General features: G+C 63.2%; 105 protein-coding genes (1 of these 105 running past the window's edge). 40 read left to right on the plus strand and 65 right to left on the minus strand.

From position 1 onward, the window contains the following. Positions 1–134 precede the first annotated feature (134 nt). Entirely contained in the window at positions 135–1,067 is a 933-nt protein-coding gene (locus tag VIZ63_RS05275) for a DMT family transporter (protein ID WP_331608480.1), read from the plus strand. A gap of 76 nt (positions 1,068–1,143) precedes the next feature. Here VIZ63_RS05275 and VIZ63_RS05280 read toward each other — a convergent pair whose 3' ends face one another. Together VIZ63_RS05280 and VIZ63_RS05285 are read right to left on the minus strand one after the other, a co-directional pair. Further along, positions 1,144–1,683, minus strand: coding sequence for a GNAT family N-acetyltransferase (locus tag VIZ63_RS05280; protein WP_331608481.1), 540 nt, complete (start codon positions 1,681–1,683; stop codon positions 1,144–1,146). Then, on the minus strand, positions 1,680–2,636 hold the full coding sequence (locus VIZ63_RS05285; RefSeq protein WP_331608482.1) for an EamA family transporter: 957 nt from the start codon (positions 2,634–2,636) through the stop codon (positions 1,680–1,682). The genes VIZ63_RS05280 and VIZ63_RS05285 overlap by 4 nt, the downstream gene beginning before the upstream one ends. 92 nt (positions 2,637–2,728) lie before the next feature. Between VIZ63_RS05285 and VIZ63_RS05290 the strand changes: the two genes are divergently transcribed. Further along, positions 2,729–4,159 (plus strand): PLP-dependent aminotransferase family protein, encoded by a 1,431-nt coding sequence (locus VIZ63_RS05290; protein WP_331608483.1) that lies wholly within the window; start codon positions 2,729–2,731, stop codon positions 4,157–4,159. 55 nt (positions 4,160–4,214) lie between these two features. On the opposite strand, the gene VIZ63_RS05295 is transcribed toward VIZ63_RS05290, so the two are convergent. Further along, positions 4,215–4,412: a hypothetical protein gene (locus VIZ63_RS05295; RefSeq protein WP_331608484.1), complete on the minus strand. Its 198-nt coding sequence runs from the start codon at positions 4,410–4,412 to the stop codon at positions 4,215–4,217. Positions 4,413–4,473: 61 nt separating this feature from the next. Next, positions 4,474–4,674: a hypothetical protein gene (locus VIZ63_RS05300; protein WP_331608485.1), complete on the minus strand. Its 201-nt coding sequence runs from the start codon at positions 4,672–4,674 to the stop codon at positions 4,474–4,476. A 267-nt stretch (positions 4,675–4,941) separates the two neighbouring features. Between VIZ63_RS05300 and gcvA the strand changes: the two genes are divergently transcribed. After that, positions 4,942–5,844 (plus strand): transcriptional regulator GcvA, encoded by a 903-nt coding sequence (gcvA, locus tag VIZ63_RS05305; RefSeq protein WP_331608486.1) that lies wholly within the window; start codon positions 4,942–4,944, stop codon positions 5,842–5,844. A 56-nt stretch (positions 5,845–5,900) separates the two neighbouring features. Continuing rightward, positions 5,901–6,230 (plus strand): thioredoxin family protein, encoded by a 330-nt coding sequence (locus VIZ63_RS05310; RefSeq protein ID WP_331608487.1) that lies wholly within the window; start codon positions 5,901–5,903, stop codon positions 6,228–6,230. 48 nt (positions 6,231–6,278) lie between these two features. On the opposite strand, the gene VIZ63_RS05315 is transcribed toward VIZ63_RS05310, so the two are convergent. The 8 genes from VIZ63_RS05315 to VIZ63_RS05350 all read right to left on the minus strand — a co-directional run bounded on the left by VIZ63_RS05315 (position 6,279) and on the right by VIZ63_RS05350 (position 15,247). Further along, positions 6,279–6,431 carry a hypothetical protein gene (locus tag VIZ63_RS05315; protein ID WP_331608488.1) on the minus strand — a complete coding sequence of 51 codons (153 nt, stop codon included), beginning with the start codon at positions 6,429–6,431 and terminating at the stop codon, positions 6,279–6,281. 122 nt (positions 6,432–6,553) lie between these two features. After that, the gene (locus tag VIZ63_RS05320) at positions 6,554–6,931 is read right to left on the minus strand and encodes a hypothetical protein (protein WP_331608489.1); all 378 of its coding nucleotides are present in this window, start codon (positions 6,929–6,931) and stop codon (positions 6,554–6,556) included. A 177-nt stretch (positions 6,932–7,108) separates the two neighbouring features. Beyond that, positions 7,109–7,540, minus strand: coding sequence for a VOC family protein (locus VIZ63_RS05325; RefSeq protein ID WP_331608490.1), 432 nt, complete (start codon positions 7,538–7,540; stop codon positions 7,109–7,111). Next, positions 7,540–8,286, minus strand: a complete 747-nt coding sequence (gene map, locus VIZ63_RS05330; protein WP_331608491.1) for a type I methionyl aminopeptidase — start codon at positions 8,284–8,286, stop codon at positions 7,540–7,542. Before map ends, VIZ63_RS05325 begins: the two co-directional genes overlap by 1 nt. A 103-nt stretch (positions 8,287–8,389) precedes the next feature. After that, positions 8,390–9,568, minus strand: coding sequence for an alkane 1-monooxygenase (locus tag VIZ63_RS05335; protein WP_331608492.1), 1,179 nt, complete (start codon positions 9,566–9,568; stop codon positions 8,390–8,392). A gap of 255 nt (positions 9,569–9,823) precedes the next feature. Beyond that, on the minus strand, positions 9,824–13,435 hold the full coding sequence (locus tag VIZ63_RS05340; protein ID WP_349261134.1) for an ABC transporter permease/M1 family aminopeptidase: 3,612 nt from the start codon (positions 13,433–13,435) through the stop codon (positions 9,824–9,826). A 75-nt stretch (positions 13,436–13,510) separates the two neighbouring features. Next, complete coding sequence (locus VIZ63_RS05345; RefSeq protein ID WP_331608494.1) at positions 13,511–14,401, minus strand: ABC transporter ATP-binding protein; 891 nt, start codon at positions 14,399–14,401, stop codon at positions 13,511–13,513. A 405-nt stretch (positions 14,402–14,806) separates the two neighbouring features. Further along, positions 14,807–15,247, minus strand: a complete 441-nt coding sequence (locus tag VIZ63_RS05350) for a DUF6249 domain-containing protein (protein ID WP_331608495.1) — start codon at positions 15,245–15,247, stop codon at positions 14,807–14,809. A gap of 249 nt (positions 15,248–15,496) precedes the next feature. On the opposite strand from VIZ63_RS05350, the gene VIZ63_RS05355 reads away from it, so the two are divergent. The 3 genes from VIZ63_RS05355 (at position 15,497) to VIZ63_RS05365 (ending at position 18,862) form a co-directional block, all read left to right on the plus strand. Then, positions 15,497–16,072, plus strand: coding sequence for an RNA polymerase sigma factor (locus VIZ63_RS05355; protein ID WP_331608496.1), 576 nt, complete (start codon positions 15,497–15,499; stop codon positions 16,070–16,072). Positions 16,073–16,077: 5 nt separating this feature from the next. Then, a complete protein-coding gene (locus VIZ63_RS05360; protein WP_331608497.1) occupies positions 16,078–16,641 on the plus strand; it encodes a hypothetical protein in 564 nt (187 codons plus the stop codon). Between the two features lie 322 nt (positions 16,642–16,963). Then, positions 16,964–18,862 carry a potassium transporter Kup gene (locus tag VIZ63_RS05365; RefSeq protein ID WP_331608498.1) on the plus strand — a complete coding sequence of 633 codons (1,899 nt, stop codon included), beginning with the start codon at positions 16,964–16,966 and terminating at the stop codon, positions 18,860–18,862. A 163-nt stretch (positions 18,863–19,025) separates the two neighbouring features. On the opposite strand, the gene VIZ63_RS05370 is transcribed toward VIZ63_RS05365, so the two are convergent. The 4 genes from VIZ63_RS05370 to zwf form a co-directional block, all read right to left on the minus strand. Beyond that, a complete protein-coding gene (locus VIZ63_RS05370) occupies positions 19,026–19,598 on the minus strand; it encodes an ANTAR domain-containing response regulator (protein ID WP_331608499.1) in 573 nt (190 codons plus the stop codon). A gap of 192 nt (positions 19,599–19,790) precedes the next feature. Then, complete coding sequence (locus tag VIZ63_RS05375; RefSeq protein WP_331608500.1) at positions 19,791–20,789, minus strand: glucokinase; 999 nt, start codon at positions 20,787–20,789, stop codon at positions 19,791–19,793. Continuing rightward, entirely contained in the window at positions 20,770–21,477 is a 708-nt protein-coding gene (gene pgl / locus VIZ63_RS05380; protein WP_331608501.1) for a 6-phosphogluconolactonase, read from the minus strand. The genes VIZ63_RS05375 and pgl overlap by 20 nt, the downstream gene beginning before the upstream one ends. A 183-nt stretch (positions 21,478–21,660) precedes the next feature. Beyond that, positions 21,661–23,121 carry a glucose-6-phosphate dehydrogenase gene (gene zwf / locus VIZ63_RS05385; protein WP_331608502.1) on the minus strand — a complete coding sequence of 487 codons (1,461 nt, stop codon included), beginning with the start codon at positions 23,119–23,121 and terminating at the stop codon, positions 21,661–21,663. Between the two features lie 318 nt (positions 23,122–23,439). On the opposite strand from zwf, the gene edd reads away from it, so the two are divergent. Together edd and eda are read left to right on the plus strand one after the other, a co-directional pair. Continuing rightward, a complete protein-coding gene (edd, locus tag VIZ63_RS05390; RefSeq protein WP_349261130.1) occupies positions 23,440–25,257 on the plus strand; it encodes a phosphogluconate dehydratase in 1,818 nt (605 codons plus the stop codon). A gap of 104 nt (positions 25,258–25,361) precedes the next feature. Then, entirely contained in the window at positions 25,362–26,006 is a 645-nt protein-coding gene (gene eda, locus VIZ63_RS05395; protein ID WP_331608503.1) for a bifunctional 4-hydroxy-2-oxoglutarate aldolase/2-dehydro-3-deoxy-phosphogluconate aldolase, read from the plus strand. A gap of 354 nt (positions 26,007–26,360) precedes the next feature. On the opposite strand, the gene VIZ63_RS05400 is transcribed toward eda, so the two are convergent. Both VIZ63_RS05400 and VIZ63_RS05405 read right to left on the minus strand, forming a co-directional pair. Continuing rightward, positions 26,361–28,196, minus strand: a complete 1,836-nt coding sequence (locus VIZ63_RS05400) for a glycosyltransferase (protein WP_331608504.1) — start codon at positions 28,194–28,196, stop codon at positions 26,361–26,363. A gap of 433 nt (positions 28,197–28,629) precedes the next feature. Beyond that, the gene (locus tag VIZ63_RS05405; protein ID WP_331608505.1) at positions 28,630–29,217 is read right to left on the minus strand and encodes a DUF502 domain-containing protein; all 588 of its coding nucleotides are present in this window, start codon (positions 29,215–29,217) and stop codon (positions 28,630–28,632) included. A 179-nt stretch (positions 29,218–29,396) separates the two neighbouring features. Between VIZ63_RS05405 and dacB the strand changes: the two genes are divergently transcribed. Continuing rightward, on the plus strand, positions 29,397–30,851 hold the full coding sequence (gene dacB, locus VIZ63_RS05410) for a D-alanyl-D-alanine carboxypeptidase/D-alanyl-D-alanine endopeptidase (RefSeq protein WP_331608506.1): 1,455 nt from the start codon (positions 29,397–29,399) through the stop codon (positions 30,849–30,851). Positions 30,852–31,069: 218 nt separating this feature from the next. Beyond that, positions 31,070–31,660 (plus strand): porin family protein, encoded by a 591-nt coding sequence (locus VIZ63_RS05415; RefSeq protein ID WP_331608507.1) that lies wholly within the window; start codon positions 31,070–31,072, stop codon positions 31,658–31,660. Between the two features lie 128 nt (positions 31,661–31,788). Here the strand turns inward: VIZ63_RS05415 and VIZ63_RS05420 are convergent, their stop codons facing one another. From VIZ63_RS05420 to amrS, 3 genes are read right to left on the minus strand one after another with little or no spacing between them, the layout of a single operon-like run. After that, entirely contained in the window at positions 31,789–32,214 is a 426-nt protein-coding gene (locus VIZ63_RS05420) for a VOC family protein (protein WP_349261135.1), read from the minus strand. A 1-nt stretch (position 32,215) separates the two neighbouring features. Then, positions 32,216–32,653: a hypothetical protein gene (locus VIZ63_RS05425; RefSeq protein ID WP_331608509.1), complete on the minus strand. Its 438-nt coding sequence runs from the start codon at positions 32,651–32,653 to the stop codon at positions 32,216–32,218. 21 nt (positions 32,654–32,674) lie between these two features. Next, positions 32,675–33,757 (minus strand): AmmeMemoRadiSam system radical SAM enzyme, encoded by a 1,083-nt coding sequence (amrS, locus tag VIZ63_RS05430; protein ID WP_331608510.1) that lies wholly within the window; start codon positions 33,755–33,757, stop codon positions 32,675–32,677. Between the two features lie 29 nt (positions 33,758–33,786). Here amrS and amrB point away from each other — a divergent pair, with 29 nt between their 5' ends. Next, positions 33,787–34,596, plus strand: coding sequence for an AmmeMemoRadiSam system protein B (amrB, locus tag VIZ63_RS05435; protein WP_331608511.1), 810 nt, complete (start codon positions 33,787–33,789; stop codon positions 34,594–34,596). Further along, positions 34,589–35,149, plus strand: coding sequence for an AmmeMemoRadiSam system protein A (gene amrA, locus VIZ63_RS05440; RefSeq protein ID WP_331608512.1), 561 nt, complete (start codon positions 34,589–34,591; stop codon positions 35,147–35,149). Before amrB ends, amrA begins: the two co-directional genes overlap by 8 nt. 55 nt (positions 35,150–35,204) lie before the next feature. Here amrA and VIZ63_RS05445 read toward each other — a convergent pair whose 3' ends face one another. The 5 genes from VIZ63_RS05445 to VIZ63_RS05465 all read right to left on the minus strand — a co-directional run bounded on the left by VIZ63_RS05445 (position 35,205) and on the right by VIZ63_RS05465 (position 37,942). Continuing rightward, positions 35,205–35,636 carry an SRPBCC family protein gene (locus tag VIZ63_RS05445; RefSeq protein WP_331608513.1) on the minus strand — a complete coding sequence of 144 codons (432 nt, stop codon included), beginning with the start codon at positions 35,634–35,636 and terminating at the stop codon, positions 35,205–35,207. 169 nt (positions 35,637–35,805) lie between these two features. Beyond that, positions 35,806–36,234 (minus strand): hypothetical protein, encoded by a 429-nt coding sequence (locus VIZ63_RS05450; RefSeq protein ID WP_331608514.1) that lies wholly within the window; start codon positions 36,232–36,234, stop codon positions 35,806–35,808. Between the two features lie 21 nt (positions 36,235–36,255). Next, positions 36,256–36,390, minus strand: coding sequence for a hypothetical protein (locus VIZ63_RS05455; RefSeq protein ID WP_331608515.1), 135 nt, complete (start codon positions 36,388–36,390; stop codon positions 36,256–36,258). Positions 36,391–36,492: 102 nt separating this feature from the next. After that, complete coding sequence (locus tag VIZ63_RS05460; protein ID WP_331608516.1) at positions 36,493–36,957, minus strand: DUF2127 domain-containing protein; 465 nt, start codon at positions 36,955–36,957, stop codon at positions 36,493–36,495. A 352-nt stretch (positions 36,958–37,309) separates the two neighbouring features. Then, positions 37,310–37,942 (minus strand): outer membrane beta-barrel protein, encoded by a 633-nt coding sequence (locus VIZ63_RS05465; RefSeq protein WP_331608517.1) that lies wholly within the window; start codon positions 37,940–37,942, stop codon positions 37,310–37,312. Between the two features lie 515 nt (positions 37,943–38,457). Here VIZ63_RS05465 and VIZ63_RS05470 point away from each other — a divergent pair. The 4 genes from VIZ63_RS05470 (at position 38,458) to VIZ63_RS05485 (ending at position 42,021) form a co-directional block, all read left to right on the plus strand. After that, positions 38,458–39,324 (plus strand): MipA/OmpV family protein, encoded by an 867-nt coding sequence (locus VIZ63_RS05470; protein WP_331608518.1) that lies wholly within the window; start codon positions 38,458–38,460, stop codon positions 39,322–39,324. A gap of 16 nt (positions 39,325–39,340) precedes the next feature. After that, positions 39,341–39,709, plus strand: coding sequence for a DUF3019 domain-containing protein (locus VIZ63_RS05475; protein ID WP_331608519.1), 369 nt, complete (start codon positions 39,341–39,343; stop codon positions 39,707–39,709). A gap of 243 nt (positions 39,710–39,952) precedes the next feature. Further along, positions 39,953–40,663 carry a response regulator gene (locus tag VIZ63_RS05480; protein WP_331608520.1) on the plus strand — a complete coding sequence of 237 codons (711 nt, stop codon included), beginning with the start codon at positions 39,953–39,955 and terminating at the stop codon, positions 40,661–40,663. Between the two features lie 65 nt (positions 40,664–40,728). Further along, the gene (locus VIZ63_RS05485; protein ID WP_331608521.1) at positions 40,729–42,021 is read left to right on the plus strand and encodes an ATP-binding protein; all 1,293 of its coding nucleotides are present in this window, start codon (positions 40,729–40,731) and stop codon (positions 42,019–42,021) included. A gap of 158 nt (positions 42,022–42,179) precedes the next feature. Here the strand turns inward: VIZ63_RS05485 and treS are convergent, their stop codons facing one another. Beyond that, positions 42,180–45,485, minus strand: coding sequence for a maltose alpha-D-glucosyltransferase (treS, locus tag VIZ63_RS05490; protein ID WP_331608522.1), 3,306 nt, complete (start codon positions 45,483–45,485; stop codon positions 42,180–42,182). A 342-nt stretch (positions 45,486–45,827) separates the two neighbouring features. On the opposite strand from treS, the gene VIZ63_RS05495 reads away from it, so the two are divergent. The 3 genes from VIZ63_RS05495 to VIZ63_RS05505 all read left to right on the plus strand — a co-directional run bounded on the left by VIZ63_RS05495 (position 45,828) and on the right by VIZ63_RS05505 (position 49,990). Next, positions 45,828–47,768 carry a methyl-accepting chemotaxis protein gene (locus tag VIZ63_RS05495; protein ID WP_331608523.1) on the plus strand — a complete coding sequence of 647 codons (1,941 nt, stop codon included), beginning with the start codon at positions 45,828–45,830 and terminating at the stop codon, positions 47,766–47,768. Between the two features lie 110 nt (positions 47,769–47,878). Then, the gene (locus tag VIZ63_RS05500; RefSeq protein ID WP_331608524.1) at positions 47,879–48,484 is read left to right on the plus strand and encodes an HD domain-containing protein; all 606 of its coding nucleotides are present in this window, start codon (positions 47,879–47,881) and stop codon (positions 48,482–48,484) included. Positions 48,485–48,568: 84 nt separating this feature from the next. Further along, positions 48,569–49,990 carry a tetratricopeptide repeat protein gene (locus tag VIZ63_RS05505; RefSeq protein WP_331608525.1) on the plus strand — a complete coding sequence of 474 codons (1,422 nt, stop codon included), beginning with the start codon at positions 48,569–48,571 and terminating at the stop codon, positions 49,988–49,990. Between the two features lie 200 nt (positions 49,991–50,190). Here the strand turns inward: VIZ63_RS05505 and VIZ63_RS05510 are convergent, their stop codons facing one another. The 15 genes from VIZ63_RS05510 to VIZ63_RS05580 all read right to left on the minus strand — a co-directional run bounded on the left by VIZ63_RS05510 (position 50,191) and on the right by VIZ63_RS05580 (position 69,475). Continuing rightward, the gene (locus VIZ63_RS05510) at positions 50,191–51,054 is read right to left on the minus strand and encodes a hypothetical protein (protein ID WP_331608526.1); all 864 of its coding nucleotides are present in this window, start codon (positions 51,052–51,054) and stop codon (positions 50,191–50,193) included. An 18-nt stretch (positions 51,055–51,072) separates the two neighbouring features. Continuing rightward, positions 51,073–52,173 (minus strand): hypothetical protein, encoded by a 1,101-nt coding sequence (locus tag VIZ63_RS05515; RefSeq protein WP_331608527.1) that lies wholly within the window; start codon positions 52,171–52,173, stop codon positions 51,073–51,075. A 132-nt stretch (positions 52,174–52,305) separates the two neighbouring features. Continuing rightward, a complete protein-coding gene (locus VIZ63_RS05520; RefSeq protein ID WP_331608528.1) occupies positions 52,306–53,400 on the minus strand; it encodes a hypothetical protein in 1,095 nt (364 codons plus the stop codon). Further along, positions 53,381–54,766 carry an FHA domain-containing protein gene (locus VIZ63_RS05525; protein WP_331608529.1) on the minus strand — a complete coding sequence of 462 codons (1,386 nt, stop codon included), beginning with the start codon at positions 54,764–54,766 and terminating at the stop codon, positions 53,381–53,383. Before VIZ63_RS05525 ends, VIZ63_RS05520 begins: the two co-directional genes overlap by 20 nt. 105 nt (positions 54,767–54,871) lie before the next feature. After that, complete coding sequence (locus VIZ63_RS05530) at positions 54,872–55,705, minus strand: MotA/TolQ/ExbB proton channel family protein (RefSeq protein WP_331608530.1); 834 nt, start codon at positions 55,703–55,705, stop codon at positions 54,872–54,874. Between the two features lie 13 nt (positions 55,706–55,718). Beyond that, the gene (locus VIZ63_RS05535) at positions 55,719–56,012 is read right to left on the minus strand and encodes a hypothetical protein (RefSeq protein ID WP_331608531.1); all 294 of its coding nucleotides are present in this window, start codon (positions 56,010–56,012) and stop codon (positions 55,719–55,721) included. A gap of 16 nt (positions 56,013–56,028) precedes the next feature. Further along, entirely contained in the window at positions 56,029–58,461 is a 2,433-nt protein-coding gene (locus VIZ63_RS05540; RefSeq protein WP_331608532.1) for a PEGA domain-containing protein, read from the minus strand. Then, positions 58,458–60,776 (minus strand): protein kinase domain-containing protein, encoded by a 2,319-nt coding sequence (locus VIZ63_RS05545; protein WP_331608533.1) that lies wholly within the window; start codon positions 60,774–60,776, stop codon positions 58,458–58,460. Before VIZ63_RS05545 ends, VIZ63_RS05540 begins: the two co-directional genes overlap by 4 nt. Positions 60,777–60,847: 71 nt before the next feature. After that, positions 60,848–62,101 carry a hypothetical protein gene (locus VIZ63_RS05550; RefSeq protein ID WP_331608534.1) on the minus strand — a complete coding sequence of 418 codons (1,254 nt, stop codon included), beginning with the start codon at positions 62,099–62,101 and terminating at the stop codon, positions 60,848–60,850. A gap of 33 nt (positions 62,102–62,134) precedes the next feature. Beyond that, the gene (locus VIZ63_RS05555) at positions 62,135–64,327 is read right to left on the minus strand and encodes a hypothetical protein (protein ID WP_331608535.1); all 2,193 of its coding nucleotides are present in this window, start codon (positions 64,325–64,327) and stop codon (positions 62,135–62,137) included. A gap of 435 nt (positions 64,328–64,762) precedes the next feature. Then, positions 64,763–65,524 carry a hypothetical protein gene (locus VIZ63_RS05560; RefSeq protein WP_331608536.1) on the minus strand — a complete coding sequence of 254 codons (762 nt, stop codon included), beginning with the start codon at positions 65,522–65,524 and terminating at the stop codon, positions 64,763–64,765. A gap of 262 nt (positions 65,525–65,786) precedes the next feature. Then, positions 65,787–66,869, minus strand: a complete 1,083-nt coding sequence (locus VIZ63_RS05565) for a PA0069 family radical SAM protein (protein WP_331608537.1) — start codon at positions 66,867–66,869, stop codon at positions 65,787–65,789. Between the two features lie 45 nt (positions 66,870–66,914). Beyond that, complete coding sequence (locus VIZ63_RS05570; RefSeq protein WP_331608538.1) at positions 66,915–68,684, minus strand: sensor histidine kinase; 1,770 nt, start codon at positions 68,682–68,684, stop codon at positions 66,915–66,917. Positions 68,685–68,705: 21 nt separating this feature from the next. After that, the gene (locus VIZ63_RS05575) at positions 68,706–69,275 is read right to left on the minus strand and encodes a sigma-70 family RNA polymerase sigma factor (protein WP_331608539.1); all 570 of its coding nucleotides are present in this window, start codon (positions 69,273–69,275) and stop codon (positions 68,706–68,708) included. 20 nt (positions 69,276–69,295) lie between these two features. After that, positions 69,296–69,475: a NepR family anti-sigma factor gene (locus VIZ63_RS05580; protein WP_331608540.1), complete on the minus strand. Its 180-nt coding sequence runs from the start codon at positions 69,473–69,475 to the stop codon at positions 69,296–69,298. A 216-nt stretch (positions 69,476–69,691) separates the two neighbouring features. Here VIZ63_RS05580 and VIZ63_RS05585 point away from each other — a divergent pair, with 216 nt between their 5' ends. Next, positions 69,692–70,468, plus strand: a complete 777-nt coding sequence (locus VIZ63_RS05585; protein WP_331608541.1) for a response regulator — start codon at positions 69,692–69,694, stop codon at positions 70,466–70,468. Positions 70,469–70,610: 142 nt separating this feature from the next. Here the strand turns inward: VIZ63_RS05585 and VIZ63_RS05590 are convergent, their stop codons facing one another. Continuing rightward, positions 70,611–70,784 (minus strand): DUF1328 domain-containing protein, encoded by a 174-nt coding sequence (locus VIZ63_RS05590; protein WP_184334456.1) that lies wholly within the window; start codon positions 70,782–70,784, stop codon positions 70,611–70,613. Positions 70,785–70,975: 191 nt separating this feature from the next. Between VIZ63_RS05590 and VIZ63_RS05595 the strand changes: the two genes are divergently transcribed. Both VIZ63_RS05595 and cls read left to right on the plus strand, forming a co-directional pair. Next, entirely contained in the window at positions 70,976–71,197 is a 222-nt protein-coding gene (locus VIZ63_RS05595; RefSeq protein ID WP_331608542.1) for a hypothetical protein, read from the plus strand. Between the two features lie 33 nt (positions 71,198–71,230). Next, positions 71,231–72,649 (plus strand): cardiolipin synthase, encoded by a 1,419-nt coding sequence (cls, locus tag VIZ63_RS05600; protein ID WP_331608543.1) that lies wholly within the window; start codon positions 71,231–71,233, stop codon positions 72,647–72,649. A 69-nt stretch (positions 72,650–72,718) separates the two neighbouring features. On the opposite strand, the gene VIZ63_RS05605 is transcribed toward cls, so the two are convergent. The 3 genes from VIZ63_RS05605 to VIZ63_RS05615 form a co-directional block, all read right to left on the minus strand. After that, positions 72,719–73,054: a PGPGW domain-containing protein gene (locus tag VIZ63_RS05605; protein ID WP_331608544.1), complete on the minus strand. Its 336-nt coding sequence runs from the start codon at positions 73,052–73,054 to the stop codon at positions 72,719–72,721. 11 nt (positions 73,055–73,065) lie between these two features. Beyond that, entirely contained in the window at positions 73,066–73,941 is an 876-nt protein-coding gene (locus VIZ63_RS05610) for an alpha/beta hydrolase (protein ID WP_331608545.1), read from the minus strand. Positions 73,942–74,076: 135 nt separating this feature from the next. Further along, on the minus strand, positions 74,077–74,436 hold the full coding sequence (locus tag VIZ63_RS05615; RefSeq protein WP_331608546.1) for a hypothetical protein: 360 nt from the start codon (positions 74,434–74,436) through the stop codon (positions 74,077–74,079). Positions 74,437–74,531: 95 nt separating this feature from the next. Between VIZ63_RS05615 and VIZ63_RS05620 the strand changes: the two genes are divergently transcribed. After that, entirely contained in the window at positions 74,532–77,207 is a 2,676-nt protein-coding gene (locus VIZ63_RS05620) for a serine/threonine-protein kinase (RefSeq protein ID WP_331608547.1), read from the plus strand. A gap of 134 nt (positions 77,208–77,341) precedes the next feature. Here the strand turns inward: VIZ63_RS05620 and ilvA are convergent, their stop codons facing one another. Then, the gene (ilvA, locus tag VIZ63_RS05625; protein WP_349261131.1) at positions 77,342–78,880 is read right to left on the minus strand and encodes a threonine ammonia-lyase, biosynthetic; all 1,539 of its coding nucleotides are present in this window, start codon (positions 78,878–78,880) and stop codon (positions 77,342–77,344) included. A gap of 87 nt (positions 78,881–78,967) precedes the next feature. Here ilvA and VIZ63_RS05630 point away from each other — a divergent pair, with 87 nt between their 5' ends. Together VIZ63_RS05630 and VIZ63_RS05635 are read left to right on the plus strand one after the other, a co-directional pair. Continuing rightward, complete coding sequence (locus VIZ63_RS05630; RefSeq protein WP_331608548.1) at positions 78,968–80,302, plus strand: aminotransferase class V-fold PLP-dependent enzyme; 1,335 nt, start codon at positions 78,968–78,970, stop codon at positions 80,300–80,302. A gap of 8 nt (positions 80,303–80,310) precedes the next feature. Further along, positions 80,311–80,730 (plus strand): hypothetical protein, encoded by a 420-nt coding sequence (locus VIZ63_RS05635; protein ID WP_331608549.1) that lies wholly within the window; start codon positions 80,311–80,313, stop codon positions 80,728–80,730. A 172-nt stretch (positions 80,731–80,902) separates the two neighbouring features. On the opposite strand, the gene VIZ63_RS05640 is transcribed toward VIZ63_RS05635, so the two are convergent. Then, a complete protein-coding gene (locus tag VIZ63_RS05640; RefSeq protein ID WP_331608550.1) occupies positions 80,903–81,742 on the minus strand; it encodes an alpha/beta fold hydrolase in 840 nt (279 codons plus the stop codon). Between the two features lie 201 nt (positions 81,743–81,943). Between VIZ63_RS05640 and VIZ63_RS05645 the strand changes: the two genes are divergently transcribed. Both VIZ63_RS05645 and VIZ63_RS05650 read left to right on the plus strand, forming a co-directional pair. Then, complete coding sequence (locus VIZ63_RS05645) at positions 81,944–84,046, plus strand: S9 family peptidase (RefSeq protein WP_331608551.1); 2,103 nt, start codon at positions 81,944–81,946, stop codon at positions 84,044–84,046. Between the two features lie 177 nt (positions 84,047–84,223). Then, positions 84,224–86,038, plus strand: coding sequence for a diguanylate cyclase (locus VIZ63_RS05650; protein ID WP_331608552.1), 1,815 nt, complete (start codon positions 84,224–84,226; stop codon positions 86,036–86,038). A 22-nt stretch (positions 86,039–86,060) separates the two neighbouring features. Here the strand turns inward: VIZ63_RS05650 and VIZ63_RS05655 are convergent, their stop codons facing one another. Together VIZ63_RS05655 and VIZ63_RS05660 are read right to left on the minus strand one after the other, a co-directional pair. Further along, on the minus strand, positions 86,061–87,008 hold the full coding sequence (locus tag VIZ63_RS05655; RefSeq protein ID WP_331608553.1) for a YncE family protein: 948 nt from the start codon (positions 87,006–87,008) through the stop codon (positions 86,061–86,063). A gap of 19 nt (positions 87,009–87,027) precedes the next feature. Then, positions 87,028–87,489, minus strand: a complete 462-nt coding sequence (locus VIZ63_RS05660) for a RidA family protein (RefSeq protein WP_331608554.1) — start codon at positions 87,487–87,489, stop codon at positions 87,028–87,030. A gap of 144 nt (positions 87,490–87,633) precedes the next feature. Between VIZ63_RS05660 and VIZ63_RS05665 the strand changes: the two genes are divergently transcribed. Together VIZ63_RS05665 and VIZ63_RS05670 are read left to right on the plus strand one after the other, a co-directional pair. Continuing rightward, a complete protein-coding gene (locus VIZ63_RS05665) occupies positions 87,634–88,119 on the plus strand; it encodes a DUF456 domain-containing protein (protein WP_331608555.1) in 486 nt (161 codons plus the stop codon). Positions 88,120–88,159: 40 nt separating this feature from the next. Next, a complete protein-coding gene (locus VIZ63_RS05670; RefSeq protein WP_331608556.1) occupies positions 88,160–89,392 on the plus strand; it encodes a metal-dependent hydrolase in 1,233 nt (410 codons plus the stop codon). 197 nt (positions 89,393–89,589) lie between these two features. Here the strand turns inward: VIZ63_RS05670 and VIZ63_RS05675 are convergent, their stop codons facing one another. Continuing rightward, positions 89,590–89,973 carry a hypothetical protein gene (locus tag VIZ63_RS05675; RefSeq protein ID WP_331608557.1) on the minus strand — a complete coding sequence of 128 codons (384 nt, stop codon included), beginning with the start codon at positions 89,971–89,973 and terminating at the stop codon, positions 89,590–89,592. 202 nt (positions 89,974–90,175) lie between these two features. Here VIZ63_RS05675 and VIZ63_RS05680 point away from each other — a divergent pair, with 202 nt between their 5' ends. From VIZ63_RS05680 to VIZ63_RS05700, 5 genes are all read left to right on the plus strand, one after another. Beyond that, the gene (locus tag VIZ63_RS05680; protein WP_331608558.1) at positions 90,176–90,637 is read left to right on the plus strand and encodes a nuclear transport factor 2 family protein; all 462 of its coding nucleotides are present in this window, start codon (positions 90,176–90,178) and stop codon (positions 90,635–90,637) included. A gap of 134 nt (positions 90,638–90,771) precedes the next feature. After that, on the plus strand, positions 90,772–91,221 hold the full coding sequence (locus VIZ63_RS05685) for a cytochrome c (protein ID WP_331608559.1): 450 nt from the start codon (positions 90,772–90,774) through the stop codon (positions 91,219–91,221). Positions 91,222–91,297: 76 nt separating this feature from the next. Next, positions 91,298–92,008 carry a cytochrome b/b6 domain-containing protein gene (locus tag VIZ63_RS05690; protein WP_331608560.1) on the plus strand — a complete coding sequence of 237 codons (711 nt, stop codon included), beginning with the start codon at positions 91,298–91,300 and terminating at the stop codon, positions 92,006–92,008. A 32-nt stretch (positions 92,009–92,040) separates the two neighbouring features. Further along, positions 92,041–92,388, plus strand: coding sequence for a DUF3592 domain-containing protein (locus VIZ63_RS05695; RefSeq protein ID WP_331608561.1), 348 nt, complete (start codon positions 92,041–92,043; stop codon positions 92,386–92,388). Positions 92,389–92,671: 283 nt separating this feature from the next. Continuing rightward, on the plus strand, positions 92,672–94,846 hold the full coding sequence (locus VIZ63_RS05700; protein ID WP_331608562.1) for an ATP-binding protein: 2,175 nt from the start codon (positions 92,672–92,674) through the stop codon (positions 94,844–94,846). A 2-nt stretch (positions 94,847–94,848) separates the two neighbouring features. On the opposite strand, the gene VIZ63_RS05705 is transcribed toward VIZ63_RS05700, so the two are convergent. The 9 genes from VIZ63_RS05705 to VIZ63_RS05745 form a co-directional block, all read right to left on the minus strand. Further along, the gene (locus tag VIZ63_RS05705; protein WP_331608563.1) at positions 94,849–95,394 is read right to left on the minus strand and encodes a DUF4136 domain-containing protein; all 546 of its coding nucleotides are present in this window, start codon (positions 95,392–95,394) and stop codon (positions 94,849–94,851) included. Between the two features lie 179 nt (positions 95,395–95,573). Further along, entirely contained in the window at positions 95,574–97,547 is a 1,974-nt protein-coding gene (locus tag VIZ63_RS05710; RefSeq protein ID WP_331608564.1) for a DEAD/DEAH box helicase, read from the minus strand. 120 nt (positions 97,548–97,667) lie between these two features. Further along, the gene (locus VIZ63_RS05715) at positions 97,668–98,411 is read right to left on the minus strand and encodes a hypothetical protein (RefSeq protein WP_331608565.1); all 744 of its coding nucleotides are present in this window, start codon (positions 98,409–98,411) and stop codon (positions 97,668–97,670) included. A gap of 4 nt (positions 98,412–98,415) precedes the next feature. Beyond that, on the minus strand, positions 98,416–98,673 hold the full coding sequence (locus tag VIZ63_RS05720; protein WP_331608566.1) for a DUF4342 domain-containing protein: 258 nt from the start codon (positions 98,671–98,673) through the stop codon (positions 98,416–98,418). 42 nt (positions 98,674–98,715) lie between these two features. Next, complete coding sequence (locus tag VIZ63_RS05725) at positions 98,716–99,456, minus strand: LytR/AlgR family response regulator transcription factor (protein ID WP_331608567.1); 741 nt, start codon at positions 99,454–99,456, stop codon at positions 98,716–98,718. 11 nt (positions 99,457–99,467) lie between these two features. Next, positions 99,468–100,526, minus strand: coding sequence for a sensor histidine kinase (locus VIZ63_RS05730; RefSeq protein WP_331608568.1), 1,059 nt, complete (start codon positions 100,524–100,526; stop codon positions 99,468–99,470). A 16-nt stretch (positions 100,527–100,542) separates the two neighbouring features. Then, the gene (locus VIZ63_RS05735; RefSeq protein WP_331608569.1) at positions 100,543–101,262 is read right to left on the minus strand and encodes a LiaF transmembrane domain-containing protein; all 720 of its coding nucleotides are present in this window, start codon (positions 101,260–101,262) and stop codon (positions 100,543–100,545) included. After that, positions 101,252–101,632: a LiaF transmembrane domain-containing protein gene (locus tag VIZ63_RS05740; RefSeq protein ID WP_331608570.1), complete on the minus strand. Its 381-nt coding sequence runs from the start codon at positions 101,630–101,632 to the stop codon at positions 101,252–101,254. Before VIZ63_RS05740 ends, VIZ63_RS05735 begins: the two co-directional genes overlap by 11 nt. Positions 101,633–101,884: 252 nt before the next feature. Further along, positions 101,885–104,011, minus strand: a complete 2,127-nt coding sequence (locus tag VIZ63_RS05745) for a DUF6600 domain-containing protein (RefSeq protein WP_331608571.1) — start codon at positions 104,009–104,011, stop codon at positions 101,885–101,887. Between the two features lie 120 nt (positions 104,012–104,131). On the opposite strand from VIZ63_RS05745, the gene VIZ63_RS05750 reads away from it, so the two are divergent. Beyond that, positions 104,132–105,085, plus strand: a complete 954-nt coding sequence (locus VIZ63_RS05750; protein WP_331608572.1) for a hypothetical protein — start codon at positions 104,132–104,134, stop codon at positions 105,083–105,085. A 15-nt stretch (positions 105,086–105,100) separates the two neighbouring features. On the opposite strand, the gene VIZ63_RS05755 is transcribed toward VIZ63_RS05750, so the two are convergent. From VIZ63_RS05755 to VIZ63_RS05765, 3 genes are all read right to left on the minus strand, one after another. Continuing rightward, complete coding sequence (locus VIZ63_RS05755; RefSeq protein ID WP_331608573.1) at positions 105,101–106,018, minus strand: recombination-associated protein RdgC; 918 nt, start codon at positions 106,016–106,018, stop codon at positions 105,101–105,103. A gap of 351 nt (positions 106,019–106,369) precedes the next feature. Continuing rightward, the gene (locus VIZ63_RS05760; protein WP_331608574.1) at positions 106,370–107,374 is read right to left on the minus strand and encodes an NADP-dependent oxidoreductase; all 1,005 of its coding nucleotides are present in this window, start codon (positions 107,372–107,374) and stop codon (positions 106,370–106,372) included. A 181-nt stretch (positions 107,375–107,555) separates the two neighbouring features. After that, positions 107,556–108,149 (minus strand): DUF3617 domain-containing protein, encoded by a 594-nt coding sequence (locus VIZ63_RS05765; RefSeq protein ID WP_331608575.1) that lies wholly within the window; start codon positions 108,147–108,149, stop codon positions 107,556–107,558. Between the two features lie 158 nt (positions 108,150–108,307). On the opposite strand from VIZ63_RS05765, the gene ligD reads away from it, so the two are divergent. Both ligD and VIZ63_RS05775 read left to right on the plus strand, forming a co-directional pair. Beyond that, positions 108,308–111,022: a DNA ligase D gene (ligD, locus tag VIZ63_RS05770; RefSeq protein WP_331608576.1), complete on the plus strand. Its 2,715-nt coding sequence runs from the start codon at positions 108,308–108,310 to the stop codon at positions 111,020–111,022. 41 nt (positions 111,023–111,063) lie between these two features. Next, a complete protein-coding gene (locus VIZ63_RS05775) occupies positions 111,064–111,891 on the plus strand; it encodes a CAP domain-containing protein (RefSeq protein WP_331608577.1) in 828 nt (275 codons plus the stop codon). Positions 111,892–112,042: 151 nt separating this feature from the next. Here VIZ63_RS05775 and VIZ63_RS05780 read toward each other — a convergent pair whose 3' ends face one another. Further along, positions 112,043–112,513, minus strand: a complete 471-nt coding sequence (locus tag VIZ63_RS05780) for a Dps family protein (RefSeq protein ID WP_331608578.1) — start codon at positions 112,511–112,513, stop codon at positions 112,043–112,045. A 93-nt stretch (positions 112,514–112,606) separates the two neighbouring features. Continuing rightward, positions 112,607–112,993, minus strand: coding sequence for a VOC family protein (locus tag VIZ63_RS05785; protein ID WP_331608579.1), 387 nt, complete (start codon positions 112,991–112,993; stop codon positions 112,607–112,609). Between the two features lie 99 nt (positions 112,994–113,092). Here VIZ63_RS05785 and VIZ63_RS05790 point away from each other — a divergent pair, with 99 nt between their 5' ends. Together VIZ63_RS05790 and ppc are read left to right on the plus strand one after the other, a co-directional pair. Then, positions 113,093–114,628, plus strand: a complete 1,536-nt coding sequence (locus tag VIZ63_RS05790) for a phospholipase D-like domain-containing protein (RefSeq protein ID WP_331608580.1) — start codon at positions 113,093–113,095, stop codon at positions 114,626–114,628. A 246-nt stretch (positions 114,629–114,874) separates the two neighbouring features. After that, a protein-coding gene (gene ppc, locus VIZ63_RS05795) for a phosphoenolpyruvate carboxylase (RefSeq protein WP_331608581.1) crosses the window boundary here: on the plus strand, positions 114,875–115,343 show its 5' portion. It continues 2,210 nt past the right edge of the window; only the first 469 of its 2,679 coding nucleotides appear in the window; the start codon lies at positions 114,875–114,877; the stop codon falls past the right edge of the window.

Raw genomic sequence — 115,343 nt, forward strand, 5'->3', positions numbered from 1 at the left:
AAATGCCAATTCTGACCTGCCGACGCAGTCGGCCCTCCTGCCCGTCCTGGCCACCCTGCCGCAGGCCTACATGCCGACGAAGTCGGCCGTCATTGCCGAACGCAGCCGCCCACCATCCCCTATCCTATCCCTCCATGCAGTCCTCGAAGCTACGCGGCATCCTGTCCATGATCGCCGCCGTTGCCGCGTTCGCCGTCATGGACGTCACGATGAAGCGTCTGGTGGAAACCTACCCGCCGATGCAGGTGACGTTTCTGCGCGCGACCGCGTCACTGCCCTTCCTGCTTCTGGCGACGGCGCTCTTCAGCCGCTGGCGCGATCTGATACCACGACGCCTGGGTCTGCACGTGCTGCGTGGCATGCTCGGAGTCGGCACGCTGTGGCTGTTCGTATACGCCGTGCGCTTCCTCTCGCTGGCGGATGCCTACACGATCTACATGTCGGCACCGTTGCTCATCACGGCGCTGTCCGTACCGATGCTCGGTGAACACGTCGGCTGGCGTCGCTGGCTTGCCATCGTGATCGGACTGATCGGCGTGATCGTCGTGCTGAAGCCATCGGGCACGGGGCTCATCACGATCGGCGGCGCCGCGGCGCTTGCATCTGCGGTGGGTTACACCCTCAGCGCCATCACCATCAAGATCCTGTCACGGACCGATTCGGGCACTGCCACGATCTTCTGGGCTCTGCTGTTCGTGGCACTCTTCAGCGGCATATTCACCGCATTCGACTGGACGCCGCTGCAATGGCAGCACTGGTATCTGATCGCCGGCGTCGGACTGTTCGGAGCGATCGGCCAGCACTGCATCACATACGCCTTCCGCCTCGCCTCACCCGCCATCGTGGCGCCCATCGAATACACCGCGCTGATGTGGGGAATGCTGTTCGACTGGCTGTTGTGGCTGACGCTGCCAAATGCCCGCATGCTCGTCGGCGCGTCGATCATCGTCGCCAGCGGCCTCTACATCATCTACCGGGAGCGCGCACAGGAAGCGAAGATTCCACCCGGAGGAGAAACAGAAATCGGATCTGGATCTCCACGGAGAGCACGGGGTAACACGCGGTAGGAAAAATCCCAGGATATCGTTCTTACGACCCTGTGTTTCCCCGTCCCCCCGTGGAAAATCTGTTCCTGCTTTCCGTTTACGTGATCAGCCGCTCCATCTGCACATCGCAGCGCGCGTACTTCGCGCACAGCGGGCCGGCAACGTCGGTGAAGCCATTCTTGTAGTAGAGCGCGATGGCCGGCTTCAGGGATCGCTGTGAATACAGGATCACGCGACGTCTGCCACTGTCCCGCGCGACCTGCAGCGCCGTTTCCAGCAGGCTCTGGCCGTAGCCGCGGCTTTGCCAGCGTTCATCGACGGCCATCTTGGTCAGCTCGAAGGTCTCTGCATCCACGACACGTAGTGCGACGGTGCCGACGACCTGCCCTTCCAGCACCGCGAACATGATCTCGCCGCCGTCGGCGAGAATTTCTGCTTCCGGATTATCCAGCACGCGTTCGTCGATGGGTTCGATGGTGAAGTAGCGTTCGAGCCAGGCCACGTTGAGCCGGCGGAATTCGTCACGCAGCGTAGGATCGAAGCTGTAGATCGTCAATCCATCCACGTAGGTCCGCAGCTTGCGCGTGCGATGCAATGGCGGTATCGGGGCATGAGCGGTTTGAATCTGCATACTCATTTGCACTCCGCGACTGGAATGTCCTTGCGCCCGCGCTGGAACGGCGCTCGATCCTGGAACAGCACCAGCGAAACACCGAACAGTACGAGCAGCGTGGCGATGACGGCGGTCGACGTGATCGCCTCGTTCAATACCAGCGCACCCAGAATCAGCGCGACGATCGGGTTGACCAGCGCATAGGTGGTTACCTTCGACGCCGCCACGCGGGTCAGCAGCCAGAGATAGCAAGTGAGCCCGATGAGGCTGCCGAAGACGACCAGGTAGAGCACGGCCAGCCAGGACGACAGCGACACTGCCGCCGGATCGAAGCGAGCCCATTCGCCGTCCAGGAAGCTCAAGACGAGTTGGAACACGCCGCCGAACAGCATCTGCGCGCCGGTAAAGCTGAATACCTGATCCTTACCCGCTGCACGCTTCTGCAACAGTGTGCCGAAGCTCCAGCCGACGACTGCAGCCATCATCGCCAGCAGGTGCATCGGACTCGCGTCACCCGAGATAGTGCGTGTGTGCAGCACGATGGTGGTGACACCGCCCAGCGCGATGGCAGTCCCCAGCAGACCCTGTCGCGTCGGCGCGCGACGACTGAACCACACCCAATCCAGCATCAGCACCGTGACCGGCATGGCCGCGACGATCAGGGCAGCGATGCCCGAAGGAATGCCTTGCTGCGCCCAGATCACGAAGCCATTGCCGATACCGGCGAGCAATACACCGCACAGCGCAGCCGCCGGCCAGTTGACGCCCGCAAACGGATGCGGCGTGCGCAATCGCAACCAGGCGGCCATCAGCGCAGCGGCGAGCAGAAAACGGATCGCCCCGCTGATGAAAGGCGGCAACGTCTGGATGGCGATGGCGATCGCGAGGTAGGTCGTACCCCAGATGATGTAGATGCCGGCAAACGCCGCCAGCACACCAAGCGATACAGACACGGATTTTGGGAACGGAAGCTTCATCGTCGTACTCTGCCTCGGCGGCTGGCAAGCAGTACAGATTCAGGTAGACTGACCTCCCGCCAATACAGTTCGCACCGCACGGAGAGCTGTCGATGTCCACGCACCCGCCCCTTCTCTATGAACGCGTGGCGCGGCTGGTGGAAACACAGATTGCGACCGGGACACTGCGCACCAACGACCGCATTCCGTCGGTGCGCAGCATGAGTCGCACCGCGAAGGTGAGCGTCTCGACCGTGGTCCAGGCGTACGTGCACCTGGAAAACATCGGGCTGATCGAGGCGCGACCCCAATCGGGCTTTTACGTGCGTCCGCCCGACCCACAGACTGTGCCGGAACCGCGTGCCAAGCCCCCCCGCTCGCGACGGCCCACCACCGTTGCGACCGAGATGCTCGACACCTGCCGCGAGGCGCTGAGTCGCAGCGACATCGTTCCGCTCAACGGCGCCTTTACATCGCCTGCGCTGTATCCGACCCAGCGCCTCAACAATCTCACCCGCGAAGTGCTGCGCGATCGGCCGCTGCACGCGGGCGAACTCATCATGCCGCCCGGCGATCCGGAACTGCGACGTCAGGTGGCCAAGCGCATGGCGTTGGCGGGTGCACCGACCGATCCGGAACACGTCGTGATCACGAGCGGCACCATGGACGCGATCACCCTCGCATTGCGCGTGATCTGCCAGCCGGGAGATACCGTGCTGGTGGAATCCCCCACGTACTTCGGCTTGCTGCAGGCGATCGAACACCAGCGCCTCAAGGTCGTCGAGGTGCCGAATCGTCCCGGCATCGGGATAGATGCGGAAGCGGTGCGCAACATGGCGCGCTCGACGCGCCTCGCCGCCGCCGTGCTGATGCCGAATTTCAACAATCCCGCCGGGACACTCACGCCTGACGATGCGAAGCGCGACATCGTCGCGACGCTGACCGGCATGGAAATCCCGATCATCGAGGACGACATCTACGGAGATCTGCACTATGGCAGCGTCCGGCCAACATCGATGCGCGCCTTCGACGAGAGCGGCCTGGTGATCTCCTGCGGCTCGGTCTCGAAAACGATTGCGCTCGGCTATCGCATCGGCTGGGCCGTGACACCGCAATTTCATACGGACATTGCGCGCGCCAAGTTCTATTCGTCGGTCGCGTGTCCGACATTGCAGCAGCTGGTGCTCGCGCGCTACTACGCCAGCGGTGGCTACGATCGCTATCTGCGACGTATTCGCGCCATGCTGTCCGCCAATGCGCAAAGCTTCATCGATGCCGTCGCGCGGCATTTCCCGGCAGGCACCCGCATCACCCGACCCGCCGGTGGCATCGTGATCTGGGTCGAACTGCCCGCCAACGTCGACGCCGTCGAGCTTTTCCGCACGGCGCTCGCCAGCAAGATCGGTATCGGTCCGGGCGTGGTGTTCTCGGCCAAGGCGGACTATCGCAACTACGTTCGTCTCAGCTGTGGCCTGCCCTGGTCGCCGGCCATCGACCGCGCCATCGAGAAACTGGGCAAGCTGGTCCATGGGTTGGGAAAGTGACGGGCGACGCACGACCGGCTCTATGCCCGCTGCTGCGCCACTCGTCACTCACCCCTCACAACGCGGCCGCATTACGGCCAGCGATGAGGTCTGCCTGTGCGTAAACAGACTGCTGCGATTCGCCACTGAACTCGGTAATGACGACCTGTCCCCGTGGCAGGGACGATTCATCGATACCGAAGGCAATGGCACCCAGTGCGCCCGCATTGATGACCAGGGATGCCGCAACGGCAATCAAGCTGAGACGCTTCATGATGACTCTCCTTACTGATGAGCCCGTTCGGGCTCCCGCCAATTCCCGGAATCAATTGAGTTCAACTCCATCCGCGCAGCCCGTGCGTGGAAACGATCGACAGCAGATCCGCCGACGGTTCCGGAGCGCGACGCGCCCGTGGCGAGGGATGCGCAGGTGCATCGACCGCGTCGAATTTCACGTTGCGCTGCTGCTCCTCACGCGCCAATTTCAGCCGGTCCGCCTTCAGTTTCGCCAGCACCGTAAACAGATACTCGTCCATGGCACTCTCCTTGGTAGCTATGAATATCACTAATGGAGGTGTAGCGTATTCCTGCTCAATTCCCGTAAAAAGCGACTGTTAGGCCTCCCTATCTATGACCGAAAGTCACAGCTTCGCGCCAAACAACGGGCTCCCGACAACGCATCCGGAAAGCCCCTCCGCTTCACGCCATCCATCTTGCGTTGTTGATGCAACGCGGGCGCGAAGCATGCGCCGGGCACTTATGCCGTGCCGTCAACACACTCTTCACGCACACCAGTCCCTGTCATGAAAAGGATCCCGGTCGGACCTCTGCGGGCCTTCGACGTCGCCGCACGCACGCTCAACCTGAGCAGTGCCGCCGTGGAGATGAACGTGACTCACGCGGCCGTGAGCCGGCAGGTGAAACAACTGGAGCAGCGACTCGGCGTGAAATTGTTCGAGCGTCTGCCGCGCGGTTTGAAGCTCACAGTGCATGGCGCATTGCTGGCGGAGGGCACGCGCCAGGCGTTCGATCGGCTCGCCCGTGCCATCGAAGACGTGTCGGCGCCGACGGTGCGCCGCAAGCTCACGATTTCAACGTTTGCATCGCTGTCGGCGCGCTGGCTGATGCCGCGGGTGCAGTCGTTCGCGCATCGTTTTCCCGATGCGGACCTGCAGGTGGTGACCTCGGCGAGACTGGCCGATTTCGCGCGCGAGGATGTCGATATCGCCATCCGCTTCGGCAAGGGCAACTACCCGGGATTGCACGTCGTGCCGATGTTCCAGCCACGCGACATCGTCGTGTGTGCGCCATCGCTGCTGCAGGAACGCAAGCTCGCAACATTCGCGGACCTGACGCATTTCCAGCTTCTGCACGACGACAACTACGAATCGTGGGAGCACTGGCTGGCCGCCGCGGGCGCCAAAGGCGTGAGTGCACGTCGCGGCGTGATCTGCGGTGATCGCAACTCGATGCTGGAGGCGGCGCTGGCGGGCCAGGGCATTGCCATCACCTCCTCGGTGTTTGCTGCAGCCGAACTCGAACGAGGCCGCCTCGTGCAGGTGTTCAGCAATGCCGTGCGTTCGGAGTACTCGATCTATGCCGTCTGCCTGCCACGGCGTCTCAACGACCCACTGATTGCAGGTACCATCGAGTGGCTGGCACATGAAGCAACTGCATCGCCAGACGCACACATGCCGGCCCCCTGATCGTCACTACGCTGATCAGCCGGGAACCTGCCAATACCGTTCACCGTTGAATCGACATGAATGAGACACCTGGATCGACCGAACCCTCCACCGATGACATCCGCAGCACCCAAGGCCCAGTGCTGCTCGAATTCGGCACCGACTGGTGCAGTCATTGCCAGGCCGCCCAGCCGGTGATCGCCGAGGCGCTGCAGGCTCATCCGCAGATCAACCACATCCGGATCGAAGACGGCAAGGGTCGTCCCCTGGGACGATCGTTCGCCATCAAGCTATGGCCGACGCTGATTTTTCTCAGGGACGGAGAAGAAGTGACTCGGGTGGTCCGGCCGCGCAATCGCGGTGAACTGAAATCCGCGTTGCGCGAGATCGATCCGGCAACGACGTAGACAGCAGCGGTCGGCATGCTTCGCAGCGATGCCGCCGCCCGCAGACGATCAGTGTCTGGTCTTCTCCGCCTTGCTCTTCTTTTTCATGTCGGCGCGATGCGCACGCTCGAACGTCTGAATGTCCTTGAAGCGTCCATTCTTGTCCCGAACCGCGTAGAGCTTCTTGCCGGCGGTGCTGCGATGTGTCGTGCGAAACGTCATGAATCGTTCCTCCGGTGATCGGACGAGTGCGTGCCTGAATGCACGCATCGCGAATACACCCGCACGAATGCAGCGGTCAATTGCGGGAATCGAGACAGGCCGTCGTGCCCGCAACCGATCCGTCACTGATTTTTCTTGCCGAACAGCGCGTCGAGTTCCGCACGCGCCTTGTCGGCCGCTGATGGCTGTGCCTCTGCGGCCGAACCGCCGCCGAACAAGGCAGCGAGCTGCGCCCTGGCCTTCGCCGCTGCGTCGAGCGGCGCGGTGGCGTACGCATCGGGCCGGGGCTTGAAGTAATCGCAGAAGTTGGCGCGTTCCTTGTCCTTCACTTCTTCCGCAATGGGCTCGCGGCAATGCTTGGCAACGCCGATGTCGTACCACTCACACAACTTGCAGACGTGCAGCTCGGCGTGACACGCACGGCACTCCTCGAGGCGACGCAGCGGCAGCGTGTAGTCGCTCAGTGAATGCCCACATTTACAGCAAACCAGTTCGGACATGCAGATTCAGAGTAACCGCAAAGAACGCATAGACCGCATAGACCGCATAGACCGCATAGACCGCATAGAAAGAAAATTGCCGGAGAAGAACGGAATTGCCGTCTCCATTTTGTGTCCTTTGCGTCTTTTTTTTCGACCTATTTCTTTCCGTCTATGCGCTCTTTGCGTTCTATGCGGTTACTCCTGCCTCTTGGATTTCTCCGGCGTCGCGATCTCGTCGTAGCCGCGCCCGACGAATTCGAGCAGGCAGATGCCGTGACCGAACGGATCGGCGAGCATCGCGATCTTGCCCCAGTTGTTGGAACGCACATTGCCTTCGAGCCGGGCGCCGGCGTTGCGGGCCTTGTCCACTGCGGATTCGATGTTGTCGACGACGAAGTCGAGATGCACGGGCGTCCAGTGGCGTGCGTAGGATCGCAGGTGACGACTCGACGCAGACGCGACCGTGCCGTTCGGCTTGGCGAGCAGGTAGATCGGCGCATTGGCGCCGAGCAGCTCGACCGCATCGTGACCGAAGCGACGCCCGACGGTGAGATCCAGAGCAGCGCAGTAGAACTGGACGGCTTTCTTCAGATCGTCGACATCGATATTGACCAGCAGCGAGGCCATCAGTGTCTCGTCACGACGATCGGTGCGCCGCGCGTAATGACCATGGTGTGTTCGTACTGCGCCGAGCGCGTGCCCGGCGGCCCGAACAACGTCCAGCCATCGCTGGCCTGCTCGACCAGGGTCGTGCGCGTCGACAGGAACGGCTCGATGGTGATCACCATGCCCTGCCGCAACACACGCCGGTCGGTGGCGTCATAGAAGCCAGGAATGTGACCCGGCTCCTCATGCAGTGCGCGGCCGACGCCGTGACTGCCCAGGTTGCGGATGATGTGGAAGCTATGTTGTTTCGCGACCTTCTCGATCGCCTTGCCGATCTGATTGATGCGATTGCCCGCACGCGCCTGCTGCATCGCGCTGTCCAGCGCCTGCTGCGTGGCATCGCAGAGCCGCAACGACACGTCGTCCGCTGGCGGCACGACGCGCGTGCCACCCGTATCCGCGAAGTAACCACCCAGTTCCGCCGAGACATCGACATTCACGACATCGCCCGCTTCGATCCGCCGCGGCCCAGGAATGCCATGGGCCGCCTCTTCATTGATGCTGATGCAGGTCGCGCCGGGAAAGTTGTAGGTGATCTTGGGCGCCGAGCGCGCGCCATGGCTTTCCAGCAGGGCCGCGCCGTAGGCATCCAGCTCCGCCGTCGTCATCCCCGGCTCGATCTTCTCCAGCATTTCGTGCAGCACCAGCGACACGATGCGGCCGATACGGTGGAGTCCGTCGAGATCGCCCTGGCTTTCGATAGTCATGATGTGGCTGCGGGTGCGGATGGGGGTGCGAGTGTGCAATCCATCCGCGTCGGCGACAAGAGACGCCGGAGGCAGACATCTGCGTGTGAAACTCCGCCTCTACCTACCGGGCAACCGCCCCGTACCGCGCGTACAGCCGCGCTTTCTTCTTCGGATCGACATTCACCTTGGTGATGTCGCCGCCGGCCCAGGCCATCAGCTTGGGGTCCATGACCTTGAACCAGAGCCAGGGGATCGTGGCGAGGCCGAAGCTGCCGGGATAACCGCTGGGGAGGCGCGGCAGGTCTTTGAAATCGCGCAGGGCCTGATAAGGGCGCAGCGAGTTCGCGTGATGATCCGAGTGACGTTGCAGATGGAACGACACCAGGTTCGAGTAGATGTGATTGGTGTTCCAGGAGTGGCGCGGCTCGGGCAGCTCGTAGCGACCATTCGGCAATTTTTGGCGCAACAGACCGTAGTGCTCGACGTAGTTGGCCTGGGTGAGCCCGTACCACGCATACAGGTGATGGATGACCAGGAACGGCAGCAGCACCCAACCGAAGATCGCCAGCAATGCAGCGCCAATGGCGAGCGTAAGCGCCCAGGACTGCAGCACTTCGTTCTGCAGCGACCAGGTGGATTTCCCCAGCTTCGCCAGGCGTTCGCTTTCGAGCCGCCAGCCGCGCCGGAATGCGCCAGGAATCTCACGCAGCACGAAGCGATAGATGCTTTCGCCCATGCGCGAGCTGACGCAATCCTCCGGCGTCGCGACGTTCACGTGGTGACCGCGATTGTGCTCGATGCAGAAATGGCCGTAGCCAACCAGGCCATTGACGAGCTGCGCCGCCGTGCGATCAGCGCGACTGGATTTGTGCCCCAGCTCATGTCCGATGAGGATCGCATCCGCGCTGCCGAAACCGGTACCCAAGGTCAGCGCCAGGTATGCCCACCACGGCAGATCCTGTGTGCCGATGAACCACGCGACGATAAAGAAGTTGATGAACAGCAGCGCGATGCCAACGAACAGCAGGTAGCGGTAGTAATTGTCTTTGGACAGCAGTGGTACGACCTCTTCAGGCGGGTTGTAAGTGTCTTCGCCGAAGATCAGGTCTAGCACCGGCACGGCAACGAAGGTGTAGAGCAGCGGAAACCAGGCAGTGAGCGTATTGCCATGGGTGGCGAAGTAGAGCACCACCGCGATGCTCGGGATGATGGGCGCGGTCAGTGACGCCAGCCATAGATAGCGCTTGCCGTCGACGTAACGAATGGTGGCGCCATCGGCACCCTGAGCGACGAACTCCATGATCGACCCCGCTGATGACCAGTCAATGGAGTCTACGCTGCGGCGCGTACAGGGCCTACTCACGAAGGTACGAAGACCGGATGCGGCGATGCAGTAAGACCCTCGGGGATCCAGCGCCGCGAAAGACGAAAGGACCCCAACGATTGAAAAGACATTCATCCGGTCTTTTTGTGCCCGTGGGATTCCCCTGGGACTTCCGTTGGTCGGGACTTCCGTTGGTCGCCTTGCGGCCACGGTCTTTCGCGGCCTCCTCTCCTAGTTGACCGCCTTGCGATTGTCGTCCGGAATGCGGTCGATGAGCTTGTTGTAGGGATCGAGGCCGACTTCGTAGGGCTCCTCCTCGACGACGACCGTGATCTGTTTCGTCTGCGGCGTGACGCGCTGTTTCTCGAGGAACAGCACCCGCTCCTTGTCCTCCGCATCGCCCGGTGCGCGTGCGAAGACCGCGACGTCCATCCAGTCATCGACCGGCCGCGCCGCCTCCTTGCCGAGTCCGTCCACTTCCACTTTTGCCGTACTGACGTCGAACGTGACGTCGTACTTGCCGTCCGCGCGCTTCACGGATTTCGCAGCCGTCACCTTGTTGTCGTAGAGGATGATCTTCGCGAACATTTCATCGAGCAGGCCCTGCTTTTCAGGCGGCGTTTCGACCCGAATGTAGTCCAGCAATTCCATCGTCGTGGTGAACGGCGGGCGCTCGAAGGCCTTGTCGCGCAGGAAGTTCGCCAGGGCGCGGTTCAGATTCTGCTCGCCGATCTCGTCGCGCAACCGATAGAAAATCAGTGAGCCTTTCTGGTAGTGGATGTAGGGCTGGTCCTCGACGCGCATGAGCGGCAATTCTTCCACCAGTTCGCCGCCGCGACCGCGCAGGTAGCGGTCGAGCTCGTACTTGAGGAACTTGCGCATCTTCTCGCGGCCGTATTCCTTCTCCATGACCATCATGGCCGAGTACTGCGACAGCGACTCGGTCAGCATGCCCTGCCCCTGCATGCCGGCGCCGATGACCTGATGCGCCCACCACTGATGCGCCACTTCGTGCGCAGTGACGTAGAAGACATAGTCGACCTTCTCCGGCTTGCGCAGATCGGCGATGAAACCGATGACCTCGGAGTACGGCACGGTGTTGGCGAAACTCTGTGCGAAGCGCGCATAGCCCGGGAACTCCAGGATGCGCATCTGCCTGTGCTGGTATGGCGAGAAATTCCTGCTGAAGTAGTCGAGCGACTTCTTCGTGCCATCGATCATGCGGTCGACGTTGTAAGGATGCTTCGCGTCGAAGTACACCTCGACCGGCAAGCCGTTCCAGGTGTCGCGCCTGACTTCCCAGCGCGCCGACAGGTAGCAGAAGAACGGCAGCATCGGCTGGTCCATCTTGTAGTGAAAGTAGCGCCGGCCGTTCTGCTGCCACTCGCGCTGCAGGTACCCCGGCGCGAGCGCAATCTGGTCATCGCTGGTACTCACGGTCGTTTCGAACGTGATCCAGTCCGCATCGGGGAAGCCCATGTTCTGACGCGCGGCCTGATCCTCCAGCGTCGCCATGCGCGGCACATCGCCAAGCCCGCGTTTGCGACGCTCGTTGCGGTCGACGATCTGCACACCTTCGTTGTAGCCGAAGTGCGGGAACATGCCCATGCTGTTGAAGAAGGTACCGTTGTAGTTCAGCACCGAGCGCATGTCACCGGCGCCGGACGATGGCGGCAGCCCGTCGCTGGTAAAACCGCGCTCGGCGCGTTCGATCGTGAACGTGAACTCGGCGCTCGCGCCGGGCTGCAACGGCTGCCGCAGACGATAGAGCCGGTAGCCGACCAGCGCGTCGTCACTCACCAGCTCCGCAGCGGCGAGCTGCAGATCCTTGAACCTGACACGCGGATCGAGCGTGAGATGCAGGTCCGAGATGGGCTCAGCGCTTCTGTTTACGAGCTGGTAGCGACCGCGAATCTCCACCCGTCGTTCCGCGGGATAGATATCGACATCGGCCTTGACGTCGGTGATGCGTGGCTGCGGCACATCCTTGAACTGCCGGTAAGCCTTCTCGTAGTGCGCGAGCCGATCCAGCGCCACATTCGAAGGCAGATACTCGTTGATGACATTGGTGTTGTAGAAGATCCAGCCGCCGACGCCGACGAACGCCAGCAACGTGGCTGCGAGCATCGCCGCTGGCGCGCCGCGCAGATTGTTGCGCGCCATGCGCAGGCGCCCTCGCCAGGACGGTGACACACCGCGCACCCAGAAGGCCGCGCCGATGATGACCAGCATCGCAGTGAACAGGGTCCAGTAGAGCTGGAACCACGCCCATCCGGCGATGAAGTGGCCATAGCCGTTCATGTCGGAGTACGGGGTCTCCGGCGCGCCGGCGAAGTTGTAGAGATTGTGTTCGAGGTGCAATGGCGGCAACGCGATCTGCAGCACGATCAGGATGACGTACAGCAGGTAGCCCACGATCTTGTTGTTGCTGACGACCTGCAGCACCACTGCCGCGGCGCCCATCAGGATGAACGGCACGGCCTGGATGGCGACGCCGCGCAGGAACAATCCCAGCTCGAGCTGCGTGTAGCCGCGCAGTAATTGCATGACGATGGCAGTGGCCACACCGATGACCATGAAGACGATCACGACGGCCGCGAGTGCGCCGATTTTCGACATCACCGGCAGCCAGTTGGGAACGGGCAGCGTATCGGTCAGTTCGGACAGTCTGGCCGTGCGTTCGCGCCACACCAGTTCCCCGGCATAGAAGCCGACGATCAGTATCAGCAGGAACGAGTAGCTGCCCTGGATCACGCGGAGCATCACTGCCGTCACGGGGTAGATGCTGGTGCCGAACAGATCGTCGACGAAGGTGGAACCGGCCGCCAGATTCAATATGGCGAAGCCAAGCAGGACCAGGAACGGGATGCTGCGAAGCACGCCGGACGTATCGAACAGCAGTTGATGCAGGAACTGCGACGACGCGGTCGTGGAAGTGAATCGTGCACCCGGCAGCCGGGCAGCGGCGGAAACACCGCTGGTCATGCTCCTCGATGCCGACAAGGTATTGATTGAATCGCGTTTCGATCGCGGCTTGCCTGCACGCCTGCGCTGTGGCTTGAACACCAGGAAGGCCAGCAGCAGGAGCACCACGGACACCGCAACCCACGTGACTCGATTGACGAGCAGATAGCCAGTCAGCTCGGGAAGCTGCGAATTGCTTTCGATCGCCGACCAGTAGCGCATCGTGCGCTCCAGCGCACGCGTGCCGAACGGATCGAGCAAGGTCGCGATGCTGTCGTACTTGATGTCCCTCGCCAGCAAGCTGGCCACCAGCCACAGCACGAAGAAACCGATCACACCCAGGTAGACGGACAACAGGCTGCGCGCGGTCACGGCCAGCAGGCTCAGTAACGACGCCATGAAAATCAGGTTGGGGATGACGATGACGGCGAACGACCAGACATGCGGCGATAGCGAGAATGGCCCGAGACGCGCCGGATCGAGCCAGGGCATCACTCCGCCGAGCATCATGCCGGCGCTCGTGAAGACGAAGATGGCGATGGACGCCAGCATTCCCGCTGCCAGACGGCCCGCCAGATAGCTGCGGGGACGCATTGGCGTCGAGAAGAACAGCTCGTCGGTGCCCATTTCGAAATCGCGCAGCAACGGCTGCGCAATGAAGAAGGTCACCACGAACAGTCCGAGCACGCTGAAATTCGCGAACAGATTCACGATGACGCCGGGCGCGTTGCGATTGACGTTGCCGATGGCGCCGCCGATCTGAATGGCATCGGAACTGGTGGCGCCGAACGCAAACAGGGCGAACAGCATTGCGGCGACCCACAGCAGCGGCGAACGCAGCTGGTAGCGCAGATCGAAACGAAAGAACTCGGCGAACAGGCGCGTTCGGCCCTGTTCGTTCTGACGGTCCAGCGCGCTGCGCGAGAGTGTCGAAGATGAGACTGACATAGGTGGCTACGCCGACACCGGGCGGCCCGCGAACTGCTGGCGCAGCCGATGGAAATACACATCCTCGAGGTCCGGATCGATACTCTCGAAGCCTGGCTCGGGCGCCGCGTCGTTGTAGACATGAATGCGCGGCTGTCCCGCAATCAGGCGCGTCGACAGCACCGTGAAGCGCGCCTGATATTCGGGTAGTGCCGCCTTCGGCACCACCTTGCTCCAGACGCGCTGACGCATGGTGTCGAGCGCTTCGCGCGGTTCGCCGCTCATCAGCACCTGCCCCTGCGAAATGATGGCCATGCGCTGACACAGATCAGCCACGTCTTCGACGATGTGCGTGGAGAGGATCACCACCACCTGCTCACCGATTTCCGCCAGCAGGTTGAGAAATCGATTGCGCTCTTCGGGATCGAGGCCGGCCGTGGGTTCATCGACGATCACCAGACGCGGATTGCCGATCAATGCCTGCGCGATGCCGAAGCGCTGGCGCATACCGCCGGAGAACGTGCCGAGCTTGCGCTTGCGCACTTCCCAGAGGTTCACCTTGCGCAACAGACCTTCGACGACGTCCTTGCGCTCGCCCCGCTGCACGAATCCCTTCAGCACGGCGAAGTGATCCAGCATGTCGTGGGCGCTGACCTTCGGATAGACACCGAAGTCCTGCGGCAGATAGCCGAGCGTGCGACGAACGCGATCCTTCTCGCTCACCACATCGATGCCATCGAAGGTGATGGTTCCCGAATCGGGATCCTGCAGTGTTGCGATCGTGCGCATCAGCGACGACTTGCCGGCGCCATTGGGCCCCAGAAGCCCGAACATGCCCGCGGGAATATCCAGCGACACGTTGCGCAATGCGGCGACACCGTTGCCGTAGGTCTTGTTGATGTTGCGAATTTCGAGCACGAGTCGGCCTCCAGTTCAGGTCGGGACACGAGGCGGATCACAGGAAACACAAGAACAGAGAATTCCACGGGGGGCCTGACCGAAGGAAATCCCGCGGGACGGGGAATCACGGGATTGAAGAGCCGGGCATTCGCAGGGCACCCAGTGGAGAATTCCGTCTCTATCACTCTCAATCGAGCAGCGCGAACCGGGAGAACGGTTCGCCGGCGACGTACTAGCGCGCGGCTTTGCTTTCTGTGTGCTTGGTACGAGCAGCATCGATGGCGACCTGCGATTTCCAGCCGGACATTCCCCGGACATTCCCATGACCGCGCAGGGCCGCTGCCTGTCAGGCCTGAGCCGAAAACAGGCGATGGCCGATGCGCTCCATGACAACCCGCCGCTCGCAGTCTTTGTTACAGATTTTCAGATCTGCACGTCGCGCCGTTCGGCTGCGCTGATGGCATGGGTGCGTTCGGGCAGTTCGTGATCGAGCTGGCGTGCCTCGACCCGGCGACCTTCCATGCCGTAGTAGATGAGATGGGCGAGACCGATCCCCAGGCACAGCAGTCCGGGCAGGGCGGGAAAATCGCCGTCGAGCCACATGGAAATGAGCAGTGCGAGTCCGAGGAACGACCAGATCAGTCCCGACTGCAGTGACGAGCGACGGCCACGGCTGCGTCCGTCGATCAGTTCGATCGGCAGCGCCGGGATGTCCATGCCACGTTCGATGGCGGCCATCCGTTCCGTGTGATGCAGCTCCATGAAGCGGCGGCGTTTCCGGTAGCTCAGAATGATCCAGATGACGGCGGGAATGAAACCGACGCCGAAGGTGATGGCGACGATGGGGACCAGATCGCTGAGCATGACGTGCCTCGTTCGAGAGTGATTCAGTGCAACTTGGGGGTTCAGACGCAGCACTCGTGCGCAGGGTTGCACGCAGATCCAGGACGCGCAAAAACGTCCAGGGGAGCGCCGTCGGTCGATAGCAGCTAATGACCGGTGGATCGCGGGTTCCGTGGCGGATGGCGCTGCTAGAGTGCACGCCGCGACTCCACCCTGAACTGCATCCGGGAGAGCGCAACCTTTTCCTGGCATGGCACGTCACAACTCACAATGACATTGGGAGCTGCCCCTCAAGCCGACGCCGACCTGCAGGCGCTGCTCCAGGTCAAGAAGTACCGCGAGGGGTTCGCGTTGCTGTTGCCGAGGTATCGGGAAAAGGTATTTCGCCTGTCATTCAGTATGTTACGCAATCACGCCATGGCCGAGGACACTACGCAGGACGTGTTCCTGAGGGTGTGGCGTGCCCTGCCCGGCTTTGCCGGCCAGTCGTCGCTGTCGACCTGGATCTACGCCATCACGCGCAATGCGTGCCTGTCGGAGCTGCGCAAGAAGCGTCCGACGGTCTCCATGAACGGCGACGAGGACGAGTACGACGCCGAGGTGGCCGCACTGGCCTCCCCCGATCCCGACGATTCCGCGACGGTCAGCGTCACCCAGCTGCTCGATCAGCTGCCGGAACGCTATCGTCAGGCCGTGACGCTGTTCTATATGGAAGACAAATCCTACGAGCTGACGGCGGAGAGCCTTGGGCTGCCGCTGGGGACGGTCAAAGCCTTGCTCCACCGTGCCCGCAAGCGCTTGATCGAATTGACGCGCGAGTCTCAAAACGCGGCGTCCGGATGCTGATCGCCATGCCCAGGAAACCCGCATCACCACAGAGCCTCGCCGAACATCACCTCGAGTGGAACGATCGGCTGCAGGATTGGCTGGACGGCGACGTCGAAGCCGCTGACGGCGATGTGTTCGAAACCCATCTGCGCGATTGCACGCTGTGCCAGCAGCGTCTCGAACAACTTTCGCAGCTCGAGACAGCCTTGTTCGCAGCGAATCCGGCCCCGTCGTTGAGCACCTCGTTCGATGCGCGCCTGTTCGAGCAGATCGATGCAGTGAACGAGGAACAGCGAGCCGCCGCGCGCCAACGAGTCGAACAGGAATTGCAGGACAACCTCCGTGCGCTGTCGCGCAGCTGGCGCCGTACGTGGGCGTTCGTGATTCCCGGAATGATCGGCGGCATCGTGCTTGCGTTTGCGCTGATCGGCTATGTCGACACGCTCGGCCTCACCGGACAACTCGCCGCCCAGGGCGCGAACGATCTCGGAACCAATGCCACCACGCTCCAGGCCGCCCTGACCGGACTCATGGGCGCAACCATTGGCGGCTTCATGGCGGGCTGGATAGCCAAGGGCGCGGACTGAAGCCAAGGCACTAGGCACTAGGCACTAGGCGCTAGGGACTAGGCTCTAGCCAGAGGCGACCATCCAATCCTTTCCTCCTAGAGCCTAGAGCCTAGAGCCTAGAGCCTTGGGCCTAGAGCCTCGGGCTTCGTGCTGCGGCTCTGTGGTTTTGGGTCCGACTAAAGGCGGACCCACAAAACACGGACCAGAGCTCCAGGTTCTAGGCACTAGCGAGAGAGATCCAATGCTCTGGCTCTGGCTAGCGCCTAGAACCTAGTCCCTAGTCCCTTGCGACGACTAGACTACGCACCGCCTTCCCACGCCTCGTTCCCCAACAAAAATCATGAGCTCGCGCTCCGCCCCGGATTCCCCGGCGACCGATCGGCCGGTCGCGCAGAACAAGCTCGTCCTCACTGCACTGGGCGTCGTCTTCGGCGACATCAGCACCAGCCCGCTGTACGCGCTGCGCGAATGCTTCAGCCCCGACCATGGCATTGCCGTCGACAAGACCAATGTCCTCGGGCTGCTGTCGCTGATCCTGTGGTCGCTGATCCTCGTCATCTCGGTGAAGTACGTGACCATCGTGCTGCGTGCGGACAATCGCGGTGAAGGCGGCGTGCTGGCGCTGAGCACGTTGCTCTCCAATGCGAGTCGCGACTGGCGGGTGTGGGGGCCGGTCAGTGCGGTCGGACTGTTCGGCGCCGCACTCTTCTTCGGCGATGGTTTCATCACGCCCGCCATCTCGGTGTTGAGCGCGATGGAAGGCCTCACCGTCGCGACGCCGCGCCTCGAGCACTTCGTCGTGCCTGGCGCGATGGCGATTCTGATGCTGCTGTTCCTGGTCCAGAAACGCGGCACAGGGGCGATGGGCCGGATGTTCGGCCCCGTGACATTGGTGTGGCTGATCACGCTCGCACTGCTGGGCATTCGCTGGATCGTCACTGCGCCTGGCGTACTGGAAGCAATCAATCCGTGGCACGCGGTGCTGTTCTTCGCCCACAACGGCGTGGCCGGATTTCTGGTGCTCGCTTCGGTCTTCCTGGCCATCACCGGCGGCGAAGCGCTGTATGCGGACATGGGCCATTTCGGACGCGCACCGATTCGCCGCGGCTGGTTCTGGATCGTGCTGCCCGCGCTGACGCTCAACTATTTCGGCCAGGGCGCGCTGCTGCTCGCCCATCCGGAGGCGATCTCGAACCCGTTCTACAACATGGCCCCCGGCTGGCTGTTGCCTCCCCTCATCGTGCTGGCCACCGCCGCCACGGTGATCGCGTCGCAGGCCGTCATTTCAGGCGTTTTCTCCGTGACGCGGCAGGCGCTCAATCTCGGCTACCTGCCGCGCCTGAGCATCGAACACTCCTCCGAACACGAGATCGGCCAGGTGTATGTGCCTGTGGTCAACTGGGTGCTCTTCATCGGCACGATCACCCTGGTGCTTGTCTATCAATCGTCGAGCGCGCTCGCCGGGGCGTACGGCATCGCGATCTCGAGCACGATGCTGATCGACGGCATTCTCGTCATCATGCTGCTGCGCGTCCGCAAGGAGCCGCACCAGAACTTCTACATCGGAGTACTGAGCTTCATCGTGGCGATCGAGTTCGCTTTCTTTGTCGCGAACACTTTCAAGCTCGACGATGGCGGCTGGCTACCGGTGGTGGCAGCGGTCATCGTCTATGTCCTCATGAGCACCTGGCAGGAAGGCCGGCGCACGCTGAACTGGCTGATCGCCCGCGAACAGATGCCGGTGCATGATTTTATGGCGCTCATCGAGAAGGATCCGCCGCACATCGTCGACGGCACGGCCGTATACCTCGCCAGCGAAGCAGGCGGCATGCCGCGCGCCCTGCTCAACAACCTGCGCTTCAACCGGGTCATGCATCAACGCAACATCCTGCTGACGTTCGTGCGACCGGAAATCCCGTACGTCGCGCCCGAGGAGCGCATCGAAGTGCTGACACTGTCGCCGACGCTGTGTCGCGTGATCGCGCGCTACGGCTTCATGGAAACGCCGAACGTCGTCGCCACACTGCGCGCCGCCGAAGAGAAGGGCATCGCGTACGAACCGGATCACACCGTGTACGTCGTGGGCCGCGAGAATCCGGTGTTCGCGACGGGTTCCGGCATGCCGCTCTGGCGCAAACGGATCTTTGCGTACATGGGCCGCAACAGCCAGCTCGCCGCCATCCACTTCGGGGTACCGTCGCATCGGCTGCTGGAGGTGAGCAGTCAGGTGAGGATGTGAGGATGAGGCCGACTGGCCGACTGGCAGAGCAGGATGAGGAACGTGCACACACGCAGTGCAGCCCTGGACACGGACGCACCGTGAAGGCTTCCGACTCTGGCTAGTCAGCCGGTTAGCCAGTTGGCCGGCTAGCCAGTCAGTCAGTCGACAGTCTGCCCGTTGCTCAACTAAGCAACTCCGCCATCTCCAGCACCGACTTCGCCACGTCGCCCATACGGCGGTTGCGTTCCATCGCCATGCGCCGCAGCGTGTGGTACGCCTCGTCCTCGCTCAGGCCGCGAGCCTTCATGAGCAGGCCTTTGGCGCGTTCGACGAACTTGCGCTCGGCGAGTTTCTGCTGCGCCACGTTGAGCTCGCCACGCAACCCTTCCATGAACTCGAAGCGCGTCAACGCCACCTGCAGGATCGCCGGAACGCGCGAAGCGTCCAGTCCATCAACGACATACGCCGACGCACCGGCGCGCACGGCGCGGCTGATGCATTGCTCCGAGGGATCGTTGGAGAAGATCACCAGCGGCAGCGGCCTTTCACCCATCGCATCGATGATCCGATCCAGCAAATCGACCTGGGGCGAATCGGATTCGAGCACGATCGCGTCCGGGCGCGACTCCTCCAGCGCTGCCAGCAACGGACCATCCGGCGCTGCGACCTCCGCCATCTCATGACCCGCGAGCAGCAGCCCCCGACGCACGATGTCCGCTCGTTCGGACGATTCGGCTATGACCAGTACACGCACGCGTTGCGACCCGGTTGGTTGGGATGGGACAGAGGGTGCAAGGAGGATGCCAGACGGCGGGCAAAGCCCGCCGGGCCAACTGGCCAACTGGGCTGCTGGCCAACTGGCCAGAGAAGAAGCATCGGATTCCGGACTCTGGCCAGCAGACCGGTTGGCCAGAGGGCCAGTTGGCCCGCGCGCTGCGCGCGCTTCCTATTCCGCTTCCAGCCTCGGCCCCGGTTCAATGAACGACCGTGCGAGCCCGACGAATGCCGGCAGCTCGGACTTGATCAGGTACACCGGCACGGCTCTCAGGTAGTCGGCGTAACGGCCTTTGTCTTCGAAGCGGTCGCGGAACGGGGATGACTTGAACAGTCGGCCCAGGTGCGGCACGACGCCGCCGCCGATGTACAGACCACCCACCGCACCCAGTGTCAGCACCAGATTGCCCGCCATGGTGCCGAACAGCGCGCAGAACATGCTGACGGTTTCCATGCAACGCGCGCAGGAACTGTCGTTGGCGCGGCGGGTGATCTCCTGCGGGGTCAGGGTATCGGGCACTTTGCGATCGAGCGCGCTGATGGCCTCGTACAGATTCACGAGACCCGGCCCGGAAATCACCCGTTCGGCCGACACGTGCGAGAAGCGTTGATGCAATTGCCGCAGCACGGCCATCTCGCGTTCGTTCGTGACCGACAGGGTTGCGTGCCCGCCCTCGCCCTGCAGCGGGATGAAGTGCGACCCCGAGGGGATCAGGCCCGACACACCGAGCCCGGTTCCCGGACCGATGAGTGCGATCGGCGCATTCGCGACCGGACGTCCACCGCCGATCGTTTCGAGCTCGTGTGACGGCAGGTGCCGCACGGCCATCGCGAGCGCCGTGAAATCGTTGAGGAAGATAAGACGCGACAGCACGAGCTGCTGACGCACGCGCGCGGCGGAGAACTGCCACACGTGATTGGTCATGCGAATGATGTCGTCGGTGATCGGCCCGGCGATCGCTACCGCCGCTTCCTGGGGGCGTTTGCCCTGGGCATTCGCACCGACCTGCTGCAGATAATGTTCGGCCGCCGACACGAAATCCGGATAGTCGGCACACCTGAGCACGATCTCGTCGCGATAGTCCTGCCCCTCGAGCAGGGCGAAGCGCGCGTTCGTGCCCCCGACGTCCGCGATCAGTCGCGGCGAACTTTCAGGGCGCCCAGTAGACATCGATCGGCACCTCCTTCTGATGGAGGATGGCGCGTACCGGCAGCTCGGCCGCCGATCCGGGCATGCGGGCCCGTTGATAGACCTGCCACTTCGCGTCCCCCTCGATATGCAGAATGATGCGTCGCGCGTCCAGCAACGCCGCCAGATTCAAACTGACTCGCGCATGCGGTGCCGTCAGTGCATTCACGGCGACACACCCGGGCGCGGCGCTCGGATCCAATGCCTTCGCCAGGGCGAGCGAACCCGGAAACAGCGATGCCGTATGACCATCGTCGCCCATGCCGAGCAGCACGACGTCGAAAGGCCGCGGCACCCGACTCAACGCGCGCCACGACCAGTCGGCTCCCGACTCCGGCGTCGGCGCCGGATTTTTGAGTCCGACGAAACGCGCCTCGGCCGCGAGATCGACGGCCAACTGTTCACGCAGCATTTTTTCGTTGCTGGCGTCCGCGCTCGTGTCCACCCAGCGTTCGTCAGCCAGCGTGATCCAGACTTTCGACCATTCGAGCTTTTCGGTGCGCAGTTGCTGGAACAACCTGAGCGGCGTGCGACCGCCGGACACCACGAGACTCGCGGATTTGCGCACGCCGATCGCTTCTTCGAGATCGACGCGGATCTCTCCGGCAAGCGCACGCGCCAGGGCAGTGGAATCCGGAAAACGGTGTTCGTGAACCCAGCGGGATGGCATAGGAATGGCGAGCCCTGATTGATCCCCGGAGCTTACGACATTGCCGCTGTCAGCGCCCAGAACGCGGCATCGAAGAAGAACCAGGAGCTCCACGGGGATCACGGGGTGGCATGGGGCGGGAATAATCTTGTCTCGACCCCGTGATCCCCCGTGATCCCCGTGGAGCTTCCTGCTCTGCGGCTCCTAGAGCTCGTTGCTCCACGCGAAGCCATCCCGGCCGATCAGTGCGCTTGCCGCGGCTGGGCCCCAGGTGCCGGCGCTGTACGACTTCGGTGTTTCGTCATAACGCTGCCAGGCTTCGCGGATCGGGTCGATCCACTGCCAGGCGGCGTCGAGTTCGTCGCGGCGCATGAACAGCGTCAGGTTGCCCTTGATGACATCCGTCAGCAGGCGCTCGTAGGCGTCGAGCATCCGCGTCTTGAAGGTCTCGTTGAAATCCAGCGCGAGGCTGACCGGCTTCAGGCGCATGCCCTCGCCAGGGCTCTTCGCCAGCACGCTGAGTGTGATGCTTTCGTCCGGCGCCAGGCGGATGATCAACCGATTGAGCGCATGCACCTTGTCGGGACGCTCATAGATCGACACGGGGATATCCTCGAACGTAATGGCGATCTCGGACATTTTCTCCTGCAGCCGCTTGCCGGTGCGCAGGTAGAACGGCACACCGGCCCAGCGCCACGAATCGATTTCGCACTTCACTGCCATGAACGTCTCGGTCACGCTTTCTGGCGGCACATCCTTCTCGGCGAGATAACCTACGACCGGCGTGCCGCTGACGGCTCCCGATTTGTACTGGCCGCGAACGGTCTTGGTCAGCACCTCGCGCCCGTGCAGCGGCCGCAGAGCACGCAGCACTTTGAGTTTTTCGTCGCGCATCGCATCTGCATCGCCGGTCTGCGGCGGCTCCATCGCGATGATGCACAGCAGCTGCAACAAGTGGTTCTGCACCATGTCGCGCAGTGCGCCGGTCTGATCGTAGAACTGGGCGCGACGTTCGACGCCGAGATTCTCCGCCACCGTGATCTGCACGTGCTGCACGCGTCCCCGCTTCCACAACGGCTCGAACAGCAGGTTGCCGAAGCGCAGGGCCATGAGGTTCTGCACCGTTTCCTTGCCGAGGTAGTGATCGATACGAAAGATCTGCTGCTCACTGAAGATCGCGCCGACGCGCTCGTTGATCAACGCCGAAGAGGTGCGGTCGTGGCCGAGCGGCTTCTCCAGCACCACGCGTGAGGCAGGCGTGACCAGCTGAGTTCGCGCCAGGCCTTCGCAGATCGGCGCAAACAGCGAGGGGGCCGTCGACAGGAAGAACGGCCGGACATTGGCTTCGCGGCCTTTCAGACAGGCATGCAGCGCGTCGAAGCCCGTGCCGGCGTTGGCATCGATCTTGAAGTAGTGCACCTGTCGGGCGAATTGCGACCAGTGCTTGTCATCGAATTCGGCACCCACATGCGACCGGCAGCTCGTTTCGACCTGGGCCAGATAGTCCTCGCGCGATATGTCGCTGCGTGCGACGCCGATGATGCGCGAGTCCTCCGTCAGCTGACCGGCAAGCTGGCGCCGGTACAAGGCGGGCAGGAGCTTGCGCAGAGCCAGGTCGCCGGTGCCGCCGAAAAGAACCAGATCGAACGTTGCGAGCTGCTGCATGAACTACCCTGTCGTAACGATGATGCCTGCTGAAGTCTGCAGTGACGTTACCGTTCGCGGCGACGCGCCGCAAACCCGTGCAGAGGGTTTCGACCGAATTACCGGAGTCAATCACATGAATTCGTGTTCAGCCGCCTCGGTGCGTCGCTTATACGGCAGCGGACGGTTTCAGTGCGCGGATTGGCATTCCGGATCCCGGAATGACGTGGCCCGAGGCGACGCAGCGCATCAGTCAGCGCGAGTGCGATCACGGGGTCGAGTCTCTACAATCGCAGCTCGCCTTCTGTCCGCCGCCGCATCGATCAGGAGTAACCGGCCTTGAGCCCTCTGCACGAACGAGTCCGAGCAGTCACCACCAGGATTCGTGAACGCAGCGCCGGCCTGCGTGCAGACTATCTGCAGCGCATGGATCAGGCACACGGACGCAATGCCACCCGCGCCTCCTTGTCCTGTACGAATCTGGCCCATGGTTTCGCGGCATCGGACGCTACAGACAAGGAAGCGCTGAAGCAGCTGCGCTGGCCGAACCTTGCCATCGTGTCTTCGTACAACGACATGCTGTCGGCGCATCAACCCCTCGAACGCTATCCGGAGCTGCTCAAGCTCGCCGCCCGCGAAGCCGGCGCCGTTGCCCAGTTCGCAGGTGGCGTGCCTGCCATGTGCGATGGTGTCACGCAGGGTCAGCCGGGCATGGAGCTGTCGCTCTTCAGTCGCGATGTGATTGCGATGTCCACGGCCATCGCACTGTCACACAACATGTTCGACGCCACGCTCTGTCTCGGCGTCTGCGACAAAATCGTGCCCGGGCTGTTGATGGGCGCTTTGACGTTCGGTCATCTGCCGACGGTGTTCGTCCCCGCAGGCCCGATGCCCTCCGGCCTGCCGAACAAGGAAAAGGCGCGCATCCGCCAGTTGTTTGCAGAAGGCAAAGTGGGACGCGACGCGCTGCTGGAATCGGAAGCGCAGAGCTACCACTCGGCCGGCACCTGCACGTTCTACGGCACGGCCAACAGCAATCAGATGCTGATGGAAGTGATGGGGTTGCACCTGCCCGGCGCCGCCTTCGTGCCGCCGAACACACCGCTGCGCGATGCATTGACCAGCGCCGCAGCTCGCCGCGCGTCCAGAATGACCGCGCTTGGCGATGCCTACCTGCCGCTGGCGCAGACCATCGATGAGCGCGCCATCGTCAATGCCATCGTCGGCCTGCTCGCGACAGGCGGCTCAACCAATCACACGCTGCACCTGGTCGCCATGGCGCGCACCGCTGGCATCGTCATCAACTGGGACGATTTCAGTGAACTGTCCGACGTCGTGCCGCTGCTGACTCGCATTTATCCGAACGGCAGCGCCGACGTGAATCACTTTCACGCGGCCGGCGGCATGGGGTTCCTGATTCGCGAGCTGCTGTCAGCCGGACTGATGCACGGCGATACCACCACGATTATGGGAACGGGCCTGGCAGCCTATACGCAGGAGCCGTGGCTCTCGCCCGACGGCCTCGCGTGGCGCGATGCGCCGGCCGTCAGCGGTGACACGGAAGTCCTGCGTCCCGTGAGCGATCCCTTCGGCACCGATGGCGGGCTCAAACTGCTGCAAGGCAATCTGGGTCGCTCGGTCATCAAGACATCGGCGGTGCAAGCCCATCATCGCATCGTCGAGGCACCCGCCGCCGTGTTCGACAACCAGGGCGATGTGATGAAGGCCTTCAAGGCCGGCGCGTTGAATCGCGACTGCGTCGTCGTCGTGCGTTATCAGGGACCGCGTGCCAACGGCATGCCGGAACTGCATCAGCTCACGCCGGCCCTGACGTCGCTGCAAAGCAAGGGGTTCAAAGTCGCCCTGGTGACCGATGGCCGCATGTCGGGTGCGTCGGGCGCGGTGCCGGCAGCCATCCATCTCACGCCGGAAAGCCTGAGCGGCGGCCCACTCGCGCGCGTGCAGGACGGCGACATCATCACGCTCGACAGCTACACCGGCGTTCTCGAGGCACGCGTTGCTGCAGATGCATTCGCGAAGCGCGCTGTCACCCTTCCCGATCTGAGCAGCAATCAGCAGGGCATTGGCCGCGAACTGTTCGCCACGTTCCGCGCGGCTGCCGGCGATGCGGAAATGGGCGCAATGGGCAGCATGTGAAACTCAATTAACAATTGAAAATTGACAATGGACAATTGAGAACACACGTAACGCTGTCGCCCCCCTCTTCAACTATCAATTGTCAATTATCAACTGGATTCCCCATGTCCATCCGTTCCACGCTTGCTCTGGCTCCCGTCATTCCCGTCATCGTTGTCGAGAAGGTCGAACACGCCGTGCCGCTGGCCCAGGCGTTGTGCGCCGGCGGGTTGTGCGTTCTGGAGGTGACACTGCGGACACCGGCAGGATTGCCGGCGATCGAAGCCATGCGCCGAGCCGTGCCGGAGGCAGTGGTTGGTGTCGGCACGATTGCGCGTCCGGCGGACTTCACTGCGGCCGCCAATGCAGGCGCGCAATTCGGTGTCAGCCCGGGGCTCACTGCCGAGTTGGCGGCCGCTGCCAGGCAAGCGTCGTTTCCGCTGCTGCCCGGCATCATGACCCCGAGCGAACTACTCGCCGGTCTCGGCTGGGGATTCGACACGTTCAAACTCTTTCCGGCACAACAGGCCGGCGGCGTGAACATGCTGAAGGCGCTCGCCGGGCCGTTTCCCGATGTGGTGTTCTGCCCGACCGGCGGCATCACGCGCGCGACGGCGCCGGAGTTCCTCGGCTTGCCGAACGTCGCCTGCATCGGTGGATCGTGGGTGGCGCCCGCCGACAAGGTGCGGGCCGGTGAATGGAAAGCGATCGAAGAGCTGGCGCGGGATGCGGCATCGCTCGTGCGAGCCCGTCAGTCGGGTTTGAGCTGAGTTGACTGTGGCTCCGGCTGCAGCCCAATTGCACTGACTTTGGGCTTGCAGTCCGATTTCCAGGCTTTGTGGGTCCGGCTTCAGCCAGACAATCTTCGATCCTCAGATGTCCGGCTGAAGCCGGACCCACAGAAAGACCACTATTCCGTTCGTGCTGAGTTTATCGAAGCACATCCCGACAATAGCGCACCGTTTCAACAGTGCAGCGTTCACCCTTCGACTGGGCCCAAGGCGAACGGAGAATAGATCAGACCTTCCTTAATGCAGTGCCATTAGGCTTCAGCCGGACCACAGAAAGCCCACCAGACAGTCCTGAATGAAGGTCTGATTGAACGGAGAGTAGATCAGGGGTTCCTAATTGCCGACAGCTCGTTTGAGATCGTCGGGCGGATCCGCCAGCAGCTCGAGCTGGATCGATGAATCCTCTGCGGTCAGCGACTCCACCGGCGGCGGATCGAAGACGAGGGAGGTCTGCAGGGAGACGTCTTCCGGTTCCATCATGAATTCGATGGTGGGCATCGATCCCACTGAGGGCGCAGCGGGTGGCGGCTGGCGCGCCGACGCCTTCTCAGCGTCGACAGTTTTGAGGAGTTCGGGCGACTGCGCAGGTCGGGCGACAGGCTTCGCGGGTATCGATGCGGCCGCTGCGACGGTCGCAGGCTTCGGCGCCGCTTCCGACGGATCGACGTGCAGCTCTTCCGGCGTCAGCAGATCTCCCAGATCATCCGCGACACCTCGCGCCCGCTCGTTCATCCCGATGTTCGCGGCCGCTTTCGCGTCCACCTGATCCGACTCGAAGATTTCCAGCACATCCCCATCGCGCGGCGGCGGGGCGGCTTCGACCACAGGTTCCGGCTCCGGATCGGGCTTGTACTTCTTGTACGCCACCTTCGCCGCTGCGACGCGCGACTCGATCGAATCCGGGTCCGCAAGCTCCGTGCTCGCCACCAGATCGACGGTCTTCGATTTCGATCGGACGGCAGCAACGATTTCCATGTCCGGCGGCGGCGCAGGAATCGAGGCATCGATCTCCGGGTGCGGCACTGATTCTGCGGCCAGCGCCTGGCGGCCGACGATGTCGAAATACAGTTGCAGATACTTCTGCATCGAGCGCACCGGCACGAAGTGCGTCAGTGCATGCTTGCGCGCACCCTGCGCCATGAATACCCGCTTGTCGGCGGGCAGCTGCAGAATGCGGGTGATGCCGCGAATGAAGGCAGCGGGACTGCCCGGCTCGACAGCCACACCGAACTGACCGATGACCTCACCCTGCGCACCCATGCCGGTGGCAACGCAGGGCACGCCGCATTGCATGGCCATCACGAGCGTCATGCGCCCGCTATCCGTCAGCGAACTGGAACAGGCGATATCGCAGGCATTGAAGAACGAGGACATATCCGACCACTCGCCCAGCAGATGCGTGCGCGTACCCATGGTGCCGCCGCCGACCAGGGCCATGAGCGGTCCATTGCCTTTCTGCACGCCGTGACCCGCGAGCAGCAATGCCATGTTCGGATTCGTCTTGATCAGCTCGCCGACCGCCTTGATCAGCGTCGTGTGGTCGTGCTGCGTCTGGAACGGCGCGGCCATGCCGATGACGAATGCATCGCCGCCGAGACCAAGCTGTTCGCGCACTTTCTTGCGGGCCGCGAAGTCCGGCTTGAAGCGCGTCGGATCGACACCCGGCGGCACGACGACATGGCCGCCATCAGGAAAGCCTGCGCGCCGATGCAGCACCGCGGATGCTTCCGAGGTGTAGACGATGCGATCGACCTTCGCGGAATATCTGGCGAGCCACTTGAGCTTGCGTCGATCGATGAGGCCGGCATTCTTCGGCAGCGGCGCAGTCTCGCCGACACACCACACTACTTTCGGATTCCAGTCGCAGCGCGAACGCAGCACCAGGGCCGCGAGCTGGGCCGTGTGGCCCCATGCCTGGATCACATCGGGCCGGAAGGACTGGATCGCACCGAGCAGTTCCTTGAAGGCGCTCCACGCGAAGCGCTTGCGCGACAACGCAACGTCGTACACCGGAACGCCGGCCTGGCGCAGCACCGCGCCTGCCGTGAAGCCCGGAGCCAGCGACACGACCTGTGCCTTGACCTTGTCCTTCGGCATGCGCGTCAGCAACGGCATGAACAGCGCTTGCTGGATGGTGCCGCTGAGACCAGCGGAACTGCCCAGGTGCATTACACGCAGTGCTCGGAGATTGCCTTCTGCCACGACGGATTGACGATCAGTTTGGATGAGCAAAATCGTAACAGCAGTCGTAACGCCGACGGACACGCAGCGCGGGAATTGTTAATCCGGGCACAGTTCGCGGGTGACAAGAATTGGCATGTCGCGAAGTGCATCACACGGGATGCAGTAAAAACCCGCGCGAAGTCCGGTGGGTTACCCGAAGGAACGGAGTAACCGCATAGAACGCATAGAACGCAAAATCCCCAGAGTCAGGAAGAAGTAGCCGCAAAGATTCAGAGACACTCTGACCTCATTTTTCGATCTCTGCGCCTTCTGCGCCCATTTCCCCTCTCCGACCCTTGCGTTCTATGCGTTCTATGCGTTCTATGCGGTTACTCCCGTCTCCGGTTCCTTCGGGGATTGCGCCGCTAACGCGTACCCTTCAGCCCGGCTGGCTCGTCACGCCGCCGATGAGCACCATGCGCATCGCTTCCTCGACGGACAACTGCGTTTCTTCCAGCTCGGATTTATTGAGGTACAGGGTGTAACCGCCGATCTGGTAGCTCATCGGAAAATACACGGCGACGATGTCTTCGCCGTTACCGCCGAACAGGCGCGGATTCAGATCGTCTTCGGTGACGAATCCCACGAGGCGACCCGTACCGAAACGCCAGAGCACCACGCGCTTGAGATCGCGCGCCTTGCCGCCCGCTGGCAGGAAGCGCATGAAATCCTTCAGCGCACCGAAGATGGTCTTCACGATGGGGATGCGCGCCAGCAGCGATTCGCCGAAACGGATCAGGCGACGCACCACGTAGGCATCGACCAGCACGCCGGCGAGAATCACGACCAGGAAGGCCACCACCAGACCGAGCCCCGGCCAGTAATGCCCCATCGGCAGCACGAACTGCAGCGGTCCGCTGAGCATCGACTCCGCGGTTTTCGCCAGCCAGAAAACCACATAGACGGTCAGTGCCACCGGCAGTACGGCAGCCAACCCTTTAAGGAACGTATTCCACACACGACGCATGATGTCCCCGCCAGGAAGGCCGTTCCGGCACCTACGATTGCAACGGCGGCAGTATGCAGCCCGACATCGCCGAAGAGAATTCCCGTTGCCGTAACGCGCTGAATGTCGCCGCAGCACGGCGATCGATCCGCTAACATGCGCGCGTCTGCGTCTTCCGGTTTTCTTGCCGTATCTTCCCGATGCTTGTTCCCACGATCGCGCTGGCTCGCCCGCTGGCGGGCCTCATATTCCTGATCGCGACCCTGGTCGCTGCATCCACCTGCCTGGCGCGCGAATCGCCGCAGCTGCCGCCGACGCTCGTGCGTGCGATGAAGGCTGCAGGCATTCCCGAGCGCAACATCAGCATTCATGTGCGCGATGCCGGCAATGACGAAGCCGTCATCGATCTCAACGGCGATCAGCCGCGCAGTCCGGCATCCACGATCAAGGTGCTCACCACATTCGTCGCGCTCGACACACTGGGTCCGTCCTATACCTGGAAGACGCGCGTCTATCGCACCGGCCGGCTCGCAAACGGCGTGCTTACGGGCGACCTGATCCTGGTCGGCGGCGGTGATCCCTACATGACCAGCGAACGCTGGTGGAGCTTCGTACAGGGACTGCGCGAGAGCGGTCTCGTCCGGATCGATGGCGACATCGTCATCGACAACACCTACTTCGCACCGACCGCCGGCGGCCGCGGCGATTTCGACAACAAGCCCTGGCGCAGCTACAACGTGCTGCCCGACGCGCTGATGGTCAACTTCCAGACCTCGCGCTTTACACTGACCGCGCATCCGCAGCGCACGCGACCGCAGATCGTGGTGAATCCATTGCCGTCGAATCTGGTCCTGGAGAACCGGGCGACGATCGGTCAGGGACGCTGCAGCGGCGCCAACAATGGCGTCACCTTCAACACGCCTGCCGATCAGACCTCGACTATCGTCGTCGGCGGCACATTCCCCTCCGCCTGTGGCAGTTTCTCGCTCGCGCGCGCGATCATGACCGCGCCCGACTTCGCCTATGGGACATTCCGCACGCTGTGGTCACAGTCTGGTGGCACGATCGAGGGCGGACTGCGCGTCGCGCCGCTGCCCGTTGACGCCACGTTGCTCTACACGCACGAGTCGCTGCCGCTGCCGGAGATCATCCGGCTGGTGAACAAGTTCTCCAACAACGTGATGTCGCGGCATCTGTTGCTGACACTGGGCGCCGAGAAGTTCGGTGCGCCAGCGACCGCAGAGAACGGTCGTGAAGCCGTGCGACAGTGGCTGTCGGATCACGACATCCGCATGCCCGGCCTGATGCTCGACAATGGCTCGGGACTCTCGCGTGAGGAACGAGTCACGGTACGTGGCATGGCCGAGATGCTGGACATCGCCTGGCACAGCCAGTTCATGCCGGAGTTCGCCGCGTCGCTGCCGCTGTCTGCCGTCGATGGAACATTGCGCAACCGCTTCCGCGCCGCCGGCATGCAAGGGCGATTGCGCCTCAAGACCGGACGTATCGACGACGTCTCCGGACTCGCCGGCTTCGTCAATGCCGCATCCGGCAAGACCTACGTCGTCGTGATTCTCGTCAATCATCCCGGTGCCCAGAACGGCAGCGCGGACATCGTCCAGGCGGAACTCATCCGCTGGGTATTTGCACAATGATCGGCGGCGCCATGGAACTTTTCGCTCGCCGCGTAAAATCGCCGTAGTAATTTCTCGGTGCGCTTTGTTGCGCGCCCGCCGCGTCGCTACCCTCGGTGCGATGTCGCTCGATTCACTGGTTTTTCCGGAACACACGCGAGATCGGAGCGTTCTGCCTGCACGCTCAGTGGAATGAATGCCACTGATTTTTTTCTTCATTGAAGCAGGAGATCGGATTAATGAATCGAATCGTAGCCGCAGCAACGATGCTCGCACTCTCTGGCGCATGGACCGCTGCCAACGCAGAGAATGAGAGTGGTTTCTACGTCGGTGGCGGCGTCGGCCAGTTCAACGTACAGATCGACGACATCGACGACACGGACGAGGCGATTCAGCGTCTCGACGATGACGATACTTCGTGGAAGGCCTTCGTCGGCTATCGCTTCAATCCCTATCTGTCGCTCGAAGCGGCTTACATCGATTTCGGCGGACCTTCCGACAAGATCGAAGGCTCCGGGAGCAGCGGTGACTACAGGGTCGAGGCCAGCGGCTTCGCGCCGTACGTCATCGGCACGCTGCCACTCGGCCCCGTAGAGTTGTTTGCCAAGATTGGCTACTACTTCTACGACGTCGACCTGTCGGTCGATCTCGATGATCTCGGCGACGACGTGATCCGCTCCAGCAGCAGCGAGCAGGACCTTCTGTACGGCGTCGGTGTCGGCATGACGTTCTTCGAGCACATGCATGCCCGCCTCGAGTACGAGCAGATCGACTCTGACGTAGTCGACGACGCGGACGCCATCTGGCTGTCGGGCGCCTGGCGCTTCTGATGAGCAGCCGGGGAGTGACGGGCTTTTCCCGTCGCTCCCCGCCACTTGTCGCACATCTCACGATCGGCTGACTTTGGCCCCGCGCTTCCTGACACGGGTTCGAACGATATCGGTAATCACCCGGGCTATCACTCCTGTCCCTCGCGTCGGGTGAATCCGCGGCACACGACCGCCAGTTTGTTGCCGTCCGGGTCGCGAACGTACGTCGCGTAGAAGTCAGCACTGTAGGAACGCAATCCCGGAGCACCCTCCGACTGTCCGCCATTCGCAATCGCGACGGCGTGGAACGCATCCACCTGGCGCCAGGACATCGCGCGCAACGCCACCATCGTGCCGTTACCTGTGGTCGCAGCCTGACGATCGAAGGGCCGGCATACCCAGAGTGCATCCTGTTGCCGACCCTCGTCCGCATAGATACCCCATCCCGCCCACTCGTCCCAACCGGCTTCTCCCGAGGTATCGCACCGCGAGTAACCGAGCGTCGCCATCACTGCGTCATAGAAGCGGCAGGATCGATCCATGTCGTTCGTGCCCAGGCAGATGTACGCGAACACATCAGTCATGCTGCAACTCCGGCGTGAAATGCACATCGGCGATCCAGTTGCGCTGGCGCCGCGACAACCGCGTCGCTTCGTCCTCGGCATCGAAGCTCGCTGCGGTCCGCTGCAGTAGTGCAGAGTCGACATTCTCGAATGCATTCACATTGACGACGGCGTAGACGCGCCCGTCGATACGACTGGTAACGAGAGGAACGACGCCGCACGCGGCGCAGACATGGAAGTCCGCGGTCTCCGTGCCGAAGGCGTAGCGCGACACTCGCTCTGGATTCCGAACCTCGACTCGCAGCGAGCCTGTCCGACACGACGTCCAGACACCCCCATGCTTCAAACAGAACGTGCACGTGCACGCGCGAGCCGGAATGATCGTCGGCTCGGGCGCCCAGTCCAACGTGAAGGTCAGGTTGCCGCAATGGCAGCCGCCGCGAATCAGCATGCTCGATCCCCTGCTCTGGTCTTAGTGGTTTACTGCAAGCCGAACCGGCACACGTCGCGCGCCCCAGGTACCCGGCTCACCATCAAAGACGCCCGGGATGCGCGTCTCGCACTTGAGGCATCGACCTTGCGCATCGAGCTGCCATTCGCCGAGTTCGTACCAGTCGCGCTCGATGACCCGCGTGCCGCAATGAGCGCAGTACGTGCTGGAACCCACCGGATCGTGCACGTTGCCGGTGTAGACATAGTGCAGACCGTTGCGCATCGCGAGCTGCCGCGCGCGGGTCAATGTCTCCCCTGGCGTCCTGGATTTGTCGAGCATCTTCCAGTCGGGATGGAACGCCGTGAAATGCAGCGGCACGTCAGGCCCCAGCCGACTCATGATCCATTGCGTCATGCCATCGATTTCGGCGTCGGAGTCGTTCTCGTCAGGAATCAGCAAGGTCGTGATCTCGAACCAGACCTGCGTCTCGCGTTTCAGGTACTCCAGCGTCTCGAGCACCGGGCCGAGTTCGCCACCGCATATCTTGCGATAGAAACGTTCGGTGAAACCCTTCAGATCGACGTTGGCCGCGTCGATGTGCCGATAAAACTCCCTGCGAGGCTGCTCGCACATGTAGCCCGCGGTCACAGCGACACTTTTCACGCCCTCCTCACGACAGGCATCCGCGACATCCATCGCGTACTCCATGAAGATGACCGGATCGTTGTAGGTGAAGGCCACACTTGCACAACCGGCACTGCACGCCGCATCGGCCAGCATCTGCGGCGTCGCACGATCCGCCAGCGTGTCCATTTCGCGCGACTTGCTCATGTCCCAGTTCTGGCAGAACTTGCAGGCGAGGTTGCAGCCCGCCGTGCCGAACGACAGCACCGAAGTGCCTGGAAGGAAATGATTCAGGGGCTTCTTTTCGATGGGATCGATACAGAAGCCGCTGGAACGTCCGTACGTATAGAGTTTTACCTCACCGTCCTCGACACCGCGAACGAAGCACAGGCCGCGCTGAGCTTCATGCATTTTGCAGGCGCGCGGACAGACATCGCACTGGACCCTGCCGTCGTCCAGCCCATGCCAGTATCGTGTCGCGTGCGCGTCACTTTTCATCGGGAACTCACCAGCGTATATAGCCGATCATGCGCCTGGGATCCGAAAAGACAAGCACGCGGCCCGCAGCGGTCGCCGGGCTTTTCTATCCCGGCGACGCTGGGGAACTGCGCGACGCGGTGACGCAATATCTGCAGTCATCGCCCGACGACTCCCTACGTGCGCCGCCGAAAGCATTGATCGTGCCGCACGCCGGCTATGTCTACTCCGGCACCGTCGCCGGCGCGGCCTATGCGTCGATTGCTGCACGTCGCCAATCGATCCGTCGCGTGGTCCTGCTCGGCCCCAGTCACCGCGTCTACCTGCACGGCATCGCTGTCCCGCGTGCCGATGCCTTCGACACCCCGCTGGGCGAAGTGCCTGTCGATCGCGAACAACGCTCGATGTTGATCGCGAGCGGCGAAGTCATGTCGGCGGATGCTCCGCACGCAAACGAACACAGCCTCGAAGTACAATTGCCTTTCCTGCAGGTCCTGCTCGACGACTTCGAGATTCTGCCGCTCGCTGCGGGTACTGCCGCGCCCGATCACGTGGCCTCGGTGCTCACCCGCGTCTGGGGTCGCGAAGATACGTTGATCCTCATCAGCTCGGACCTGAGTCATTACCACGACTACGCCACGGCGCAACGCATCGACAGCGAGACGAGCGCGGCAATTCTCGCGAAGACCCCGACACTCACCGGGGAACAGGCCTGCGGCGCCGTCTGCATCAACGGGCTGTTGTACCGGGCGAAAGAAAAGCAGTGGCCGTTATCGCAGATCAAGCGCCTGAATTCTGGCGATACTGCAGGCGACCGTCGCCGTGTCGTCGGCTACGGCGCATTTGCCGTGCATGCTTGATCCGTCGCATCGTCACCTGCTGCTGACGCTGTCGCGTCAGTCCATCGTCGCGGGCCTGCGCGAGAATCGCCGCGTTCCTTCCCCTGACTTTGCACACGACGGCGTGCTCGACGCTCCGCGCGCGAGCTTTGTCACCCTGCGAGCAAAGGGTCATCTGCGCGGATGCTGCGGCACTCTTGAACCGCAGGGCCCGCTGGCCGAAGGCGTCTGGCGCAATGCCTGGGCGGCGGCTTTCTCCGATCCGCGCTTTGCGCCGCTGAGTCCGGATGAGTATCCGGACATCGACGTGCACATCTCCGTGCTGAGCCCGCTCGAATCGTTGCCGGCGATGACCGAACAGGAGCTTCTGCGAGAGCTGCGTCCCGACGTCGATGGCCTGCTGCTGCAGCGAGGTGCAGCACAAGCGACTTTCCTCCCGGCCGTATGGGAGCAGGTGTCCAGTGCAGTGGAGTTCGTCAGACAACTGAAACTGAAGGCGGGATGGACCGCGGACTTCTGGGCGCCGGACATTGTCGCCTGGCGCTATACGGCGGAGAGCTTCGGCGAGCACTGAGCGGTTTCAGGCGGATCGCGTCGGCTTGACTGAACTGCCAGGCGCCCGCTTTCGCTCACGGCATTTTGATCTCAACGAGTTCTTTCAAGCTCGAAAGAACGTCAGGGCCATCGTCTCCGCCAGAAGGAGCATCGGGCGGCGATGGTCGTGGGTCCTCCTGGCGGAAGAGCAGCGATGTGAGCCCACCACTCTCGGTCAACTCATAGGTCATGAAGAAGTAATGTTCTGGAATGTCCTGCAGACCGGGGTGCGGGAAGAACAGCGAGTACTTCAGACGCGAGCCCGGTATGAACTCGAGGACGGTGCCCTTCTGCTCAAAGATCTGCCCGTTCCATTCATTACGGAAAATGATCGGGGTTCCTGGCTCCCATGTGGTCAGCAGATCAGAGCCATACTGCCATTGCTTGACCAGGTCAGGCATGGTCAAGGCAAGCCAGACTTTGCTTGCAGGAGCAAGAATTTCAACAACTGAGTCGGATGTTTTCACTTGACCTCCGAGATGATTGTCGTTGCGTGCGTCTTCGCACGTCGCGTGCATGACCATGTTGGTCAGCGACTGGCGCGCGGTAACAATCTGCTTCCTCGGATGCGATGGTAATCCAGGGACTGAACGGCAACGCCGCCTCTGTCGGCTGTCGCTCGCGGCGTTGCACCAATCAATAAGGTCGTTCCCAGGCCAGCATGGAGATACCGCTCGCCGAATGCCTTCCTGAGTGCCGCGAAGGTTGGCTCGCCAGTGCAGTGACCTGGCGCCACGAAGCCCACACTGAAGGTATCCAGCAGAGTCGCAATAGTCGCTGCAATTTCCTGGTCGCTCGCCGCCACCAAGTGGAAACCGCCGGCAAGGAAGTGTTTCGTGGGTCGATCGCGGCCGCGGCCGCAACGATCTTCTTGATACCCGGATGCGAGCAACCCACGATGATGACCATGCCGTGGGAGGTCTCGATGGCGAGAGATAACTCGCGTAGCTCCAGCGTCCCAGGCTTGTCGGAGACCAGGGCGATCAGATGGATTCCGGGAGCGATCTGCGTAGTCTTGTCGATCAGTTTGAAGTTGGCGGCTGGCCAGGCTGTCCCGAACCGCATTACGGCCGGCGGCGTGCCATCTTAGTAACGCTGCTCCGGGGGCATAGACGCATCCTTGCGATAGAAGCTGCTCGGCAGGTCAGCGCCATACACGCCGAAGGCCTCCCTGGGAGCGTAGATCTTTACCCTGGGATTCACGCTCAGGAGATAGGTCATCCCTCCCATGTGGTCGCCATGTGCGCAATGCTGTGGACGGCACTCCTGAGACGCTTCGTGCTACGCATGCTCTTCTGAGAGACAACGTTTGACATGGAAGGGTTAGGCATTGCTGGATTGACCTCGCCTGCGGCGCAACAGGGAAACAACCATAACGATGACGACCGCAAGATTGAGCACCAGTGAACCCGCACTGAGCCAAGTGGCTTTACGCAAGAGGCTGACTACCTCGAAGGGAACATAGATGGCGCCACTTAGCGCGGCGAGAACTTCGGCCCAGGCTGCGCTGCGATACAGACCATAGGCTTCTATGAACCGGAGTGCCGAGTAGCAGGCAGCGCCAAAAGCCAGAACCACCAGGTTTGTGTCTTGCAGGTGCGTGGCCGCATCGAGAAAGATCTGTGGGTACTTGGAGGCTGGGTTGAGGTGCGTGTGCTCAACCAACCTGGCTGCCAGGGAATGCAGGCCAGGATGAACCAGCAGCAGGCCAGACGATGCAGTGAGGACCAGGGCTCCTTTGAGTGCCTCGAATGCCGCGACGGCCTTGATGGTTTCGCTGCTGCTCATGCTCTCTTATATCGCTCTGTCGCCGAACGATAAACCCGGGCAAGGACAAGGACAATGCCGGCCGATATTGCGGATCTGGATCCGTTGAACGGTTCATTGATATGTCATTGGCCTGGCCCCGGAGCGTGCCGGGCGCCGGCGTAGCGCATCGAGCGCTGAAAGACCTTCGAGTTGCGAGCTCGGATGCGCTGCAGATCACACGGATGCCGGGAAACCAGCCGCATGGACGACCACAGCATCGTTCGAGCCTGGATCCCAGGCTGCTTTCATCCCGGTTGAAACGAAGTACGATGGCCCGAATCAGACCCGCGCGGCGCAGCCCTGATGGCTCCGCCGCGCGCTGCCTTCGTTATCAGAAGCTGTAAGTCACGCCGAGTGACACCACATCCGCGTCGGACTCGCCGAGCGCGATGTGCTCGTACTCGAGTCGCAACGCCAGGCGCTCATATCGATACTGCGCCCCGGCGCCATAGACGACATCCACATCGTCCTCGCTGTCCCTGGCGATCGTGACCGAGCCATCCGCGATCCTTGCGTCTGCGTCCCAGTAGTTCGCGCCGAGACGTGCGAACAGATCGAAATCACCCGCCGGCCACAATCCCAGCGCCGCGATCTGCGTGGAACGGACATCGGCGGACAACTTCGTCGGACAGGGGAACCCCACCGCAGCGACGCATACGACGCTGGTATTGCTGCTTGCGCCGCCGAGATCTGCGTGGCTCGCTTCGAGCGCGAACCAGCGGATGGGACGCCAGCCCACCAGCACCTTGTATCCCTGATCCTCATCGTCGACGTTGATGATCGACGTATTCGAGCCCATGGCCCAGTCATGATCGAACTTCGTCTGGACGAAAGACGCGCCGGCGTACAGTCCGGTCTCGCTCGCGGACAGATTGGCGCACCAGCCGGCAGTCAACAGGCCCGCCATGGCACTCACGAGTGCGAGCGAGCGACGCGGGGCGGATCGAGTAGCGTGTGAAATCATTCCATCTCCTGTGTTGGCAACGACGCGTGAAACGCGGTGAAGTCATGCTAGTAAGCCGACGTCGTGGAAGCTGTCGCGGCTTTGTTAGTGGGCACAGGAGAATTCGCGGAATCTGTACGTTCTGTTACGAACTGGCTAACGGCGGGCGACGGGGCGCACGTCTATCGGGCACGGAATCCCACGGTGACCGAAGGAAAACCCACGGGGGAAAACCGGACCCACAAAAAGAGGGACGCGATGGAAAGCCATCCTGGTTGAGCAGCCGGGAGTGCGGCGTGGCGAGAATCGTCCTTGGTTCTTATAGTGAAGAACGCCTCATGCCTGCTGGCCGCAGATCAACCTGGGCATGTTTTGTAAAAGGCATCATCCGAAATGGGGTCGCGGTCCTCCCCACTCCGGTCATATCCCCAAAGAGGAAAGGCCCGTACATTTGCATTACAAACCGTCCGGCGTGACTCTGCGACAATGCCATGCGTCGATTCAGGTCGTATTCAGAGGATTTGCGGGAACGCTCGATGAGCAGCAACCGGCACAAGTGGGTGTTCAACACTTCGATGGCAGCACTGCTGTCCGTCGCGTTCTGTGCGCCGCTGCAAGCCGCTCCTGTCTCTGGCTGCACCGTGCCCTCCCCGGATTGCGTCGAGGTCGGCCAGTTCGACTTCAGCGTGTCCCTCGGTATCGGCTCGCGCTCCAATCCAGTCATGGGCGAATCGGACATTCCACTGGTCGTCATTCCGCAGATCAGCTACTACGGCAAGCGTTTCTTCCTCGAGAATCTCGATCTGGGCGTCACCCTGTACGAGGGCCGGTCGAACACCTTCAATCTGCTCGCCTCGCCCGGCTATGACCGGGTGTTCTTCTATCGCAACGATCTGCAGAACTTCTTCGTGAGCGGCGCGACTGGTGCGGTGACGGTTGCTGCGCCGACGGACAAGGAGCTGTACCAGGCCCAGGAATTCGAAGTGCGGCCGCGCCGCACCACCTATCTGGCCGGCCCCGAATGGCTGTTCCAGTACGGGAACATCGTCGGTCAGGTCGACGCGCTCTATGAAGTCACCGGCCGCCACGACGGATACGAGGTGCGCGCAGCCGTCGCTGCCCCTATCATCCAGACCGAACATTCACTGGTGGTCAGCGGCGGGCTGACCTGGAAAAGCGCCGAGGTCGTCCATTACTACTATGGAGTTGATGGCTTCTATGAGCCGGGAGCGGCGCTCAGCCCGTTCCTCAAACTCGGCTACACCCGCGCGCTATCCGATCGCTGGAGCATCAACGCGTTCATCCACTACGAACGGCTGGGGAGCGCCATCGCCGACAGCCCGATCATTTCCGACAAGGGTGTTACGACAGCTTTTGCCGGTGTGGTCCTGCGGGTTTTTTAGCGCCATCGCGCTTGCATTGATCTGCGACAGCGCCGGTGCAGCCAGCGGCCCGGTGCCCGACGACATCACGCTCGAGCTGCAACCGCGCGTGTGCACGCTCTCCGCAAACGACGACATGTGCGAGACGACGGTGCGGGCCCAATGGCGCTCGCCGCGCGATGAGTCGCTGTGCCTGGTGATCGTCGATCGGCCGGACATCAAGCGCTGCTGGGAGAGTTTTACCAACGGCGTGTACAACGTGGAGCTGTCGTTCAACAAGGATCTGACCGTGGAACTGCGCGATCCGGAACTGCAACAGGTACTCGCGTCGGAAACCATTGCCGTGATCCGGCAGGCGCTGCAACTGCGGCGCAAGCGCCGGCAGCCATGGAATCTTCTGTACTAGAGAAGGACTGATCAAATCCTTACCGTGTCCCGTTGGAGAACGGGATCCAGGTCAAAACAGCAAGTTAGCTGACGAGTCGTAGCGAAAGCGGACTTGATCAGCGCTTACCCAGGTTCCGGGAACGAAGTTGACGGAGTAGCTGCCAGAAAGAACGTGACCGCGCGGGCAAAGAGCACAAAGCCCAGAGCGGGAAATCCTGAACTTTGTGACTTTTGTGATTTTTTTGCGGCCATTCTCTTGCCTATGAATTCCGTAGCTCAACCGCTGGTCCTGCTGGTCGAAGACGACATCCGTCTCGCCGATCTGGTACGCACCTATCTGCAGGCCAATGACTTCCGCGTGAACATCGAGAATCGCGGCGACCGGGTGATCGACCGCGTCCAGCGCGAGAACCCTGATCTGGTGATCCTCGACATCGGCCTGCCGGTGCGCGACGGATTCTCTGTCTGTCGCGAGCTGCGCACCGTGTACAGCTCCCCCATTCTCATGCTCACCGCGCGTGACAGCGACATCGACCATGTCGTCGGCCTCGAACTCGGCGCCGACGACTACGTGATCAAGCCCGTGGAGCCCCGCGTACTGGTCGCACGCATCCAGGCGCTGTTGCGCCGCAGACGGTCCGCGGACCCGATCGAAGGACGGACGCTGCGATTCGGCACGCTCGCCATCAACAGCGCCGCAAGATCCGTCGTGCTCCAGGAGCAGCAGATCGCGCTTTCGAGCAACGAGTTCGATCTGCTCTTCTTCCTGGCGACGCGTGCCGGGCAGATCCAGTCGCGCGAGACGCTGTACCAGCAGCTGTATCGCCGCGATTACGACGGCCTCGATCGCACGCTCGACGTCCGCATTTCCCATCTGCGCAAGAAGCTCGGCGACACCGGCAATCCCGAAAAAATCAGAACCGTCTGGGGGCACGGCTACCTGTTCGTGCCCGAGGCCTGGAGCGCCTCTTGAAATCGTCCGGCCCAACTGCCGCGCCGCGGCCGCCAGTGTTCTGGCAGCCCTGAGTTCCTGCCGGCATGGCGCGACATTTCCTGCAGCTCTACCTGCTGATCGTGGCGACACTGGCTGCTGTCAGCTGGGGCCAGGAACGGCTGTGGCAGATGCATACCCGGACCGATCCCGCGGAAATGACCGCCGAGAATCCTTCACAGACGGCGATGCTCGATGTGGTCGAAGCGCAGTTGCGGGCGCTGCCGGTCGAACAACGTCAATCCTTCGTGCGGCGACTCGCATACGACAGCGGCGTCGACCTCGAACTCTTCCATCTCGACGACATCGCGGGCGATGACACACTCGCGGGTCTCTCGCGCGGTGAAGTGGCCTACATGGATGCCGCGAGCGGCGAACGCTGGATGCTTAAGCAGATCCATGACGATGACACCGTGCTCGCCTTTCGTCACCCGGTCCCGGAACAGCGCCGAAGCCTGGTCGACTGGACGCTGGCATTCATCTTCTATGCGGCGATTGCGCTCGTCATCATGATCTGGCTGTGGCCGCTGCGCCGCGATCTGCAACGCCTCGAACACGCCACCAGCACCTTCGGCGACCGCAACTGGACCTTCGATGCCGACATCCGGCCGCGCTCGCAGATCTATCCACTGGCGCAGGCGTTTCGTCGCATGGCGGCCCGAATCGATGGCCTCATCCGTTCGCACAAGGACATGTCGAACGCGATGTCGCACGAGATCAAGACGCCGCTCGCGCGCATGCGCTTCGAGGTCGAAGTCGCGCGTGCCGCCAGTTCAGCCGAAAAAATGACGGAGCATCTGAACAACATCGATACCGATATCACCGAACTGAACGCATTCGTCACGGCGACGCTCGACTACGCCATACTCGAACGTGCAGAAGTCGCGCTGAACCTGGCCGAGCATGACTTCACAGCCATTCTGCCCGCCGTCACGAATGCTGTTCGACGCAGCAGCCGCACGACGCTGGATCTGCGGTGCGAGGTCGATCCGGCTGCAACGCACGTGCGTTGCGATGCGCACCTGATGGAAACGGTGCTGCGGAATCTCATGTACAACGCGCTGCGCTACGCACAGCGACAGGTCGTGGTGCGGTTCGAGATCACCACGGGCGTGCTTTACCGACTCTGCGTGGAAGACGACGGCCCCGGCGTACCTGAAGCGCATCGTCAGCGGGTCTTCGAATCGTTCGTGCAGCTGGATCACACGGTGCAACACAACGCCGGCTTCGGCCTCGGCCTTGCAATCGTCAGGCGCGTCGTCGAATGGCATGGCGGCGACGTATCGGTCGATACGTCTGCGCTGGGCGGAGCGCGCTTCTGCGTGACGTGGTGCGGTTAGCGCGGGCTTGGGGAGCACGGAAAAAAATTTCACACAGAGATCACAGAGTCGGAATGACTGAGTGGAATCTGATCTCGTTCCAACAGCGCCCGTATCCTCGCGTAAATATTCTGTCCCATCCGAACTCTGTGCCCTCGGCGTGCAACCCGATCTTCTTCTCACCGATTCGCCAACAACGACAGCACAGCAACCACTGACGCGCCAACCGAGGCCGGATGACGCTCCAGATCCTGGCCGAGATCCCGCAAGCTGCGCTCGATGCGAAAGAGTCTGATCAGTGCGGCGGCTTCGCCCGGATCGCGCGGCAAGCTGGCGGATCCCTGGGCACCGCGGGTATAGCCCGCCATGAAGACATCGCTCGCTTCGCTCAGCCAGCTCTCGAAGGCCTGCACCACACGATCGTACAATTCCGGCTGGCTGCTGAGCACACGATCGAGCGCTGCGCTGCGTGCCTGCTCCAGTGAACACAGCACGGTTGCGACATCGCGCGACGGCGGAGCCTTCCAGCGCCGCTCCTCCAGCGGCAGCTCGAGAATGCCTTCGAAGTCGGTGATGACGAAATCGTCCGCCACCAGCAGCACCTTGCGCAGCAGAAGGTTGCCATGATGACGCGCCTTGATGCCATGAACGGGCTTCGACGCGAGCTGGCGCACCAGCGAATCCAGAGCGGTCTCCGATTCGATCAGCCGCGTCGCGTCGGCGTGACTGGCTTCCGGAATTTGCGCAAAGCGCCGCTCGAGATCCGATATCACCGTATCGGCCAGCTGTGTGATGTCCGTGGCAATCCGTGCCATGTCAGTGAAGGTCAGCGCTTCCGGTGCAAAGGCCGGGTCATCGACCGGCGTGCACAGAACGGCGTGCATCTCGCCAATGCGCCGGCCCAGCGTGCGCAGGCGATCGTAGAACAGCGTGTGCAATGACTTGCCATCGGTTTCCGACCCCGAACGCAGCTGCGTCGCGACGCGCTCGAGGTGGTCGAGCGTGAATGTCAGCGCATCGCCCTGGTGGCGCACGTAGGCCTGTACCGCCGCGAGCGAGATCGGCGCAGAGCCCTCGATGAGACACGTCAGCGTGCCTGCCAACGCTGCCACGTGGGTGAATCCGGCACGGGTGAGGAAGTCGACCATCTCGACATCCGGATTGATACCCGCATCGGCGCGGCGATAGGCCTTGAGGAAGACGCTTTCGCCCAGCACCACGTTGACTTCGAGCGGATCGGTACCGAATCGCTCGACCGGCGTCAGCCGCTCGATATTCATGTCGTGCCACGCCGGCGTGGTGGCGAAGATGAGCGCGCCGCCGGTGAATTCGATGCGCTCATTGGCCGCCATCGATTTCACGATCGACGCACAGAACGCGGGGTCGGCGAGCGCGTCCACCAGGACTCCGACGCGCGCATGCTCACGAACGCGCGCGAGCGTCCAGTCCGCCGTTCGCAGGATCTCGCTATCCGCAGCGTCATCCCACGCCAATGTGAGCGGCAAGGCGAAGCGTTCGTGCGGGCGGTTCGGCGTATCGACATGTATCAGTGTCAGGAGCGTGTCGCCGTGCGGCCCTGACCAGACCATGCGCTCGCCCAGCTGCACTCTTTCTCCGCCGGTGCCGCGAATCCAGCCGCGCTGGCGCAGGAACTCAGGCAGCACTTCCTGCTCGAGTTGCTGCAATGTGCGGCGCGTGATGCTGCGCGTCGAGCCCGTCCGATCGAGCCCGTCCAGGGATTTGATGCCGTCCGTGAGCACGAGCCACGGCAGTTCGGCGGCCGGCAACCGTTCGACGTGCCACGACGGGGCGACATGCGAATCGCTCAGCGCCAGCCAGAAGAACGAATGTGCCGGCAGCGTCAGGAAGTACGGCAGATCGCCGATCGGTGGAAACGCATTGTTGCCCGACAACTCCACGGGCACGCGACCCTTGTATCGCGACAAGTCGAGTTCGACAGCCTGTGCCGACTGCGCGAGATTCGCGACGCACAGCACCAGCTCGTTCTCGAAGCTGCGCACGTACGCAATGATCTTGCGATTCTGTGGACGGATGAATTCGAGCGTGCCGCGGCCGAAGCACCGATGGCGCCGGCGGATCGTCAGGATGTGCCGCGTCCAGTTGAGGAGCGACGATGGATCGCGACTCTGCGCCTCGACGTTGACGGCCTGATAGCCGTACACCGGGTCCATGATGATGGGCAGGTACAGCCGCTGCGGGTCCGCTCGCGAGAAGCCGGCATTGCGATCGATGCTCCACTGCATCGGCGTGCGCACGCCGTTGCGATCGCCGATGTAGATGTTGTCGCCCATGCCGATCTCATCGCCGTAGTACATGATCGGCGAGCCAGGCATCGACAGCAGCAGGCTGTACATGAGCTTGATGCGATCGACGTCGTTGCCGAGCAGCGGCGCCAGCCGGCGGCGGATGCCGACATTGACGCGCATGCGCGGTTCCTGCGCATACATCTTGTACATGTAGTCGCGCTCGCGATCCGTCACCATCTCGAGCGTCAGTTCATCGTGGTTGCGCAGAAAGATGGCCCACTGGCAGTTGTCCGGGATGTCGGGCGTCTGCCGCAGGATTTCTGCGATCGGAAAGCGATCCTCGAGCGCGACAGCCATGAAGATGCGCGGCATGAGCGGGAAGTGGAATGCCATGTGACATTCATCGCCGTCGCCGAAGTATTCGCGCACGTCCTCCGGCCATTGATTGGCTTCGGCCAGGAACAGGCGGCCGTGATAGTTCGCATCGACGACCGCCCGCATCTGCTTCAGCACGGCGTGTGTCTCGGGCAGATTCTCGTTGTTCGTGCCCTCGGCAACGCACAGGTAGGGAATCGCATCGAGCCGCAGGCCGTCGACGCCGATGTCCAGCCAGAACCGCATCACATCGATGAGTGCGTCCACGACCTGCGGATTGTTGTGGTTGAGATCCGGCTGATGCGAGAAGAAGCGGTGCCAGTAGTAACGTCGTGCGAGCGGATCCCAGGCCCAGTTCGAACTTTCGGTATCGGTGAAAATGATGCGCGTGTTGGCGAACTTCTTGTCGGTGTCGCTCCATACATAGAATTCGTGCTCCGGCGAGCCCGGTGGCGCACGACGCGCAGCCTGGAACCAGGGATGCTGCTCCGAGGTGTGATTGATGACGAGTTCGGTGATGACACGCAGGTCGCGCCGGTGCGCCTCGGTGACGAAGCGCTTGAAGTCGTCGAGCGTGCCGTAATCCGGATGGACGTCGCGATAGTCGGCGATGTCGTAGCCGTCGTCGCGCTGCGGCGACGGGTAGAACGGCAGCAGCCAGATGGTGTTGACGCCGAGTTCCTGGATGTAGTCGAGCTTCTGGATCAGGCCGGCGAAATCACCAATGCCGTCGCCGTTGGCGTCGTGAAACGCCTTGACATGCATCTGATAGACGATGGCGTCCTTGTACCAGAGCGGATCCGCAGCAGATTCGCCTGGACGGTCGATACTCGATCCGGACATAGGGGCAGATTCAACCATTTCGTATGTATAGGTGACGGCGACCGCCGCACGACATCAGGGTTTGCCCTGTTCGCCACACGACCGTGCAGAACGCGCTGCGGCACGTAAAAGGTCCATCGCGCGGGGCCGTGGGGGAATGTGATGCGCTCGACATTCCTGCGGCCGAATCCGCAGCATGGCGTCTCAAGAACGGCCCCGGTCCGCCGATCAGAAGACATGGCTCGAATGCGTCTGTCACAAGGTGCGCAGCCCCACGCCTGGCGCGAATAGAAGAAGCCGCCGCACCGGGCCAGACAGACGTATGGCGTCAGACGCTGCGGCAGCGTCGCTATGAGTGTCTCGATGAACCCAGTGTTTGAAGCTGTTTTCGGCCCCGGCATCCGTCTGATGCAGAACCTGCGACTGCCTGCGAAGTTCGCGCTAATCAGTCTGGCGTTCCTGGTGCCCCTCGGCATTGCGACCTACGGCGTAACAAGCGATGCGAGCAGGAACCTCGCGTTCGCCGCTGACGAACGACTGGGTATCGCGTGGATCGCACCGCTGAACGACCTGATGGAGGCGCAGCTCGGCCGTCAGCGCGGCGCTTCCGCCGCAGTCCTGCAAGGTGATGCTGCGCTCGCGGGCCTGCACCAACTCGATCGCGAACAGGACCATGCCCTCGACGCTGGCGATGAGCTGGCCGCGGCGGGCATGGAATGGAACGCCGCCAGCAGCGCCGATGCCACGGTCCTGCTGTACTCGGCCGTCAGCGACAACTCGAAGCTGACGCTCGATCCGGATCTGGATTCGTACTACGCCATGATGCTCACCATGGACTACGCGCCAAAGCTCGCCGCCGCGGCATCCCAGTTCGACAGCCTGCTGGCCACGATCCGCAGCCAGCCCGCGCTCAGCGCCGAAGACCGGGCCAGTGCGCAATTCATCATCGCGCGTGCCTCGATGCATCATGAATCGCTGACGACGGCGGTGCGCCGGATGATCGCCGCCAGTCCATCGCTCGCGTCGCGGCTCGACGCCACGGCGCTGGAGAGCGCCTGGCGCAACTTCAGGACAGAAGTCGAGGCTGTGCAGCAGAGTGCGGACGTCGCTGCCGTCGGCCTGGCCGCGGATGACGCGGCTCGCCACCTGATCGCGGCGACATTTGCGCTCTCGGATACCGCTGCGACCGTTCTCGACGAATTGCTGCTCCAGCGAGTCGCCGGCTACGAGAAGCATCGTAACGGACTGCTCGCGATCGCCTTCCTGAGCATGATGCTGGTCCTGTACTTCATCATCGGATTCTACGTATCGAACCGCCGCGGCTTCGGCGCGCTGCTCCTGCGCATGCGCAAGCTGGCGCGGGGCGACCTGACGGTGAACTACTCGGCGCGCGGTCGGGACGAAATCGCCGCACTCATCAATGCGTTCGACGTAAGCCGGCGCGAACTGAACATGCTGGTCACGAGCATCCGCGAAGTGACACGCACCATCGATGAGGCCGGCCAGCAGATCGCGCAGGCCAACGATGAGCACGCACAGCACGAATCGTCGCGATCGGCTTCGGTCCGCGAAACGGCCGACAGCGCACAGCAGGTGGCGACCGTCGTGCAACGCAACCTGGACAACGCACTGAATGCCAATCGGCTGGCCGAGGCCGCGCACGGCACAGCGTCGCGCGGCAACGATGTCGTCAGCAAGGTCGTCGCCACCATGGATGCGATTACCGGCTCGTCGCGCCGGATCGGCGACATCATCGGCGTGATCGACGAGATCGCGTTCCAGACCAACCTGCTGGCGCTCAATGCCGCCGTGGAAGCGGCGCGCGCGGGCGAACAGGGCCGGGGCTTCGCCGTGGTCGCAAGCGAAGTGCGCAACCTGGCGCAGCGCTCGGCGGCAGCGGCCGCTGAAATCAAGAAGCTGATCAGTGCGTCCATCGACGACGTGGAACGCGGCGCGACGCTGGTCACCAGTGCCGGTGCCACGATGAGCGAAATTCTCGGCTCGGTCACCCGCGTCTCCGCCATCATGAACGAGATCGCAGTGGCGAGCCGCTCACAGAGCGACGACATCGGTACGCTGAACAAGGCCATCGAGCGCATCGACGACGATACGCAGCAGAACGCCGCTCGCGTCGCCGAGACCGCCGCGGTTGCGGCCTCGCTGCGCGATCAGGTGTCGCAGTTGCTGGATGCCGTCGGCAATTTTTCGATAGGCAACGAAGCGTTTGTGAGCGACACGACGTCTACGCAGTCCGTCGAGCGGGCCGCAGCGCCAGCGACGAACTCATTGCGCTCCGCCGCCTGATCGCTTCCGATACCGGTCTGCAGCACAGGAACTCTCCATCCGCGGAATGATTGACACGACTCGCAAGCCGCTCTTACTTTTGCGAACCTGATCCGGGCTTGGAGCTGGCGATGCCTGACGGCGATCGAGCGCCGCGCGCGCAATTTCACTCGATGGACGACGGCACCCGCGAGGACTGGTCCATCATCAACAATGCGATGAAGCCCTTCATTGCCGATCTGCCGAATCGCATCCTCGCGCACCTGCGCCTGCTGGATGGCGATTGCGGCGGCTTCGCCGTCGATCGGCTCGAGCATTGCCTGCAGACCGCCACGCGCGCGCATCGCGACGGCCGCGACGAGGAGTACGTGGTCTGTGCGTTGCTGCACGACCTGGGCGACACGCTGGGTCCGCGCAATCACGCCGATGTGGCCGCCGCGATCCTGCAGCCGTTCGTCTCCGAAGAGAATCACTGGATGGTCGCCAAGCACGCAATTTTCCAGGGCTACTATTTTTTCCATCATCTCGGCCTGGATCGCGACATGCGGGACCAGTTTCGCGACCATCCCTGGTACGACTACACGGAGGAGTTCTGCCGGCTATACGACGGCCCCGCCTTCGACCCGGCCTTCCAGAGCCTGCCGCTGACCACGTTCGAACCGATGGTGCATCGGGTGTTCACGAACGTGAAGCATTCGATCTACCTGCCGAAGAACACGTTGCCCGGCAACGACTGAGCACCTGCACGCATCACACAGCACGACTACCGCTACGGCTGAGTTGGCGGTAGCCTCGGGCGATCCCATCCATCGGTAGACCCCTTGATCGCAACCCTCGAACGTTGCCCGTGGAATCCGGCCCGAGCGTTCCTCGGACGGCTGGCGATTTGTGTGGCACTCGCACCGTTCCTGCTCGTGTCGCCCGCAGCAGCTCAGCCGGAGCCATCCACCCCCTCCTGGCAACAGGAGTACTGGGCGCGTATCGATCGCAGGGACTGGGATGCCGCGATTGCATCAGCGGAACAACTCGTGGTCGCAGCACGGCCGGCCTCGGCAGCAACCGGCTTGCGCCTGTCCGAAGCATTGTCGCTGCTCGGCAGCGCGCAGCTGAATAAGGGCGAACTGGTCGCAGCAGAGGCGGCTTTCGGCGAATCGATGCAACTCGCGGAACAGTACGGCGGTCGATCGAGCGCAGCGCTCGTCGATCCGCTGCGAGGACTCGGCTACACACTGGCGGCCGCAGGCAGGCACGACCAGGCCATTCCCTACATGGACCGCGCCCTGTTGATATCGCGGCGTACGGCCGGGCTGTTCGACGTTTCACAGCAGGGATTGCTGCGCCAACTCGCGACCAGCCTCACGGCCGTGGGCGCACCTGCCGAGGCTGAGCGCCACATGATTTACCTGCGGCGCGTCGGCGAGCAGGCCTACGGGAAGGACGACCCGCGCCAGATTGCCGTTCTCAGCAACGTCGGCGACTGGTACGCGGAAGTCGGCCAGATGGACATGGCGCGTCAGAACTATCGCGCCGCCATCGCGATCGCCGACCGCAAGCTCGGCAAGACCAGCCTCGGCGTGGTCGATCCGTTGCGTTCCTTCGCGGCCAGCTACACGCGCGAGGTCGTGCTCTCTTACTACGGCATCGTCTCGAGTACCGATCAGACCAGCACCTTCGACCCCAGCGCGAATGTGAGCGGCGAACCGATGAATCCGCGCTTCCTCAGCAGCGAGGGCGAGCGCGCGCTGGCGCGTGCACTGAAGGTGGCGCAGACCGATCCGGAGACGTCGCTGCAGACCATCGTCGGCACGCTGATACAGATGGGCGACTGGTTCGTCATGAAGCTGCAGCCGGACAAGGCCATGCCGTATTACGAACAGGCGGCGCAGCGTCTGGCCAAGGCCGGGCCCGAGGAGGCAGACGCCATGCTCGGCGCGGCATTGGGATTTCCGGTGCAGGTCTACTATCCGACGCCGCCGCTCGCGACGCGCAATCTGCATCGCGCCCCGGGCGAAACCGAGGACCACTTCGTGCAGATCGAATTCACCGTCCAGCCCGACTCCACCGTCACGGACGTTCGGGTCACGGATCAGGCGGCGAACGATCGCCAGGCTTCCCAGGTCGTGGAGGCGATGCGTGCCGCGCGCTACCGACCCAAATTCGTCGACGGCAAACCGGTCGTCACTCCCGCCGTGAGCTATCGGCAGGTGTTCAAGGTACGCAAGGAGACGAAGGCGGCGGAGTGAAAGAAAAGAATTTCCACGGGGCGACACGGGGCAAGAAAAAGCCACAGGAATGCAGTTCCACCCCGTGTTCCGTGCGGACCCGTCGAGATCTTCGATTCTTCCCTCGCCGACGCCACAGCGATGCTTGAGTCAGTGCCATTGGGCTACGACCGCTCAAGCCCCCCAAGGGGGAAGCCGGGCCCACAATTAGAGAGAGCGGGCTAGACCAGAGACTCCGGCACGACCCGATCGGGCTTCTTCTCGCCCTGCTCCGTTTCTTCGCCAGCAGGAATTTCTTTCGCGGGCTCAGTCGTTGAGGGCTGCTGCTCGCTCGCAGGTGCAGGTGCAGGTGCAGGTGCAGGTGCAGGTGCAGGCGCAGGCGCAGGCGTTTGCGCAGGCGCCGGCAGGCCAGGCGGCGGCAATACGGGCGTATCGGGCACCGCAGATTCAGGCAGCAGGCCGCGCACGATGGCCTGTTCGCGAAATTCAACCGCGAGTTTGGCGCCGGCATCGCGCAGCGCGAGCGCGGTCGCCTGGGTGAGCGGCGCGTCGCTGGTGATGCCCTGCGAGGGCGCGGTGCCGTAGCCCGTGAAGCCCCACGAATCCGCGAGGCGCCCTTCAGGTGTGTAGACATTGATGCGGTACTTGATGCTGACCGCGAAAAAAGGCGAACCCGCATCGCGGGGCGTCACGAAGGCGTATTCCTCAACGCTGGGTTCGAGCACCGCGCGGATGTCACCACCGGCCTGCGTACCCGCCTCGACGCTGTCGATAACCACCACACGTTCGAACATTGCATTCAGCAGCCGCATGAGTCCGTCGGTCTGCGCCTTGCCCAGGGCGATGTGCCAGTCGGTCCCCGAACGCTCCTCGTTGTGGACGAAGTCCGAGAACTCCTTGGGAACGAACACACCGACCGCCACCGGAATCTTCACGACCAGCGGCGTGGGGATGTTGGTCGTGGCGGTCAGCTTCACCGGACCGCAACCGGCCAGCAACATCAGCGATGCAACAGTGAGCGCGCCCGTCAGCGAGCGCACGATCGAGTGAATTCGTGGCGCCGGTCCTGTCGTTGTCTGTTTCAAGACGACCTCGACTCGAAGTTAGGGCTGCTGCAACGCGGCCTTGAGGGCCGGTAGCTCGCCCGGCTCGAACAACGGCGCGGACGGATCTGCGAACGCATCGCCGACCCGGAACGGCGAAGCACGCCGCTGCGGATCGTCCAGCCCGACGAAGGTACCGCCGTTCTTGGCGCATAGTATCCGCATCAGTGTCGCGAAACGGATGCTCGTGTACTGCGGTGCGTCCGGCCGCACCGGGAAGCCGATGGCATGGATGCGGACCCTGCGCTCGCCGGTGTCGTCGGCACGATTCAGCACATCCACGCTCTTGATCACGGCATCGATCGACGGCCCCGTGAACTCGTCGCCAAACACGTAAATGCTGATCTTCTTGTCCTTCGCGGAGTACGTGCGGATGGCCTCGACGATGCCTTCGATGGGACTCGAATTCGAGAATGCATTCCAGTTGCGGATGCGGTCGATGACGATCTTGCGCTGCGCGGGCGTGTCCGGAATCCATTTGCCGCGATAGCCGGAGAACATGTAACCGCCCTCGTCATCCATCACCTGGAAGCCCTTCACCTTCGGGTAGAGATTGAGCGTTTCGTCGACTTTCTGGATCAGCATCGGCCACGCGTAGTTGACCATGCTGCCCGACGTATCTACGACGAAGATGATGTATTCGCTGTCGACCGGAATGCCGCCGATGGCATCGTCCTTCTTGCGATGGAAGCCCCGTCCCAGGATGCGCTTCATTTCTTCGGACAGGGATTGCTGTGCCGAGGCGAGCCGGCCCTCGATATCGTTCGCCACATCGGCTTCCTGCCTGGAAGCGGCATACTTGCCCCGGATGTCGCTGAGATCGCCGCGCAGGCGCGCGATCTTCGCCTTCTCCTCCGACAACTGCTCCTGACGCGCCCGCAGATCACGATTCAGGATCTCGCTCTGTCCGCTGATATCGACCAGCTCATCCTGCAGCTTGACGATCTGCTCCTGCAGGTTTTCCTGCGAGCGCTCCACTTCCGGTGATCTCATATCGCTGAGCACGAGCAGCAACACCACCGACCCCAGGCCGCAAGTGATGCAGTCCAGGAACGAGATGCTGAAGATCTCGGTTTCGCGGCGGGCGTTACGTCGGGCCATTTCTCAAAGGCTCACTGGCCAGCTGGCCAACTGGTCTGCTGGCCAGAGAAAAGATGAGTAGAGAAACGGTATCAGTGGACCGTCTCCGTTTCCGGCCAGCCCGCCAGTTGGCCAGTTGACCCGTTGACCGCCTCATGGCCAATCCTTCGACGGGCTGATGAACGAACCGCCGGTGCGGCGCGATGCGAGCCAGAACGCGCTCGGTGCGGAGGGGTCGCCTTCCATGGGCATCAGGATTACGTTGAGCGGCACGGCTTTCGGATACTTGGCGATCGCGCGCTCGAAGAATTTGAGGCGGTCATCGCCGTCGACGGTTTTCTTGAGCAACGGGGCGCTCGTTCCCTGCGTCGGCAAGCCATCGGTGATCAGTATCACGTTGTCGGGCTTCGGGTTCAGAGCACCCAGCGCGATGAATGCGTTCTCGAGACTGGTGCCGTCCTTGGGGACGGTCTTGCGCAGCGCAGTAAGTGCGTCGTTCAGTGCGTTGGGATCGTTGACCTTCAGCCATTTGCCGGCCGAGCCCTCGGTGAGCGGCCAGGTCTGGGTGTTGAAGGCATAGATCTGGAATTCACTTTCGAGCGGCAGCTGCGCGACGAGCCAGTCGACGGTCTGCAGGGTGCGGCGCCATTTGTCCGAGAGCAGTTTGCGCGATTCGGACATGTTGCGCATGCGCAGGACGTTGACGACGGTCTCGTCCAGCATGCTGGCCGACGCATCGACCATGATGAGAATGCGCGAACCGCCGACGCGCAGGCCGGTCAGATACTGCCGGTCGCCATCGCCGGTGAAACCGCGCACACGCGTGCCCGTCGTATCAGCGCGCTCGCTCGCACCCTCGAGCCGGCGCGTGCCCTCTTCCAGCGATTTGAGATCGGCCTTCAGACGCTCGATCGCTTCGCGTCGCGACAGCGTCTGCTTGTCGGCGTCGGCCAGCTGGACCTTCAGTTGCTCGGTTTCCGCCTGGACACGCTCGCCCATGCCCTCCGTGCGTACCGATTCGGCCTGGGTCTGGGTCATGGAGTTGCGCAGCACGACGAGGTTCTGATAGCCCTCCAGCACCTGATCTTCGAGCGCGGTGACCTCTGCCTGCATCGATTGCGATTCGGCGGTGGCGCGCAGCCCACCCTTGGCATTGATCAGTACGTAGACCAGCACCACCGACCCGAACGCGCAGGTGATGCAGTCGAGAAACGACATGCTGAAGACTTCAGTCTTGCGGCGCGCCATCGTCCTGCACCAGCTGGATCATATCGAGGGTTACGCCGGGAGTGCCCAGGCGCAGCCGGTCACCGACTGTGAGTACGCTGTGACCGACGACGCGTTCTTCGTTGACGTAGGAACCGTAGGTACTGCGGTCTTCGACGACGACCGAGCCATTGCGACGCACCAGCATGCAGTGCGCACGCGAAACGCCCGGTGCCGCACTCGGCAGCACCAGCGAGCGTCCGGGCGGCGGCGACCAGCCGATCGCCAGTGGCGCCTCCGAGACTCGCCAGGCGCGGCCCTGGAACAACACATGCGTCGGGCGCAAATGCGACGGCGTGCTTTCATGCTCAGTGACCGCATTGCCGTCGGCGCGCGCCACTGGCAACTGGTAGACGAGCGCCAGCGACTCCGGTGAGCGCTGAATGGTAGTGCGATGGGTGAGCGCACCGAGTGCAGCGGCGCCCCGCGGCAACGCACGCACCGTGCAGTCACGCAGCGTTGCGAAGCACTGCAGCAATCCCGGCATGGCAGCCACTCGCTGCGATACGCGCAGTTCGATCGGCAGACCGGCAACGCGCGCGTCCTGCACGAGCTTCACCAGCTCCGCATAGTGGGCCTGCGCTGCCGTCACGAAGTGCTCGCGCGTGAGCTCGATCTCGAGCGGTCGCTCCCCCAACTGCAACGACAGCGTCAGCGTCTCGTTGTCGACCAGCTGGTCGAGCCACTGCGGCAACTGATTCAGCAGCCGCTGTTCACTCGCCGCGTCGTGCAACGGATCGAAGCGCGTATTGATCACGAATGCCTCCGCGATCATCTGGACCCACGTCTGCTGCAGGGCGAGCAGGCCGTGACGCGGCGCGATCTCGTAACGATTGCGTTTCAGGCCGGTGCCGACGTAGTCGAGCGCGGTGAGCGAGGCCTGGTGGAGTTCCAGGTCCAGATGCAGAACGCGTGCGGGCGCCGCTTCGAGGCTGCAAGCGGCAAGTGCTGCGTCCACCACGCCGGCAACGTTCACTCCGGTCTCGTTGATCACGCCGAGCAGCAGCCCGAGCTGTTCACGCGTGTAGCCCGCGGGAACCGCCAGCAATACGCCCTCGGCATCGGATTTGTAGGGCTCCAGTAAGGCGCTCGCCTGCGCAAAGGCTGTATCCGCCGTGGTCCGCACCAGACGCGACGGCCGCACCAGCGGCTCCGTGCTCAGTCCGCGCCAGAAATTGGTCTGTGCCAGCAGTGGCTGCAGCCGGAGGCGGGACGCTGCGGCCTCGCCGGTGAGCGTTGCGTTTTCTTCGAGCATCGCAACACCCGGCGCCATGCTCAGCACGGATGCATCATCGCCGCCTTGTTGCGCGAGGATGAGGCCAGCATCGATGAGTTCTATGGAGAGCATGAGTGACGAACGTGACGAAGTTCAGAAACGAGAAGCAGGATACTGCCCAAGGCCCGGATGGACTTTTCGCACCCACGTGACTGCGGTCACTTTCGTCACCTTGTATTACCTCACCTGCATGTGCCGGATCAGCCGCTGATCGATCCAGTGATCGGTGTCGTGGACGAGTTGCTCCTGCGATTGCTGCAACTGGTGCAGGAAGAACATCAGCACGATGGTCAGCGACAGAGCGACGAACGTGGCGTTGAAAGCGATACCGAGGCTCGACGTGACGGACGTGATGTCGCCGCTCACTGCCTGATTGGCCTGCAGCAACGCATCGCCGATGTGACGCACGGTACCGATGAAGCCGATGGCCGGGATCGCCCAGGCGATGTAGCGGATCATGGCCAGACTGGAGTCGAGTCGATCCGCTTCCGAGTCGCAGACGGCGCTCGATGTCTCCGCCGAATCGCGGATGCTGCGCGTTGCCGCGAAGCGATCGAGCGAACGCTGCAACGCGCGCACGACGAGTCGCGATCTATCTTCTTCCGGTAACGACTCGAGCTGACGGGCATAGTCCTTGGCGTCTTCGGGCAAGACCTTGATACCCTCCGGCACGTGAACCAGGTCGCGATCGAGGAACTGACGCTCGCGCCGCACCAGCACCGCCTTGTAGCCGATGATCAGCATGGCCCAGACGAAGTGCATGATTTCCAGCTCCTGCTCGAAATCCTTGATCACCAGGAAGAACGAGCGCTTGGGCACGTAGGTCTTGTCTTCCTTCATGTGCTGCAACTCGATCTGCGTGATCGCCTCGCCCTGCGGCCGGATCCATGCGACGTAAGTTGCATGCACGGCCATGAGCGTGAAGATCAGCGCGAACAGCGTCCACGCGAACTCGCTCGGATACTGGAAGCCACGGCGCTGCCGGGGCAGATTGGTCGTTGCTGTAACCATGGTGCGTGGATGCTCAGATATCGATCGGGAAGGACACGTCGAAGTCGGCGCGCACCTCCTCGGAAGGGATGAAGCGTTGTGGCGAGCCCTTGGTCCTGCTGCCTTTGTCCGCGGTGGCCTTGTCGGCAGCACCCTTGTCTGCCTCGGATGCAGGGACCGCGTCCTTCTGCGGATCGTCGTTCTGCGCCGGCTCAGCCGCGGCGGCGGGCGGCGTTGCCACTGGCGCGGGTGGTTCCGGTTCGGCTGCGAACGCCCATGAACTCGCGAACGAGGCTGTCGCCAGCAGGATCAGATTTGACAGTTTCATCGTCTTTGCTCCGCTATCACTCGGCATATCTCGCCACACGAAACCCGACATCGTTACGCGGCCCATCGCCGAAATCGCGCGCCGACAGCCGCAGGTCGGTCACGCTTGCCTGTTTCCAGCTCGCCCCGCGAATAACGTGATTCCGGCCCTGGGCCGGGCCCATCGGATCGACCAGCACCTGATTGCCGTCGACGCTGACCGTGTAGTAGTCGTGCGCCCATTCGGCGATGTTGCCGCCCATGTCGTACAGGCCGAGTGTGTTGGGCGGAAACTTGCCGACCGGTGCACTGACCGCGAAGCCGTCATCGTAGTCCGGAACGACATCCTGCAACACCACGCGCGCCGTGTAATCGGCATAATTGCCCGACGCCGCCACAACTGGTAATGCATCACCCCACGGATAGCGACGGAACGTTCCCGCGCCGGCATAGCGTGCGGCCCACTCCCACTCGGCATCCGTCGGCAGGCGGTAACCGTTGGTCATCGGATTCGCGGGCACGAGTGAATCGCCGTCCTTCACATAGGCGGGCTTCAGTCCTTCCTGCTCCGACAGCCAGTTGCAGTACGCCGCGGCCTGTTCCCAACGAATGTTCACGACCGGCTGATTGTCCAGCTCGAGCGTATTGGGCGGCACGATGCCCGAGCGATGATCGCTCTTGAAGCGCTTGAACTCGGCATTGGTGACTTCACGAACGCCAAGGTAGAACGCACGCTTGAACTCGACTTCGCGCTGCGCTTCGTTGGCGCGCCGGCCCGGTTCGCGTCGCGGACTGCCCATCGTGAAGCGGCCGATCGGCATGAGCTTCAGCTGCTGTGACACCTTGGTCGTGACAACCACGGGCGTCGATGCCACGCGCGTCTGCTCGGCGGTCAGCAATTGCGTCTCGACGACCTGCGGCAACCCCGGTCGTGGTGTAACCGTCGTCTTGAAATCGACGAAGCCTGGCTTGCGAATCACGAGTTCGTGCGTCGTGGCCACGAGCCGCAATGTCTGATTCACGGCACCTGCGGGGCGGCCGTCGACGAGAATCTGCGCGTCCGCGGGCTGCGCGCGCACGGCCACTTCGCCGAACACACCGGTCAGCGCGACATTGACACTCTGTTTCTCGCCGGAGCGCAGCGTGACCTCGCGCGTCGCGGCTTCATACCCTGCACGGGTGAAGACGATGGACTGCGCCAGGTCCGGACGCACATCGACGTCGAGCGGTGTCTGTCCGCGGTACACGCCGCTGATCGAGACGCTGGCGCCGGACGGTTCGGAGCGTAGCGACAAGCGCCCATCCGGCAATCCAAGACGCACCGGTCCGACGCTCAGTGCCTCGTTCGCTTTCACTTGAATGTCGGTGGTCCATGGCTTGAAGCCTTCGAGACGGACTTCGAGGGGATGATTGCCCGCCATGACTTCGGTCTTGAGCGGCGTCGTGCCGCGTACTTCGCCCGCCACCGTTACCTGTGCGCCTGCCGGTTCCGACGTCACTGTAACGTCCGCCCACGCGGGCACGAGAGCAGCGGTGAATATCTGCTTCTTGCCGAGTCCTTCGACATCGACACTGCCAGTGAAGGGTTGATATCGCGGCGCGTTGATCGCGATTGTGTGACTGCCGGGTTGCAGTTCGAACTCCCCCGGCGCCGCCACGTTCTCCTTGCCATCGATCGATACCTGCGCGGCAACAGGGAGGTCGATCGTCAGGTACCCCGGCAGCTTCACCAGCGCCAGTGCGAACTGTTGATTCGCGGTGTTGGTCACATTGATCTTGAGTTCGGCAGGTTTGTACCCCTCTTGCGTCGCGCGCACGGTGTAATCGCCAGGCCGCAGCAGGTAGCGCCCGCCCACCGGCACGGCGAGCAGTCCGCCACTGATGGCGACTCTCGCTTCCTGCGGAGTCGTCGCGACGCCGATCGACGTTGCTGTCATCACGAACCAGAGAATGCCCGCCGCCAGCACTCCGATCGCAGCGAGCACCAGGCGCGCCGGCTTGATCGTAAATCCGCGGCGCGGCTTGGCGCTGTCAGAAGCGCGGAAGCGGACGGCCGCCAGCGGCTCCGCCTCGGCATCGCTGTCGCCATGCAGGCGCGCATCCTGCGAAATGATGGGAGGGGCCGTGATGTTGCCGGCGCTGCCATCGTCCACTTCGATGGCACGCTGCCCGTGCTCTTCGACGATCCGCAAGCGAGCGGTGCCGAGATTGACGACGTCGCCCGCCTTGAGCCAGGTCGACTGCGTGACACGCAGGCCATTGTGCAGGACGGCGGCGCCCTCGGCCGGCTGCACGAAGAGTTGATCTTCGTGCATGCCGATCCACGCCTCGACACCGGCGGGCCGGCCCGCCAGCACGACGCGGCTGTCTGCGCCGCCGAACGCGAGCGGAAAATCGGCGCTGCCGAAACTCCGCTCGCCCTGTGGCTCGCGCACGATCAGCGACTCTTCCTGCCAGGCCGTGGCGCTCAAATTTTCTCCTCGCAACGAACGACGACCGGCTGCAGGGCCGAGCCGGGGATTACGTTGATCTCACGCCGCACGTCGCGATAGCCGGGACGCGTGCCGACGACGGTGTAGCTGCCCGGCGCGAGTTCCAGCGAGCGCTGTTCGAAGCTGCCCAGCGCGCCGACCCGATAGATCGTGACCAGCGTGACGTTGTCGGACTGAATGGCGACCTGCACGGGCACTTCGGCACGCGCAAGCCAGTCCTTCAATGTACTGATCTGCTGCTTCAGTGCCGGACCCGGCGCTGCAATCGAGCGCGCCTGCTCGAGCGTCTGGTGCGCGGCGTTGCGCACGGGCGCACTGAACAGTCGTTCCGGTTGGGTGAGATAGAGTTCGAGCTGTTCATTCAGTTCGGCGCGCGGCTGAGTGCGGGCAATGCCCTCATTCGCGAAAGCCACCGTCGAATCGAGCTGTGCAACGGCACGATATTCCTTGAGTGCTTCCGACCAGCGCTCCTTGGCTTCCAGCTCTCGCGCTGTGTCGAGTTTCGCGGCGATCGATCGGGTGCGTTCTTCCTGCTCGATCTGCCGCAGCGCCTGCGCCACTTCCGGCGAGCCGGGCCGGATGCGATTGGCCGCATCGAAGGCCGAACGCGCCTCGGCGTAGCGACTCGCCGACAGTGCGCCGAATCCGCGCGCCATGTTGCTGGCGAATGCATCGCCGGCGACCTTCGCACCGACGCGTCCCAATCCTGCCGCGGCGCGCGGCGCATCGGCATCGAGCCGTAACGCCTTGTTGTAGGTCTCGCTGGCCGCGGCCATATTGCCTTCCCGTTCGAGACGCTCGGCCGTCGTCACCAATGCCAGTACTTCATCCAGCGTGCCGGCGCGCTTGAGTCCGCGTGTCGCGACTGCGTTGGCCGGCTCGATCTTCGCCGCGAGTTCAAACGCCGCCCTGGCGTCGCCGGAGCGGCCTTCCGCCAGCGCCTTGTTTCCCGCGGCCAGCTCACGTGCAAGTACCTCGCCGACGCGTTTTTCGAGCACGTCCAGCAAGGGTTCGATCGCAGAGAAGTGCTCACTTGCCTTGGCGTATTCACGTGCAGCGAACTGTTCGTCGCCCGCCTGGAGCTCATCGGTCGCCTGCTTGAACTCTGCACCGCCCCATTGATCGACGGCACGGGTGCGAAGCTTCTCGAGCCGCGGATCGATGGCGGCGCGCTGCTCTTCGGCCTGTTGCTTGGCGCGCGCCAGCGCGGCGAAGTCGAGTTCCTTCCTGGCTTGTGGAGTTACCTCTTCTTTTGGCTTCACTGCCACGGCAGGTGGCGCAGGCTCGGTGGCAGGGAACCAGCGGGGTAATGCGAAGAACACCAGCACTACGCCCAGCACGCCAATCACCAGCGCGGCTGTGCCGAGGCCACGACGAAAGCCCTGCCGTCGCAGGTCTGCATCGGTACGGCTGCTGGCTTCGGGCCGTCGCCACTCGCTGCGCAGCGATTCGCCCTGCGCTACCGGTTGACGAATCGACGGCGGCACCACGGAGGCGGGCGGTAAAGCGGCGCCAGGCGCATTGACGATGCTGGCGGTGGGAAGTGCTGCGAGCGCGGCTGAAAGATCGCGCGCGACGCTTTCCATAGCCGGTCGATCGGCGGGTGCCTTGGCGAGGAAGCGGTCGATCAGCTCAGCCACAACAGAAGGAACAGCAGCAACGGCGGTCAGCGAGCGCGGCGTTTCGTTGCGAATCCTTTCCGGCGTCGCCTCGGGGTAGAACGGCGGATAGCCCGACAGCAGTTCGTAGAGCATTGCGCCGAAGCCATAGACGTCGTCGGATGCGCACGCCGGCGCGCCGTCCATCTGCTGCGGACTCATGGAGAACGGCGAACCGCGAACCGCTTGCTCCGCCGGCATCTCCGCGAGCGCCAGCGCAATACCAAAGTCGGTCAGGCGGGGAACGCCATCGGAAGTCAGCAGCACATTGGCCGGCTTCACGTCGCGGTGCACGAATCCCGACTGGTGAGCGTAAGCAAGCGCCTGTGCCACCGGAATCGTGACGCGCAGGATCTCGGTGCAGCCGCGACCACGCCACGCGGTCAGGTCGCCGCCCGACACATATTCCATGGCGATCCACGCCTGCTGCGGTGAACGGTACAGCCCATCCACCTTGAGGATGTTCGGATGCTCGAGCGTCTTGAGGCGCGAGGCTTCGCGATGCAGAGCCGCAAGGGCGGCCACGTCCTGCATCAGCTCATCAGCGAGGACTTTGACGGCGACCAGGCGCTTGCGCTCGTGGTCCTGCGCCAGCCATACGCGACCGCTGCCGCCAGACCCGAGGGCGCGGACCAATACGAACCTTGCAGAGAGCTCCTGCCCGCTTTCCAGCATGTGAGAGATTTCAGAGAGGTAAGGACGGAAAACTATCGTGTGCCACCGCCGTTGCTTGCGGCGGCGGGCTGCCCGACTACGACGGGCGCCACTGCAGGAAGACCTGTTTCGTTCTCGTAGAGTTCCTTGAGCAGCCGACGCCACTCCTGAAACTGCTCTTCCGCTGTGCCGCGCAACTGCAACGTGCGGCCTTCGACTTCGACGACCATCGGCTGCACCTCCGCCTGGAAGGACTCGCCGAGCTGCTTCAGGGAGTCGGAATGCATCTTCACTTCCGAGCCCTTGTCGAATCCGCTCTTGACCGCGTAGGCGCCGCCGAAGACCGCCGCCGTCGCCGCCGCCTGGCCGACGTACGTGTTCGATTGCGTGCCCATCACCAGGCCGCCGACGATCGCCGCCGCGCCCAGTAGTTTGCGCGTCATTGCCGAGCGCTGCGCCTCGTCCTGCGCTTCGATCTCGTCATGGCTGTAACGACGCCAGTTGGTGTACGACTCGGACATGGTGTCCGAGAACAGCGCATAGTGCTCGTTGACGGTGTCGAGCAGGGCATAGTCACGCTCACGGATGCGATCCATGCGCGCCATGATGGGATCGTCGCTGGCGGGGAGCCGGATGACCTGATAGGTGCCCTTCTTCTTGTCCGTCGCGAGAAAATCCTGGAATGCATAGGGCGCAAGATCGGACGCGAAGCGCAGTTCCGAGACGTTGCGTACCGTTTGCAGATCGTTCGCCGCGAGCGTCTGGCGATACGTCAGCATGTCGTTGGCGACCAGCACGTACAGATTCTGGAAGGGGTCACGCGGCTTGCCCGTCGTGTCCTTGTAGGAGCGCGTGTCGGCGAGCTGCTCGTACTCCTTGCGGAACCACACGCGGCCGCTCGCATCGTCAACGGTGACTTCGAGCCGCAACTGCATGCCGGTCGATTCGAGGATCTTCGCGGAGACGCGCACGTCCAACGCGTCGTCGTCGACCGGGATCACGCGCACCTGGCCCCATTGTCCCGAGCCTTCGAGCGTATTGCGCAGCTGCATGGCGAGGTAACGTGCCTCGGCCTTGCGCACATCCGGGAAGATGCGCTCTTTCTCGCGCTTCTTTTCATCGGCGGGCACGTTCTCGTCGAACAACCGCACACCGACATCGAGCAACTGGTCCTCGGGGATTTCCGCGGCGGCCTGAATCGCATGCAGCCGCGGCTGCGGCCGTGTTTCATGCGTGATACATCCGCTGCAGGCAAGCGCAGCGAGTGCAATGAGAGGAGCAAACCGCTGCAGGGAAGTTTGTCGCATTGGGCTGTTCATACGATCATTCGCCTCGTCCGGTCAGCTTCCCTTCTTGTACAGCCGATATTCCTGCCAGAGCTTCTCTCGCAGCTCCGGATCGGTTTCCGCCATCGCGGCTTCACGCAGCTGTCGTGCCACAACATCGTCGTCGCTGCCGTCCGGGATATCCGCAGGCACGGTGTTGGGTCCGCCGCCGCCTCTCGCTCCGCCGCCGCCTACGCCGCCACCGCCACCGCGACTGCCGTCGGAACCTTTGCCCTGCGAGCCCGATGATCCCTGACCGCTGCCCTGGCCCTGACCCTGGCCCTGACCGTTGCCCTGACCTTGACTGTTGCCTTGACCGTTGCCTTGACCGTTGCCTTGACCCTGGCCTTGGCCGTTACCGTCGCCGCTGCCTTTCCCATTCCCATCGCCGCCGGAACCGGAATTGTCGCCCGCGCCGGATTCAGACCCAGTGCCTGCCGCCGAACCGCCACCACCTGATCCGCCGCGTCCCGCGCGCTGTCCGGCGATAGCTCCCTGCTCGTCACGAATCCGGCCGTCGAATACGCCCATCGACACTTCGAACTGTCTGTCGATGTGGGCCATGCGTTCGGACGTGGTCATCGGACCAGCGCCGCCGGATCCGCCGCCACCTCCGGCCTGGCCGGTGCCATCCGGCGATCCAGCTCCAGCGCCACCGCCACCGCCTGCTGCGCCGCCGGCGCTACCGCCGCCTCCGCCGCTCGGAGCGAAGACCGGCGTGACCGCGCCGGGGAGTCCGGCGGCGACCGTTATGCTCGGCCCACCACTGCCGGAACCCGACGTGCCATCTGCACCGCCACCGGCTGCGCCATTACCGGACGAGCCAGTCGATCCGCCGGCGCCGCCGCCGTTCTGACCACTCTTGGCCTCGGAACCGTCACCTCCGGTCCCGCCACCGCCCTGACCTTGACCGCCACTTTCGCCAGCCCAACCAGCGGCGCCTGCTCCCTGAGCTGCGCCACCAGCAGCCGTGGCCTGCGAACCCGTGCCGTCTGCACCGCCTTCTCCGGACGCACCACCTGGCGTTCCGGCTGCTCCGGACGCACCAGCAGAACCGCCGGCCGCACTGGCGGCACCGTTCGCTCCACCGCCTGGCTGGCCGGCTGCACCGCCGGCAGAACCAGCGTTCGCGCCAGCAGCTCCGTCCGCACCACCACCCGTCTGCGCGGACGCGCCACCTGCGGCACCATTGTTTCCGCTTGCGCCAGCCGCTCCCGCAGCGCCGCCCATGCTGCCCGCCGCTCCGCCGGCTGAGCCCGACGCACCGGTAGCACCGTTCGCTCCACCGCCTGACTGACCGGCTGCGCCTCCGGCAGAACCAGCGTTCGCGCCAGCAGCCCCGTCGGCACCACCGCCCGTCTGCCCGGACGCGCCCCCTGCGGCGCCATTGTTTCCGCTTGCGCCAGCCGCTCCCGCGGCGCCACCCATGCTGCCCGCCGCTCCGCCGGCCGTTCCGGACGCACCGCCACTCGCTCCGGCCGCACCACCCGAGCTGCCGTCGCTGCCGCCGGATGCTCCGCCGGCTGCAGCACTTTGTGCTCCGGCCGAACTGCTGCTCGAGCTCTGGAAAATGCTTTCGTTGGCTGATGCGCCACCGGACGATCCGCCGCCACCGGAATCGGCGCCGCTCTGACCCTGACTGCCTGCCCCCTGCGCACCGCCGCCGGCGCTCGAAGTCGGCAGATCCATGCTCGGCGTAGGAATACCGACCGAGGGGGCACCGGCACCCGCCGAGGGCAATCCCATCGTTGACCTACTGCCACCCGCCGATCCGCCACCGCTGGCACCGCCCGCCTGACCCCCACCAGCGCTGTGGCCGCCCGCGCCCGGCATGTCACCCAGTCCGCCATCTCCCTGCGAACCGCCTGCGCTGGCTGATTGACCACCGGCGGAGCCGCCGCCGCTCGAGCTGCCGCCACCAGCACTCTGGCCACCCGCGCCCGGCGTACCGCCGAGTCCGCCATCTCCCTGCGAACCACCTGCGCCACTGGATTGAGCACCGCCCGGGCTGCCGCCGGATGCGCCACCGCTGGGTAATCCACCCTGGGATCCCCCGCCGCCTTGCGAGCCACCGCCCATCGAGCCCTGTGACCCGCCGCCTTGCGAGCCACCGCCCATCGAGCCTTGTGACCCGCCGCCTTGCGAGCCACCGCCCATCGAGCCTTGTGACCCACCGCCCTGCGAACCACCACCTTGGGAGCCGCCCATAGATCCCTGCGAGCCGGACGAACCGCCGCCCGACGGCATGGAAGGCATCGAAGACGAGGAGCCGCCGCCTGACGATCCGCCACTCGACGATCCGGAAGATTGACCCGAGCTACCGCCGCTGGCGCCGCCGGACGATCCCGACGAGCCGCCCGAGGAACCGGAAGATCCGCCCGGGCTGGGGGTGCTCGGCGTGGAAGGCATACTGGACGAGGAGGAGGATCCGGAGCAGCCGCCCATCAGAAACGCGGAAACGGTGCCGATAGCAGTCGCCTGCGCTGCAATCACTAGCAGGCGGTCGATTGCAGGGCTTCTGTTCATCGGATTCTCCGGACGGAAATCAGGAACTCAGCGACGCTCGCACCACCGCATCGTCGCGGACGTGTCGAGCGTGCAACCGCAGAGCTGAACGCGCGCTGAGTGTGAATGCGTGAACGATCACTGCGTCGCCTTCGTCTGTTTCGGCGCGACATCGGGATCGTCGTCGGCGCCCACCAGAAACGATCTGAGCTGGCTGGCCATGCGATCGCAGGCCGTGCTCTGCACTGGCGAGATGATGGGAATCGGCGCCACGGCGCCAATCATGACAGACGTGCCCTTCACATCCGTGCTCACGGTGCCGGCACTGACGCCATCGCGCAGGTCCCACACGGTGGCCTGGTAATCGGACTGCTTCTCCCACCAGCCGAGGCCGAGACAGCCGGCCCCGCCCGGTCCGACGGCGCAGGCAATGCTGCCGCCGCCATCGGTCTTCTGCGTTATGCCGTCGACCCACACGATGAAACGAACGCCCAGTGCGGCGACCCGTTCGGCAACGCCGGGGCGCCCGAGGAACGTCGAAAACGACTGCGGGTTGACGGGGGCCGTGCTCGGTTCGAGCCAGGGATAGAACGCATCGACAAAGTGGTCATCGGAGAACACCTGGAAAGGTTTGCCCGCCACGTTGCTGCGCGGACTGAGGTCCCTGCCCTTGCGCTTGGCCTGCGCGTGATCCGATGAGAACGCCTCACCGACGAGTTCGCGTTCGAGGCAATCGAGAAATTTGTCTTCGGTGCCGGTGCCCTCGAGGTGCGGCTTTGCCAGCAACACGACGGCCTCGTTCGAGGTGATGCGCGTAGGTGCGTCGCGGACTTCTTCGATCTTCGCGGTCATGCAACCGGTCGCCGCAAGCGCCACACAGGTCGTCAGAACTGCACGCACGATCGGAGAATGGACGACGCACTGCGGCGCCGACACGTCAAAGCGACTGGCCTGGTCCAATGACATCGCAAACACTCTCCAGGAACTTGGAAGGCGAGCCGTCGACTCTTCAATGATCATCATTGAGTGTCGGCTTTCCCAGATCTCGTTCGAGTATACGCCAAGGTTTGTGACGGCAACCGCGGAAAACGCGGACACACATTTCGGCTTTGCATATCAAATGTAACGGGACGGAAACACGCTCGACTCAAAGCCGAAGGCATCAGAGCAGATGCAGTTGCTGCGGTCCGCTGACCGGCGGTTGAAACAAGGTGGTGTTATGTACGAACCGCTCACCCGTGCGCAGGCCGTACTTCCTGCAGGCGGCGTGGAAACGCATGTTCAGAAGCTGCGCGTACTCGCCCTGGCCCCGCTGCCGCGTACCCCACGCCGAATCGTAGTCGCGACCGCCGCGCATTGCCTGCATGCGACTCATGACGTGTTGCGCCTTGAGCGGCTCGTGCTGCTGCAGCCATTCGCGAAACAGATCCTTCACCTCGAAGGGCAGTCGCAGCACCACATAACCGGCCGAACGTGCTCCGGCCTGCGCTGCGGCGGCCAGAATCTTTTCCATCTCGGCGTCGGTCAGGACCGGAATCACCGGCGCCACCATGACGCCGACAGGCACCCCCGCCGCGGACAGCGTGCGAATGGCTCGCAAGCGCGCGGCCGGTGATGCGGTGCGGGGCTCGAGCGTGCGCTTCAGATCGCCGCTGAGCGTCGTCACGCTGACCAGCGCCAGGACGAGATTGTCCTGCGCCAGCGGCGCCAGCAGATCGACATCGCGCTCGATCATGTTGCTCTTGGTGATGATCGAGAACGGATGCCGGTGCCGCCCCAATACCTCGATGATGCTGCGCGTCACCCGGTATTCGCGCTCGATCGGCTGGTATGGATCGGTATTGGCGCCAATCGTGATGGGCGAGCATCGGTAGGACCGCGCCGCCAGTTCTGCTTCGAGCAACTGCGCTGCATCCTGTTTGTAGAAGAGGCGGGTCTCGAAATCGAGTCCGGGCGACAGGTTCAGATAGCCGTGCGACGGACGCGCATAGCAATAGATGCAACCGTGTTCGCAGCCGCGATACGGATTGATTGATTGATCGAATGGAATATCGGGGGACTTGTTGCGCGAAATGATGGATCGCGCCGGATCCGGCCGCACCGTGGTCTGAAGCGGCGGCAGTGGTTCGTCGAGACTCCCCCAACCATCGTCGATGGCTTCGCTGCGTGTCGACTCGAACCGACCCTCCGGATTGGAAGCGGCGCCGCGACCGGTGCGAACAACGGGTCGGTTGGGAGGACTCATGGCCGGATGATACTGGATATAAACCCAGTATCAATCCGTGAATACTCAGGTACTGGCCGGCTCGCCTTGCTTCGGCACGGCAGGCAGGTGCCGCGGCGCCTTGAACCGCACTTCGACTTCCGTGCCCTGCTCCGCATTGATGCGCAGTTCGCCATGCAACTGGCGCACGAACGCGTCGATCAGTGATCGACCCAGTCCCGGCACGACGTCGCCCCCCGGGCTGGTATCGAAACCGCGACCGTTGTCGCGCACCAGCAGCACCATCACCTCTGCCGATTCGCGCCGCATGATGACTTCGATCAGTCCGCGATCCACGCCCGTGAAGGCATGCTTGTAGGCATTGGTGATAGCTTCGGTGACGAGCAGGCCCAGCGGCACAGCGATATCGGGGCCGATCACCTCGTCCGGCGCTTCCACCGTCAGCTCGATTTCCTGCGTACCGGACAATCCGCCGCGGCGCAGTTCGGCACAGAGATCCTTGAGGAACCAGCGCAGATCGACTTCCTGGAGGTTCTCCGACTCGTACAGGCGGCGGTGCAGAGTCGCCAGGGCATTGATGCGGCTGCGGGCTTCGGCAAACGCCGCTTCTGCACGCGGATCACGAATGCGTCGCGCGTGCAGATTGAGCAGGCTCATGACGAGTTGCAGATTGTTCTTCACGCGATGATGGATCTCGCGAACCAGGATCTCCTTCTGCGCCAGCGATTCGCGCAGCTCCGCTTCGCGCGATTGGATCGTGTCCGCCATGCGCGTGAACGTTTCACCCAGGTTGCGAATTTCCGCCGGCGCCGCCACTGCACGTTCGGGTCGCACGCTGTGCCGGCCGGCGGCATAGGCGGACGTGATGCGATCGAGATAGGTGATCCAGCGCACGACCAGGTGCTCGATGCCGAACCACACGACCGCAATGGCGAGCGCCCACATGAGCAATGGGGTCAGCACGCCCCATGCAACCTGCAGCGCCAGCGGACCCATCGCCGCCAGCATCGGCGTGCCCAGGATCACGAAGATGCGGCCATCGAGCAGCGGACTGATCGCATACAGACGCCAGGTATCGTCTCGTCCACGGGCAGTGAACGTCTGAGTGCGGGCCCGCAGATGCTCATCGATGAGGCGTGCGTCCGGCAATCCTTCGAGCAGCGGCGCCTGTGCGCTCTTCGATGTGATCGGATCGCCCTTGCTGTCGAGCAGTGAGAGCGCCGTTTCGCCCGACGCCGCGGTCTGATAGCGACGCGTCACCCAGTCGAGACCTATGATGAGGGCGACCGACCCGTTGATCACTCCCATGTCATCGACGAGGGGCACCGCGGTCACCATGCCCCACTCCTGGAGCCAGCGGCTTTCCACCAGATCGCTGACGACGAAGGTGTCGCCGGACATGACGTCGCGAAACCATGGTTCATCCGCGACGTTGATCACGGCCTTCATCGGGCCCGAACTGCAGGTCATGACACCCTGGGCATTCACGACGGTGGCGCCGGCATATTGATCGAGGCCGCCGATCGCCCGCTGCAACGCCCGCCGGCAGGCGATGCCCTGACCGGTGCGGATGTCCGGATGCGCCGCGAGGCTGGTGAGGATCTCGCGCGATGCGGAGATCATGTTTTCTTCTTCGTTGGCCGCAAGCTGCGCCGCCTGCGCCAGATTCTGCTGCAGGTAGCGCACGCTGCTGTTGTAGCCGGAAACGGCCTGGAGCACCGCCAACACGCCGGGCGCCAGCATGGCGATGCCCACGATCAACACGAGTCGCGGACGCAGCCCCGCATTGCGACCCCACCAGCGACGTGGAGCAACGACGGGCTTGGAATGCTTCATGCGAGTGGGGCAGCGCCCCTGTCAGGAAACTCTGGCGCGTGCGGAAGCCAGGCTGACGCTGCCGACAGAGCTTTCGCTGGAAGCCGGGTCCGTCACCATCGCCGCATCCTCACCCAGCAGTTCGACCAGACGATCGCGTGCACGCGCGATGCGACTCTTGATCGTGCCGACGGCTACCTGGCACACATCCGCGGCTTCCTCATAGGAGAGACCGGTGGCGCAAACGAGCACCAATGCTTCGCGCTGATCGTGTGGCAGTTCCTGCAGCGCCCGATTCAGATCGCGCAGATGCAGGCGCGCGTCGTGGACCGGCGCAACCGACAGCTGCGCGGCACAGATGCCTTCAGGATCTTCGACCTCGAACTTGCGATGACGCAGCTCCGAGTAGTAGCAGTTGCGCAGAATCGTGAAGAGCCAGGCCTTGAGATTGCTGCCTGACTGGAACTGGATCCGGTTGGTCCAGGCCTTGAGCACGGTGTCCTGCACCAGATCATCGGCACGGGCCGGGTCGCCGCACAGCGAGCGGCCGAAGGCACGCAGCGCCGGCAGTAATGCCGTGACCTGATCGAGAAAGGGATCATTGGCAACCATGGAAGCACTCGCGGGGCCGATCAGGACCCACGCTCCTTGTCTTCGAGCTGCTTCAGAAGCGCCTTGAATTCGTCGGGTACCGGCTCATCCATGACGTCGGTAAACATGCGGCGCAGCCGGTTGCCCAGCCAGTCTGGAACCTGTTCGGCGGGCTCGCCCGGGCCGGGAATGGCCTGCTCTGGCTTGGTCTTGTCACTCATGATCATGGCTGCTGAAGGACGACTGTGGGCCGTCGCCGAAATGGGGTGCTGTTTCTTTTCAGATGCCCTGCAACGCGGGCGCCCGGCAAAAGTTCCGGGCACGGGGAACCTTTAGCGACCCTCAGACATAGTAATCCGCATATGCGCACCGCGCCGAGCGTTAGCGCGCTACAGTTCCCTGAATTCATCAGCGACAAGAACGACGGAGTAGTTCCTATGGCCCTGGCCCATGCGATTGCCGAGCACCTTCCCTACCTGCGTCGCTATGCCCGGGCGCTGGCGGGAACGCAGCAGAGCGGAGACGCTTATGTACGCGCTTGTCTGGAGGCCATTGTGGCGGACACGGCCGTTCTCGGCGATGACACCTCTCCGCGGGTCGCGCTGTATCGGCTTTTTCATCGGCTCTGGGACACCACGAATCTCGACGTGCGGCCATTGGCCGGCGCGGGCCCGGTGGCGGCGGACAATGTCGAGAAGCGCCTCAAGGAACTGACTCCGGCCCACCGCCAGGCACTGCTGCTGACCGCAATGGAAGGCTTCAGCCCGACGGATACGGCGAAGATTCTCGGCGTACCGATCGATCAGGTGAAGACCATGACCGCTCAGGCGGTGCGCGAAATCTCGAGCCAGCCGAGCATCAATGTACTGATCATCGAAGACGAGCCGATCATTTCGCTCGACCTGCAGAGCATCGTGCGTGAAATGGGTCATCAGGTGATCGCCACCGCGACGACCCGCGACGAGGCGGTGCTCGAAGCACGCCGCACGAGCCCGGGGCTCGTGCTGGCAGACATCAAACTGGCCGACGGCAGCTCCGGCATCGACGCAGTGCGTCAGATCCTCTCCGAGGTCGACGTACCGATCGTCTTCATCACTGCCTACCCGGAACGTCTCCTTACCGGCGAACGCCCCGAACCCACCTTCCTCGTGACCAAGCCCTTCGTACCGGAAACGGTTCGTGTCGCGATCAGTCAGGCGCTGTTGTTCGCCTGACGCCGAAGGCCAACTGGCCGACTGGTCTGCTGGTCTGCTGGCCGGAAAGAAAAAGAAAAAGGGAGCCGTTGGCTCCCTTTTTTTTGTGTTGCCCTCGGCTCTGCCAGCGACCAGTCGGCCCGCAAGCCAGTTGGCCTCCTCATCAGACCGGCGGCCTGCCGCGCATCGCCCCTGCAACCAGCGCTACCAGCGTCAGCACCAGGAAGATGAAGAACAGGATCTTCGCAATGCCTGCGGCAGCGCCGGCAATACTGCTGAAACCCAGCACCGCCGCGATGATTGCGACGATGAAGAATGTTAATGCCCACGACAACATGATGGCCTCCTGAAAACGCTGAAAAAATCTGTTCAGAACACTCTGCGACGCAACGTTCCAGCCATGGACTGGTTCCGCGACTCCGCGTCCGTGTGCAAATCGCCGGGGAACCTTGTGCGCCTCGTAGACGTTTCGCCGACGAACGCGAACGACATTGAGTTCGCAACCCGGTTTACAACGAAGGAAACCTGATGAACATGAAACCCCTGACCTTGGCCGCACTTGCCTGCGCCATGGCTCTCAGCCTTGCGGCCTGCGAAAAGAAAGGTCCCGTCGAACAGGTCGGCGAGGAGATCGATGAAGCCGTCGACACCATGAAGCATGGTGAAGAATCCACGGCCAGCAAGCTCGACGATGCGGCCGACGACATTCGCGAAGGCATCAATGACGCGACGGACGAACTGAAGAAATAGCGAAGCGCCATCGGCCAACACAAGCGGGGACACGTGGGCGCGAGGACAATCGAACGGCACGTGTTCCCGCTGCCCTCCCGGCACACGATTTCACGCCTGGCGCTGCTGCTGGCGACGTTACTGTGCTGTGCCTGTGCTGCGCCGAAAGCGCGGCCGGTCGATCAGACCACTCCCGCTCCGGGCATTCTCGTCACCGCCGGCGCACTGAGCGCAGCGAGCAGCGACCGTCTCATCGAACGTCGGCTCGGCGATGGGTACGACGATCCGCACGTTCGTGAACTGATTGATGCATTCCGCGAGCAGGCGGACGCGCCGCTGGTAGCGGGCAACCGTGTCGACCTGCTCATCGACGGACCGCAGACGCTCAAGGCGATCCGCTCGGCCATCGAAGCGGCGCAACACAGCGTTCACGTCGAAACCTATATTTTTGCCAGCGACGACATCGGTCAGCAGTTCGCCGATCTGCTGATCGAGCGGCAACGCGCCGGCGTGGAGGTGCGGGTGATCTATGACGCGGTGGGCAGCGTCACGACGCGGGGGGCGTTTTTCGATCGCATGCGCGAGGCGGGCGTCGAAGTCCGCGAGTTCCGTCCGCTCGATCCGGTGCGCACGCCGCTGCCCTGGAAAATCAACAATCGCGACCATCGCAAGATCGTGGTCGTCGACGGTCGCATTGCATTCACCGGCGGCATCAACATCAGCAGCGCCTACGAGAGCTCCTCGGCTACCCGGCCCGGACCGGAGGTTGGCCAGGACGAGGCTTGGCGCGATACACACGTGCAGATCACGGGACCGGTCGCCGCTCAATTCCAGGCGCTGTTCTTCGCCACCTGGACACGTGCCGGCGGCAGGATCGATACCAGGAATCCCCTGTACTTCCCGGCCATCGAGCCCGCTGGCGGAGAATTGGTGGCCGCCGTCGCCACCGATGCCGACGACAAGAGCGAAACGCGGATCTATGCGACGTATCTCGAGGTGATCCGGCATTCGACCCGACGCCTGTGGCTGACCAACGCCTACTTCGCCCCGAACAAGGAACTGCGCCGGGAACTGATCGCTGCCGTGAAACGCGGCGTCGATGTGCGCCTGATCGTACCGGGCTTCACCGACTCCGGCCTGATCCTTTACGCCTCACGCAGCACATTCGATGAATTGCTCTCGGGCGGCGTGCGTATCTTCGAGCAGCGGTATGCACTGCTGCACGCCAAGACCGCGGTGATCGACACTGCACTGTCGATGGTCGGATCTGCAAACCTGGACATGCGCAGCTTCCTGCACAACAACGAGGTGAATGCCGTGGTCGTCGGCTCGGGCTTCGCGCACAAGCTCGAAGCCGTGTTCGAACGCGACCTGAAGAATTCCCGCGAGCTCGATATCGCGACCTGGCGTGCGCGGCCGCTCACCGACAAGATGAAAGAGTCTGCGAGCAGCCTGCTGTCCTATTGGCTGTGAGCCCGGAGGTACACTGATGAGCGCATAGGAAGCAACCGAGGAATTTCGTACTCGGCCATTCCTCTGTGCTCATCTGCGCTCTTCCTTGGACTCTTCTGTGTACCCGGTCTTGTCTGTGTACCCGCTCTTGTCGCGATTCCAGTACGCGGACGCGGAATTCATCATCAAGTTGCCCGTGGCCTTCACCTTGTGCAGCCAGTGCTTCGCCCAGGCGAATTCGAGACCGAGAATGGCGAGGCCCGCAGGAATGACGACGATGGCCGGGCCCGGAAAAACGATCATCAGGATGCCGACCAGCAGCACGGTTCCGCCAACCAGTGAGATGGCGCAACAGCGCGCCCACTTGTAGGTAATTCGCAGGAAGGGAGGCACGGCTCTTTGCGACTCCTCGCGCGGGTAAACCATCGAGCCTGAGTTCAACGAAAAAACGTTTCGATCAGTTCCGCCACGGCCGCGGGTTGCTCGTGATGCATCATGTGACCGGCACCCGGGATGGTGACTGTCCTGACGTCGCGAAAAATCGACTGCACGTGCTCCGGCTGAACTTCGCTACCCATGCGACGCGCCATGTCCGATCTGTCGCCCGCCACATACAACAATGGTGCGGCAATCTGCCCCCAGCAGGCCTCTGCCTGTTCCCGTTGATAAAGCACCGGGTTCGTTCGTTTGTGCCGTGGATCGGCCCTGAGTTCAATCCGGCCATCTGCAGATTGCTTTCCCCAGGACCGCGCGATGAAGGCGAGGTGATCAGGCGCGGTGCGCGGATTGCGCCGCGCCAGCACCACCTCGAATTGCGTGAAGTCTTCGTAGACGGCAAAGCGGGTGCCGCCAGCCAGTTCGTCGAGCCATTCGCGGTAGCGCGCCGGTGCATCGGTGGGCAGGCTCCGCGGCAACCCGAAACCTTCCAGACTGACCAGCTGCGCGATCCGATCGGGCCGCACACCCGCATAGAGCAGTGCGACGTTGCCGCCCATGCTGTGACCGACCAGTCGCGCCGGGCGATCCGGGGCGATGTGACCGAGCAATGCCTCCAGGTCAGCGAGGTAGTCGGGAAACCAGTAGCCGTCCTGTGGCCACTGCGTGCAACCGAAGCCGCGGGCATCGAAGGCAATCAGGGAACGCTGCTGCGGCAGCGCATCGACGACGAACTGCCACGTGGCGCCGCTATCGCCCCAGCCATGCAGCAGGACGATGGGATCGGGATCGCTGCCCGGCCATCGGTACAGCTGGAAATCGAGATCCCGCAGCCGGACAGTCTCGAGAATCGGCGCACGACGGGGTACGTAGGTCATGAGAATGGGATGAGACGCGGAACAGCCGCACCAATGGTCGGACAGGGTGACGGGCGGTGGAAACAGAAAGGGCGCCGGCGGATAGCCTGGCGCCCTGGTATCGGCAACAACCTCGGACGGCAACCTGAGCCTGGATCACTCCGGAATGCGGACGATGCTCGCCATTACTCCCATCGAGTCATCGCTCGATGTTTCGGGTGCCGAGGTGGGCTCCGGCGTCGCTTGCACCACGAGCGATGCTGGCGCCTTAGGAGTCTTCTTTCTCGGCTTGGCCTTGGCCTTCACCGGCGCCTTGGCCTTTGCCTTGACCTTCGCTTTCGCAGTGGTCTTGGCCTTCTTCACCTTGGCCTTCGTCCTTACCGCCGACTTCGACTTCGACTTTGCCTTGGCCTTCGCCTTCTTCTGCGGCACTCGAACGATTCTTGCCTTGACCTTCTTCTTAGCAGCCTTCTTCTTGCCGACCTTCTTCTTGCTCGCCTTCTTCTTCGTCGCCATGAGTCACCTCCGGGTTAGTCCCCATCGTTTCCACGTTGCACAATTGTGGCGTCAAACGCCGCTTTCGATATTACACGCACCGCAGCCGCTGGTGCATGATGCTGCGTACACAGCACGCGTGTCTGCGCAATTCCATGACCGTCAACGATCCCAAATTCGAGAGCATCGTGCTTCAGGCGCAGGCGCTCGGACCACGCGAGCGCTCCGACTTCGTGCGTAAGGCATGCGGTGCGGACGAAACCCTGCTGTCACGTGTGTTGCTGGTACTGAGCGAAGACGACCCCGTCGCATGGGACGACATCGAGGGCGAATCCGTTACGGGTATCGCAGTCGAGCCCATCGAAGGACAGCGACTCGGCCCCTACCGCGTGTTACGCAAACTCGGCTCCGGTGGCATGGGCGATGTGTATCTGGCCGAGCGCGCGGACGAGGAATACCAGCAGCGCGTCGCGATCAAGCTGGTCCGGGCGGGCGCGTTTACGCCGCAGATCCAGAGCCGGTTGCGTACCGAGCGCCAGATCCTGGCCAAGCTGCAACACCCGAACATTGCCCGATTGCTCGACGGCGGACGCGCACCGGACGGTACGCCGTACCTGGTCATGGAGTACATCGAGGGCGATCCGATCGATGTGTACTGCGACCAGCGACGCTTGTCGCTCGATGAGCGCATCGCCCTGGTCCGCACGGTCTGCGCCGCCGTGCATTACGCGCATCAGAACCTGATCGTCCATCGGGATCTCAAGCCCAGCAACATCCTCATCACCCCCGGCGGCGAGGTGAAGCTGCTGGACTTCGGCATCGCCAAACTACTCGACACGCGTCACTCGGCGCACACCCTCACCGTGACTCACATGGACTACCGGATCATGACGCCGGCCCATGCCAGTCCGGAGCAGGTACGCGGCGACACCATCACCACCGCCAGTGACATCTATGTTCTGGGCGTGCTGCTGTTCGAACTGCTGAGCGGCCGCAAGCCGTTTCAGCTGGTGGGCAGCCGCCTCACCGACATGGAACGGATCATCTGCGAGCAGGAGCCGCCGCTGCCCAGCGCCATGATCGATCGGGCGGCGCAGGAATCGCCCGACGTCCTGGCCTCGATCGTCACCTGCCGCTCGACCACGACGACCCGGCTGCGCCGCGACCTGCGCGGCGATCTCGACAACATCGTCCTGATGGCGATGCGCAAGAATCCGTTGCGCCGCTATCAATCGGCGGAACAGCTGTCGGCCGATCTCGAGCATCACCTGGCCGGCGAACCCGTGCTGGCCACCCGCGACAGCTGGCTGTACCGGACGCGCAAGTTCGTGGCCCGACACACGCTGCCCGTCACCCTGTCCGCCGTGGCTGTTCTGCTGCTGGCCACCTTCGCGGTCATTACCTTCATCCAGGCACGTCACATCGCGCGCGAACGCGACGTGGTGGCTGCCGAACGGTCGCGGGCCGAGCAGGTATCGTCGTTCCTGGTCGAACTGTTCCAGCTGTCCGATCCATCGAAGAGCCGCGGCAATCAGGTCACGGCACGCGAACTGCTGGATATCGGCGCGCGCCGCGTCAATGTCGGGCTCGCCGACCAGCCGGAAACGCGCGCCACGCTGCTCGGCACCATCGGCCGCGTCTACAGCAGCCTCGGCCTGTATCCGGATGCGGTCGGCCTGCTCGAAGAAGCGCTCGGATCGAGCATCGCGATTCATGGCCCCGAGCACGAGGAAGTGGCCGCGGCAATGGTCGCGCTAGGCGGCGTCCTGTGCGAACAGGGCAAGCTCGATGACTGCGAGCGGCAATTGAGTGCGGCCCTCGCCATGCAGCAGAAACTGCAGGGCCCGACGGCGATCGAGATCGCTCCTACCCTGCTTGCTTACGCCAAGCTGTCGCAACAGCGCGGCGCCCTGGACGTGGCGGAGAAATACTACGAAGGGAGCCTCGCGCTGTACCGCCGCAATGGCCAGGAGCGCTCGACCGAAGCGGCCTCCGCCATGAACGACATGGCCGGCCTGTACGTGTATCGCAGCGATTTCGCCAGGGCCGAAACCCTCTATCGCGCGGCGCTGGACATCGACCGGCAGACGCTCGGCCAGGATCATCCGCAGGTCGCCATGCACGTGCACGACATTGCCGTTGCCCTGCAGATGCAGGGCAAGCTGCCGGAGGCCGAACCGCTGTACGCCGAATCGACGCAGATGCTGCGGCGGATTCTCGGTCCGACGCATCCGAGCACGCTCGATGCGCTCGCCAATTACGGACGCTACCTGCGCCGCAGCGGCGACCTCGATCACGCCGAACAGGTGCTGAGCGATGTACTCGCAAACGACCGTATCGCCCGCGGTCCGCAACACGCCTTCGTGGGGCATGACCTGGTGAGCCTCGCGAACGTGCGGCTCGACCAGGGGAACTTTGCCGGGGCAGAACAGGATCTGCGCGCCGCACTCGCGATCTACAAGGAGGCGTTACCTGCAGAGCACCCTTACGTCGCCTCCGCCTTGTCGGCGCTGGGGCGCGCCGAACTGGGCCAGGGCAATGCAATGGCGGCGGAGAAGACGCTGCTGCAGGCCATCGCGATGGCCGAACGATCGCTTGCTCCGGGCAGCGCACCGGTCATGGTCGCGCGCAACGTGCTTGGCCAGAGCCTGTACGCGCAGGGACGCCTGCCAGAGGCGGCGTCCCTGCTCAACGCCACCTATCAGACGATCGTCACCACGCAGGGCGAGGACGCCGCGCTCGCACGACAGACACGGGCGGCTCTGGCGCAGATCGGCGCCACGAGCCGCTAGCCCGAGAGACAAAGAATCTCCACGGGGTGACACGGGGCAGGAAAGCGGACAAGAAAGCGATCCTTCCACCTCGCGCGCCACGTGGAAAGCTTCGATCTTCTCGCTGGTGCCACCGCGATGATTGAGAGAGGGAGCTATTTCCCGCCAAGGAACATGCGATACGCCGGGTTGTCGGTCTCCTCGGCGAACACATAGCGCAGCTCACGTACATGCAGATCGAAGTCGATGCTGTCTGCCGGGGGCACCTGGACGCCCGCCAGCACACGACCGTAGTCGGAGCCGTGATTGCGATAGTGGAACAGCGTGATGTTCCAGCGCGTGCCGATCGCGTGCAGAAATTTCAGCAGCGCGCCCGGGCGCTCGGGAAATTCGAAGCGGAACAGACGCTCGTCCCCGAGGTTGCCTGGATGGCCGCCGACCATGTAGCGCACATGCAGCTTTGCCATTTCGTTGTCGCTGAGATCGACGACCGGGTAGCCGGTCTCCCGCAGGGTGGCGATCACCTGTTCTTTTTCACGCCGACCTTCGGTCAGCGCCAGGCCCACGAACAGGTGCGCGGGGCCATTCTCGCTGTAGCGATAGTTGAACTCCGTGACGCTGCGCCGGCCCAGGGTTTCGCAGAAACGCAGGAAGCTGCCTTTCTGCTCGGGAATTTCCACCGCGATGGTCGCCTCGCGCTGACCGCCGACATCACCGCGTTCGACTACGTGCCGCAGGCGGTCGAAGTTCATGTTGGCGCCGGAGTTGATCCCGATGAGCGTGCGACCGCTGCAGTCCTCGCGAGCTGCGTATTTCTTGATGCCGGCCACGGCCAGCGCGCCCGCCGGTTCGACGATGGCGCGATTGTCCTCGAAGATGTCCTGAATCGCGGCGCAGATCTCGTCGTTGCTGACCACGATCACTTCATCGACATATTGCTGGCACAGCCGGAACGGCTCTTCGCCGACCCGCCGCACGGCCACGCCGTCGGCGAAGGTGCCGACGCGCTCCAGAGTCACACGCTTGCGCGCCTGCAACGACTGATACATCGCATCCGCGTCGTCCGGCTCGACGCCGATGATGCGGATCTTCGGGAACAGGCTCTTCACATAGACTGCGATGCCGGCAATCAAGCCGCCGCCGCCCACCGGCACGAAGATGGCGTCGATCTCATCGCCAGCGCGCTGGCGCAGGATTTCCACACCGATCGTGCCCTGACCGGCGATGACATCCGGATCGTCGAAGGGATGAATGAAGGCGAGCTGCCGTTCACCCATCAGCTTCACCGCATGCTCATAGGCCTGGTCGAAGTCGTCGCCGTGGAGCACCACGTCGCCGCCACGATCGAGCACGGCCCGCACCTTGATCTGCGGCGTGGCCACCGGCATCACGATCGTCGCGGCAATGCCGCGGCGTCTGGCGGCCAGCGCCACGCCCTGCGCATGATTGCCGGCCGACGCACAGATCACGCCCCGACTCGCCACAGTCTGCGACAGATGCGAAATGCGGTTGTAGGCGCCGCGAATCTTGAACGAGAACACCGGCTGCAGATCTTCGCGTTTGAACAGCACCGTGTTGCCGCTCCGCTGGCTCAGGCGCGGCGCTGTCTCGAGCGGTGACTCGATGGCCACGTCGTAGACGCGAGCCTTGAGAATGCGTTCCAGGTAATTATTGGCCAGAGCGTCGTTGGACATGAGTCGATACAGAGATGTCAGGCCCGGTACGGTAGCAGGAAAGTAGGCAATAATACCGACCCCACCCTGACCCGGCCTGCCCCGTCGATGCACGACTGCGAACGCGATCCAACCACACGACTCACACGCCGCGATCTGCTCACTTCCACGGTCGCGGGCGCACTGACCGCCGCCGCGCTGGGCACGGGCAGTACTGCCCAGGCGCAGTTCGAGCCGCCGGCGATCACCAAGGAACTGTGGCAGTGGGTGCGGATGCAACCCGTCGCGGACGTTCGCGAAGCATGGATGAACACGGCCAGCGCAGGCTCCACCCTGCGCATGTCGATGGCGTCCGAATACCGGGCCAGGGAAATCCAGAGCAACGAACTGCCCTCGTTCGCCTCCGGCACCCGCTGGAGCAGCGAAAGCACCCGGCTCGCCACTCGCTTTGCCCGCTTCTGCGGTTGCGATCCCGATGAAGTCCTGTTCACGCGCGGCGCAGGCGAAGCGCTGAGCCTGGTCGCTGCTGGCCTCGACCTGTCGAGCGGCGATGAAGTGGTCACCACCACCCAGGAACATCCCGCCGCGCTCAGTCCGTGGCTGGTGCTGGCGCGACGTCGCGGCATCGTGGTCAGGCAGGTGGCCTTGCCGGCCCATCCCGCCACGCCACAGGCGCTGTTCGATGCACTGGCTGCTGGCTTCACGGACCGCACGCGCGTCGTGCTGGTGAACCACATCCAGTACGCGGATGGCACCGTCATGCCGGTACGCGAACTGTGCTTCCTGGCGCGGACCCGCAATGTGGTTTCTGTCGTGAACGGATCGCAGGCGCTCGGCGTGCTGAACTTCCAGATCCATGACCTTGCCTGCGACTTCTACGCTGCGGGCTTCCACAAGTGGCTCGCGGGATCGCACGGCAGCGGCCTGCTGTTCGCACGGCGCGAAATGCAGGATCGGCTCTGGGCGACGGAACCGCGCGGCTTCGATTCATCGCCGCCGATCAACACGCCGACCCGGTCGGCGGGCAACGACGATGTCCCGGCGGCGCTGCATAAATTCGGTAACGTGGTCCCGCAACTATGGCCTGCATTGCGCGGCAGTGAGGCGGCCCTCGATTTCCAGGAGCAGATCAACCGGGCGCGCATCGAGGCGCGCATGCGCGAACTGGTGCTGTACGCGCGCATGCGACTGCCGCAGGTGCCGGGCGTGGAGATCCTCACGCCCGCCGCGCCGGGCATGTGGGCCGGCATCCTGACCTTCCGCATGCCAGGCCGCATCGCCAGCGACGTGGCGACGGCGCTGGCCCGCATCAATCGCGTCCACATTGCCGCGCCCCATCTACCGACGGGCGCCGATGCACTGCGCCTGTCGCTGGGCATTTTCAATTCACACGATGAGATCGATCGTTTGATCAGCGGTCTGCAACATCTGCCGAAGCTCTAGGAAAATCCATGGAGCGTTCCTACTTGTTGCTGACCGGTGGCCTGAGCGGACTCGTGAGCCTGCTGGCGCATTCGGTCCTGTGGTCGATCGCGGAGATGCTGCATCCACGCATGCGGGTCGCCAATGCGTCGAACCGTCAGCTCGACGTTCCGGACATCCTGCTGCACCTGTTCGCCGGCGTCGGCCTCGGCGGTTTGTTCTGGATCAGCTGGGGACTGGCCGCGCTGGTCGATGTGACCTGGTGGCTGCGTGGACTGATCTTCGGCGCTGTCACGAGCCTGATGGTCGCAACACCCGCGGTGATCAGCATGAACCGCGCCGCTCACTCACCTCCCAGCGTCGCGTTGCTGATCGCGAGCCGCTGGGTGACGACCTGTGTGCTGGCGGGACTAGCCTGCGCGTGGAGCTGGCAGAGAGGAAGCTACTAGCGACGAGTCGCCAGTAGCTGGCTGGCCGACGGGCTAACGGTCCGACTGGCTGACCGGCTGACTGGCCCGAGTCTGATCTCGCTTGTGTTGGCCGGTTGGCCGAACATCCGACTGAAACCGGAACTCCACACAGGGAGTCTGCGAGCCGGGCTGGCCAGCTCGCTTTTCACCGTTATCGATCCAGAAACTCTTTCGCTACCGCCGCGAACCGTTGCGGCGCGGCGCTGAGGAAGCCCTGACCGAAATCGGACACGTCGAGCATCGAGGAACTCGGCAACGCCGAACGGGCGCGCGGTGCGGTGTCCCAGAATTCATCCTTCAATCGCAACACGAGCGTCTGCTGACGCACGAGCGGCAGGCGTTCGCCGACCGCATAATCAGCCAGCGTCGCCGCGGCGCGTGCGCCGGCCACACCTGCGCGCAGCCGATCGCTGAAATCTTCGGCCACGGCAGAGACAGGAACGCCAGGACCGCGGGTCTCCAGTGCACGACGCCAGTCTTCGATCACGTCGCTGCCATCGTCGCGCATGCCTTGCGGCAGCACGGTCACACGATCCTGTGGCGCATAGCCCGGGACACCCCAGACCATCATGCGCCGCACCTGCTGCGGACGGGCGATGGCCAGTTCCGCGCCCACCAGGGCACCGAGCTGATAACCGAACACATCAACGGAGCGCAGACGCAGGCTGTCGATGAAATCGCCGATGGCGCCCGCCAGGTCCGCTACCGAAAACTTGCCGACCGGCGCATCGGATGTACCGTGGCCCGGCAGGTCGACGGCATAGACGCTGCGGTCCGTGCCGAGTTCGCGCAACATCGGCGCAAAGAAACGTCCCGAGCCCCCCGCGTGATGCAGGCAAAGCAATGGCGTGCGTTCATCGAAACCGCCGCCCGACGGATACGCGGTCCAGACGTGGACCTGGCCGAACCGCGACTCGGCATAAGAGCGACGAAGTTGCACGGAAGCCGGTTGCGGCAACGGCAGGCGACCACGGTTTTTTGCTTGAATCACTTTGAGGAAACCCTCGCTGGTTAGCGACGACGCAACTCACTGCGCCACAGTCGATGTAGACGCGAATCTTACGGGCCTGTCCCGACGCGGAAATGGATGCAGGTCTCAGGCTGGACACTCACCATCACTTCATCGCAAGGGCAGGCAACTTACGTCACCTTCGATACACTCTTGGAAACGCATTCGAGGCCGAGGTTCCTGATGAACATCACAGTTCCGGCAACGCACAGAATTAAGGGAAAACCGTATCTGGCGCCGATACTGTGCGCTGCTCTGGCAATTTTCGCGTTCGTTGAACGCAGCGCGGCCGCCGAGCCCTACAGCGCCGCGGCCATGTGGACGTTGAAGCGACTCGGCGCTCCCGCGATTTCTCCGGACGGCCGCCTCGCTGTCGTCCCTGTGACCGCGTACGACGTCGACAAGAACAAAGGCGATAGTGATCTGTGGCTGGTGCCGACCAAGTCGGGAAAACCGCGACAGCTCACCAGCGGCACATCCAGCGATTCCTCACCGACGTGGAGCCCTGATGGCGGATTGATCGCTTTCGTTTCCAAACGCGGCGACGACCTGGAATCGCAGATTTATGTCATCGCCGTGGATGGCGGCGAAGCGCGACGGATCACCAATGTGCCCACCGGCGCCACCGCACCCAAATGGTTTCCTGATTCGCGTCGCATCGCCTTCATCTCGCAGGTCTGGCCCGACCTCGGAACCTGGCCGGAAATGGCGGCACGCAAGAAAGAACGCGACGACTCGAAAATGACGGCGACGGTCTGGGACAAGGCGCCGTTCTCGTACTGGGATCACTTCCTCGACGATCGCCAGCCGCATGTCTACTCCATCGGTATCGAAGGCGGTGAACCGAAGGCAATCACGCTCGGCTCCGGTCGCTGGCTCGATGTCGGCGAGGCCGATCAGACCTCGTACGATCTTTCGCCCGATGGCGCCGAGATCGCCTTCTCCGCCAATGTCGATACGAGCGGCATCGATGGCAACTTCGACATCTTCGTCATGCCGGTCGACGGCGGCGACGCTCGCAACATCACCAGTGACAATCCGGCTGACGATGTCACGCCCCTGTACAGCCCGGATGGCCGGCTGCTCGCGTACCGCCGCCAGACGATCAAGGATTTCTACGCCGATCGCGCCCGCCTGATGCTCTTCGACCGGCGGGCCAGCACGACACGCAACCTGACAGAGGACTGGGATCGTTCAGCCGACGGCATCGTCTGGTCACCGGACTCACATACCCTGTTCGGCGCCGTCGAGGACGCCGGCACGCGCCGCGTCTATCGCTTCGATGCAGGCGGCGGCACGCCCCGCCCAGTGACGGGCGCGAGCAGCTTCGGCTCGCTGGCGGTCGCAGGCAGCGGACCGGTAATCATCGGCCTGCGCGAAAGCTTCTCGGAGCCGCCCACGCTGATCAGCGTCATCGCGCGCACCGGCGCCGCCACCAAGCTCAGTGATTTCAACGATGCGACGCTGGCGAACCTGACACTCGGCAAGGTCGAAAGCGTCACATATAAAGGAGCCAACGGCGACGACGTGCAGATGTGGGTGGTCTATCCGCCGAATTTCTCGCCCGATCGCAAATGGCCCCTGCACCTGCTGTTGCACGGCGGTCCGCACAATGGCGTGGCCGATGCGACACAGTGGCGCTGGAACGCGCAGGTGTTCGCCAACTGGGGTTACGTCACCGCCTGGCACAACTTCCACGGCTCGAGCGGCTTCGGCCAGGCATGGGCCGATTCGATCACGAAGGAATGGGCGGAGCTGCCGTACCAGGACACGATCAAGGCGGCGGAATGGTTTACGGCGCAGCCATGGGTCGACGCTGAACGCCTGTCGGCCGGTGGCGGCAGCTATGGCGGTTATCTCGCCACGCTGTTGCTCGGCAAGCCGCATCCGTTCAAGGCACTGGTTGCACACGCTGCGGTCTACGACCTGTACACGCACAAGGCCACCGATTTCGGCGCGACCCGACAGAGGTATGGCGAGTACTGGGAAGACTTCGAACGCGTGAACCGCAATTCGCCGCACATGTTCGCCGCGAACTTCAACACGCCGACGCTGATCATTCATGGTCAGCTCGACATGCGCGTCAACGTCAATCACGGTTTCGAGCTGTTCAATACGCTGCAGCGGCGGGGCGTGCCCAGCAAGCTGGTGTACTACCCTGACGAGAATCACTGGATCCTGAAGCCGCAGAACTCCCTGTTCTGGTATGAGACCAATCGCAAGTGGCTCGAGCAGTACAACAAGCCCGGCCCGGGCGCCGCGGTGTCCGCAGCCGCCACCGAGTAGAAACGATGCCGCCCTTCGTCGTAACTGAGTGTTGGCAGCGACATGAAATCAGGCAATGACGTAGCGGCGGCGCACCCTTGTGTGATGTGATCAGCAATGTCCGAATGAGTAATCTCGCCGCCAAAGTGCGCCGCCTATACTCGAATTTCCACATGTGCGCACCTCGGTATTGCAACGTTGTCCCGGTTCCCGCTCCTGCTTTTCATCGTATTGCTGCAATGGCTGACCGGCTGCTCTGATGCGCAGGCACAGGGCGGCGCTGCGCCCGTGACGCTCGAGAATCGCTGGTCGTATCAGTGGGAAAATCCTCAGCACGCCAGCAATGCGCCGCGATGGCAATCAGATGGTGCCGACTGGGTGCCCACGGTCTCGCCGGCCAATCCTCCCGGCCGTGCTGATCACCTGATCCTGTGGCTGAAGCTCGATCTGCCGTCGGGTGAATGGCGCGATCCACACCTGTTCATCAGCAGTGTCGATTTCAACATCGCGATCTTCGATCGCAACGGACGGCGTCTGTACCAGTTCGGCGAGTTCGACGCCGAGGGCCGCGGCCGTTTTTCCGGCTGGCCCTGGCATCTGATCTCCCTGCCACAGGCGGATCTGGGACAGCCGATCTACCTGCGCGTTTTCTCGGACTATCGCGACATCGGCCTGGCAGGCGACGTCTTGGTCGGCGAACGCGCCGACCTGCTGCAGCGGGTTTTCTCGCGAGGCTTCGTCGGCATCGCCTTCGCCATCGTCGTGTTCCTGGTCGGACTGATCAGCATGTGCCTGGGCCTCATCAAGCGCGACCGGCCGATGGCCATCGCTACCGGGATGCTGTCCTTCGATCTGGCGCTGATGATGTTTGCGGAGAACGAACTGAACCAGCTCGTCGCTTTCGCACCGCTGTTCTGGCGACAGCTGGCCGCGTACACCTACTTCATGGTTCCGGCCCTGCTCGCCGGCATCATGCTGGCGTGGTTTCGGACGTCGCCGCCGCGCAGCGCCTATGCGGTCATCGCGGTATCCATGACGTTCGTCCTGGGCATACTGGGACTGTCGACACTTGGCAGCTTTTCCTTCGTCAATGCATACCCAGTGTTCGACGTGCTGTTCATCAGCCTGGTGCTGGTACTGCTGGTCGATGGCGCGTTGCACCTGCGCCCGGTCAATCTCGAAAGCGGCCTGATGGTCGGCGGCATCTCGCTGGTCTTCATTTCCCTGCTCGTCGACATGGCGAGCGCCTCTGGCCTCATCCCCTGGATCGGGCGCGCCGGTCAGTGGGGACTCGCGTGCTTCGCGCTGTCATCGCTCGGCATGTATCTCGTGCGTGACTGGCGCCAGCAGCATGAATTGCGGCGGCTGCAGCACTCGCTGGAACAGCAGGTCGAGGAGCGCACGCGCGAACTGACGGCCAGCCAGGAAAAGCTGCTGCAACTGGCGCACGAGGATCCGCTCACCGGATTGCTCAATCGCCGCGCCTTCATGACGCATGCGCTACAGATCACCGCGCAGGCCATGCGCCACGGTGAACCGCTGGCGCTGGTGCTGTTCGACGTCGATCACTTCAAGACATTCAACGATCAGCACGGTCATGCCGTCGGCGACGAAGTGCTGCGGGCCATTGCCGACGTCGTCAGGAGCAACAGCCGTGCCGGCGACCTGCTGTGCCGTTACGGCGGCGAAGAGTTCGTCATGCTCATGCCGCATACCTCGGCAGAGGCGGCGCAGATTTCAGTGGAGCGGCTGCGCGTGGCGATTGCCGGCCTCGAGGTGCAAGGGCTCAATGGACGCGTGCTGAGCGTGAGCGTCAGCATCGGACTGGTGGTGCTGAGCGAACCTGCGCGCAAGTTGCAGGATCCCGAGCGCATGCTCGATCAGATCCTGTCGCAGGCCGACGCGGCGATGTATCAGATCAAGAACAGCGGCCGTAACGGCGTCAACCTGACTTACGGCCTGTGGTCTGCCGACACGGGCGCCTGGACCGCCCGACAAGGGATGTCACGCTGAGCGCTGCCTCGTAACGGCATCGCTATTGCAACCACGCCATCCCGTCGGGGCTCTTGCCGGTGTCGATGGTGCGGCTCACCTTGAGCAGCGCCAGATCGATGACCGCGATGCGATTGGCGCCTGACACGGCGACATAGGCGTTCCTGCCATCCGGCGCGATCAGAATGCCTGTTGGCGCTGCGCCTAGCGCCAGTCGCGCCTGCTCCGCGCGGCTCGCCACATCGATGATCACGAGTTCGCCGCCGGCCAGATCCGAGATCAATACCCGCTTGCCGTCGCGCGTGAACTTCAACCGGTTCGATCGCCTGGTTCCCGCATCGAACGTGTCTACGACCTTCGCACTGGCGATGTCGATGATGGAGACCCGACCGTCGCGTGAGTGCGCTGTCCACAGCTGACGACCGTCCGGCGATTGATCGAGACCCTCGGGCCCGGCGCCGACAGCCACCAGGGCCTGCTGCCATTCATCCTCCGCACCGCGCGCGATGATGCTGACGGTGTTGGAACCCATGTTGGCGGCGAACAGCTTCTGGCCATCGTGCGACGCCAGCACCATGTGCGTGCCTTCCTGGCCGGTCTCGAATTGCCAGTCGACTCTCTGTGACGCAGGATCGAAGCGCGCCACGCGCTTGCTGGCCTCGGAGGTGAAGTACGCCTGACCGCCCGAGAACGACAGTCCGTGAGGACGAAGCAGTTCGCCCAGATCCACACGCCTGATCTCGACGCGCTCAGGCACATCGATCACCGAGAGCGTATTGCCCGCGACACTGGCGCCGTAGTTGCTGACGACCGCCAGCCGGCCATCGGCCGACAGCTCGATTTCGTGCGGACCTTCGCCGGTCCCGATGGTCTTGAGCGTCCTGCCGGTCGAAGGCTCGATGAACGAGAGCGTTGCATCACCCTTGTTCAGCACCAGTAACTCGGCGGCAGGCGCCGGCAACGACAGCAGCAACGCAAGAACAGCCAGCATGACTTCATGACGGCACTCCTCACCGGGGCACGTAGGCGATGCACTCCACTTCCACGCGCGCATTCATCGCGAGGCCACTGGCCGCGAAGGCACTGCGTGCGGGGAACGGCTGCTTGAAGAACTCGCGATAGACCGTGTTGAACGCCGGCCATTCGGCAATGTCGGCGAGGAACACCGTGCATTTGACGACATCGCCGAGCGACGAACCATTGCGTTCGAGCACATCCTTGATGTGCTGCAAGGTCTGGCGCGCTTCGGCGGCGATGCCGCCGGGAACGACCTTGCCGTCCTTGTCGCCGATCTGGCCGGCCAGAAACATGAAATCGCCGGCTCGCACCGCTTCCGAGAACGGCAGATTGCGGGCCAGCGATTCCGGGGTGTTCAGAAACTCCGGCCGGGCAGGCTCGGCGGACAACACCGGTCCGGCAAGCGACAGACCGACAGTGAGCGCGAGGACCGGACGGACGGATACGACACGCATGTGGACTCCTCAAGGAACGATGAAGTCGCCAACCATGCAGCAGTCCACTGCCGATGCCAAGCACAACGGCCTGCGCGGACACCAGGTCTCACGACTTTCTGCTACCTTGCAGAACCTCCTGGCAATACGGTTGCGACGCTGTCTATGACCGCCGCCGCTCTCTGGACGCTCGCCATCCTGCTGATCGTTGTCGGTGCGCTCGGCATCATCCTGCCGGCGCTGCCTGGCATTCCGCTGATGTTCGCGGGCATGGTCGTCGCCGCCGCCATCGATGACTTTCAGCGCATCGGCTGGGTGACGCTCGCCGTGCTCGGCTTCCTGACCCTGCTCTCGGTCATCGTGGAATTCGCGGCATCGGCGCTGGGCGCGAAGCATGTCGGCGCCAGCAAGCGCGCCATCACCGGCGCGCTGCTGGGCACGGTCGTCGGCCTGTTCTTCGGCATTCCCGGCCTGATCTTCGGCCCCTTCGTCGGCGCACTCATTGCGGAGCTGACGGTGCACGGACGGTTCGAGCAGGCGGGTCGCGTCGGCGTCGCCACGTGGATCGGCCTCATCTTCGGCACACTCGTGAAAATCGCCATCGCGTTTGCGATGCTCGGCATCTTCGTGCTCGCGTACTTCATCGAATAAGCGCGGTCGCGGTCCTTCGTCTCTCCGGGTACGTCACCATTTGGATAACTTCACTCATACGCTCGCTGGCGTCCTCGTCGGCGAAACACTGGCGCAGGTCACCTCACCAAGTCCGAACGGTCTGTCCCAGCAGCAGCGGCGCAATCTGCTCGTAACGCTGATGGCGGTCGGCAGCAACCTGCCGGACCTCGACTTCCTGTCGTCGGCTTTCCAGGGCGGCAAGCTCGACTACCTGATCGAGCATCGCGGCCACACACATACCGTGATCGGCGCACTGGTCGCCGCAGCACTGCTGTATATCGCCTGCGAAGTCTGGTGTCGCTGGCGCCGCTGGCCGCTGGTCCGCCGCGATCGCTGGCATCTCGCCGGCGCCGCAACGTTGAGCCTGCTGCTGCACATCGCGATGGATTTCACCAACAACTATGGTGTGCATCCTTTCTGGCCCTTCGACAACGACTGGCGTTACGGCGACACCATCTTCATCTGGGAGCCGCTGCTGTGGGCTGCCGCCGCGCCGCTCGTCTTCGTTCTGCGTACGAGGCTTGCGCGTGCCCTCGTGGCCTCACTGCTGCTCGCCGCTATCGCGGCCTGCTTTGGCAGCGGCCTGGTTCCCGTGGGCTTTGCACTGCTCATGACGACACTCACCGGAACGATGCTGGTGGTGGGCCACCAGGCACCCCGCCGCGTTGCCTTGGTCAGCGCCCTGGCGGCGTGGCTCACGGTCACTGCGGGCTTTGCGATCGCGCGCAACGCCACCGAACACCAGGTGCGACGTTACGTCGCCGGCCACTTCCCCGACATGACGGTGCTCGACTACGTGCTCACGCCGATGCCTGCCACTGCGGTGTGCTGGGACGTGATGCTGCCGATGACGGACGCGAATCGTTACGTGATCCGGCACGGCACCTGGTCGCTGTGGCCGGATGTGCTGCCGGTGGAGCATTGCCGCGGTCGCGATCTGTTCCGGGATGTGACGGCGCCGCTGACGCCTGTCGCAGACGAGCAGTCACCCATCGTCCTCTGGCACGGCGAAGCCGTCATGCCGCGAACAACCTTGCCGCGACTGGCCGCCACCCACTGTGACGCCGCGCGGTTCATGCGTTTCGCGCGTGTGCCGTGGGCGATGCAGCGCGAGTCGACGTGGATTCTTGGCGACCTGCGTTACGACCGCGAACCCGGCCTGGGATTTGCGGAGATCGAACTGGGTACTGACGCGGCGACCTGTGTTTTGCCGCCGTGGAATCCGCCGCGGGGCGATCTGCTCGGTGAATGAGCAGCAGAGCATGCGTACGGCGCGAAGCAAGATCTCTACGGGGAACACAGGGACGGAATTCGGAATCAGATTTCCCCGGCTCCGCGACGCCCTTGATCATTTGATAAAGGGATCGCGACAGTAACTGCGCAGAAGATTTCTCTGCGGCCCCGTGATCCCCGTGTCCCCCGTGGAGTTTTCTTTTCTCTGTTTTGGGATCAGCTCTTGCGCTTCGCGGAGAACGTTCCTTCGCCGAACGAACCGAAGGTGGCCTTGCCCTTCATGGTGTCGCCTTCGATGATGCCGTTGTAGTCGATGCGCAGATCCATGCCCTGCACGCTGATCGTGAATCCGAATGCGACGTCAGTACCCTCCAGTGTGCCGGCGATATCGGTGGCGCCCATCTGGCCCGATACCTTGCCGGCCAGGGCGTTGCCGGTTTGAGTGACCGTCATGTCGGTGTCCTGCGCGCCCATCGGGCTTTCGGTCGTCAGCACCCAGTTGCCCGAGAGGTTCGGACCCCTGGGTGCGGCCGGCGTCGACGAACACGCCGTCATCACCATGGCGGCGGCAGCGAGTACCAGTACACCTAGCCTGCTCATGCGTAGTCCCCCTTCGGTTGAGTCCTGTTGACCGTAGCGCGGCCATCGCACTGTGATCTGTTGTCGCTATTGGATGCCGGTTGGACGGCAAGTATGCCCTCCGCCACGACCTGTCGCAGCCATGGGTCTTCCCGGCTGAAATGCAAAGATTCGCCAGGAACATCCGATCGATACTGCAACGTCAGTCACCGGGAGTGCTTCCATGCGGGTCCTCGAATCGCTTTGCTGCCTGCTCTTTTCGTTGTGTGTCGCTGCGGCCGCACCGGCCGAGACTCCGGAGCAGTTGGCGCAGCAGGTGCGCGACGCAGAAACGGCGTTCGCCGCCACCATGGAGCGACGCGACCATGCGGCCTTCGCCTCGTACATCGCCGAGGACGCCGTGTTCTTCGACAAGGCGGCCGCGCTGCGCGGTCGCGAAGCCATCGCTGCGGGTTGGAAGCCGTTATACGAGGGTCCACACGCGCCGTTCTCGTGGCACCCCGAATCGGTCGAGGTGCTGGCAAGCGGCACGCTCGCACACAGCAGCGGTCCGATACTCGATCCGCAGGGCCAGCGCGTCGGTACGTTCAATTCGGTCTGGCGCCGCGGCGCCGACGGCCGCTGGCAAGTCGTGTTCGACAAGGGTTGCGATGCCTGCGCGTGTGCGCGCATTACCAAACATTAGCCGGGCAATCAAACTTACGGTTCGTTACTACCTTGTGCTTGCGGCAATCCGCGGCTTGCGTCAAATATAGACGCGTCTTCATCCAAGCTACGGACACACTCATGTCGAATAACTTCACAAGCAAAACACTGCTCGTGATCGCGGCCGCCGCCGCGGTCGCTGCGCCGGTCGGCGCCCTCGTCGCCCACGACGAACACGCCACCGGCATCTACAAGGTGCGTCACGAGGAGTATGAAAAGCTCGGCGATGCCTTCAAGACGATTCGCGACCAGACCAAAGCCAGCACGCCGGACACCGCCGCCATCAAGAGCGCCGCGGCAGTCGTGACTCGAGCCTCTGTCCAACAATACAACTGGTTTCCCGCGGATTCCGGCCCCAGAGCCGGCGTGAAGACCCGCGCCAAGGCCGAGATCTGGAGCCGGCCGGAGAAATTCGCCGCCGCGCAGAAGCTGTTCGAAGAACAGGCCGGCAAACTCAATACGGCCGCTGCGGCCGGTGATTTCCCAGCCGTAAGCGCCCAGTTCGGCGAAGTGGGCAAGAGCTGCAAGAACTGCCACGACAATTTCCGTACGCCGGAAAAGTGAAATAGCAGCTCCACTGAGGCCGCAGAGAGCACGGAGCCATCGGTTCTGACATCTCTGGGGCCTCGGCCCTCCGCGCGTGAAATCCAGACTGCAGAGCATCGAACCCGCAATTCCCATGTCGTCGACCCAGACCCACTCCCGCGTCCGCATCTGGGACGCGCCGACCAGACTCGTCCACTGGCTGATGGTGGCGCTGCTGGCATTCTCCTGGTGGACGGCGGAGAACGGCAATCTCGAGTGGCACCTCTACAGCGGCCTGACGCTGCTGGGCCTGCTGGTATTCCGCATCTACTGGGGATTCTTTGGCAGCCAGACGGCGCGCTTCGGCAGCTTCGTCAAAGGCCCACGCACCGTGTGGTCCTACCTGCGCGGCACGGACAATGACTCGCGGGACGTGACACCAGGACACAATCCCCTCGGGGCACTGAGTGTCGTGCTGCTGCTGTTGCTGCTGATCGGACAGGTGACACTCGGCCTGTTCGCGGTCGATGTCGACGGCATCGAGTCCGGCCCGCTGTCGCATCTGGTGAGTTTCGGGACCGGCCGCGACTGCGCCGAGCTGCACGAGACGCTGTTCAACGTCCTGCTGGCATTCATCGGCCTGCACATCGCCGCCGTGCTGTATTACCAGCTGTTCCGTCGCGAGAACCTGATCGCGGCCATGATTCACGGCAAGCGTTCGCTGCCCTCGCCGGTCTCGTCCTCTGCCGCGCAACTGTCGCTGCCGAAGTTGATTGTCGGCATCGTCCTCGCCTGCCTCGCCGTGTGGTACATCCGCCAGGGTTGAAGCGGAATCGCCGCAGCTCCCACACTGCGCGCATGGAAGTCCTGCTGTTCTTTGCTGTATTCGGCAGCGTGCTCGCACTGGTGCTGTTCAGCCTCTACCAGCGCGCCAGGCAGGTCCATGCATTGGTGCACGAAGGCGTTCCCATCGCCGGCGTCGTGACGCGGAAGCATCGCTTCACGCAGAAGAACCGCGCGCGATTTTCGCTGCATTACGAGTACACGCCCAATGGCCGGACGCGCCACGGCCGCGCGTTCGTTTCGCGCGAGCAGTTCGAGTCACATAGCGAAGGCCAGATGCTGCGCGTGCGTTACCTGGCCCGCAAACCTTCGGTCTCCGCGCCGGAATTCGTCCTCGATCAGGCCCGCCGGGCGCAGCGCTGAGCCGCAGCGTCGATCCATGCAGCGGCAGCTGCTGCGGGTTGCGTTAGGACCACGGATGAAGGCGTGCTTAGGACATTCCATGATCCGGCGTCGGGCAGTCGATGAATCCACATGAACTGCATTCAACTGAGAGATCCATAGCGTTTCTTCCCCGCTATTAGAGCTCTACTGCGGGGGTGTTCGCCGCTTCAGCCGAGACGACGTGTTCAGACTCCTGCATCGATTCCGCTCCCGTAGCCTGCGCCATTGCGTGATCGCATCGGTCGCCGTCGGCGTCCTTCTCTTGACGACAACCCAGTTCCTGGTCACCGGCGACTTCGTCAAGGATCAGTTGCTGGAGATCGAAACGAAGGATGGCTTCACCCGGCTGCGCAGCCTGCAGCACGCCCTGCTCCAGCTGACCGAGGATCTCGAAGCCACCACGGCCGACTGGTCGCAGTGGGATGCGACGTGGCAGTTCGCGACCGGTGCGCTGCCGCGGTATGCCGCCGACAATCTCAATGCGAAGTCGCTGCAACAGCTGCGGCTGAGTTTTCTGATCATCGCCGATCAGCACGGTCGGCCCGTGTTCGCGAAGTCCGTGTCGGGTGACGGCGTGCACTTGCTCGAGCCGCCCGCCGATATCGTTGCGATGGCGGCAGGCACGGGTCCCTTGAGCGGCGCCAGCGATCCGCTGCGCAAGCTCACCGGCCTCATTGCAGCGACTGACGACATGTACCTGGTCAGCTCGCAGCCGGTGCTGCTCTCCAGTGCCAACGGTCCACCGCGTGGGCGAATGATCATGGGCCGCTCCGTCACCAGTATCATCATTCCGAGGCTGCGACGAATCACGGCAGAAGCGCCGGGGCTGTCGCCCGCTCTCATCGACGACGTAGCCCGTTCGCTCACATTGCGTCGTGACGGCAACGAGGCGCTCGCGCTGTCCAACGACACGCTCCACGGCTTCACGCAGCTCACCGATGTGTGGGGACGCCCGGCCGGCTCCCTGCAGCTGCAGATGACCCGCCCGACCCAGGTCATGCTGGCACACGGGCGGCAGTACCTGCTGATCACCACCCTCGGCGTGGGTGTGATCTTCTGCGCCATCGCACTCTTCATTGCGCGTATCAGCCTGATTCGTCCCATCGAACGCCTGTCGGCCGCGGTCGAACAGATCGGCAAGGGTGGTCAGACCGACGCGCGCATTCCAGTGGAGGCGATGGCGCGGGAATTCCGCACTCTGGCGCTCGCCATCAACGACATGCTGCAACAGGTGGGACAGCAGCAGGAGATGCGACGCGATCGCGACGCCGCGGTGGAAGCGAACCGCCTCAAATCGGAATTTCTCGCCACCATGAGCCACGAGATCCGCACGCCCATGAACGGCGTCCTCGGCATGTGCGAACTGCTGCAACGGACGGACCTCACGCCGCGTCAGCGACATCTGTCCGACACGGTGGTGCGCTCGGCGCGCTCGCTGCTCGGCATCCTCAACGACGTGCTCGATTTCTCCAAGATCGAATCAGGCAGGCTCGACCTGGAATGCGCGCCGTTCTCGCCGGCGGAGATCGTGCAGACCGCGAGTGCACCGTTCCTCGCGGCAGCACAGGCGAAAGGACTGCATTTCATCGTGCGCATGGACACTGCCACACCCGCGCTGATCCTGGGCGATGCGCTGCGTCTGCGACAGATCGTCAACAATCTGCTCAGCAATGCCATCAAGTTCACCGAGCAAGGATCCGTGTCGATCGCCTGCTCCGCCACGCCGCTCGATCGCAGCCGTGTCGAACTGCGCCTCACCGTCGCCGACACCGGCATTGGGATCGCCGCCATGGCCCAGCAGCACATCTTCGATCCGTTCACCCAGGCGGCGGTGAATACGTCGCGTGTATACGGCGGCACCGGTCTCGGACTCGCCATCGTCCGTCGACTGGCAACGCTCATGGGCGGTGAGGTGCAACTGCATAGTGAGGCCGGCCGCGGTTCGCAGTTCATCGTCACCGCCGTGATGCGGCGTGCGACGGACCAGCAGACCTTGCGTGGCTCGCTGGCGGAGGCGACCGGGCCGCGTTTCTCCATCGCCCACGCGCCGCAGATCCTGCTGGCGGAAGACAATGCCGTGAATCGCGAGGTGTTCACGGAGATGCTCGAGCATTTCGGTTGTCGCGTCACCGCTGTCGAGAATGGAGCGCTGGCCGTCGCCGCTGTTGCCGACCGGTCCTTCGACGCGATTCTGATGGACTGCCAGATGCCCGTGATGGATGGTCAGACCGCGACAACGGAGTTGCGGATGCTGGAGCGGGCGACGGCGCAGAAACCGGCGCTCATCATTGCACTGACCGCCGATGCGACGCCTGAGAATCATCAACGCTGTCTGGAAGCGGGGATGGACGCCGTCGTCACCAAGCCGATCACGCATTCCAGTCTGCGCGAAGTGATCATGCGGGCGATGCGACGACCCGCCCCGTCGCCGGCCTGACGCTACTTGCGGTCCGGATACTTCGCCAGCACGGACTCGACGACTGCTTTCGCTTCTTCGTCAGTCAGCTCCGCGGCGTCGAATGCGGCATCCACCGAGCCGCTCCAGACCTGCGCGTTCTTGCTGGCGTCGATCACATCGAGGGTGAACGTGCCGCTCTCACCTTTCTTCTTGCCGATCGGCAAACTGATGCCGACACCACCGCCCACACCGCCCGATCCGCCGCCCATGCCCACGCCAACACGCGGCTTCGACTGTGGGTTCGCCTGCGTCGTCAGATGATGGGCAATACGGCAATCGGCCTTGTCGGTGGCCTGTGTGTAGCCCTTGGCCTCGAGTGTCTGCATGACCGCATTGCGTACCCGCTGATCGGTGAGCGATGCGGCATCCGCATTCGCCGCCGGATTCCACGCAAAGCTCTGGCAGTTCGGCAGGTCGCCGTCGATGCTGTCGACACGCACCTTCGACGGTGTCGATGTGGCGCAGCCCGTCATGGCCACGACCGACAGCAATCCGACCCAGGTTTTCGCTGTGACTCGCATCGGCATGAACCTCTTCGGGAATGATGACGATCTAACGACTGAAACACGCTGCGGGATCCGTGATCGCGAAATAGCGCAGCCGTCGCGGGCGGTCAAGCGGGGGCAGACGCCCAGGGGGAGAACCATGCGCGGGAGCCCGGAAGCATCCCGGGCTCCACGCAACACGTGAAGGCTCTCGCCCGATCCTATTTCCGCGCCTTGAACTTCTTTTTGATGCCGAGAGGCTTGTTCGCCGGCACGAACTCGCGCTTCAAGCGCTGCGTCTGCGTCTTCAGCGCCAGGCTGATCTGCAGCTGCTGACCGCCGACACGCACCTTCTGCAGCGCGCGGAAGATTTCCTTGGGCATGCCGCCGGGCAGATCGACGAAGCTGTGATCTTCGCGGATCACGACCCGGCCGATGTACTTGCCTTCGACACCCGCTTCATTGGCAATGGCGCCGACGATGTTGGACGGCTTGATGCCATGGATCTCGCCGACCTCGACGCGGTAGGTCTGCAGCTCGCTGTCATCGATGCGTTCGTGATGCTTCGCGGGAGCATGCTCACCGTCCGTCTCGAATTCACGACGTTTCACGGGAGCATGACCACCTTCCGGCTCGAACTCGCGGCGTGCAGGACGCTCCTCGCCAGCGCGGTGCTCCGGCTTCTCGAACCTGGGCGGCGCGTGCGGCGTGGCCGCAGGCGTGCGGGGCTCGCGATGCTCACGGGATTCGTGAGCGGAAGGAAATGCCGCGGCACGGGGTTCGCGTTCGCGCTTGCGCTCGAACCTCTGCGGTGTCCTCTCGGCGCGCTCCTCGCGCTCCGGGGCGTGACCACGTGATGTGTCGAGCAGCAGCGGCGTCTTGCCCTGGACAATGCTTGCCAGCGCCGCAGCAATCTCGACAGCAGGTACGTTGTGCTCCTGCTCGTAACGTTCGATCAGATCGCGGAACACGCCGGCACCGCCGGCAGCCAGGGTGTCCGTGATGCGCTGATTGAAACGGTTGACGCGCTGTTCGTTGACATCGTCCATCGTCGGCAGCTGCATCTGCGTGATCGGCTGCCGTGTCGCGCGTTCGATCACGCGCAGCATGTTGCGCTCGCGCGGCGCGATGAACAGGATGGCGTCGCCGCTGCGGCCGGCACGGCCGGTGCGCCCGATACGGTGCACATACGATTCCGGATCGTAGGGCACGTCGAAATTCACCACGTGACTGATGCGTTCGACATCGAGACCGCGGGCCGCGACGTCGGTTGCAACCACGATATCGATCTGGCCTGACTTCAGCCGCGCGATCGTGCGCTCACGCTGTGGCTGTGGAATGTCGCCATTCAGTGCCTCGACCGCAAAGCCGCGCGCTTCGAGACGTTCTGCGAGTTCCGCTGTGGCCTGCTTGGTGCGCGCGAAGACGATCATCGCGTCGAACGTTTCCGCTTCGAGGATGCGGGTGAGCGCATCCAGCTTGTGCATGCCGCTGACCATCCAGTAACGCTGGCGGATATTGTTGGCCGTGGCGGTCTTGCCGCGGATCGTCACCTCGGCGGGCTTGCGCAGATGATTCTGCGCGATGCGGCGCACTTCGGCTGGCATCGTGGCCGAGAACAGCGCGATCTGCCGCGACTCGGGCGCCTGCTGGAGAATCCATTCGACGTCAGTGATGAAACCCATGCGCAGCATCTCATCGGCTTCGTCGAGCACGAAGTAACGCACCGACTTCATGTTCAGTGTGCCGCGCTTCAGGTGGTCCATGACACGGCCAGGCGTACCGACGATGACATGAACGCCGCGACGCAGGCTCTGCAGCTGCGGCGTGTAGCTCTGGCCACCGTAGATCGGCAGCACGCTGAAACCCGGCATGTGCGTTGCGTAGCGCTGGAAGGCTTCGGCTACCTGAATCGCCAGTTCGCGAGTCGGCGCCAGCACGAGTGCCTGCGGCTCACGTAGTGCAAGATCGATCTTCGACAGGATCGGCAAGGCGAATGCGGCGGTCTTGCCGGTGCCGGTCTGCGCCTGACCGACCAGATCGACGCCGTTCAGGATGTGTGGAATCGTCTGAGCCTGGATCGGCGAAGGCGATTCGTAGCCAACATCATTGAGCGCTGCGACAACCGCCGCGCTGAGAGAAAGGTCATTGAAACCGACTGCGATTTCGCCGTCAGAGGGAGCTTGGGAAGACACGGGAAGAACCTCGGAAAAACTGCCGGGGCGGGAGCCGGCCGGTGGGAGGCGCGCGATTCTATAGGTTTACGGGCGACGGCGCTTACGGGAATGCCCCCGGAAATACGGACGCAATAACCCTTAAGGCCTGTATTCGTAGTGCCAGGGCTCATCAGGCATCGCCAGCGGACCCTGGAATTTGCTGCTTGCCTTGCTGATGGCGGCCTCGAGTTTTCTTGACCACCCCTGCCCGATCCAGGCCTCATCGATCGCTGCCGTGTCGGTGCCGGCGACCAGGCGCTGGCCCTGCTGGATCTGAAAATCGATGGCGCGGGCCCGTCCGTGTTGCGACAGTCCCGGCGCGGCGAGCGGTGACGGTGTCTGCGGCTGCCATTCGATCAGGAACTGGCGGAAGGCGGCGGTCCGCATCGAGCCCGAATGGCATACCGAGCTGTACAGCGTTGCAGCAACGCCGCCGACGCCCTGGTTTTCGTTCCAGCGTTGCACTTGCACGTCGAGACTGCGGACTTCGGAATTTGCGTAGAGGGTGAAGCCGGGATTGTCGGTTTCGAACTGCAGGCGGACTTTATCGATCTCGGCAAGCAGGTCGCGGTATTCGTCCGACTCACGATAGCTGTCGATCTGCGCCTGCGACCAGCTCCAGCGATCGGTCAGGGACGCGGCCGACCGTACATAGGAACGCAGCGCCAGCAACCTGCGATCGGTTCCCTGGATGCGATCGACGGCTGCCGCCACGACTTCGTTCTGCGTGCGCGTCAGCGTTTCGACCTGCTGGCGCAGCGCTCTGTCGTTGTTGCAGGACGCGGGCGCCGGCATTGCGACACCAGTCGCGATCATCAGCAGCAGACCGGCGAGCCAGCGCATGACGTCAGTCCGCGGTGGTGGCGTCTTTCTCGATCACGATGGTGCCCTTCAGGACCAGCGCCGCGATCGCACCGATCGCAGCAAGCTGCGGCGCGAGCAATGTACCGACGACACCCAGCGTGAGCGGAATGTCGACCAGCACGCGGCCGTCTTCGTTCTTGATGATCACCCGCCGCACGTTGCCGGCGTGAATGATCTCCTTGATCTTGGCGAGCAGGCTGTCGCCGCTGAACTGGAATTCTTCGGATTTGAACTCAGACATGGCTCCTCCGGAGCAGTGGCGAAAGTCACGAGAGTCACTTCTTCAGCCAATCAACTCCTTCAACCTGGCATGCCCCGTTCTCGACATCGGCAGCTTCTTGCCGTCGGTGAGAATCGCGAGCCAGCTGTCCTTGCCGTACAGATCAATGCGTGCGAGACGCTCGATGTTCAAGATGAACGAACGGTGGATGCGCACGAAGCGGGTCGGATCGAGCTGCGCCTCCATATCGCTCATGGTCTGCTGCTTGCGCAGATGCTTGTCGGCGGACGCGAAGGACAGGTAATCGTCCTGGGCTTCGATGTAGTCGATCTTCTCCACCGGCAGCACGTGCACGCGGCCTTCGTGACGGATCAGCACGCGTTCCAGGGACTTTCCCGGCGGCCGCGCCGAGACGGCCAGCTCGCTGGGCGATGGTTGCGGCGCACGCGTTCTCAACCGCTCCGCCGCGCGTTCGACCGCAGCGACCAGTCGCGCCGGCTCGACAGGTTTCAACAGGTAGTCGACGGCGTGCACTTCAAAGGCGCGTAACGCGAATTCGTCAAAAGCTGTGCTGAAAATCACCGCAGGCGCCTTGCCCCCCAGCAATTCCAGCACTTCGAATCCGGACAGTTTCGGCATCTGGATGTCGAGAAAGATCAGGTCCGGGTTCAACTCCTCGCACAGCTTCACGGCCTCGAAGCCATTGGCCGCCTGCCCGACGACTTGGAGATCCGCCACTTTCTGCAGATGCTCGATCAGCAACGACCGCGCCAGTGTTTCATCGTCGACGACCAGTACACGCACTGTGGCACTCCTCAACTGGCAACTGCCGCAGCGGGCAGCAGGATGGACACCCTGAAATGGGTTTCGCCGGCATCGACGTCGACGCTGGCGCGATGACCACACAGGGTTTCGACACGGGAACGGACATTCACCAGACCGACGCCTGTGCTGCGCGACGGAGGCCGGTCCGGATCACAGGGATTTTCGACGATGAGTTCGATGAAGCGGTCGCGACGTCGCGCGCGCACATTCACTTCGCCGCCCTCGAGCAGATGCGCGACGCCATGATGCACCGCGTTTTCCACCAGCGGCTGCAGCAGCAACGGCGGCACCGCCACCATCCGTACGTCGTCGGCGATATCGAAATTCGCTCGCAATCGGTCGCCGAAACGCACGCGCTCGATGGCGAGGAATGTTTCGGCGAGTGAGATCTCTTCGGCAAGCGGGATGGCCTGTTCGCGACCAAGCGTCAGGCTCTTGCGGAAGAACTGCGCCATCAGGAAACACATGTGCCGTGCCGCCGCCGTGTCGTTGCCGATCAGCGCGGCAACCGAATTCAGGCTGTTGAACAGGAAGTGCGGGTCGAGTTGCGCACGCAGCGATTTGAGTTCCGCCTCGCGCGCCAGCACTTGCGATTCCAGCGCCTGCCGTTCGGCTTCGCGTGAACGCTGAAAGGCCCAGAGCAGGTAGTGCCCCAGCACCGCCAGGGCGATGGCGACACCGCCGGCGAAAATCATCACGGGGATCGCGGCATAGGCGCTGTCGGGATAGTCCTCGTTGGGCGGCAACAGAAACTGCGCCCAGCCATAGGCCAGCGCGAGCCAGATCGCGAGCGTCATCAGGCCCGCGACCATCCACACCCACGCCATCCGCAATGGCGACGTGCTATCGGGCGGCGTGGCCTGCACCAGATACCAGAACGAGAGCGACTGCAGTCCCAGCAGCACCGCCAGGGGCACTGCGAACAGCACGGACCAGTCGGCGGGGGCGCCGCCGCCGAAATACATCACGCCGGAAAGCTGCAGGCCGAACGCGATCCACACAGCCAGGTATCCCAGCATCCTGCTGCGACTGATGAAAATGGGATGCATGGCTGGGCTGGGCGACCTAGTTCTTGACTTCGATGCCGCTCATGACGACGAAGCCCGTAATGATCAGTGTCCTGGTTGGCACGGTACTGGTCGGCCGGCGCTTGTCGACGAAACTGCCCATCAGCGTTGCGACCTTGCTGGTAACCGTCCAGTCCGGTGGCACGTAGATTTCCATGCCGCCCCAGAAGGCGAACATCTCGATGGTCGCGACATCGCCTTCCATGCGTGCGTCCGTCAGATCGAGCTTGATGCCGGCCATGACGGCGCTCAGATCGGCGCCGCGGAAGGGGCGCGACACGGGACGCAGTTCGGTACCCGACATGACTGCGAACGAACGGATGTACTCGGAATGCTCATCGACCACGGGAGCGGCTTCCGCGCCGGCCCGTGCTGCAAAGGCGCGCCAGACCAGCGTGCCGCCCAATCCGAGGAGCGCCAGAGGAAAGAGGAGCTGCCAGAAGTTGAGATCGATCCAGCCGATCTTGTTCAGCAGGATCCACGAGCCGATGGCAATGAAAACCCAGCCCCAGCGGTTGGCGCGCTTGTTCGCGGGGCGCATCACCATGCTGGTGCCGACCAGAATGAACACCAGCGGCAGAAACATTCGGAAGGCTTGTCGTGTATCGATCCAGCCCAGATTGCCCGCGAGAAAAATGGCGCCCAGGGCAATGATCCACAGTCCGACGAGCAGCCGCGTCGTGAACAGGGGATCGCGGCGCGAAGACTCATCCTTCATGCGACACCCGATCCTCGCGTTCGCCGCATTCGACGGGTTGACGACCCGAGCCGATCACCAGGTCGATGCCGTAGGCGATCACGAAAATGGGCCAGGCGGTGAACCAGCCCAGACCGAACAGATCGCTCACGCCGATCTGACAGTAGATACCCGTGGCAAGCAGCCAGATACCGCCGCTGCGATTCAGGTGCCGCGACGGCGCAGCGATTGCGATCACGCCGGGCAGCATCAGGACGACGGGCCAGTAATCCCAGACGAATTGCGGCAGGCTCCAGCCCAGATTGAATGCCAGCAACATGCCGCCCAGCACGATCAGCAGAATGCCCGTCGCGAGCGGCGAGCGTCGGGACTGGCGGGTGGGGTGACTCAAAGGATAGGACTCCGGGCAGACAGCCTGCACCATGGACGCACATTACGAGTGGCGCGATCCAGAGGCCAGCAACCACCGGCAAACGGCAGGGCCGGACCGGTGAAGATGCGGGGATGGTGTGCACGAAGTCAGGTGACCACTGATACATGGTCATCCCCGCGTAGGCGGGGATCCATCTTCCCGCACCACCGCTCTGGATAATCGCAGCCGAACGCTCGCCTCGTGATCCCAGTGGAGATCTTCTCTGATCGTTCAGGGCTGCTGCTGACGGAAGTTGGGACGGCTGCTCGATGCGGGCCGGGGGCGACCGGAGTTTCCCGAATTGTTGCCGCTGTTCGGGCTGGCCTGAGGAGGGCGGGAGGCGCGTTCCTGGTCACCGCGATTGAAGTTGGGTTGTTCCTGGCGCGGCTGCGGACGCGGTTGTTCGATGCGCGGCTGCTCGCGACGCGGTTGTTCAACGCGTGGCTGTTGCGCACGAGGCTGCTGACGAGGCTGGGACTCCCCGGATGGGGACCATGAGCGTGGCTGCTCGCTGTTGCGCTTGATGCGATCCTGCCAGTCGTTGCCGCGGTACTGCCGCAGTTGCTCGGACCGGGCTTCGCTCGGACGAGGATTCGCACGCGGTTGTTGCTGCAGTGAATCGACTGCGGATGCGTCCCCGCGCTGCGTCTGATTGTCGCGACGCGAGGCTCGATCGGGCTGCGTGCGCCACAGATCGCGCGAATCGATTGCGGACTCACGCGCGCGCTGCGCGTTGCTGCGATCCCGCGCACGATTGCTATCGTCCGGTCTTGTGGTATCGCCAACGCGTTCGCGATCGGCGCGCCACTGCTGCTCGCGCGGACCCTCGCTCCCTTCCCGGGTCTGCAATCGGCCCGGGGCCGCAAGATTGTTGACCGCGCCCGCTCGCAACTGCGAACGCGGAATGGGTCGGCCGCCATTGGCCTCGATGGCGCGCTGCTCCGCATCGAAAGGAATACGCGCCGGCCGTCGCGTATCCGCATTGCGATTCTGCTGATTGAAGGTCTGGCGCACCACGTGCTCAGCGCTGCCCGGTATGCGACCCAGCGTGCGCGCGGCGAAAACGCTGTCGCGATTCGGTGCGAGCGCCGGTGGGCGGGGGTCGCTCTGCCAGCGACGCAGGTCATCGCGATCGACGCGAGACCAATGGCCTTCGAGATTGTTGCCGCCACGGAAGCGATCACGATCCACGATCGTGACGGCGCGCGGATCGCGGCCATAGCGATAATCGAAATTGCGATGCCGACCGTTGTAGACGTTGGCGATGGTCGTGTTGTTGACGATCACCGTGTTCGACATGTTGATGTTGTTGAGGTAGCGACGCGAGTAGCGGTAGCCCGGCACATAGACTTCGCGCGGCCCGAGCGGGAACCAACCAACGCCGCTGCCGATACCGACGGAGACGCTCATCCCCGGGCTACCCGACCACGCCACCAGCGCCGGCGCATAGACCGGCCGGAAATGTCGCGGACCCGGCACCCAGCACCAGCGATTGCTCGCATACGCCCAGCGGCCATAGTGAAACGGGGCGAAACCCCACGGCGAATTGTCCACCCAGTTCCAGCCCCACGGCGATACCCAGACCCAGCGGCCGTAGCGATATGGTGCCCAGCCGGCGGCGATGTAGGTCGGCGTCCACACGTAACCGTAGGACGGCTCGTTGACCCAGCGGCCGTGGCGGTCAAGGTCTTCATAGCCGACGACTTCGGTCGACACATAGCGCGCGGACTCGGAGTTCTCGCTGATCCGATTGCGATCGTTGGCCCAGTCTTCGAACGCGGTGCGCGGCCCGAGCGTGACGATGTTCGCGCTGAGCTGCGTCGTGCCGCTGAACGTGCCTTCCTGCCCGTCATCGATGCGCCAGGATTTTCCCTCGGCAGTGACTTCGCTGCCGCCGTTGCGGGCGGCGACGATCGTCTCATCGCCCGCGGAATTGACGTCGATGCGATATTCGCCCGGATGCAGGAGCGAAGCGGTGACATTGGGAGTTTCGAGGTCGATGATTTCGTTGTCGCGTCGGCGCAGCACGCGGATGACTGCCGAGCCTTCCGACACTTCGAGCCGCATGACGTCGTCATCCAGTTCGATGATCGACAGGCCCGTGCCCTCGTCGAGATGGATCCTCGACGAGCCGACCTCGAGTTCGGCGCGACCGTCCTTGTCCACGAACAAGCGATCACCGCTCGTGAGTGGACGGTTGAGCACCGCTTCGGCCCATTCCTCGGTACCCGCAGGGGCGAGCGACACCTCGCCTTGGATGAGACTCAGGCGCGCTGCGCGGCCAGGCGCATCCGCCACCTCTTCGGCCAGCGAAAGGCAGGACAGCGACAACAGACACAGGAACAACAGGCTACGCATGGATCACCGGATTGTATCGCTGCAGAGTCAACGCTTACGCGACACTATGGGTTCGACTGCATATTCGGACTGCAGGGGTGAACTCAAAGTGAATGACGCACTGCTAGACTGAACGCCACCATGCACATCAGACATATTACGTTGCGGATCATCGGCATCACCCTGATGCTGGTGCTCGGTGCGTGTGGCTCTACGCCTTCACAGCCGCAAGAAAGCAACCGCAGCAAGTCGTCGGCATCCCCCGACGCTCTGGTCGCCGACGCAATGCAGCGAGCAGGGCAACATCTGGACCTCCCAAGCGCCTTGCCCTTGATCCAGATGGCGTTCGACAAGGCGCCGGACCGGCCGGACATCGCCTGGCTGTACGCGCAGGTATGCACAGGCGTCCCCGGCTGTCAGCCGGAATCAGCCGATGCGCGGCTGCGACGGCTCGACCCGAACAATGCGGCCGTCTGGCTCGGCGCACTCGGCCGGGCCCGCAACAGCGGGGATACCGCTGCAGAGAATGAAATTCTCGATCGGATGAGCCGAGCTGAGCGCTTTGATATCTATTGGAATTCGCTCGTCTCGAAGGCGGCGATCGTCATGAGCGCGAACACAGCGGCACACATGGGACCCACCACGCCAGATCTCATAGCGACCAGCCTCAACTATGCGATCGGTTGGTTGTCCACGGTGGCTTTGCCGGCATTCAAGCCGCTGAGCGACGCATGCCTCACCGGGGCCAACAGCAATCCCGCCACCGCACAGCGGTGCCGCACCATCGCGACTGTGCTCACGCGTGGCGATTCTCTCATCGCGGAAGGTCTCGGCCTGTCCATGCAGCAGAAGCTGGCGACGCCAGGGTCTGCGGAAGCCGAGCAGATCGATACTCAGATCAGACGTTCACGCTACCAGCGCGAGACCGCGGGCCAGATCATCGCGACGCAGGCGGATCAGGAGAAATTCTCCCGTGAACTGATCAAGCTGATGACGACCCTGCGCCGCGAGCAGGATGTCTTTCTCACTGTCGTTCGCTGGGGGCAGCAGCCGGTGGAGCCGCCGCCCGGGTGGATCGATCCGTCCGTCGGCTGATCCGTTCCTCGCTGATCAGGCCGCCTTCTGTTCTGCTTTTTTCGGTTCGCCGCCCAGCGCTTCGCGCAGGTCGCTCAGCATCTGCGAGAGCTCGCCGGTCATGAGCAGGAAGTCGATGTCGAACTGTTCTTCGGGCGAGAGGCCTTCGTTGTCGGACGAGTCCTTCGCGATCTCGAGGAATTCCACACGCTTGACCTGCAGCTTGTCGGTGAGCACGAAGGAGATGCGATCGTTCCAGGTGAGCCCGAGGCGCGTCACATACTTGCCGCCGGCCACGTGCTCCTGGATTTCCTTGCCTTCGAGAGGATGCCGTACATAGCGCACCGTCGCTTTCGTCTTGTCGGCCGTCTGCAACTCGAGGTCGTGATCGATCGTGAATCGCAGCGGCGCATCACCCAGCGCCAGCCACGCGCCCATCGACGAATGCGGTACCAGCTGCGTTTCCAGGAAATGCACCGGCAGGCTGCCGAGCGTATCGCGCAATGTCTCGACGAGTTCGTCGCTGCGCGCACCACCTGCGGCATCGACGACAAACCAGCCGTTGACCGGATCGATCCAGGCGCGGGTTACGCGACGACGTGAGAGCGCGCGGGCGCGCAGCTCTTCGCCCACCTTCTCCTTCAGCTCGCGCATCTGGCGACGACCGACAGGGAATCCCTGCTCCAGCGCCAGCTCTGCGGCGCGCTCGTCGGCAACCTGCTTGATGATCGACGACGGCAGCAGTTTCTGTTCGACGCCAAGCGCGATGAGGTGCTGGCCGTTGGTGGTGTGCACGTAGCGCTGCGCGCTGCTGGTATGCACCCAGCCGCGGCTGAACATCTCGAAACTGTTGCAGGGCTGCAGCGGCCGGTTCGACAACCGGCTCTCGAGTTCGACCATTGGCATGGTCCAGCCGTCAGGCAGGCGATAGATGATGAGATTCTTGAACCACATGATGAAAGACGGCCTGCCGCAAAAGCGGGCGAGTATACGGAACACGGCCGGCACGTCGACTACTTGAAATCCCCGCGCGAGTCTGCGAAGGCGGACGCTGGATTTACGCAGCGCAACAGCCAGGGATTTTTTCCAGATCCCGTCGCGTATTGCAGACGAAAGGCCCAGCAGCGGCTGGTTGACTGAGGGTCATCTCCTGCGCACGGGACTGTCGATCGACTCGCGCTTTGGAAAATGCCCCCGGATTTCACACGCGGTTCCGGAGCACCCGGCGGTGGGGGGAAGCATAAGAACGTGCTGCAGAAACTCCTTACTGCGTGCCTTCCGTGTGAACTCCTTACTTCCGTTCCTTCAGGCGACCTTGAGCACCAGCTTGCCGAGGTTCTCGCCCTTGAACAGTTTCAACAGTGTCTCGGGAAAGGTCTCGATGCCGGTGACGATGTCTTCGCGGGTCTTGAGTTTGCCGGCGGCGAGCCAGCCTGCCATCTCACGCATTGCGTCGGCGTAACGGTCGGCGTAATCGAACACCACCATGCCAGTCATGCTGGCGCGGTTCACCAGCAGCGACATGTAGTTCGAGGGGCCTTTCACGGCCGAGGTGGCGTTGTATTGCGAGATCGCACCGCAGATGACGATGCGTGCGTTGCGCGCGAGGCGCGTAAGCGCGGCGTCGAGGATGTCGCCGCCGACGTTGTCGAAATAAACGTCGATGCCGTTCGGGCAGTGTTCCCGCAGCGCTTTCTTGACGTCCTGCGATTTGTAATCGATCGCCGCGTCGAAGCCGAGCTGGTTGACGATGTAGTCACACTTCTGCTCACCGCCTGCGATGCCAACGACACGGCATCCCTTGATCCTGGCGATTTGGCCGACGACGGAGCCGACTGCACCAGCCGCGCCGGAAACAACGACCGTCTGACCCGGCTGCGGCTTACCGACTTCCAGCAATCCGAAATAGGCGGTCATGCCCGGCATGCCGAGCGTGCCCAGGTACACGGGCAGCGGCGCGAGCCCGCTGTCGACCTTCGTCAACGTCTTGCCCTGGACCGTTGCAAATTCCTGCACGCCGAGCGTGCCGTAGACCTCGTCGCCTTCCTTGAAGTCCGGATGTCGCGATGCGATGACTTTGCCGACGCCACCGGCACGCATCACGGCATCGATCTCGACCGGCGCGATATAGGACTTGCCTTCGTTCATCCAGCCGCGCATGGCGGGATCGAGCGAGAGATACAGCGTCTTCACCAGCACTTCGTTGTCGCCGGGCTGGCGCACCGGTTCTTCGACGTACTTCCAGTCGGTACGCTTTGGCATGCCCACCGGCCGTGCCGCAAGACGGAACTGGTGATTGATCTGCGTCATGGCGAGCCTCCGCTTGAGTACGCGGCAGCATACGGGAAGCTCCCGTGAAGGCGATAGCGAGCCACTACCTGGCCAAGGCATGGGATTCGGATCCGCGGGGTATCGGCGCCTTTTTCCTGCCCCGTGTCACCCCGTGCTCCCCGTGGAAATCTTCAGCTTCTCCTGACACTCGAACGGCTGGTTATTCCTCGTCTTCCTCTTCGACATCGTCCGAGGGTTCATCATCCTGGTCCGATGACATGTCGCCGTTGTCGGCCTCGTCGCCGCAATCGTCGCTGAGCCAGCGACCTTTCATCGAGCCTTTCATGGTGAACATGTCAGTGCCTTCGCCGAACTTCAGTTCGAGCGAGGCCGTCATCGTCTGGGGCGTGGGTGCGTTCACCTTGAGGAGCCCGCTGCCGCGATGCTCGCCTTCGCACACCATGCGCACCTCCTGCGTGGTACGCGACGTGTTGACGATAGTCTGGCGACAGTTCTTGCTGTCAGCAGAACTGAACGGTTGCGCCAGATCCTTCTCGGTGATGCATTCGCGCGAGACGTCGCGGTCCGGACCTTCTGCGGCGGACGCTTTCCAGTCGGCCTGCATCTTCGCGATCTGCGCCGGTGTCAGCCGCGCCTTCAGGTCCCTGGACAGGGGCATGACTCCGCCCATCTGCGTCAGCGACTCGATCTCCCACAAGCCGGTCTTCACATTGAGGCGCTCGGCGCCGACGACCACGCTCGACACCGACAGGCTGGCCAGCGCTGCGGCGACCAGAACATTGCTACGAGTCATCTTGATTCTCCGAAACAGCAAGGAACGCCAGGCATTCTCGATGACGCACGAGAAGTCTTTCATGAGTCGTTGGAGCCACGGACGATCGCATCGCAAGGAACGTCCGGCCTCGCAGGGCGTTCCCCGATAGTAACGATATTTGCACCCCGGAGGTCCGCATGGCCACGCGCAGCAACCGCAAACTGTCGACCTATCGCGCCAAACGCAACTTCGCAAGGACAGCGGAGCCTAGCGGCAAGTTACCGGTTCGGGAATCGCAGAAATTGCGATTCGTGATTCAGAAGCATGCGGCGCGGCGCCTGCACTACGACCTGCGGCTGGAGCTGGACGGTGTATTCAAATCCTGGGCTGTCACCCGTGGACCTTCACTGAATCCGCAGGACAAGCGATTGTCCGTCGAGGTGGAGGATCATCCGCTGGATTACGGCGACTTCGAGGGGACCATCCCTGCGGGCGAGTATGGCGGCGGTACCGTGCAACTGTGGGATCGCGGGTACTGGAAACCTGAAGGGGACCTTGATCCACAGGAACAGCTGCGCAAGGGCGAACTCAAGTTCACGCTGGACGGCGAGCGCCTGGGCGGCAGCTGGGTGCTGGTGCGCATGAAACACGATCGCAACGGCGGCAAACGCAACAACTGGCTCCTCATCAAGCATCGCGACGACTACGCGCGCGAACGCAGCGCCGCGGAAAAACTGCTCAACGAAGATCGGTCGATCGCGTCCCGACGCAGCATGGCCGCAATTGCTGCTGGCAAGGGCGCCGCACCGAAGCCATTCATGCTGGCGGGCGCCGACGCGAAGGCGGACGCGGTGTGGCAGTCCGGCAAGGACGAGAGCAGGAAAGTGAGCCCGGCCGGAAAAAAGAAGACATCGCGGAGCAATGCCAGCTTGCCGGAGTTCATCGAACCGGAGCTGTGCAAACTGGTGGACCGTCCGCCGTCCGGCGAGGGCTGGGAGCACGAAGTGAAATTCGATGGCTATCGACTGCAACTGCGTGTCGTCGATGGCGCGGCGACGTTACGTACGCGCAAGGGGCTCGACTGGTCGGAGAAATTTCCGGCCATTGCTGCCGCGGCGGCGCGTCTGCCGGATTGCATCATCGATGGCGAAGTCGCGGCACTCGATGACCAGGGCTCGCCGGATTTCGCCGCACTGCAGGCTGCGCTGTCCGAAGGCGACAGCGACGACCTGATTTTCTTCGCCTTCGACCTGCTGGTTCTGGAAGACCAGGACCTGCGACGGCACTCGTTGCGCGAACGCAAGGCAGCACTACAGGACATGTTGGCGAAGCATCGGGATCGCTCGCGACTGATTCGTTACGTCGATCACTTTGAAACGGCAGGCGACGCAGTACTGCAATCGGCCTGCCGCATGAACCTCGAAGGCATCATTTCCAAACGGCTCGATTCGCCCTATCGATCGGCGCGCAATGGCGACTGGGTCAAATCGAAATGCCGGGCGGGGCAGGAAGTCGTGATTGGCGGATGGACTCATGCAGCCGGCCAGTTGCGCTCGTTGCTCGTCGGGGTGCAGCGCGGCGCTCACCTCGTCTATGTCGGTCGCGTCGGGACGGGCTTCGGCCGCGAGAAAGCCAGCAAGCTGACGCCGCAACTCAAAGCACTGAAGAGCAATGAGAGCCCCTTCGGCGGCGCCAATGCGCCGCGCGCTGCCAGCGACATCCGCTGGGTGAAACCCGACCTCGTTGCGGAAATCGAATTCGCCGGCTGGACTGGCGCGGGCAATGTGCGGCAGGCGGCATTCAAAGGTCTGCGCGCCGACAAGTCAGCCGCCGATGTCATCGCAGAGAAACCGGCGCCGGCCGAATCGACGGCGCTCGCGAAACCCAGGATATCGAAACGGTCACGCGCAACGACACCGGGTTCCGCCACGCACGGGAGCGTCGTCATGGGCGTGACCCTGTCGAGTCCCGACAAGCCGCTGTGGCCCGATGCCAACGATGATCGGCCAGTCACGAAGCTCGATCTGGCGCGCTACTTCGAAAGCGTCGCCGACTGGATGCTGCCGCACATCCAGGGTCGCCCCTGCTCCCTGATTCGTGCGCCCGACGGCATCGGCGAGCAGCAGTTCTTTCAACGTCACGCGATGCCTGGCACATCGAACCTGCTCACGCTGACGACGGTGAAAGGCGATCACAAGCCGTACCTGCAGATCGATCGGCGCGAGGCGTTGATTGCCGTGGCGCAGACCGCCGGTATCGAGCTGCATCCCTGGAACTGCCGCCCCGGCGATCCTGAAGTTCCGGGACGGCTGGTGTTCGACCTCGATCCCGGTCCCGACGTCGCATTCACTGCCGTCATCGACGCTGCGAAGGAACTGCGTGCGCGCCTCGAGGCGCTCGGCCTGACTGCATTCTGCAAGACCACCGGCGGCAAGGGCCTGCACGTGGTGACGCCTCTCGACAGCAGCGGCAGGAAAGCCGTCCCGTGGTCGCAGGCAAAGGCGTTTGCTCAGGCCCTGTGCGGGCAGATGGCGCAGGACGATCCCACCCGCTATCTCATCAACATGTCGAAGAAGCTGCGTGTCGGCAAGATCTTCCTCGATTACCTGCGCAACGATCGGATGGCGACCGCGGTCGCCCCGTTGTCGCCGCGAGTCCGCGCAGGCGCGACGGTGTCGATGCCGCTGACCTGGACGCAGGTGAAAGCCGGTCTCGACCCCTCGCGTTACACGCTGCGCACCGTTCCGTCATTGCTTGGCAAATCGGATGCCTGGCAGGACTACGAGCAGTCTGCACGCCCGCTGCTGCCCGCGATCAGGCAACTGACGGGAGCAGCCGCTCCTCAGCGACGTTCGGCGCGAGGGCGGACCGCGCGCTCATCGACACGCGAAACGCGGCATACTCATGCCTAAACCCGTTCCATCGCTGCCGCGGACCACTCCAGGCGACTCACTTGAAGCACACCGCTGTCTTTGCCCTCTCGTGTGTGCTTCTTTCCGGCACGGCGGCAGCGTCCCTCGTCGATGACATCAATGAGCTGCGCCGCAAGGGCTGCGAGGGTCGTTCCGTCGACGTGCCATTGAAACCGAGTCGTGAACTGGATGCAGTCGCGCAGGAGTGGTCGCGTGGTGGAGGGCTGCGCGATGCGCTGACCCGGACGGGCTATCGTGCACAGAACTCCGCATCGATGCGGATCGAAGGAGCACGCAATGAATCTTCCCTGCTGCGCGCGCTCATCGGCAACTACTGTGAAACCCTGACCGATCCCACCTTCACGACGATCGGTCTCGTGCAACGCCCCGGCGAAGTTCATGTGGTGGTCGCCCTGCCCTTCAGCGCACCGGCTGTTCGTGACGCAGGCGCCGTCAGTAACCGTGCACTGGTACTCGTCAACGAGGCACGAGCCAGACCGCGCAAGTGCGGCAGCACATCGTACCCGGCAGCGCCACCGCTGCAGGCGTCTGCGCTGCTCACGCGCGCTGCGCTGATTCACTCACAAGACATGGCGACCCGGAATTTCTTCGAGCACCGGGGCTCCGATGGCAGCACTGCCGCCGATCGCGTCACGCGAGTCGGCTACACGTGGCGCAGCGTCGGAGAGAACATCGCCGCCGGTTCGACCAGCGCAGAAAAGGTCGTGGATGGCTGGCTGAAGAGTCCGGGCCATTGCGCCAACATCATGAGCGACAAGTTCACGGAGATGGGCATCGCCTATGCGACGAACCCGAAAAGCGACACCGGCATCTACTGGTCGCAGGTGTTCGGCAGGCCGAGGGGATAAGAGTAAAGAGAAATCAGGTACGCAAAAAAGCACAAACGAGAACCCCAAAGGACCACAAGGGCCTCTCTCCGGAAGAGAGATTTTTGCGTTCCTTCATGTTCGTCTTTGTGCTCCTTTGTGTACCTGACTTCCCTCTCCGGCTTGCCGCGTTTTACTTGTCCAGCAGGCTGCGCAGCATCCATGCGGTCTTTTCATGGAGCTGGATGCGCTGCGTGAGCAGGTCCGCCGTGGCTTCGTCGCCGGCCTTCTCGGCGATCGGGAAGATGGACCGCGCCGTGCGCACCACGGCTTCCTGACCCTCGACCAGCGCGCGGATCATGTCTTCTGCTTTCGGCACACCCTCGGCTTCCTTGATCGAGGACAGCTTCGAGAACTCGGCATAGCTCCCGGGCGCATAGAACCCCAGCGCACGAATGCGTTCGGCAACCAGGTCCACTGCCGTGGCCAGTTCCGTGTACTGGGTTTCGAACATCAGGTGCAGCGTCTGGAACATCGGTCCCGTGACGTTCCAGTGAAACTTGTGGGTCTTGAGATAGAGCGTATAGCTGTCGGCCAACAGGCGAGACAGACCCTCGGCCACTTTGGTGCGTTGTTTTTCTGGAATGCCGATATCGATCTTCACGCAAGTCTCCTGCCGTTGGTGGGTGATAACCGTACGCCGGCGAGTTCGATTCGCGCAACAGGGAACGACGATGACGACAAATCAGCGTGTCGATCACGCGGGGTCGTGACACACCGCTTCGATGTTGTGCCCATCGGGATCCAGCACGAATGCACCGTAGTAGTCCGGGTGATAGTGCGGACGCAGACCGGGTGGACCGTTATCGCGACCGCCCGCCGCCATCGCTGCCTCGTAGAAGCGGTCCACGACTGCACGGGTTGCCGCACGAAATGCGATGTGAATCGGTGGATCGTTGGGCTTGCCCATGCCGATCCAGAAATCCGGCTTGGGCGGCACGCCGAAACCGGCCCCCGCATAGCCGCCGGTATCTTCAGGCTTCAGCTCCATGATGATCTGATAACCGAGCGGCTCGAGTGCCGCCGCATAGAAGGCTTTGCTGCGTGCAAAATCGCTGACGCTGAGACCGGTGTGATCGATCATGGCCACGTCTCCTGAAGATAGCCGGAGCCCGACTTTAGCCGATCCCGCGGGCAGTTCGATTACTTGCGTGTGTCGTGGAGGTATCTGCCAGACCGCGAGATGGATCCGCATCGGGTCGGCTACAATCCTCAGCGCATGGACAACAACAACGAAACGGAAGTCGCGCCTCGCCGCAGGTTTCGCAAGCGATGGGTCTTGTGGGGATTCGGCCTGCTGTGGGCTGCAGTCGGTGCCTGGAACACCATACGACCGATGCCACCCGGCACCGCCGTCCGCAGCGCACCCGCGATGCTGGATCCGCAGAACGTGCAGTTCCTCACCGATCTGACGTACAACGACCCGCGTGGCGGGACGCTGCACGAACACCGGATCTTCGATGAGGTGCTGCACATCGTCGATGAGGCGGAAACGTTCATCGTCGCGGACTTCTTCCTGTTCAACGATCTGATGGGTGCGGCCGAGGCGCCGCATCGCGCGCTGAGTCGCGAGCTGGCGGATCGCCTGATTGCCCGCAAGGCCGCGATGCCGGAATTGACGGTGCTGCTGATCACCGACCCCATCAACGATGTCTATGGCAGCGTCCCGTCGCCCCTGCTCGACGACTTGCGTCGCGCCGGAATCCAGGTCGTGGTGACGGATCTGCGCGAGCTTCCCGACTCGAATCCTGCCTACTCTGCCTTGTGGCGACTTTTCGGCCAGTGGTTCGGGAATAGCCCGGGCGCAGGCTCGCTCCCCAATCCGTTCGATACGGAACCCGCGAAGATCAGTCTGCGCAGCTGGCTTGCACTGCTGAATTTCAAAGCCAATCACCGCAAGCTCATCGTGGCCGATCGCGCTGACGCACAACTGGTCGCACTGGTGACTTCCGTGAATCCGCACGACGGCAGCAGCGGGCATTCGAACGTTGCCCTGCGATTCGTCGGGGCGCTCGCACTCGACATGGTGACCAGCGAACTCGGCATCGCGCGATTCTCCGGCTGGAACGGACACATCCTGGCCGCCGCGCCGGAAGCACCACCCGCCGATCCCACGAAGGCCGTGCAACTTGCTTACGTGACCGAGAAGGCGATCCGCGATCACCTGCTCGACGCCATCGACACCAGCCGCAACGGCGACTCGATCCGGATCGCTACCTTCTATCTTGCCGATCGCGGCATCGTCAGCGGCCTGCTGCGTGCGGCGCAACGCAATGTCACGGTGCAGCTCATTCTGGATCCTAATCGCGATGCGTTCGGCAGGCAGAAGGATGGCGTGCCCAATCGCCCGGTCGCCAATGAACTCGTGACACAGAGTGGCGAGCGCATCCAGGTGCGCTGGTATCGCACGCACGGCGAACAGTTCCATACCAAACTCGCACTGATCACCCACGGCGATCGGTTGATCGCGTCGCTCGGCTCGGCCAACCTGACCCGCCGCAACATCGGCAACTACAATCTCGAAGCCAATGTCGCAGTGGCAGTCAGCCGGCAATCGCCGCTCGCGACGCAGATGGAGGCGTACTTCGACCGTCTCTGGAACAACCAGGGCCCACCAGGCACCGAATTCACCGCCTCCTTCGGCGCCTATCAGGACACCGGCCGCACCCGTTACTGGCGCTACCGGTTCATGGAAGCAACCGGACTCAGCACCTTCTGACAAGAGCATGAAGAAGATCTCCACGGGGAGCACGGGGATCACAGGGTGGAGGGGATTTAGACAGGCCACCAGTAATGAGTCGCACGCGACATCGCGGTCCGATGAGATGCAACCTTGGGTCACTGCCTCTTGACCCCGTGATCCCCGTGCCCCCCGTGGAGAATCTTCTGCTTCCGTCTTTGGGTTAGCTTCTTGCATGGCTGCGGATCGAGGCACAATGGGAATGTCCCGCAGAGCGCCGTAGCCATGAACACTGTCGTCAAACCCATCACTCAGAACGCGGATATCCGCTACCTCGGCAAACTCCTTGGAGATGTCATCCGCGCCTATGGCGGCAACGAGATCTTCCAGCGCATCGAATACATCCGTGCCAGCTCGGTCGACAGCTACCGCGGTATTGCCGATGCCTCGCAGCTCGCGCGCGGCATCGATGCGCTGACCCTCGACGACACGCTGGCCTTCGTTCGCGGCTTCATGCTGTTTTCGATGCTGGCGAATCTGGCGGAGGATCGACAGGGACGCCTCAACGAATCGGGGAACGACGTCGCCTCGGCGTTGCAGCAGCTGGCCGGGCAGGGAATCGCTGCCGAGCGCGCCGCGGATCTGCTCGATCGCGCGCTGATCGTTCCGGTGCTGACGGCGCATCCGACCGAGGTCATGCGCAAAAGCATGATCGATCATCGCAACCACATCGCCGAACTCATGCGGCATCGCG

This window comes from Povalibacter sp. (genome assembly GCF_036520495.1).
Lineage (GTDB): Bacteria > Pseudomonadota > Gammaproteobacteria > Steroidobacterales > Steroidobacteraceae > Steroidobacter.

Bases quoted from the DNA above. Each gene is read 5' to 3' on its own strand.
- VIZ63_RS05715 (WP_331608565.1), bottom strand. From the start codon at position 98,411: ATGCGCTGGCTCGCCGGTCTGCTGCTGATGATCGCGACTGGTGTCGCA.
- VIZ63_RS05450 (WP_331608514.1), bottom strand. From the start codon at position 36,234: ATGCGGTTCGGGACAGCCTGGCCAGCCGCCAACTTCAAACTGATCGAC.
- VIZ63_RS05415 (WP_331608507.1), top strand. From the start codon at position 31,070: ATGAATCGAATCGTAGCCGCAGCAACGATGCTCGCACTCTCTGGCGCA.
- VIZ63_RS05660 (WP_331608554.1), bottom strand. From the start codon at position 87,489: ATGCGTGTCGTATCCGTCCGTCCGGTCCTCGCGCTCACTGTCGGTCTG.
- VIZ63_RS05675 (WP_331608557.1), bottom strand. From the start codon at position 89,973: ATGAGCAGGCTAGGTGTACTGGTACTCGCTGCCGCCGCCATGGTGATG.
- VIZ63_RS05765 (WP_331608575.1), bottom strand. From the start codon at position 108,149: ATGACTCGTAGCAATGTTCTGGTCGCCGCAGCGCTGGCCAGCCTGTCG.
- VIZ63_RS05335 (WP_331608492.1), bottom strand. From the start codon at position 9,568: ATGGAGTTCGTCGCTCAGGGTGCCGATGGCGCCACCATTCGTTACGTC.
- VIZ63_RS05320 (WP_331608489.1), bottom strand. From the start codon at position 6,931: ATGTCCGAACTGGTTTGCTGTAAATGTGGGCATTCACTGAGCGACTAC.
- VIZ63_RS05705 (WP_331608563.1), bottom strand. From the start codon at position 95,394: ATGCCGATGCGAGTCACAGCGAAAACCTGGGTCGGATTGCTGTCGGTC.
- VIZ63_RS05520 (WP_331608528.1), bottom strand. From the start codon at position 53,400: ATGGCGCGCCGCAAGACTGAAGTCTTCAGCATGTCGTTTCTCGACTGC.
- pgl (WP_331608501.1), bottom strand. From the start codon at position 21,477: ATGCCATCCCGCTGGGTTCACGAACACCGTTTTCCGGATTCCACTGCC.
- VIZ63_RS05360 (WP_331608497.1), top strand. From the start codon at position 16,078: ATGCCCAGGAAACCCGCATCACCACAGAGCCTCGCCGAACATCACCTC.
- VIZ63_RS05325 (WP_331608490.1), bottom strand. From the start codon at position 7,540: ATGGCCTCGCTGCTGGTCAATATCGATGTCGACGATCTGAAGAAAGCC.
- VIZ63_RS05580 (WP_331608540.1), bottom strand. From the start codon at position 69,475: ATGAGTGACAAGACCAAGCCAGAGCAGGCCATTCCCGGCCCGGGCGAG.
- VIZ63_RS05585 (WP_331608541.1), top strand. From the start codon at position 69,692: ATGGCCCTGGCCCATGCGATTGCCGAGCACCTTCCCTACCTGCGTCGC.
- VIZ63_RS05550 (WP_331608534.1), bottom strand. From the start codon at position 62,101: ATGCGACAAACTTCCCTGCAGCGGTTTGCTCCTCTCATTGCACTCGCT.
- VIZ63_RS05620 (WP_331608547.1), top strand. From the start codon at position 74,532: ATGATGCTGCGTACACAGCACGCGTGTCTGCGCAATTCCATGACCGTC.
- VIZ63_RS05425 (WP_331608509.1), bottom strand. From the start codon at position 32,653: ATGCTGATTCGCGGCGGCTGCCATTGCGGCAACCTGACCTTCACGTTG.
- VIZ63_RS05405 (WP_331608505.1), bottom strand. From the start codon at position 29,217: ATGCGTCGTGTGTGGAATACGTTCCTTAAAGGGTTGGCTGCCGTACTG.
- ligD (WP_331608576.1), top strand. From the start codon at position 108,308: ATGGCCACGCGCAGCAACCGCAAACTGTCGACCTATCGCGCCAAACGC.
- VIZ63_RS05290 (WP_331608483.1), top strand. From the start codon at position 2,729: ATGTCCACGCACCCGCCCCTTCTCTATGAACGCGTGGCGCGGCTGGTG.
- VIZ63_RS05365 (WP_331608498.1), top strand. From the start codon at position 16,964: ATGAGCTCGCGCTCCGCCCCGGATTCCCCGGCGACCGATCGGCCGGTC.
- VIZ63_RS05460 (WP_331608516.1), bottom strand. From the start codon at position 36,957: ATGAGCAGCAGCGAAACCATCAAGGCCGTCGCGGCATTCGAGGCACTC.
- VIZ63_RS05745 (WP_331608571.1), bottom strand. From the start codon at position 104,011: ATGCGTAGCCTGTTGTTCCTGTGTCTGTTGTCGCTGTCCTGCCTTTCG.
- VIZ63_RS05575 (WP_331608539.1), bottom strand. From the start codon at position 69,275: ATGGTTGCCAATGATCCCTTTCTCGATCAGGTCACGGCATTACTGCCG.
- VIZ63_RS05645 (WP_331608551.1), top strand. From the start codon at position 81,944: ATGAACATCACAGTTCCGGCAACGCACAGAATTAAGGGAAAACCGTAT.
- VIZ63_RS05275 (WP_331608480.1), top strand. From the start codon at position 135: ATGCAGTCCTCGAAGCTACGCGGCATCCTGTCCATGATCGCCGCCGTT.
- VIZ63_RS05730 (WP_331608568.1), bottom strand. From the start codon at position 100,526: ATGCATCCCATTTTCATCAGTCGCAGCAGGATGCTGGGATACCTGGCT.
- VIZ63_RS05680 (WP_331608558.1), top strand. From the start codon at position 90,176: ATGCGGGTCCTCGAATCGCTTTGCTGCCTGCTCTTTTCGTTGTGTGTC.
- VIZ63_RS05285 (WP_331608482.1), bottom strand. From the start codon at position 2,636: ATGAAGCTTCCGTTCCCAAAATCCGTGTCTGTATCGCTTGGTGTGCTG.
- VIZ63_RS05315 (WP_331608488.1), bottom strand. From the start codon at position 6,431: ATGACGTTTCGCACGACACATCGCAGCACCGCCGGCAAGAAGCTCTAC.
- VIZ63_RS05530 (WP_331608530.1), bottom strand. From the start codon at position 55,705: ATGGTTACAGCAACGACCAATCTGCCCCGGCAGCGCCGTGGCTTCCAG.
- VIZ63_RS05665 (WP_331608555.1), top strand. From the start codon at position 87,634: ATGACCGCCGCCGCTCTCTGGACGCTCGCCATCCTGCTGATCGTTGTC.
- VIZ63_RS05535 (WP_331608531.1), bottom strand. From the start codon at position 56,012: ATGAAACTGTCAAATCTGATCCTGCTGGCGACAGCCTCGTTCGCGAGT.
- map (WP_331608491.1), bottom strand. From the start codon at position 8,286: ATGACTATCGAAAGCCAGGGCGATCTCGACGGACTCCACCGTATCGGC.
- ilvA (WP_349261131.1), bottom strand. From the start codon at position 78,880: ATGTCCAACGACGCTCTGGCCAATAATTACCTGGAACGCATTCTCAAG.
- VIZ63_RS05485 (WP_331608521.1), top strand. From the start codon at position 40,729: ATGGCGCGACATTTCCTGCAGCTCTACCTGCTGATCGTGGCGACACTG.
- VIZ63_RS05570 (WP_331608538.1), bottom strand. From the start codon at position 68,684: ATGAAGCATTCCAAGCCCGTCGTTGCTCCACGTCGCTGGTGGGGTCGC.
- VIZ63_RS05355 (WP_331608496.1), top strand. From the start codon at position 15,497: ATGACATTGGGAGCTGCCCCTCAAGCCGACGCCGACCTGCAGGCGCTG.
- VIZ63_RS05375 (WP_331608500.1), bottom strand. From the start codon at position 20,789: ATGTCTACTGGGCGCCCTGAAAGTTCGCCGCGACTGATCGCGGACGTC.
- VIZ63_RS05735 (WP_331608569.1), bottom strand. From the start codon at position 101,262: ATGAAGGATGAGTCTTCGCGCCGCGATCCCCTGTTCACGACGCGGCTG.
- VIZ63_RS05455 (WP_331608515.1), bottom strand. From the start codon at position 36,390: ATGACCTATCTCCTGAGCGTGAATCCCAGGGTAAAGATCTACGCTCCC.
- amrB (WP_331608511.1), top strand. From the start codon at position 33,787: ATGCGCCTGGGATCCGAAAAGACAAGCACGCGGCCCGCAGCGGTCGCC.
- VIZ63_RS05495 (WP_331608523.1), top strand. From the start codon at position 45,828: ATGAACCCAGTGTTTGAAGCTGTTTTCGGCCCCGGCATCCGTCTGATG.
- VIZ63_RS05350 (WP_331608495.1), bottom strand. From the start codon at position 15,247: ATGCTCAGCGATCTGGTCCCCATCGTCGCCATCACCTTCGGCGTCGGT.
- dacB (WP_331608506.1), top strand. From the start codon at position 29,397: ATGCTTGTTCCCACGATCGCGCTGGCTCGCCCGCTGGCGGGCCTCATA.
- VIZ63_RS05470 (WP_331608518.1), top strand. From the start codon at position 38,458: ATGAGCAGCAACCGGCACAAGTGGGTGTTCAACACTTCGATGGCAGCA.
- VIZ63_RS05595 (WP_331608542.1), top strand. From the start codon at position 70,976: ATGAACATGAAACCCCTGACCTTGGCCGCACTTGCCTGCGCCATGGCT.
- VIZ63_RS05750 (WP_331608572.1), top strand. From the start codon at position 104,132: ATGCACATCAGACATATTACGTTGCGGATCATCGGCATCACCCTGATG.
- VIZ63_RS05630 (WP_331608548.1), top strand. From the start codon at position 78,968: ATGCACGACTGCGAACGCGATCCAACCACACGACTCACACGCCGCGAT.
- VIZ63_RS05310 (WP_331608487.1), top strand. From the start codon at position 5,901: ATGAATGAGACACCTGGATCGACCGAACCCTCCACCGATGACATCCGC.
- eda (WP_331608503.1), top strand. From the start codon at position 25,362: ATGTCCATCCGTTCCACGCTTGCTCTGGCTCCCGTCATTCCCGTCATC.
- zwf (WP_331608502.1), bottom strand. From the start codon at position 23,121: ATGCAGCAGCTCGCAACGTTCGATCTGGTTCTTTTCGGCGGCACCGGC.
- VIZ63_RS05565 (WP_331608537.1), bottom strand. From the start codon at position 66,869: ATGAGTCCTCCCAACCGACCCGTTGTTCGCACCGGTCGCGGCGCCGCT.
- VIZ63_RS05555 (WP_331608535.1), bottom strand. From the start codon at position 64,327: ATGGGCGGCTCCCAAGGTGGTGGTTCGCAGGGCGGTGGGTCACAAGGC.
- VIZ63_RS05635 (WP_331608549.1), top strand. From the start codon at position 80,311: ATGGAGCGTTCCTACTTGTTGCTGACCGGTGGCCTGAGCGGACTCGTG.
- VIZ63_RS05655 (WP_331608553.1), bottom strand. From the start codon at position 87,008: ATGCTGGCTGTTCTTGCGTTGCTGCTGTCGTTGCCGGCGCCTGCCGCC.
- VIZ63_RS05720 (WP_331608566.1), bottom strand. From the start codon at position 98,673: ATGTCTGAGTTCAAATCCGAAGAATTCCAGTTCAGCGGCGACAGCCTG.
- VIZ63_RS05515 (WP_331608527.1), bottom strand. From the start codon at position 52,173: ATGGCCCGACGTAACGCCCGCCGCGAAACCGAGATCTTCAGCATCTCG.
- VIZ63_RS05590 (WP_184334456.1), bottom strand. From the start codon at position 70,784: ATGTTGTCGTGGGCATTAACATTCTTCATCGTCGCAATCATCGCGGCG.
- VIZ63_RS05610 (WP_331608545.1), bottom strand. From the start codon at position 73,941: ATGACCTACGTACCCCGTCGTGCGCCGATTCTCGAGACTGTCCGGCTG.
- VIZ63_RS05615 (WP_331608546.1), bottom strand. From the start codon at position 74,436: ATGGCGACGAAGAAGAAGGCGAGCAAGAAGAAGGTCGGCAAGAAGAAG.
- VIZ63_RS05785 (WP_331608579.1), bottom strand. From the start codon at position 112,993: ATGATCGATCACACCGGTCTCAGCGTCAGCGATTTTGCACGCAGCAAA.
- VIZ63_RS05525 (WP_331608529.1), bottom strand. From the start codon at position 54,766: ATGCTCTCCATAGAACTCATCGATGCTGGCCTCATCCTCGCGCAACAA.
- VIZ63_RS05500 (WP_331608524.1), top strand. From the start codon at position 47,879: ATGCCTGACGGCGATCGAGCGCCGCGCGCGCAATTTCACTCGATGGAC.
- VIZ63_RS05755 (WP_331608573.1), bottom strand. From the start codon at position 106,018: ATGTGGTTCAAGAATCTCATCATCTATCGCCTGCCTGACGGCTGGACC.
- VIZ63_RS05300 (WP_331608485.1), bottom strand. From the start codon at position 4,674: ATGGACGAGTATCTGTTTACGGTGCTGGCGAAACTGAAGGCGGACCGG.
- gcvA (WP_331608486.1), top strand. From the start codon at position 4,942: ATGAAAAGGATCCCGGTCGGACCTCTGCGGGCCTTCGACGTCGCCGCA.
- amrS (WP_331608510.1), bottom strand. From the start codon at position 33,757: ATGAAAAGTGACGCGCACGCGACACGATACTGGCATGGGCTGGACGAC.
- VIZ63_RS05280 (WP_331608481.1), bottom strand. From the start codon at position 1,683: ATGAGTATGCAGATTCAAACCGCTCATGCCCCGATACCGCCATTGCAT.
- VIZ63_RS05400 (WP_331608504.1), bottom strand. From the start codon at position 28,196: ATGCACCTGGGCAGTTCCGCTGGTCTCAGCGGCACCATCCAGCAAGCG.
- amrA (WP_331608512.1), top strand. From the start codon at position 34,589: ATGCTTGATCCGTCGCATCGTCACCTGCTGCTGACGCTGTCGCGTCAG.
- VIZ63_RS05605 (WP_331608544.1), bottom strand. From the start codon at position 73,054: ATGGTTTACCCGCGCGAGGAGTCGCAAAGAGCCGTGCCTCCCTTCCTG.
- VIZ63_RS05465 (WP_331608517.1), bottom strand. From the start codon at position 37,942: ATGATTTCACACGCTACTCGATCCGCCCCGCGTCGCTCGCTCGCACTC.
- VIZ63_RS05760 (WP_331608574.1), bottom strand. From the start codon at position 107,374: ATGACGCAGATCAATCACCAGTTCCGTCTTGCGGCACGGCCGGTGGGC.
- treS (WP_331608522.1), bottom strand. From the start codon at position 45,485: ATGTCCGGATCGAGTATCGACCGTCCAGGCGAATCTGCTGCGGATCCG.
- VIZ63_RS05295 (WP_331608484.1), bottom strand. From the start codon at position 4,412: ATGAAGCGTCTCAGCTTGATTGCCGTTGCGGCATCCCTGGTCATCAAT.
- VIZ63_RS05480 (WP_331608520.1), top strand. From the start codon at position 39,953: ATGAATTCCGTAGCTCAACCGCTGGTCCTGCTGGTCGAAGACGACATC.
- VIZ63_RS05695 (WP_331608561.1), top strand. From the start codon at position 92,041: ATGGAAGTCCTGCTGTTCTTTGCTGTATTCGGCAGCGTGCTCGCACTG.
- VIZ63_RS05790 (WP_331608580.1), top strand. From the start codon at position 113,093: ATGGATCCGCATCGGGTCGGCTACAATCCTCAGCGCATGGACAACAAC.